Here is a 114,734-nt window from a genome sequence, read left to right on the forward strand (position 1 = left end):
TGACGGATTCGGACGTAAAGAGCATTTTCTTCATGTAGAACCTCCCCTAGTTCATAGGTCCTCCCTCTCCATTTTCCATAAGAAAAGCCTCCCGCTGAGATGTGGGAGGCTGTGATTTCTGCCGCTCTCATCTCATAGGCGCTCCGCCTATAGGAATTGGCACCGTTGGCACACATTGCCATGGTTGCCGCAGCTTCATCGGGCCACTCCCTCCGCTGCTCTGGATGAGGTATATTTACGGAATCTTTGATAACGCCAATCTGGTGGACTTCATTTTATCAGTGATTCCTTATTTCCATGTAATGTATTATAGTGAACGCCGTTCACTTTGTCAAGGGCGAATTTTACCGTGCGCGGGTCAAGGAAATACATTCTCCAGCCGATCGAGAATCACGCCCGCGAGCGCGGACTTTGCCATCATGGGGCACTCCTCCATGCGTCCATCTGCGTAGAAGATCTGGGCATGATTCGTCGGCGTGCCAAAGCCTGCATTCTGCTCCGCGACGTTGTTCGCCACGATGAAGTCAAGGTTCTTCTTCTGGAGTTTGGCACGTGCATACGCCTCGATGTTCTGCGTCTCTGCCGCAAAGCCGACGAGCACCTGATGCGTCTTTTTCTGTCCCAGCTCATAGAGGATATCGGGGTTGCGCGTCAGTGTGAGGGTCAGCGTTCCCTCCGATTTCTTGATCTTCTGCTCCGCCGTCTCTGCAGGACGATAGTCAGCGACCGCCGCCGCCTTGATGACCGCATCCACGCCGTCATAGTCGGCAAGCACTGCCGCATACATCTCGCGTGCCGTACGCACATCCACGCGCCGCACACCTGCGGGCGTTTCGAGGGGCGTGGGGCCGGAGACAAGGATGACCTCTGCGCCGCGCTGTGCTGCCTCTGCCGCAATGGCGTAGCCCATACGTCCCGTCGAGCGGTTGCCGAGGTAGCGCACGGGATCGAGCGGCTCCTCCGTCCCCGCTGCGGTCACGAGGATGCGCCGCCCTGCGAGGCTCTGCCCACGCGCAAAGTACTCCTTGACGACGCGTACGATCTCCTCCGGCTCGGGCAGGCGCCCTGCGCCCGTCGTGCCGCAGGCAAGCATCCCTATGGCGGGAGGGATGATCTGGACACCGCGCGCAGCGAGCCGCCGCACATTCTCCTGCGTCACAGGATTCTCCCACATGACGGTATTCATCGCAGGAGCAAAGAGAAGAGGAGCACGCGTCGCGAGCAGCGTCGTCATCAACATGTCGTCGGCAATGCCCGCCGCCGCCTTCGCGAGAAAATTTGCCGTGGCGGGCGCGACGAGCACCATCTCGGCAAAGGACGCCAGAGAGATATGCGCCACGTGATGCTGCGGCGCCCCCCACATGGTCTCTGCCACGGGTGCATTGGCGACCTCACGGAAGGTGAGCGGCGTGACGAAGGAGGCTGCCGCCCGCGTCATGACGACGCGCAGCTCCGCTCCCTCCTTGCGCAGAAGGCTCGCGACCTCAACCGCCTTAAAGGCGGCGATCCCGCCCGTCACGCCGAGAACGATGCGCCGTCCTGCGAGCGCGCCCATGTCAGACACTCTCCATGCAGAGGTTGTAGCTGATCTTGCCCTCGGCAATCTCCTCAAATGCATTCGTGACATTCTTCGTCGAGCGTGCGCGCTCAGACTTGATGGGATCTCCCTCAAGAATCTGGCGTGCACGCTTTGCTGCGAGCACCACCATGCCGTAGCGGCTGTCCACCTTCGTCATCAGCTCATCCGTCGAAGGGTTGACCATGCCGATTTCTACATTCGTCTTCATTGTGTTTTCTGCCTTTCACATATCAAACTGGGTTGGGTTCATATCTGCACGCAGGCGCTCCGCCGCAAGGATGGTCTGTATCCGTGCCGTCGCATCCTCCACCGTGTCATTGAGCACGGCGTAACGATAGCGTCTGCCAAGCCGAATCTCGTCGCGTGCCGCGGCAAGCCGCCGCGCAAGACTCTCCTCGGACTCTGTGCCGCGCCCCGTAATGCGGCGGCGCAGTTCCTCAAGCGAGGGCGGCAGGAGGAAAATAAACGTGCCGTCGGGACATCGCTCCATCACATTCAGCGCACCCTGCGTGTCGATCTCAAGCAGGATGTCCTCGCCTGCACTGCGGCGTGCCTCAATCGGAGCGAGCGGCGTGCCGTAGTAGTTGCCGTACACATCCGCGTACTCGAGAAACGCCCCCTCCGCAATCATCGCCTCGAACTCCGCACGCGTGCGGAAATAATACTCGCGTCCGTCCTGCTCCCCCTCGCGCGGGGCGCGCGACGTGGCAGAGACCGAAAAGGCGACGCCGCGCGCCCGCGCAAGAAGCTCCTTGCAGACCGTCCCCTTGCCTGTGCCCGATGCCCCCGAGATCACAATCAGCAGCCCTTTTTTCATGTCTCCTCCTCCTTTCGCGTTCCCATGCGTCCTGCAATCGTCTCCGGCAAAAGCGCCGAGAGGACGATGTGCCCGCTGTCCATGACGACGACAGCACGCGTCCGCCGCTTGTATGTCGCATCGATCAGCCGTCCCGCGTCGCGCGCATCCTGCACCATGCGCTTGGCGGACATGGAGGTCGGCGCGACGATGGCGACCATGCGTCCCGTCAGGACGATGTCGCCGAATCCAACATTGACCGTCTCCATCTGTCACTCCAAATTCTGCACCTGCTCGCGCAGCTTCTCCACCTCGTTCTTCATCGCGACGACCACCTGCTGAATGGCTGCGCTGTTCACTTTAGCGCCGATCGTGTTCGTCTCGCGGTTGATCTCCTGCAGCAGGAAATCGAGCCGCCGCCCGACAGGCTCCTCCTCTGCGAGGATCGTGCGGAACTGGGCAAAGTGACTCGCCAGCCGAACGAGCTCCTCCGTCACATTCACGCGGTCGGCATAGAGTGCCGCCTCCTGCATGATGCGCGTCTCATCGGGCGTAACGGTGCGAAACTCCGCCAGCACCTCCGTGAGATGGGCACGGTAGTCCGCCACGATCTGCGGCGCATGCCGCTTCACCTCTTCGCGCTGCTCCTCGAGGCGCGCGAGACGCTTCTCAAAGTCGCGCACGATATGCGCACCCTCAGCGAGGCGCATGACATCGAGCGCGTCGAGGGCGCGTGCGGCAGCATCCAGAAAGGCCGTGCGCGCTCCCGAAAGATCTGCATCCTCGCTGATCGTGATGACGCCCTCGTACGCCGCCGTCATGCGCATGCCGTCCGACAGCGGTGCGTCCACGGCATGCGCCACACGGCCGAGCGCTGCGTAATAGGCGCGGGCAAGACCCTCGTTGACATGAACGGCATAGCGTTTCTCACTGCGATCCTCAAAGCTAACGTAGACATCGAGCTTGCCGCGCGCCACGCGCGTACGGATGAGCTCCCGCAGATCGCCTTCCCATGCGCCAAAGGCACGCGGCATGTGCGGTGCGATCTCAAGAAAACGCTGGTTGACCGCCTTCATCTCGACCACGACGCGGTAGTCCGCCGTCTCCGCCGTTCCCGCGCCGTAGCCCGTCATACTCCTGCGCTGCGTACTCATCGCACCCCCGGCCACTCGCCCGTGAACACCTGCTCGGCAGGCCCCATCATCACAATATGTCCGTCCTCGCGCCATGCCACATGGATCACGCCGCCGTCCACCTCAATCGCCGCCTCACGGTCAAGCACATTGTTCAGCACACCTGCCGTCAGCGTCGCGCACGTCCCTGTCCCGCAGGCGAGCGTAATGCCTGCGCCGCGTTCCCAGACGCGCATGCGTGCATGGCGGCGGTCGCGCACCTCGACAAACTCCGTATTGATCCTATTCGGAAACGCCGCATGATGCTCAAACTGCGCACCGAGCTTTTCCAGAGGAAAGCCGTCTGCATCATCCACAAAGACCACGCAGTGCGGGTTGCCCATCGAGACACAGGTCATCGCGTATTCCTTGCCCGCGACCGTGATGGGCTGCGCCACAACGCGCTCCGTACCGAAGCCCGCCACGGGGATACGCGCCCCCTCAAGCACAGGAATACCCATATCCACAGCGACCGCCGACACGGTGCCGTCCTGCACAATGACGCGCGGCACCATCGTCCCCGCCAACGTCTCGACGGTGAACTCGTCCTTCGTCACGTACCCCTCTTCGTAGAGCCAGCGCGAAAAACAGCGGATGCCGTTTCCGCACATCTCCGGCTCCGTCCCGTCGGGGTTGAACTCGCGCATCCGCACATCCGCCGTCTCCGAGGGGCACGCCGCCATCAGGCCGTCCGCACCGACGCCGAAATGACGGTCGCACATCTCGCGCGCGAGGACAGCGAAGTCCACTGGTTCATGATCAAGAAAATCCACAATCACAAAATCATTGCCGCAGCCCTGCCATTTGCTGAATTTCATAAAGTCCCTTTCCTTATCGTATGATATCCCCCATTATAGTATGAATGACCTCTGTGCGCAAGGCACGCAGCCTGCCCTTTCTGCGATAATTGTGGGGACAGCATGCCACCTAGGAAAGCCCCGATAAAATGAAATTCGCCGACTTGCACATCATTTTTTTGACGTGTATAGGAATCACTGATAAAATGAGGTCTGCCAGATTGGCGTAGATTTTTTCGTCCGAACGAGGTGGAAAACCGGACGCAGAGTGGTGCTCTGTGGAGGATTTTCCGCCGAAGTGCGGGCAAAAAAGATGCGTCAAGATGGTTTACCGAATTTATCAGTGCTTCCTATCATTTTCCTCATCAGACCAAGCGAAAGAAAGGTGATACGATGAGCCTCGACGGCTTCTCCATGTCCGCCCTCGTGCGTGAGCTCGCAGGCGCTCTCACGGGCGGACGCATCGACAAGATCAATCAGCCGAACAAGCAGTCCATCGTCCTCGGCATCCGCCAGCCGGGACAGAACCTGCTGCTCTATATCAATACAAATGCGGGCAACCCCTCGGCGCACCTCATCGATACGGCTCCCGAGAACCCGGCTGAGCCGCCGACCTTCGTCATGCTCCTGCGCAAGCAGCTTGAGACAGGGCGCATCGCCGCCGTGCGGCAGGAGGGGCGTGACCGCATCATCCACCTCGACATCGACGTCATCGCGGGCGGCGGCCGCATCGTCACGCGCACGCTCACACTCGAGCTCATCGGCAAGTACAGCAACATCATCCTCCACGAGGACGGCATCATCACCGAGGCACTGCGGCGCATCGGCGAGAACACGAGCCGCGTGCGCACCGTCTACAAGGGGCTCCCCTATGTTCTCCCGCCCGCACAGGAAAAATGCGACCTCCTCACGGCAGACACAGCGGAGATTCTCGCGCGCGTCCGTGCAGCGGGGGAGGCAAAACTCTTTCAGGCACTCATCGGCGCCGTCCTCGGCTTCGGCCCCGTCTCGGCAAAGGAAGCGGCCTTTCTCGCCGGACTCACGCCGAACATCCCTGTCGCTCAGCTGGACGATGCGGACTTCGCCGCGCTCGCAGATGCACTGGTCGAACTGCGCACATGGATGGAAAAGCCCGCCCCCTCTCTGCGCCTTGACGAAAACGGCAAAGTTGCGGCGATGGCGGCGTTCCCGCTCAGCGCTCTGCCGAAAACGACACTCCTCTCCTATCCCACGGTCAGCGCTCTCATGATCGACGCGGATCGGCGCCTTGGCAGCTACGTCATCCCCGACCGCGAGCGCTTTCGCCGCCTCGTGCGCACGGAGCTCTCCCGTGCGCGAGAGAAATATGAAAAGCTCGGCGCGGAGATCGCCGCCGCCGAAAACGCCGAGGAGCAGAAGATCGCCGCCGACAACCTCATGACCTATCAGTACAACTATGCGGATCATGCCGACGATGCGGTCACGGTCACGAACATCTACAGCGAGACAGGAGAAGCGCTCACCATCCCGCTCGACCGCCGTCTGAACATCATCCAAAACATGCAGGCCTACTATAAGAAGTACGACAAGCTGAAGCGCGCGCAGAAGCTCCTCGCCGTCCAGCAGGATGCGTGCCGTGCGAACATCCGCCATCTCGAAAGCATCGAGGCATCGCTCGACTCCTCCACGCGGCTCGCTGAGATCGCGGAGATTCAGGAAGAGCTGATCGCCTCGGGCTATCTGCACGAGAAGATGCCCAAGAAGAACAAGGATCGCCGCGCGCAGCCCTTCTCCTTCACCGCCCCCGACGGCATGACGATCCTCGTCGGCAAGAACAACATGCAGAACGACGCGCTCACCTTTCGGACGGCCGCACCGACAGATCTCTGGCTGCACGTACGTGATATCCCCGGCTCACACGTCATCCTGCGCACGGGCGGTGCGGCGCCGAGCGAGGAGACGCTCCACCTCGCCGCACAGATTGCGGCGCATTTCAGCAAGGCACGCGGCTCCTCGACCGTCCCCGTCGACTACACCGCCATCCGCTTCGTCAAAAAGCCCTCGGGATCCGTCCCCGGCTTCGTCCGCTTTACCCATGAGAAAACGCTCTTCGTCACCGAGGACGAAGAGGCTCTCGCACCTATCCTCGCACAGAATCCAGCAATATAACAAAAAAGGGGTCTGGTACGAAGTTTCTCGCTTCGCACCAGACCCCTTCTTTTTTCTATGAAATTTTACGCAAACAGCTCAACCTGATTGCTCTCCATCATGCCGTCGAGGCAGCCGTGTGTACGCAGCACCTCGATGGCAGGCGCGGGCACATGGGCGCGCGTCGCGAGATCCTCGACGGAGATGAAGCGTCCATCCCGCCGCGCCTCGACAATCGCCTGCGCCGCCTTCTGTCCCATGCCCGGGATCGCCGTAAAGGGCGGCAAAAGGGAGTTTTCATGCAGGATGAATTTCTCCGCATCGGAGGCGTAGAGATCGACGGGCTCACAGGAGAAGCCGCGCAGGTACATCTCCCATGCGAGCTGCAGGACAATGAGCGTGTCCTGCTTCTTGTTGTCCAGCTTGCCGCGGTGCTCACGCGCCTCAGCGAGGAGCGCGTCGATTGCCGCACGCACGGCATCCTTGCCCTTCGAGATGATGTTTGCATCGAACTCTGCGGCGCGGATGGAGAAGTAGGCGGCGTAGTATGCGAGTGGATAGTGCACCTTGCAGAACGCAATACGGTAGCCCATCATGACATACGCGGTCGCATGGGCGCGCGGAAAGAGGTATTTGATCTTCTGGCAGGACTCGATATACCACTCGGGGATCCCGCCCGCGCGCAGTTTCTCCACGACATCGGGCGCGATACCTCTGCCCTTTCGCACATTCTCCATGGTCTTGAACGAGAGCAGCGGCTCGATGCCGTTCTGCATGAGGTAGTTCATGATGTCGTCACGCGCGGAGATCGCGTCCTTCAGCGTACTCGTGCCCGCCTTGATGAGATCCTGTGCGTTGCCGAGCCAGACGTTCGTCCCGTGGGAAAAGCCCGAGATCCGCACGAGATCGGCAAAACAGTCTGGGTTCGAGTCGTCGATCATCTTCTGCGTAAATGACGTGCGGAACTCCGGGATGCCGTACGTCCCCATATTCGCCCCGAGATCTTCAGGCGTGATGCCGAGCGCGTCGGTCGAGGTGAAGATGGACATGGTCGCGGGATCGTCAAACGGGATGGTCTCGGGGTCGCGGTGCGTCAGCTCCTCCAGCATCTTGATGACCGTCGGATCATCGTGTCCGAGAATATCGAGCTTGACGAGGCGCTCACTGATGGAATGGTAATCGAAATGGGTTGTGAGCGTATCCGACTCCATATTGTTCGCAGGGCGCTGGATAGGCGTGAAGTAGTGCACGTCCATGTCGCGCGGCACGACCATGATGCCGCCCGCGTGCTGTCCCGTCGTCGCTTTGACCCCCATGCAGCCACGCATCATGTGCTCGATGTAGGGGCGGCCCTTCGCCTCGCCCTGATCCTCGTAGTAGTGCATGGCGTAGCCGTAGGCATTCTTGTCCTGCAGGCCTGCGATCGTGCCCGCACGGAACACATTCATCTTGCCGAAGAGGACTTCCGTGTACTTGTGTGCGACGGGCTGATAGTCGCCCGAAAAGTTCAGATCGATATCGGGCACCTTGTCCCCGTCAAAACCGAGGAATACAGCGAACGGGATGTTATGTCCGTCCTTGATGAGCGGCGTGCCGCAGACGGGACAGTCCTCGGACGGCAGATCAAATCCGCTCCCAACCGAGCCATCGTCGATGAACCGATTGTACTGACAGTGCGGGCAGCGATAGTGCGGCGGCAGCGGGTTGACCTCGGTGACGCCGATCATCGTCGCGACAAAGGAGGAGCCGACCGATCCGCGCGAGCCGACGAGATAGCCGTCATCGTTGGATTTTTTCACGAGGCGCTGGGCGATGATGTAGAGCGCGGCAAATCCATGCCGCAGGATCGGCTTCAGCTCGAGCTCGAGACGGTCGGAGACAATCTTCGGCAGATTCTCGCCGTAGAGTTTTCGCGCGCGTGCGTAGGACATCTCCTGAATCTCGCGATCTGCGCCCGGTACCATCGGCGCATAGAGCTCATCGGGGATTGGGAGAAAGCGCTCCGTCTCCTCCGCGATGCGGCGCGGATTCGTTACGACGCACTCGTAGGCGCGCTCCGCACCGAGATAGTCGAACTCCGCGAGCATCTCCTCCGTCGTGCGCAGATAGAGCGGCGGCTGACGCTCGGCGTCACGGTAGCCATTCGCCTTTTGGATCATGGCGCGGTAGACGGCATCCTCGGGATTGAGGAAATGCACATCGCAGGTCGCGATCAGCGGCTTGCCGAGTTTGCGTGCCAGCTCGTCCACCTTGCGGTTGATGTCCCTGAGATCCTCGTCCGTCTGCATGGGAAAGCGGTCGTCAAATTTCAAAAAGTCATTGTTGTGAATGGGCTGGATCTCGAGGAAGTCGTAGAACTTCGCCATCTCCTCCAGCTCCGCATCGGGACGCCCGGCGACGATGCCGCGGATCAGCTCGCCCGCCTCGCAGGCAGAGCCGACGATGATCCCCTCGCGGTACTGCTCTAGGACGGCACGCGGCACACGCGGCCGACCGCGCTTCTTTGTCCCGCGGAAGTAGCGAATATGCGAGAGCGAGACGAGCTTATAGAGGTTATAGAGCCCCGTCTTATTTTTCGCCAAAAAGATGATGTGAAAGGCACGGGCGTCGTCCTCGCCGTCGACGAGATAGCCCTCCATGCCATAGATGATCTTGATGTCGATGCCCTTCTTCGCGAGGGCGCGCGCCGTATTCATCGCCTCGGGGAATGCCTGCACGACGCCGTGGTCGGTGATGGCGACCGCCGGCCAGCCCCAACGCGCCGCCGTCTCGACGAGCACCTTGGGCGGGACGACGGCATCGAGCGCGCTCATCTTCGTATGCGCGTGCAGCTCAACGCGTTTTTCCTCCGCTGTATCCTCGCGCTGCGGGACGCTGCGCCGCTCCATGCTGTCGATGAAGAGCACATAGTCGCTGATGAATTTATCGTATTCGATTTTCCCTTGGATGCGCACCGCACCGCCCTTGCCAATCGCCTTGATGATGCGTTCGACCTCGGCGTCAATCTCCTCCTGCGTCGTCTTGCCGCGCGCGGAGAAAAACTTCTTGCAGCTGATTCCGTTCGTCGCATCGGCAAATTTGATGGTGAGGATATAGGCACCGGACTTCAGCTGGTTCGCCTGCGGGTCAAAGACCTCGCCCTCGAGGACGACGTTCTTGACCTCGTCCTCGATCACGCCCAACGTGCGTGCCTCGCCCGAGACGCCGCGCCCCATAATGACATTGGCGGGGAGCTCCTTCGCCTTGGTGTTCTTCGCCGCGCGCGCCAGTGCGGCGGATGGTGTCGCCTTGGTTGGTGCAGCGGCAGGCACGGCGGGCGGTGTCCAGTCTGCGCTGGGGAGTGCACCACTGAGCGCAGACTCCTCGCAGACGACGCGGCAGGCGCAGCCGACATGCGTGCGCACGGCATGCTCGATACGTCCTGCCGTACTGCTCTGCGCAAAGAGCTCTGCGCCGAATGCACCGGGCGCAGAGATACGGATGACGTTGCCGTCCACAGCGTAGTCCGCCTGCAGCAGCGTATGATAGAGGACGGCATCGCCCGCGGCAGCATCGCGGACGATCTGCTCCCAGAGCGGCGCGACCGCCGGGGCAAGCGCGACGAGATTCTGCTGGATGAGCACCTGCGAGAGCTGATAGTTCGCCGCCACCTGCGCCGCGATGCGCTCGATGAGAGCATCATCCATGACCGTCTGCGTTCCGACGACAATCTCCCACGTATCGCCGCATACCTCGACATGACGGACGACGCAGGCACGCAAAAGAGCCCGCTCCTCCTCGGTGAGGGCGAGCCCATGCAGCAGGCGCAGCAGCAGATCTGCCGCACATGAAAGGATTCGATAGGTCTTCATTCGTCGTACAGCCTCTTGTACTGTTCCCTGTCCTCAAGCACGCGGCGCACGTAGAGCCGCGTCTCGGGGTAGGGAATCGCGTCGATTTCGTCGAACTGATCGGTCCAATGACGGCGCTCCATCCAGTCGCGCACATTGCCGCGCCCCGCATTGTACGCTGCGAGCGCGAGAATGTCGTTGCCGCCGAACTCGCGCTCCAGTTCGGCAAGATACCATACCCCGTAGCGGATGTTAAGGGCGGGATCGTAGAGGTAGTCCTCCGTGAACGGTTCCCCGAGCTGCCCCGCGATCCATGCAGCGGTCTGCGGCATGAGCTGCATCAGCCCAACCGCACCGCCGTCCGAGCGCGCTGTCGTCTGAAACTTGCTCTCGTGCTTGATGACAGCCGCAACGAGGAATGGATCCGTGCGCTGCTGCGCGGCACTCGTCTCGATGTAGCTGCGGTAGTCATAGGGGTAGAGCCACGTCCGTTCGACGATCGTCCAGCCGCCAACGAGGGCAAAGGCGATTAGTGCTGCGACAACAAGACGCAGCAGCAACCACAGCCGAAGCCGCAGATTACGCACGCCCGAGGTACGTCTCCCATAGTTTTTCCACACGCTCTTTCGTCTCTTCCCTTGTCCCACTGTTATCGATTACCACATCCGCCCGCATGCATTTCTCGGCGAGCGGCATCTGCGCAGCGATACGTGCACGCGCCTCTGCCTCGTCCATCGTATGATCGCGCGCAAGGAGACGTGCCAGCTGCTCCTCGGGCGGGAGGGTAACCACCCACGTATCGTTCGTGAGGGCATCCCAGCCCGCCTCAAAGAGGAGCGGCACATCGAGCACCACAACAGCAGTGCCGTCCATGTGGGCGGCATCCAGACGATCCTCTGCAGCCGCGCGGATGATCGGGTGCACGCGGGCGTTCATCTTGTCGCGCAGTACTGTGTCAGAAAAGACACGCCGTGCGATCTCCGCGCGGTCGAGCGTCCCCTCGGGAGTCACAATCTCCGGCCCAAAGAGCTCCACATAGGCGTGAAAGATGGGCTGATTTGGCTGAGAGAGTTCATGGGCTATCGCATCTGCATCCACAATACATGCGCCGCAGTCCTTCAGCATCTTGCTGACCGTAGATTTTCCGCAGGCGATTCCGCCCGTCAGTCCGATGATCCTCACGCGTTACTTTGCCTCCGCCCAGTTCTTCCCACTATGCACATCGACGGCAAGCGGCACAGCCAGCTCTGCCGCCCCGCTCATCGCTGTGCGCAGGAGCTCCGTGACCGTCTCCGTCTCCTCTGTCGTGACCTCTAGGACAAGCTCATCGTGCACCTGCAGCAGGATGCGGCTCTTTACGCCCGCCGCCTGCAGTGCCTCGTAGGCGCGCACCATCGCGATCTTGATGAGGTCGGCCGCTGTCCCTTGGATCGGCGTATTCATCGCCATGCGCTCCGCGAAGGAACGCTGCATATAGTTGCGGCTCGCGAGCGCGGGAAGAGCGCGCCGCCGCCCGTAGAGCGTCGTCACATAGCCGTTTGCATGCGCATCCGCCACAATTTTATCGAGGAAGGTGCGTACGCCGTGATAGCGTTCAAAATAGCGGTCGATGTAGCCGCCGGCCTCCCTGCGTCCGATGCCGAGATCACGCGCCAGCCCAAAGTCGCTGAGCCCGTAGACAATGCCGAAATTGACCGCCTTGGCACGGCGCCGCTGCTCCGGCGTCACCGCGTCCAGCGGCACGCCGAACACCTCCGCTGCCGTGCGCGCATGGATGTCCTGCCCCTGACGGAACGCATCGATCAGCGTCGCATCGCCCGACATGTGCGCGAGGATGCGCAGCTCGATCTGCGAGTAGTCCGCCGAGAGCAGTGCGTCATAGCCTTCCCCCGGGGTAAAGAGAGCACGCACGGCGCGCCCCTCCTCCGTCCGCACGGGGATGTTCTGGAGATTCGGGTCAGAACTCGAGAGCCGCCCCGTCGCCGTCACGGTTTGGTTAAAGCTCGTATGGACGCGCCCCGTGACGGGGCGGATGAGTGCGCCGATGCCGTCGAGATAGGTCGAGCGCAGCTTCGTCCACATACGGTAGGTCAGTACCTTATCAATGATGGGATGCTGATCACGCAGCCCCTCCAAGGTTTCCGCATTGGTCGAGTAGCCCGTCTTGGTCTTTTTGACCTTCCCGTCGCCGAGCCCGAGCTGCTCAAAGAGGATCTCCCCGAGCTGCTTGGGGGAGCTGATGTTGAACTCCGTCCCCGCGAGTGTATGAATCTCACGTGCCAGTGCGTCGATGCGCTCTGTCGCTGCCGCGCGCTCATGCTCCAGTGCCGCACGATTCACGCATACGCCCGTCTGCTCCATCGCCGCGAGTACGGGGACAAGCGGCAGCTCCACCGTACGATAGAGATGCATCAGTCCCTGCGCCGCAAGCTCCGTCTCCATGATGGGCTGCAGGCGCGCAGAAAGAAGCGCCTCGTGCACAGCATACGCCTCAGCTGAGAGTCCCTCTGCCGAGGTCGTATCGCCAAGGAACGCAAACGCCGCGCGTGCCATGTCGCGTCGGCTCTCCTCGGGGTGCAGCAGATAGTCCGCCAGCTCCAGATCAAAGACCTGTGCCGTCCCCCGCAGTCCTGCCTGTACGTAGCGCTTCGCATTCCAGAGTGCGACGGAACGCTCCGCCAAGCATGCCAAAATGGCGGCAAAATGCGGAGACGATGCAGACAGGATGCGCCGCTCCCCATCCATGACGAGGGCGAGTGTCGTGACCTCCACGAAGGGCGGCGTACCCGCAAAGACGCCGCCGACGGCGACCTTTTCCGCCGTGCGCAGCAGCTCCATATCGGCATCACAAAATTCCGCTGCCGTGAGATCGGCGGCAGGTGCAGGCGCGCCAAAGAGCGACTGCTGCGCTGCGGCGGAAGCCGGTGTCTCAGCCGCCCCTATGTACTCCGACAGAGCACGCCAGACCGTGCGCAGCTCATAGGCATGACAGAATGCCTCGAGCGCAGCACGATCCGGCTGCATGCGGAAGGCCTCCGCATCGTAGTGCAGCTCCGGCACATGACATTCGATCGTGGCGAGCTGCTTGGAGAGCAGTGCCTGTTCGCGATACTCCACGAGCGACGTACTGAGCTTTTTCCCGCTGACCTCTGCGGCATGGTCGAGAACGTTCTCGATGCTCTCATAGGCGAGCAGAAGCTTTGTCGCCGTCTTCGGGCCGACACCGGGCACGCCCGGAATGTTGTCCGAGCTATCGCCCATCAGCCCCTTCATATCGATCAGGCGGATCGGCGGGAAGCCGTACTCCTCCTCGAATATTGCCGTATCATACGCCTTCGTCTCGCTGATGCCCTTCTTGGTCAAAAGGACGGTGAGCTGCGGGCGAATGAGCTGCAGGGCATCGCGGTCGCCCGTAATGACGCGCGTCTCCACGCCCTCTGCCGCCGCCTGCACCGCGAGCGTGCCGATGATGTCGTCCGCCTCGTAGTCATCAAGTTCGAGAAACGAAATGCCGAGTGCCTCCGCCAGCTCCTTCAGCAGCGGGATCTGGGCGATCAATTCTTCCGGCGTTTTGTCCCGCGTTCCCTTGTAGTCGGGATAGAGAGCCGTGCGAAATGTCGTACGGCTCTTGTCGAATGCGATGACGATCTGTGTCGGCGACAGCTCCTTCAGGAGCTTTACGAGCATCATGGCAAAGCCATGTACTGCATTCGTATGAATTCCGCGCGCATTCGGCGGGAGCTGCAGCGCATAGAACGCGCGAAAGAAGAGGCTGCTCCCGTCAATGACGGCAAATATTCCGCTGCTCACAGGTTCGGCTTGTCCTGATCCTCAAGGCGCATGAGGATGAAGATATAGTCCGAGAGACGGTTGAGATAACGCAGGTCGATCTCTGCCACAGAGCCGCGCCGCGCCAAGGTCCACGCATGACGCTCCGCCGCCCGTGCCGTCGTGCGCGCGAGATCGAGCATTGCACTCGACTTCTTGTCGCCCGGGATGATGAACTCCTGCAGCTCGGGCAGGCTCTCCTCAATGTCCGCGATCGACTTCTCGATGCCTGTGACCATTTCCTCTGTGATGCGCGGTGCCTTGTTGCGGCTCGCGAAGTCCGCCATCAGCACACCGAGCTGCTTCTGCAGATTGTAGATACGCTCCTTGACCTCGGGGCTCGTCACGAAGGCACGCGCCATTCCGAGGGTCGAGCCGAGGCTGTCCACGGCTCCATAGACCTCCACGCGCATATCATCCTTCGCGATGCGCTCCCCCGTAAAAAGGCTCGTCATCCCCTGATCGCCGGTTTTTGTTGTTACACTCATCGCATGTTCCTCCTCTGCCGATAAATGCACCCGATCATACCGTGTATGATCGGGTACAGCAAACATCATTAATTAATTTCTAGAAGATCTCCGTCTCACTGAAGAAGATATGCACCTCGCGCGCCGCACTCTCGGGACTGTCGGATGCGTGAACGGCGTTCTCACTCCCATTTTTCGCAAAGCGCTTGCGGATCGTTCCCTCAGCCGCGTTCGCAGGATTCGTCGCGCCGTGCAGCTCACGCACGCGCGCAATCGCATTGTCCCCAGCGAGTACCATCGCCACGAGCGGCGCCGAGGTCATGAACGCGGCGAGCTCTCCGTAAAACGGCTTTTCAAGATGCTCTGCATAGTGGATGCGTGCGATGCGGTCCGTCATCTGCATCATCTTCATCGCGCGGATCTCAAGCCCTGCCTCCTCGTACGCCTTCGTAATGTCCCCGATGTGATGGGCACCGACAGCATCCGGCTTAATGAGAACCAATGTCCGTTCCATTACTTCATCTCCTCAATGATACGTTTATACTCTTCTCCAAGGTCGGCGTAGTTGAGTGCCGCCGCCTGAAGTGCCTCGATTTCATCGTCGCGCAGGGCGCGTACGATCTGTGCGGGATTGCCGAACACAAGAGAATTCGATGGAATCTTTTTATGCTGCGAGAGGAATGTCCCCGCGCCGATCACAACGTTTTCGCCGATCTCGGAGTAGCCCATGATGATCGAGCCCATGCCGACCAGCGTATTAGCCCCAATGTGGCGTGCATGCACCACGGCATTGTGTCCGATGATGACACCATCGTCGATCCGTACGGGTGCATCTCCCATAACATGGATCGTCGCGTTCTCTTGAATGTTGGTGTTCTTTCCAATCGTAATCGGCTGAAAATCTCCGCGCACCACAGCACCAAACCAGACACTCGAACCGGCTCCGATGGTCACGTCGCCGATCACGGCCGCCGTGGGCGCGATAAACGCCGTTTCATCGATAACGGGAGTCTTCCCGCGATAGGGCAGAATGATTTTGTCCACCTATACGCGCCTCCTTCGTACAGATCATCCAGCATCATACAAACGTATTATAACACGCTTATTCCTTCTCCAACAAGAGTTTTTTCAGGATGGCGATGTGCGCCGTACGCAGCCATGCACCAATTTCCGCACCGCGCAATGCAGGCGGCGCGTCACGCCCCGTAACCGTGCGCATCGCTGCAAGATATGCCTCTCCGCAGCGGAGATACCGCGGCAGACTGCCGTGATCGGCACGAATCACAACGTTAAAGTCCGTGACAGAGAGCCCTGATGATTCAATTCCAAACAGGAGATCCACGATCTTTCCGGGATGCGTCAGGCGCGGCGCACGCATGTGCTGACGGATCACAAACGCCGCCGCCTTTTTCCAATCATGGGGAAGTGTCATGCGTTGATTCCATGATGCGAGTGCCTCAAGCCCTGTTTCTTCATGCCTGTAGTGATGCGGCAGCATCTCCTGCGGCGTCCTCCCCTTGCCAAGATCATGCGCAAGCGCAGCGAAACGAACGATGATATTGTCTGACCTCTCCGCGACAACATCGAGCATCGCCATCGTATGAGCATAGGCATCGCCCTCGGGATGAAACTCCGTCGGCTGCGTCTGCCCGACAAGTGCCGCGATTTCCGGAAACGTCACCGTGAGGAGATCTGCCGCATGCAGCACGCGGAAGAACACCGAGGGGCGCGGCGTCATCAGTGCGCGCCGCAGCTCCCCCATCAGACGCTCAGACGGTTCATGCTGCAGCTCCTCCGCACAGGCCCGCATCAGAGCCAGCGTCTTCTCCTCCACCGTGTACCCGAACTCCGCCGCCTGCCGTGCCGCACGCAGGGCACGCACGGGATCCTCTAAGAAATGCGGCGATACGGCACGGATGATCCCAGCCGCAAGATCTGCCTGTCCGCCGTAGGGATCGAGCAGTGTGCCCGCCGGCAGCTCCACCGCCATCGCATTCATCGTCGTATCACGGCGATAGAGATCCTCTTCGATGGTCACGGTCGGATCAAACGTCACGTCAAAGCCGCGGTACCCCGCCCCCGTCTTGCGCTCTCTGCGTGCAAAGGCGACCTCGGAACGTACGCCGCCAATGCGCACATGATAGACGGGAAACCCCTTGCCGATCTTCTCCGCCCGCGGGAAAAGCACACAGAACTCCGCTTCCGTCAGCCCCGTGACAACATAGTCCACATCCTTCGGCGGCACACCGCGGACGGCATCACGGACACAGCCGCCAACGCGGAAAACATGCGCTCCTGCACCGCGCAACTCCGCCACGAACGCCCCCTCTGTCATGCGTTCACCTCCTCGCACATAAAGGAAGCACTGATAAATTCGGTACAACCATCTTGACGCATCTTTTTTGTCCGCACTTCGGCGGAAAATCCTCCACAGAGCACCACTCTGCGTCCGGTTTTCCACCTCGTTCAGACGAAAAAATCTACGCCAATCTGGCAGGCCTCATTTTATCAGTGATTCCTAAAATAAAAAGCACCACTTAGAGAAGTACGGATACACGCGAGGCTCCGCCTTGGCACATCTTTTCGCGCGGTCTTTATCGACAAATCCTCCACATAGCTCTTGCTATGCGTCCGATTCGTCTTCTTGACCGAACAAAAATCTGAACCAATCTGACGGACTTCATCGTATCAGCGATTCCCTGTGTGATGCACTCATGTCGATTGGTGGGCCCACTTGGACTTGAACCAAGGACCGACCGGTTATGAGCCGGTTGCTCTAACCAACTGAGCTATAGGCCCCAAACAAAGTGGAGCATACCGTCCGGGAAACACTGCTTCCATCAGCGATCTCCCAAGAGCTTCTGCGCTTCACTTTCAAAAAAACCTGCGCAGAGCGCAGGTATAAAAAACGATGGAGCGGAAAACGAGGCTCGAACTCGCGACCCCCACCTTGGCAAGGTGGTGCTCTACCACTGAGCTACTTCCGCGGAATGGAGCGGAAAACGAGGCTCGAACTCGCGACCCCCACCTTGGCAAGGTGGTGCTCTACCACTGAGCTACTTCCGCATCCTGACAGTGCTGTCAATCAACGGATACTATTCTAACAAGAGACAGGTTTTCTGTCAAGAAATAATTTTAGTTGCCGTCATCGTATGGGCAGCACATCCCTTCGCGCAGTTCTTCCCGCAAAACAATCTCAAAGCTGCGCCCCTCTCCCTCACAGCGAGCCCAGCCATGCCGTATGTGCTGCACAAAGAAAAATCCGCGCTGAAAGTCAGCGCGGATTCCCTTCATCCATTTACACCTTGAACTTGTCCGTCTCCGTCTGCAGATCGTTTGCCATGTTGGCAAGGCTGCGGCTCGAGGAAGCAATCTCCTCCATGCCGGCGGCCTGTTCCTCCGTCGCGGCGGATACGTTCTGCGACTCGCTGCCGATCCCCTTTGCCGAGGCATCCACCTCAGTCATGCCATTGATGATTGTTCCCATATTCTCACGCAGGTGCAGCACGTGATCACTGACGACAAGCGATGCCTTCTTGACATCCTCCACCATCTGCAGGATCTCGGAGAAACTTTCGCCCGTTGCCGTGACGTTCTCCTTGCCCTTTTCGGCCTCACGGCGTCCTTCCTCCATCGAGGCGACTGCCTGGTCCGTCTCATCCTGAATGCTTTGGATGAGCTCAGAGATCTTCTGCGATGCGTTCTGCGACTCCTCGGCGAGCTTGCGCACCTCCTCGGCGACGACTGCGAACCCGCGCCCATGCTCGCCGGCACGTGCCGCTTCAATCGCCGCATTGAGAGCAAGCAAGTTTGTCTGTCCCGAGATATTCGAGATGATTTCGACGATGTTGCCGATCTCCTTTGAACGCTCACCGAGCTTGCTGACGATCTCACTCGTCTGCTGAACCGTCTGTGCAATGGAGTTCATCTGCTCGACGGTCGACTGGACAAAGGCATTTCCCTCTGCCGCCTTCTCTGCCGTCGCCTGTGTCTGCTCACGTGCATGACGCTGATTGGTAATTGCCTCTTCGAGGCCCTTCTGGAACTCTTCAATCGTCTCATTGCTCTTGTGGACAATGTCCACCTGTTTCTCTGCCGCCTCGGCAACCTCCGTGATGGACTGCGCCACGCTCTGCGTCACCTGTGCCGACTGGTTTGCATTCGCCGTCAGTTCCTCGGAGGAGCCTGCCACATCCGTTGCCGTTGTCTTGATCTTGCGGATCATCTTCTGCATGCTCTCGACCATCGTATTAAACTGATGTGCAATATGTGCAAATTCATCATCGCCGTCCAGCTCGATCTTCGAACGAAGATCGCCGCCGGCAATATGACGTGCCCCATCCAGAATCGTATCGACCGACCTCTTGATGCTGCGAAGGAGCAGGACGAGGGTAATAATCGACAGGATAACAACGATCACGAGCGCAATCAGTGTCGTCGTCTTAACCCCTGAGAAAACATCCTCACTGTACGCCATCTCCGCGCGCGCGAGACGTACGCTGTCCGCCTTGTCCTCCTCTAAGAGTTCGGTCATACGTTTATAAACATCAGACTGATCATTGAGAGCCAAAGCGATTGCCGCATCATGATCGCCTGCATCCATAAGATCCGTCGCACGCTGACGCACATCGGCATACGCCTTGCGCTCTTCTTTCAGCTTATTGAGACGTGCCAGCTTCTGTGAACGATCCGACTCGTTAGAGAATGGTGCCTCTTGGATGGCCTGCTCATACTCTTCGTACGCCTTATTCAGCTTCGGTGTGAGTTGGGATATGAGCCCTTCCGCACGGGAACGCTCTGCTTCGTTCGGCGCCATAATGCGCATCAGCTCATACTCACGCCCGTCGGCCGAGAGAGCCTGCACCTGGCTGCCCACATTGATAACATGCGCCCACTTGAATACGCTGACCGTATTTTCATTCAGCGTACTGCTTGAATGATTCGCATAGAATCCGTAGGCAGCAAACATAACCACCAGGAATCCGACGCTCAGCACAATTTTCTTTGCTACTGACATTTCTCAAACCCCTCCACAAAACCCGCACAGGGCTCATCTCCCCGTGTCCAATGATACGGTCTTCCTCAGATGGTTTTCATTATAGCATCATCCCTGCCGAATTACCATATGGCAATAAAGATTTTTCTATGATATACTAACATTATTACAGCAAATAAATAGACAAGAGGACGAATACTTATGGCAAAAATGTTAAAAAAGCTGCAAAGCAAGACAGCGCCGCAACAGGAAGAAAAACAACAGCGTCCGCCGGGCAAGGACTACGTTCTCCTCATTCTGATGGCGATGTCCGTAATCCTCGTCATCGCGGCATGGGACACTCTTGATACGCTGACGATCACCATGTACATCCTGCTGACGCTTTCACTCGGGCTGACATACACGCGCCGCCATGCGGCAGATCGCCTCACTGAGACACAGATGATGCTCGTCACACGCGGCAGCATGGTCACCATCGGCATCGCAGGCGCACTGTTTCTGCTGGATGCCTACTATCGCTACATCGCATAGAACCGATGCGAAAGCCCCGCCCTGCACTGGGTCGGGGCTTTTTCTATTCATCTGCCGCATCCCGTTCGCTCCGCGCACGAAATTGTCCCGGTGTGCAGTTCATGTATTTCTTGAACACGAGCGTAAAGTACTTATAGTCCTGAAACCCGACGCGTGCACCGATCTCATAGATTCGCCCGTCTCCCGCACGAAGATATTCCGCCGCCCGCAGAATGCGGTAGCGGTTGAGGAAATCGTTAAAGGTGTACTTCGTATCCTGTTTGAAACACTTCTGCAGATATGTCTCGGACACCCCGTACTCGGCGGCAATATCCCGCAGCGACAGTCGTTCTGCATAGTCCGCGCGAATGCGGCGCAGGAGTTTTCCCGTATATTTGCCGACCGGTGCCCCCGCCGATGGAAAAATCTCCACTGGTGCAGATGCGGCATGTTCCTGCGCCAGTCGCCGTGTCTCTGCCCTCCTCCGCAGGCGCTCCTTCGCACGTACAAGGCTCTCATGAAGCGCATCGAAGTCCACGGGCTTCAGCAGGTATTCCGCGACATCGAGAGAGATTGCGCGTTTGGCATAGCTGAATTCATCGTACCCCGAAAGAATGATCGCCTCATAGCTGCGATCTCGGCTCTGCTCGAGCATCCCGAGCCCATCGAGGTACGGCATCTTCACATCAGTGATAACAATATCCGGACGGAGTGTATCGATTTTTTTCAGTCCGTCTATGCCGTCCATTGCCTCGCCGACAACCACACAGTCCTCCTTCAGCCAATCCACCGCATAGAGGAGTCCGCGACGAATGATATCTTCATCCTCAACGAGCAAAACTTTATCCATGTTCTTCCCCCTGCTGCAGCGGCATCCGCAGGATGACCTTCAGCCCGTTTCTATACTCCGCAATCGTCACGCCATAGGCACCGCCGTAAAGCAGGCGGAGCACCCGATGCACGTTGTAGAGGCCGATGTGTTCCGGCTCGGCCGACGCCGACGCAAGCATAGCGCAGATCTCTGTATACTTTGCCGAGGTCATGCCTGGACCGTCGTCTATCACGCACAGCAGCAGATCTCCCTGTTCCGCGCGGCACTCGACGCGCAGGCGCAGTTCACGCGTCTGCTCCAGTCCATGGACAATGCTGTTTTCAACGATCGGCTGAAGGAGCAGCTTTGGCACACGGCAGCTGCGCAGCTGCGCAGGGAGCACGATATCGTAGGTCAGCCGATCGCCGTAGCGCATCTTCTGGAGGGTCAGATAATCCTCCACATAGCGGATGTCCACGGCAAGCTCTGCCATGTCCCCGCTCGCACGAATGCCGTAGCGCATCAGGCGGGCAAAGGCAACAACCATCTCTGAGGCGCGCTTTGGATCGATGAGGATCTCATAGCGCAGTGCCTCCATTACGTTAAAGACAAAATGTGGATTGAACTGTCCCTTAAGCTGACGTACCTCCATACGGCGCTTGCGCTCGGCGAGCTCTGCATTGCGTGCGAGCAGACGTCGGATGCGCGCGAGCATCGCATTATAGTCTGCATAGAGGACGTCAAACTCATAGAAGCTCTGCGGCAGATCCTGCGGTCCCATATCGCCGTCCCGACACGCACGTACTGCACGCAGAAGCCCGTCGACAGAGCGCAGGCTGCGCTCCGTCACCCTGCGCGTGAGCACCGGCATGGAGAGAAGGAGCAACACACTGAGCGTGAGCAAAAAGACTGCCCCCGTCGCGGCAAGCTGCTGCTGCCGCAAGAGCGAGGTCATCGTGACAACGCGCACACGCCCCTGCGCACAGGACTGCACAGCGGCATAGGCAGGCTGCCCATCTATTTCCGTTCTGCCGCTCTCCTCCACCGATGCCGTAAACTTTCCAAGCGTCTTTTCTGTCAGGCGATCCGTTGCGAAAATCACATGGTCAAATGGGTCCATCAGTACAACCTGGTCGGCGCCGCCGCGTATGGCGAGTGCATGGAACGCCTCGGTCCGCAGGGCAAAGACGAGATAGCCTGCCGTTCCGCCGTCCTCGCCAGGCACAACAGCAGAAAAGGCATACACTGCCCCCTGATCGTAGGCAAGCGGCAAAAGTACCGTGCTGCTCACTGCTGCATCCGGCGTCCGGTTCAAACGCAACAGTTCCCTGCGGATACCATCATGACGGGCAAAACTGTCACTGTTTACCGCGTAAAGATTCGACGCGCATACTGTCCCGTCCTCCCGCAGCAAGGCAAAATCGGCGCGCAAAGGGCCTGCGAACGAGAATGCATAGAGACGGCGGTATGCCTCCGTAACTGTCTGCCCATCCAATGCACCGCGTACATCCTCCGTGCGGGCAAGGCTTTGTACCCCCGCATCATAACGCTGCCACTCGGCATCCGCCACCGCTGCGATCGCCGCGCATTCCTGCTCCGTCTCACGAACAACGCAGACTTCATAGTATAAAACGACAAACACAGCATAGCTGACGAGCATCAGTGCAATAAAGGCAAGGATGGAACGCATGAAAAGGCGGCGGATATACGCACGAAAGCGAACCGACTGTGCCACAGATCCTCCCACCTTCTCCTCCAATATTATCAGCCTTTCCGAAATATTATAAAACGAGAGCACTGCAAATGCAACGCTCTCGTTTTCAATCGTATCACCGGCGTCTGACCGGCACGATCAGAAAGAGTGGATCAGATGCTGATATCGCGCCGCCCTGTCACTTTGTAAAAGAGCAGCAGGGAGAGGATGGACGTGACCGTGAGGATGGTCGCATAGGCGGAGGCATTCCCATAATTGCCGCGTATGACCTCCGTATAGATCGAGACAGTCAGTGTTTGATTGGCATTAGTATAGAGGATAATCGACGAGCTCAGCTCACTGATGATCGTCACCCAGCTCATGATCGCACCCGCACAGACCCCCGGAAGCATCATCGGAACGGTCACGCGCGCGAACGTCGTCATCTCCGATGCGCCGAGCGACACCGCCGCCTCCTCGATGCTCGGGCTGATCTGTCCGAGGGCAGCAGCACTCGATCGCACCGTATACGGCATCCGTCGTACACTGAACGCGATGATCATGATGAGCATTGTCCCGCTAATGACAATCGGCGGACTGTTGAACGCGAAGAGGAAGGCAATGCCGAGCACCGAGCCCGGGATGATAAAGGGAAACATCGTAATCGTATCGAGCGCATTGTTGACCGCATTTCTCTTACGCATGCTCAGATAGGCGACGAGAACACCGATCACGACAACGACGGCAATGCTGAGTATCCCAAGCAGATAGGTGTTCAGCACCGCATCGTTATCCTTCGCAAAGAGCGTCGCCTCATAGCTCTGCAGCGCATAGCCGCCCGTAAACACCTGCCCGCCGTTGCTGCGGAGGAACGACGTATAGATCACGACGACCTGCGGCAGGATCGCAAGCCCTGTTACAAGATAGGCAAAGCCATGGGCGGCGATATTGCGCAGCCCCGTCGCACACTCTGCACTCATCGGCTTGAGTGCCGTCATGGCATAGGTACTCCGCCGTGCCAGTATCCGCTGAGCGAAGAACATGGCAAGGGTCAATCCGATCATGATGACGCAGATCGCCGCGGCGAATCCATCGTCGCCGCCGACCTCTCCCATGAACTGTGTATAGACGAGGACAGGCATCGTCTTGTAGCCCTCGCCGATCAGCATAGGCGTACCAAAGTCGGCAAAAACACGCATAAAGACGAGCAGTGAGCTTGCGAGAAGTGTCGGCATCACGAGCGGCACGATAATGCGGCGAATCCGCCCGATGCGCCCGCAGCCGAGGCTCTCCGCCGCCTCGTTCAGCGAGTTGTCCATATTCTTCAGCGCGCCCGAGACATAGATATAGACGAGAGGGAAGGACTGCAGCGTAAAGACGAGCAGGATCCCCGCAAAGCCGTACACACCGTCAAAGGAAAGACCGAAGGCACTGTTCACCAGCTGCGTTATGACACCATTACGCCCGAGCAGCTGAATCCATGCGTATGCGCCGATGAACGGCGGCGAAAGATAGGAGATGACGATGAGAATGTTGAGAAAACTGCTCCCACGTATTTTCACACTGCGCATCAAATATGCCATGGGCAGACCGAGTGCTGCCGAGAGCAGCGTCGCACAGACCGTGACGCAGAGGCTGTTCACCATCGTCTCCCAATAGAATCGCTTGGTGAAGAACCGTGCAAAGTAGTCCCATGTCACCCCGCCGGAGAATGGATCGACGAAACTCTTATAGAGGACAAGCACAAGCGGATAGAGGACGAAGATGCCAAATGCTGCGAGGATGAGAATACTGAGGATCGACCATAACGATAGATTTTTTCCCGCGCCGCCCTTCATGACAGATCACCTTCGATCAACGTCGTCTCCGCATCAGCGCGGAAAACATTGATGCGCTCCGCCTTGACGCGCAGGGTAACGCGTGTGCCGTCGGCGAGCAAGGCACCGTCCTCCTGACCGCGGATTGCCTCGACTGCCCGCCCCTGCGCCGTTTCGAGAAAATAGTGCGTCGTCAGGCCAAGGAATACACTGCTCTTTACAACAGCGGGGATGCCATCCCCCTCGCCCTCCGTTATGATAAATTCCTCCGGGCGAACGGAGACGACCACCGCTTGTCCGTCAAACGCCTCAGCGGCAAGATTCTGCATTGGCACACGGTAGTCCGGCAGAAGCTCAACTGACTTGCGGTCGGCCTCTGACCGCACGACCCCGTCAAAGAGATTCGAGAGGCCGATGAAGGTCGAGACAAAGACATCGGCAGGACGGCGGTAGATCTGCTGCGGGCTGCCGATCTGGCGGACAACGCCGCCCTCCATGACCGCGATACGGTCGGAGACGGCAAGCGCTTCCTCCTGATCGTGTGTAACATAAACGGTCGTTATGTCGATCTGCCGCTGGATCTGCTTAATCGCGTTGCGCATCTCCACACGCAGCTTCGCATCGAGATTGGAGAGCGGCTCATCCATGAGCAGAACCTCTGGTGCGATGACAATGGCACGTGCGAGCGCGACACGCTGCTGCTGCCCCCCTGAGAGCGCCGTCGGCATACGATCGCGGAGCGCATCGATCTTCACCACACGAAGGATCTCGTCGACGCGGCGGTCGATCTCCTCTGCGCTGACACCGCGCATCTTCAGACCAAATGCGACATTATCGCGCACTGACATGTGCGGGAAGATGGCGTAGTTCTGAAACACCATTCCCATGTTGCGCTGATTCGGCGGGACATCGTTGATGCGACGGTCGCCGATCCGTATTTCACCGCCCTCAATCGAATTGAAGCCAATAATCATGCGGAGCAGCGTCGTCTTTCCGCAGCCTGATGGTCCGAGCAGTGTAAAGAATTCACCCGGCCGAACATCGAGAGACAGCCCGTCGATGACGGTGTGATCACTATATTTTTTTACGACATTGTCAATATGAATGGATACACTCACCGTGTTTCCCCCCCCTTTCCCGAAAAAAGCGAATTGCACACGCCTTGCGGCGGCAGCAATTCGCTCCTGTCAGGCTGTCTGCTACTGTTTGAAATTCTCGAGATGCTTATTCCACATTGCAACGATCTCATTCTTATGCTGTGCTACCCATCCCTCGTCATAGTTCGGGAAGAGTGCAATGTCCTTCATCGGCGTCATATAAGATGCGAGCGGCACATCCTTGCGCAGGGGGCGCACCGTCAGCTCCTTGCCGGCTGCTTCCTGAATTTTCTGCGAGAGCATATAGTCAACGAACTTCTTTGCATTTTCCGGATGCTTGCAGTCCTTGATGATCTGTACTGACTCACCGGGGAAGATCGCACCTTCCTTGGGGAAGACCACACGCACAGGAGCACCATTTTTCACATAGGTTGCCGCAGGATCCTCCCACGTGAGACCAACCGTATACTCACCGTCCGCCACACCCTTGTGGACGCCGCCCGAGCTGTTCAGTATCTTACCGTCGAGATTTGCGATGAACTGATCGACGTATGCCCATGCTGTATCCGACATAGGGTCACCGTTCGTCCCCTTGGCATAGAGCATGGCGATCAGTGACTGCAATGCCGAATTCGATGCTGCTGGATCACCGAAGGCGATCTTCCCCTTCAAGGCAGGATTGAGAAGATCCTCAAAGCTGTCGATCTTCATATCCCCCGCCAGATTCTTATTGACGATCATGACGGTCGGATCAGCAAAGGCAGGAGAGAAGTATCCCGTCTTATTGCGAAACGCCTCCATCATATTCGCATCCTCAGGGGAGACATACTCCATAAAGAGATCCTTCTGCGACTCGAGCGTCATCTGATCCGATGCCCAGAGAATATCCCCCTGTGGGTTCCCCTTCTCCGAAGCCACGCGCTTGAGGAGCGGTCCCGTCCCTGCAACAATGACATTGACCTTGATGCCCGTGTCCTTTTCAAAATTTGGGATGACGAGATTGTTTAGGCTCTCACTGCGTGCTGTATAGACCGTGAGCACCTTCTCCTCCTCGCCGCCTGCCGCCTTCTTGTCCGTGCCGCCACCACAGCCTGCAAGCATCGTTCCCGCGACTGCAGCCACCGCCAAGACGGACAGCCACTTCTTCATCCGTTTCATTCTTCTTCCTCCTTACAGCAGTAAAATTCTGTTAATTATGATTTTATCATATTCTACGAATTTGTATATCCACAAAACAAAAACACTATCCAAAATACGAAACAAAAAAACCAACCTGCATGCACAGATTGGTTATTTTTTACAGGCTGAAATTCTCGCCGAGATAGAATTTACGTGCAATAGGGCTCTCGGCGATGGTCTTGCTGTCGCCTTCGAGGAGGAGCTTGCCCTCGCTGAGGAGGTAGACACGGTCGACGATGTGGAGCGTCTCACGGACGTTGTGGTCGGTGATGAGGATCCCCATGCCGCGCTGGCGCAGATACTCAATAATCTCCTGAATGTCGGCGACGGCAAGCGGATCGACGCCCGCAAACGGCTCATCGAGCAGGATGAACTGCGGCTCGAGCGCAAGACAGCGCGCGATCTCGACGCGCCGCCGCTCGCCGCCCGAGAGCTCCGTTCCGCGGCGGTCGCGGACGTGTCCAATGTGGAACTCTTCGAGGAGGGCATCCAGCTTGTGCCTCTGCTCTGCCGCCGAGAGCTTTGTCGTCTCCAAGATCGCGGCGATGTTCTCCGTGACGGTGAGCTTACGAAAGATGGACGGCTCCTGCGTGAGGTAGCTGATGCCGAGCTCGGCACGGCGATACATGGGATAGTCCGTGATGCAGATATCGGAGAGATAGACATCTCCGTGCGTTGGCTTCTCCAGACCGACGATCATGTAGAACGTCGTTGTCTTGCCGGCGCCGTTCGGTCCAAGGAGTCCGACGATCTCGCCCTTGTCGATGCGCACAGAGATGCGGTCGACCACGGTACGGCTTCCGAACTTCTTGATGAGACTGCGGGATTCAAGATGCATTGCACTCGCTCCTCACTGGGTCACAGCGGTGCCGTCATCGGCGAGGTAGACGGTCATGTGATTGCTGCGCGCTGTATTGTTGCCCTGATATACCCACGCATTCCCATCCAGCTCGACGTAGGGTCTTGGGTCATTGCCATAGTAGTCCATGCGGTCGCCGCCGCCCTCAAGATCACGCGCGGGATTCGTGACATGCGCGTTTCCGATCCCCGTAAAGCGGCTCTGCTTCAGCCATCCCTCAAGATGATCCGCTGAGAGTGTACCGTCGGGGCTCGTGATCGTCCCGCCCGAGGAGGCGACAATGTGGTCATCCTGCGCGGGATAATAGTCCACCAGAGGACCCGTAAAGGTGCGGCCTGCCTTTGCCATGTGGACGCTGCCGCTCGCCTGCCAATGCTCCTGCCCTGCGGCAAGGAGGCGATCGCAGGAGAGGTTCATGTCCTCACGCTGTACGCGAACATTTCCCTCAATGGTGCCCTCCTGCGTCTTTGTGTTGTAGGTAGCACGTGCACCCTCGATGTTCCCCGTGCCCTGATCCACGTGTACGCCGCCTTCGGCGGTGACCACGCCCGTTCGCGTATCGTAAGTCAGACGATCCGCCGTGAGATTCGTCGGATCTGCGTTCTGCGGTGCCGCCAGTCCTGCCGTGCAGACCGCGCCTGCCGCAAGCAGGAGCAGTCCCCCGCGGCAAATAGTCCTCTTCGTCATTTTACGTCCCTCCCCTTAATAATGTGCGCATTCCCCTCGATGGCAAATTTCTCAAATTCATCCGCGCTCGTAATACGATCCCCGCTCGCGCACAGATCATCACGTGTGAGGACGGCGCTCCCCTCCGCTGCCAGCTCTTTTTTCGCGGCGGTCCAGTGCAGGGCGTTCGCGCGCAGGGTGATTCCGTTGCTGGTCTCGGCATATATGCCGCCTGTGAGGACAACGTCACGCGTCGTGCTGTCCATGTGCCCCGTATCGGCTTTCAGCGAGAGTGTATTCCCGTCCTCGCTGTAGAAGGTTCCCTCGATCCCCTTCATTGTCGTGTCCTGCGTATCGATATCCACACTCATATTCTGTGCGGTAAGCGTCCAGACCGTGCGCCCATCCTGCTCCTCATGGAGCGTGTTGTCCTCATAGGACATGATGCGCGGTCCCTGCTGTTCATCCGTCTGTTCGGGCGGCTTCGGCACGGAAAGCACAGCCCAGAGGACAAGCCCGAGGAAGGCAGCCGCCAGAACGCCGCCGATGATTTTATTCCGTGTCATCCGACCCTCTCCTCCTGCCCTGCCGACACATGATGCTTTCCTGTCTTCTGCTCCTCTGGAGACGTATTCCATCGCTTTTGAAACCAGATCCACTGCGTCGGATTCTCGCGGATGATCCGCTCGACGATGGCGGTCATCTGCACGGTAAACTCATGGAGATCGCGGTCACTATCCCCCGTATTCGGGCAGCGCATGATCTCCCCGACAATGACTTTATGCTTTCCATTCGGCTGCCGCAGAATGAATGCGGGCACGACGGGGGATCGGAACTTGCGGGAAAAGACCGCCGGTCCGAGCGGGGTCGATGCCGTACGTCCGAGAAACTCGATGAACGCGCCGCCGGGGCCACCATCCTGATCGGCAAGAAAGCCGAGCAGTTTGCCGCGCTTCAGCGCACGCGCCGCCGCGATCAGCTCGCTCGTTCCGCGCGAGAAGATCTCGACGTGAATCGTTGCACGCAGATCGTCGAGCACACGCGTATACTGGATGTTCGGCTGTGGCTTGGCAATCGCACTGACGGGCATCCCATTCAGCGTGAACGCCGCCGAGAGCCACTCCCAGCAGCCGATGTGTCCTGTGAGGACAACGACCCCATGCCCCTCGGCAAGAGCCTCCTGCATCCGCTCAAGATGGTCGATCTCGATGTAGTCTCTGAAATTGCGCTCGTTCAGCATGGGCATCGCAAGAATATCGAGAAAGTTTCGCGCCATATTGATAAAGGAGGCTCGCACGAGCTTCTTCGCTGCTTCCTCATCAATGCCGAGTGCGGGCATCATGTGCGCAACAGCACGCCGCCGCATCTTTGCGATGATGAGGTAGTAGAGATTCCCGAGCAGCCAGCCAAGGGCAAGCAGGATGGGACGCGGCGTGCGGCAGGCAATACGGCTCAGAAGCATCAGCGAACGATAGAGCATGTCCGCACCTCCTTTTCCTATTGTACAGCGTCGCCGGCATCATTCTGAAATGCCGTAAGGACACGATCCCACAGTCCCTGTGTCTTTAAAATGATCTCGTATATCTCACGCACCGCACCGCGCCCGCCGGGCTGCGCGGCGATGATCTGCGCGATCTCCTTGACCTCGGGAACGGCATCCCCGACCGCGCACGGCAGACCGACCTGCCGCAGGATCGGCAGATCGACGAGATCATCTCCGACATAGGCAAACGCCTCATCGGAGAGCCCTGTCTGAGCCTTGATGTCCGCATACGCCTCGCGCTTATCGAGGCGTCCCTGATAGACGAGGTCAATATGCAGTTCTTTCGCACGATTCGCGACGATGGGCGAGGCGCGCCCCGTAATGATCGCCGTTGTCAGGCCAACCTTGCGGGCAAGGGAAACGGCAAGCCCGTCACGGGCAAAGAACGGCTTAAAGAGCTCGCTGCCGTCAGGCGCAGCGTAGATGCCCCCGTCCGTCAGCACGCCGTCCACATCAAGAATCACACATTTTATCTTTTTCGCACGTACAACTGCGCCCTCGCGTATCGGCATCAGACCACCCCCTGCCGCAAGAGATCCGTCAGATGAACAATTCCCACGGGAACACCCGCATCATCAATGACAGGCAGTACTGTGACAGGGCGCGGCTGATGCTTCTCCATAACGGAGAGTGCCGCCGCCGCCATCTTATCCGGCGCAATCGTGAGCGGCGCGGCGAACATGATACTCTCCACGTCCTTGTCGAGGAACGTGTAGTCCTTCGCGAGCGCACGGCGGATGATGCCGTCCGTCACGAGCCCAATGAACTTTCCGTCCGCATCCACGACGGAAACAGCGCCAAGGCCCTTATCCGTCATGACAAAGAGAGCGTCCTTTGCCGTCGTATGATATGGCACGACGGGGTTCTCATCGCCCGTGTGCATGACGTTCGCTACAGTGAGCAGGAGCTTGCGTCCGAGTGCCCCGCCCGGATGAAAGAGCGCATAGTCCTCCTTCTTGAAGTCGCGCACCGCCATGAGTGCCATTGCCAGAGCATCGCCCATCGCGAGCGTTGCCGTTGTCGATGCGGTCGGTGCAAGCCCCAAAGGACACGCCTCGCGTTCGACGCCGATGTCGATGTAGAAGTCCGCACTGCGCCCAAGCTGGGACTTCCTCCGTCCGCTCATCGCAATGATGCGGGCACCTATGCGGTGGATGATCGACAGGATATTGACGACTTCGTTCGACTCACCGCTGTTTGAGATGGCGATCACGATGTCATCTGCCGTCACCATGCCGAGATCTCCGTGGAACGCCTCCGCTGGATGCATGAAGAAGGCGGGCGTTCCCGTACTCGCAAGTGTCGCCGCGATCTTTCGTCCGACGTGACCAGATTTTCCCATGCCTGTCACGACGACGCGCCCCTTGCATGCAAGGATCGCCTCTGCTGCTGCCTCAAAGTCATCATCAACGCGATCCGTGAGACGCGCGACGGCGTCTGCCTCCAGTTTCAGCGTCTCAACTGCCTTCTGTCGGATGGTACTCTCTTGCATAGCGTTCTCCTAGTTCAGCTTTTTACGCACGACCTCATAGATGGCGAGGGCATCCTTCAGCAGCTCTTCGAGTTTGTCCAGATAGACCATGTTCGCCCCATCCGAAAGTGCCTCGGCGGGATTGTCATGTACCTCGAGAAAGAGTCCATCGACCCCCGCGCCAACAGCAGCGCGCACGAGATACTCCACGAACTCGCGCTGCCCCGAGGAGCTCGTCCCCGCGCCGCCCGGCAGCTGTACGCTGTGCGTTCCGTCAAAGATCACGGGGTAGCCAAAGCTGCGCATGATGGGCAGCGCACGCATATCGACGACGAGATTGTTGTAGCCGAAGCTCGCCCCGCGCTCTGTCAGCAGGATGCGCTCGCTGCCGCTCTCGTGGATCTTGTCCACGACGTTGCGCATATCGTTCGGCGCGAGGAACTGCCCCTTCTTCACATTGACGACCGCACCCGTCTGTGCTGCCGCGTGCAGCAGATCGGTCTGGCGCGAGAGAAATGCAGGGATCTGCAGGATGTCCACGACCTTCGCCGCCGGTTCCGCCTGACAGGTCTCATGGATGTCAGTCACAACGGGAACGCCAAGTTCCTTCTTGATCTGCCCCAGCATCTTCAATCCATCCGTGAGCCCCGGCCCGCGAAAACTATGGTACGCAGAGCGGTTTGCCTTGTCAAAAGATGCCTTGAAGACATAAGGAATACCAAGCCGCTCGGTGATCTCTTTGATGCCGCGGCCGATCATGAGTGAGCGTTCCAGCCCTTCCAAGACGCATGGTCCTGCAAGAAGGACGAGCGGCTCACCGCCGCCGATCTCAAAATTCGCCAGCTTCACTTTGTTCATCTTCAGGGCTCCTTTCGGCTGCTTCGTATTGCACTATAGTTCCTATTATAAATACTTCATATCCCGAGGTCAATCAATCCCCTGTCGCCGATACTCCGCATTGACCGCCGCCAGATCCTCCTCGGTATCGACGCCGATAAACACGGCGTCCGTCTCCACGACGCGGATGCGGTACCCGTTCTCGATCGCACGCAGCTGCTCCAGAGACTCCGAGCACTCCAGCTCCGTCTGCGCCATCTTCGCATAGGCGAGCAGAAAATCCCTGCGGTAGGCATAGATGCCGATGTGCTTATAGACCTTTGCGCCCATATTGCGTGCATAGGGGATGCGCGCACGGGAGAAGTAGAGGGCATTCCCCGTACGGTCGGTAACGACCTTGACATTGTTCGGATTCTCCATCTCCGCCGCATCCGTGATCTCCGTCTTTGCCGTCGCCATCATGAGCGCATCGTCATGCTCAAACGGAGCGACAAGGGCATCGATCACGGCGGGATCGATCAGCGGCTCATCGCCCTGTACGTTGATGATGAGATCGCAGTCCGGCCGCTGTGCGGCAACCTCGGCGAGACGATCTGTCCCCGTTGCATGATCGGCGCGCGTCATGACGGCGTGACCGCCATGCTCCTCGACCGCCGCACGGATGCGTTCATCATCTGTCGCCACGACAACCTCATGGACACGCTGTGCCCGCACCGCCCGCTCATAGACACGGACAATCATCGGCTTCCCCGCGATATCGCGCAGGGGTTTCCCGGGCAGACGCGTCGATGCATACCGCGCAGGGATAATGCAGAGAACCTTCATGCGATCACCTCTATATGATGGATAACTGAATTTTCGCAGTGACACACCGCGCGAATCCCTCGCTGCGCAGGCAGCCGAGCACTGATCCTGCCCACTAGGATCCGCTGTGGAAAACGCAGCTTCATCCTATCGTGCACTGCTTCCCAAGCTTTGCTGCAAGCTGCTCCTTAAGGGTCTCGAAGAAGACCTCCTGCCCCTTCTGCAGGGTGACCTCGACAGAGAGCACATACATCGGGATACGCCATTTCGCGCGTACGACATCGCCCGGCACCTTCACTGCATCCTTTTCTGTAATGACAATTGCCTCAACGCCGAGCGTCTCCGCACGGTAGAGTACCTCTGCCATATCGCGTTCGCCGTAGTCGTGATGATCGGGGTAGCGCATGCTCTCCACCATCTCAACACCGAGATCGGCAAGCGTCTGCTCGAAGGAGGCGGGGTTCCCGATGGCCGAGACAGCGAGCACCTTTCTGCCCTCCATCTCTGTCACGGGCACACCGCCCGCCGCAATGTCCTCAAACCAATCCGAAAGGCGGACAAACTGACGGGGCTGATGGATGCTCTCCATGATGAGCCCGTCCTGATTGTAGCTGCGGAACGTCTCCCAGATGTACTCAATCGCCCCCGGTGCCGCCTGATCGACTTTCGTCATAAGGCATACATCTGCGCGGTTGATATGCGAGAGCGGTTCGCGCAGAGTTCCGCGCGGCAGAAGGTAGCCGTTGCCAAATACATTGACCGCATCAACCAGCAGGATATCCATATCGCGCTCAAGCTGCCAGTGCTGATAGCCGTCATCGAGAATCGCCACCTGTGCGCCGAAATGCTCAATGGCATAGCGTCCCGTCACGGCGCGGTGTGGCCCGATGAGAACGGGCACATCCGGCAAATGCTTGGCGAGCATAAACGCCTCGTCCCCCGCCGTCTCCGCATCCATCTTCAGTGCACGCCCGTCCGAGACGATGCCGACTGCTCCGCGCCACTTGGCTCGATAGCCGCGGTTGAGAATCGCAGCGCGATACCCCATCGCATGAATGGCACGCGCGAGATGCTGCGCTGTTGGCGTCTTTCCCGTTCCGCCGACCGTCACATTGCCGAGGCTGATAACGAAGCAGGGCAGCTGTTCTTTCTTAAACCAGCCCCAACGATACATGGCAAGCTTCAGATTGACCAGCTGTTCATAGATGAGGGAGAACACGTAGAACACGCCCATGATGAGGCGACGCGTGACGCCGTGTACCTCTTTGTCGTGAACGAGGTCGATGAAATAGGTCTGGAAGTTTGCGACCTTCTGTGTCGCGCGCACGCGGTGGGCACTGATGCGCTCCTGCGCGCGCTGAGCACGGCGCGTCTCATAGGCAGCAAGCATATCCACGAGGATCTTGGCCGACTTTTTCGATGCGCCCTTGTTCTCGTTGATGATCGCGAGCGTCTCGCGCTCAAGGCGTGCGCGCTCCGCGTCATCAGCGAAGAGGCGCAGCGTCTCCGCGGTCAGCTCCGCGCCGCTCGTAACCGTCACGACGGCGCTGCGATTGCGGAAAAGCGCGTGGATGTCCTTGAAATTGAACATCTGATTTCCGACGATGATTGCCTTGCCATGCGCCGCCGGCTCAAGGATATTATGTCCGCCGTGCGGGACAAGGCTGCCGCCGATGTAGATCACGTCGCCGAGCCCATAGACGCGGCCGAGCTCACCGACCGTATCGAGGATCACAATGTCCTCGCCGCCCTCTGCTCCTTTCTGGAGGTTCTTGCGCGTGTTGACCGTAAACCCGGCTTTGCGGCAGAGATGCTCCACCTCCATCGTGCGCAGCACCTCGCGCGGCGCGATGATGAGGCGTACGTTCGGATCTTTTGCACGCACGGCGGCAAAGGCGTTGAGCACCAGCTCTTCCTCCCCGCGGTGGGTCGAGCCCGCGATCATGATGCGGCTCGCCCCCGAGAGGCCGAGCTCCGCGATCAATGCTGCGCGCTCTTCGGGGCTGACACTCGTATACGCCTGATCGAACTTCGTATTGCCCGTCACGGTGACGAGCTCGCGGGGCGCACCAAGGCGCATGATGTAGTCCGCATCGATGCCCGACTGCATCGCAAAGCATTTCACCGTCCCGATCATCTCGCGCAGCATCCCGAACAAGTACTTGTACTGCTTCACGCTGCGGTCGCTGATGCGGCCGTTGACCATCATGACGGGCACATCGAGCTGCTTCGCCTTCTTGAGGAAGTTCGGCCACAGCTCCGTCTCTACGGGCAGAAAGACACGCGGGCGGATCCGTTCCACGACGCGCGAGGCGAGGAACGGCAAATCCAGCGGGAAATAGATGATCGCGTCCGCATCCTTGATGATGCGGTGCGCCATCTCATAGCCACCCGTTGTCACGACCGAGACGAGGATAGGCGTGTCAGGAAACGCCTTGCGGAACTCACGCACGAGCGGACTCGTCGCCACGATCTCCCCAACGGATGCCGCGTGCACCCAGATGGCATTCTTTCCCGCCACCTTGTCTATCGTGTCCTGCGGGTAGAAGCCAAAGCTCTGCTTGATGCGCTCGACAAAGCCGCGCTCCCGTGTGGCGCGCAGCATGAAGATAGGTATGATGATGGTGACGATGAGGATTGCCGCTAAATTGTAGAGAAATCGCATGCGTCACTCTCCCCGAAACTGAATGTCATAGAGATGCTGATAGAGCCCGCCCTTTGCCAAGAGCTCCTCATGGGTTCCCTGCTCCACGATGCGGCCGGCATCAATCACATAGATGCGGTCGGCATGGAACACCGTGGAAAGACGATGGGCGATGACGAAGCTCGTGCGCCCGACCATCAGATTGTCGAGCGCCGCCTGCACGATCTTTTCGCTCTCCGTATCAAGTGCGGAGGTCGCCTCGTCGAGGATGAGGATGCGCGGATCCTTCAGGATGGCGCGTGCGATGGCAATGCGCTGGCGCTGACCGCCCGAGATACTGACGCCGCGCTCCCCGATCTGCGTATCGTAGCCATGCTCCAGCTGCGCGATGAAATCGTGTGCGTTTGCCGCACGCGCTGCCTCCTCGATCTCCGCATCCGACGCATCGAGGCGTCCATAGCGAATGTTCTCGCGAATCGTCGTGGAGAACAGCATCGTCTCCTGCGGTACCAGCCCGATCTGCCCGCGCAGCGAGGCGAGCGTAACACTGCGGATGTCGTGTCCGTCCACCGTGATTGCCCCGCTGTCCGGCTCGTAGAAGCGCGGGATAAGATTCGCAATCGTCGATTTGCCTGCGCCCGAGGGACCGACAAAGGCGATCATCTCGCCGGGCGCGGCCTCAAGCGTCACACCGTCGAGCGCCTTGCGTCCTTCCTTGTAGGAGAACGTGACATCCTCGAAGCGCACGTGCCCTGTCACGGGGGGAAGCGGCTTGGCGTCGGGACGATCTGTAATGCTCTCCGTGAGATCGACAACGGAGAACACGCGGTCCACGGCTGCCATTGCCTTCTGCAGGTTGCCGTAGATGCGCGAGAGGCGCTTGACGGGATTTGCAAGGTTCACGGCATAGGTGAGGAACGCGACGAACGCGCCCGCCGTGATGTCACCGTTGACGACCTCGTAGCCGCCGAACCAGACGATGAACGTGACGGCAAGAGCAGCGAGGAACTCCACCGTCGGCGTGAGCATGCTCGTCTGCTGGACATTTTTCATCACTGCTTCGAAGTTGCGCTGGTTGCTCACGACAAAGCGGTCGATCTCATAGTCCTCACGGACGAAGGACTTCACGACGCGCGTCGCAGAAAAGCTCTCCTGCAGGAGTGCCGTGATCTCTGCGAGCCGCTCCTGAATCACGGTGCTCGACTTCTTGATCTTGCGTCCAAAGATCTTCATCGCCTGCCCGACCATAGGAATGACGATAAGCGTCAGCAGGGAGAGCTTCCAATCCAGATAGAACATGAGGGCAAGCGATCCGATGAGGATACAGCCCTCCGTCACGAGATCGATGAGGTTGTCGACGAGTGCCGACTGGATTGCCGCAACATCGTTCGTGACGAAGCTCATGATCTCGCCCGTCTGGTGGCGGTCATAGTACGCGAGCGGCATCCGCTGGAACTTGCGGAACATCACCTCACGCACATCGATGATCACCTTCTGTCCGATGTAGGAGACGAGGTAGGACTGCCCGAAGTAAAAAATTCCGCGCAGGAAAAAGATGACGACAATGCCGATGCAGATGGCGTTCAGCAGAGCCATGTTCTTATCGGCGAGAACGTCGTCGATCATGTCCTTGATGATCCACGGAACGTAGAGATTCGCCGCCGAGGCAAGGATGATACACACGACTGCCAGCACGAATTTCTTTACGTACGGCCGCATGTAGGTCAGCAGTCTCTTATAATTCTTCATAGGTCTCCTACGGGGTACAATATCTCTTGCGTCCAAGAGCGAGAATCTTCTCCGCCACACGGCGCGCCGCATGGGGTTCACCAAGACGTGCTGCCGCGCGCGACAGGCGTTCCGTCACGTAGCGGCGATCCGCGCCGTCCGCGATGATCTTCTCCATCTCCGCCGCGATGCGGTCGGGCTGCACGGCCCCTTGCAGCAGCTCTGTCTCAAACGTCTCGCCGAGCAGGATGTTCGGCAGGGAAAAGCGCGGCACATCGACGAGCAGACGCCCGATGAGATAGGAGAGTGCCGACATCCGATAGAGGACGACGGCGGGCAGCCCCATGAGCGCCGCCTCCATCACCACTGTGCCCGAGGTTGCCATCGCAGCGCGTGCGAGCCCCATGAGGGCATAGCGCGCGTCGTGGGTCAGCGTCACCTCCGCCGTGGATGCAGCGAGATGCCTTCTGATGCGCTCCTCATCCACGCCGCCCGCGACGGGCAGAAAGAACCGTCGCGTGGGGTCTGCCGCTCCGAGCCGCTCCGCCGCCCCCAGCATGGGAGGAAGGAGACGCTCGATCTCCTCACGGCGGCTGCCCGGGAGGAGCAGGATCGGCACATCATCTGCACCAATGCCGAAGTGACGCCGTGCCTCTGTGGGCGGCATCTCGGCACGCACCGTATCGACAAGCGGATTGCCGACGAACGAGATGTTCGCACCCGCCGCCTCATAGGGCGGCAGCTCATGCGGGAAAATCGCGACGATCTCGTCGGCGAGAGCCGCGCAGGACTTCGCGCGCCCCTTACGCCATGCCCACGCAGACGGAGGAATATAAGAAAAGACGGGAATCCCCCGCTCCTTTGCCCGCGCCGCCAGCCGCCAGTTAAAATCCGGATAGTCGATGATGACCAGCACATCGGGACGCTCCTCATCCATCAAGTGCGTCAAATCATCAAGCAACGCGAAAATTCGGCGGAGATTCAAAATCACCGCCGAAATACCCATCACATTGTAGTCCGCATAATTTTGACGGAGTGCCACTCCCGCCGCCGCCATCTCCGCACCGCCGAAGCCGATCAGCTTCACCGCCGGGTCAAGTGTGCGCAGTTCACGCGCTAACGCCGCCCCGTGGAGGTCGCCGGAGGTCTCTCCCGCCGAAAGCATGATCTTCAAATGGGCAAGGCCTCCTCGGTAGAATCAACAGCAAACACCGTCCGTATTTGCAAGGGATGCCTCACTACATCGCCGCTATCGTAATGCCGTTCGCCTCGGCAAGGGCAATCGCACGCTCCTTGTCCACAAAGAGTGTCTTTCCCGCCTCAATGGCGAGCGCAGACGCCTTCACCGCCACCAGCGACTCGATCGTATCGAGCCCGACGGCAGGTACATCAAAACGACTGTCCTGCTGTGGCTTTGCCGCCTTTGCGACGACCGCACCGCCGCCGGCAAGCTGCCCGCCGCGGCGGATGCAGGCATCCGTCCCCTCGATCGCCTCAAGCGCCATGACCGCACGGTCTTTCACCACCGCCGTCTGTCCCACATCGAGACGTCCGATCTCGCGCGCCATCTGAAGCCCATACTCCATATCAGCGCGCTCTGCCGCCGAAGGCTGACGGCTCGTCAGAACTCCCGCGGGCGGCATCAGGGGACGGATGAGTGCCGTCTGGTCAAGCGGCGTCACACCGATCTTCATCAATGCCCCGATGAACATCATCATAATTGTATCGTCATTCTGGTTCGGCAGCTGCATCAGCATCCCGCGCAGCATCTCATCCGGCTGAACCGCGCCCGTAAAGAGCAGCTCCTTGGTCACCTTGCCGATCATCGTGACCTTTTGGATCTTCTCCTGCTGCAGATACGCCAAAATCGATGCAATTGAGCCGATGCTGATCTCACGATAGGCATTCGCCGCATCCTTCAGCTCAGGGTCGCAGTCCGGCAAGAGTGCAATCGCATGCACCTCAAAGCCCTGCGCACGTGCCGCGCGTGCACACGCGGCGGGCAGGTGTCCGACACCTGCGAGCAGCCCCAGTTTTTCCATGGCAGTCTCCCTCACTCGTCCTCGTGGCGTTCTCGGCAGATCCCGCGCTCCGCATTGCGGAGGAAGCGCAGCATGTGATCGATCTCCTCGCAGGAGTCCACCTCCTGCTCAATCACGGCAATCGCCTGTGTGAGGTTCAGCCCCGAGCGATAGAGGATCTTATAGGCCTGCTTGATGCGGCGGCGCACATCGAGCGGGATGCCGGCACGCGAGATGCCGACGCTGTTTAGGCCCACGGCGCGCGCGGGATGCCCGTCCACCATGGTGAACGGCACAACATCCTGCACGAGTTTTGACGTGCCGCCGATCATCGCGTTGCGACCGATCTTGACAAACTGATGCACGCCCGCCATGCCGCCGATCACAACGCCATCCTCGACGATTGCATGACCCGCCAGCATGGCGGCGTTGCTCATGATAATATGGTTGCCGAGCACACAGTTATGCGCCACATGGGTATACGCCATCAGCAGGCAATCGTCGCCAATGCGCGTCTCCTCGCCCTCGCCCGTCGCGCGGTGCACGGTCGCACACTCGCGGATCGTCGTGCGGTCGCCGATGAACGTATAGCTCTTTTCCCCTTTGAACTTCAGATCCTGCGGCACCTCGCCGATGGATGCGCCTTGAAAAATCTGGCAGTCGCGCCCGATCTGCGTCCATTCCCTAATGACGACGTGCGGGGCGATCTTCGTCCCCTCGCCGATCTGGACATGATCCGAGATGACCGCATAAGGGCCGATCTCCACGTCGCGGGCGATGCGCGCCGTCGGTGCGACCACCGCCGCCTCGTGGATATAGGCAAGAACCTTGCTCGTGCCTGTCATCTGTTTCAACTCCTTCAGCCCCGCAGGAATCGGGGCAGACATATTCCACTATCCATTACAATCCGACAAAAGGGCAAGACTTTCACATGGCAAAATCAGCCATTATCGCCGGATTTCGCGTTTTATCGTGAATTATGTCCGTTTATCCTGTCATTATGACGCACAGTCAAATGTCTTCGCCGTTTTTCAGAGCAAACTTGAAGTCTGCCGATGCGACAAGATCCTCTCCGACGTACGCATCTGCATGAAGCACGCCAAACACGCCGCGCACACGCACCAGCTCCGCCTTTGTCACGACCACATCACCGGGAACGACGGGACGCTTGAACTTTACATTCTCCATCCCGCCGAAGAGTGCAATCTTGCCGCGATGTTCCTCAGGATAAAGCATTGTCACCCCGCCGACCTGCGCCATTCCTTCGAGCAGGAGTACCCCCGGCATAATTGGATGCCCCGGGAAATGTCCGAGGAAAAACGGCTCGTTCATCGTCACACACTTGATGCCCGTTGCCGACTTGAACGGCTCCAGCTCGATGATCCGATCCACAAGGAGCATCGGCGGACGATGCGGCAAAATCTTTTGAATCTCATTGATATCCAACGTCATGCTTGATCCCTCTCCCCTGCAATCTCTTTTGCCAGCGCGGTATTGAGTGCGTGTCCCGAGGCAACGGCGATGATATGCCCGCGAACCATACCTGCCAGACGAATATCCCCGATTACATCGAGAATCTTATGGCGCACCAGCTCGTTGGGAAAGTTCAGCGGGTTCATCCATCCCTCGTCGTTGTAGACGATCACCGTCTCCAGCGAGCCGCCCAGCCCCAGACCATGCGCACGCAGTGCCGCAATCTCCTTTTCATAGGCAATCGTCCGCGCCGGCGCAATCTCGCGCTCGTACGCGGAGGGCGAAACCTTGATGTCGTAGTACTGTACCCCGATGAGCGGATGCTCATTCAGCGAGGTAAACGAAACGCGCAGCCCATCGTACGGCAGTGCCATGATGAAGTGTCCGCCATTGTCTACACGATAGATGCGGTCAATCACCGTCTCCTGCCGCACGGCATCCTGTTCGATGCTCCCGGCGCGTGCAATCAGTTCAAAGAACGCCCGTGCACTGCCGTCAGCGACGGGCGGCTCCTCTGCATCGAGCATCACGCGGCAGTTGTCAATCCCGTGCACATGCAGTGCACTCATCAGATGCTCAATCGTAAAGAACTTCAGTGCCCCTGCACCAATTGTCGTTGCGCGCACCGTCGCCGTCACATGTGCTGCCGTCGCCGCCACAGGCGGCACATCCGGCAAATCGGCGCGCGCAAACAGGATTCCCGACCCCGGCGGTGCCGGTGCGAGTTCCATATGTACCGGCCGTCCCGAATGCAGTCCAATCCCATCGTAGACCACCCGTGACGCCAGTGTTTTCTGTTTTTGCAAGCGTAAACCTCCATGAACGGACGAACAAAACAGCGTACCGTCCAACAATTCCGATTGCTTCTTCCCGTACATGATACTAAAAATTTTGCGAACATGCAAGAAAAAACAGGATTTGACAACATATCCGCCTTTTGTTATAGTATGGATAAGCGCACAGCTTCCATTATCGGGGATGTAATGGTCTCGACGGGGATGGATGGCATGTGGACAGCGAGCCGGGGGGTCATCATCCCGTCAGTAAGGTGAAACTTTTATTTAAACATAAAAGCAAACGAAGACTACGCTCTGGCGGCTTAAGCCAGCCCCTTTCCGTCTGCCTCCCGCACGGATGGAGACAGGGGTCAAACGCGGGATACCTGAGAGCCACCGCACGATAACTCTCACGGGAACTTCATCGTGATCGGAACGGCGCACCCTGTCTGCGGGGGCCGCCGAACCTAAAGCAAAGCACAGACTGCGCTCGGAGAAATCCATGTGACGTTATCTTCGGACAGGAGTTCGATTCTCCTCATCTCCACCAAACGACACGACAAAAGCCGCCCAATCGGGCGGCTTTTTTTGTATAAAAAGACCGCCGCACGGCCCTCCGTGCAGCGGTTCAATACATCCATCATAGATTTCGTTTCAATTTTTCCAGATCGGGGAACAGCTCGCCGATCGAGTTTGAAAGGCCGTCGCTCGGCTCTAGGATCTCGAGGACGGGGCGCATGGTCTCACGAAACTTTGCGTCATCCTGCATGAGTGCGAGAACCGCACTCGTATTGACGGCATCGGCAAGTGCCGAGTGCTGACTTCCCTCGAACTGGCGCCCCATCGCGCCGAGTGCATGCTTCAGTGCAAGACTGTTGTGGAGCCCGAGGCGGTCGTCAAACTCCTGCTGGAGGTCAACCCAGCGTGTATCGAGCCACGTGATGTCAAAGTCCGGCAGCTTCAGACGGCACTCCTTGCGCAGCTGTTTAATATCGGACATGCTCCACGAGTAGATCTTCGTCTCTGCCTCGCCGATCCACGCAACGAATGCGTGAAAGCTGTCGGCAAACGCGGGATGCCCTGCGACCTTCTCCTGTGTGATGCCCGTCAGCTCGGTGATGTGCTTCTTTACCATCCCATACTCAGGACAGACATAGCACTGAAATTCGTCCTCCTGCACAAAATCCTCATTCAGGCGCACCGCGCCGATCTCGATGATTTCTCCGTTCAATTTCCTGCGGACATCCCGGTATTCCTTCCCCACGGGATTCATTTCCAAATCTACGACGATGTGTTTCATGACAGCCCTTACTTTCGAAAATTATCTGCCGTAAGTGACGCGCGGCAGATGGTGTTGCAGTAGTTTAGATTTTTTGATATCGTCACGTCGTTTTTCAATCATAGCACAATGGCGCGTGGAAATCAATGTTTAAGGGTATTTAGTCCTATATTCATCGCTTACTTTTTCAATGAAACGTGGTAGAATGATAAGAGAAACACGATAAAGAGAAAGGGTCTGTCATGAACTGGAAAGTGGTACTCGCGCTGCTCACATGCAACGTGCTCTTCATGTCCGCAAGCTATACGATGATCATTCCGTTCCTGCCGATGTATCTGACGAACGAACTTGGTGTGGACGATGCCTCCGTGAATCTCTGGTCAGGACTTGCGTTCTCGGTGACTTTTTTCGTCTCCGCGGTCATGGCTCCAATCTGGGGTCGTATCGCCGACCGCAAGGGAAAGCGTCTCATGGCCATGCGCGCGAGCCTTCTCATCGCGATCAGCTATCTGCTCGGCGGACTCGTCACGTCCCCCGAGCAGCTCATCATCGTGCGCCTTTTTCAGGGCTTTGCCGCAGGACTCTGGCCGATGGATCTTGCGATCATGACGCTCTACGCGCCGCAGGAGCGGCTCGGTTTCTCCCTCGGCATCATGCAGGGCACGCTCACGGCGGGCGGTGTCGTCGGGCCTCTGCTCGGCGGTGTCCTCGCGGAGCTGTTCGGGATGCGCACGAGCTTCTATATCGGCGGTCTGGCACTCTTCATCAACTTTCTTGCCTTTACGTTTATCATCAAAGAACCGCCGATGCCGAAAGAGACCGCACCGCTTACAGCAGAGGAAAAGAATCCGATGCACCTCTGGCACATCCCCATCCTGCGTACGATGATGATCGTGAGTACGCTCGCGCAGGTGGTGCTCTACATCCTCATGCCCGTCCTGACAACCTACATCAAGGTGCTCGCGGGCGCGATGGACAACATCGTCTTTGTCGCGGGCGCAGTATTCTCTCTCGGCGGCATTGCAGGAGCGATCTCCGCGCCGCTCTGGGGGATCTACGGCACACGGCGCGGCTATTTCAGCGCGATGTTCCTCGCCATGCTGTGCGCGGGAGGCATGTTCATCCTGCAGGGCATCCCCGACACCCTCGTTCCCTTTGCCGTCATGCAGTTCGGCGTGGGGCTCTTCCTCGCCGGGATTCAGCCCTCGCTGAACGCCGTCATCGCTCAGCATACGCCCGCGCAGCTCAAGGGAAGCGTCTTCGGGCTGCTCTTCTCCGCCCAGCAGATTGGCTCTGCCGCTGGGCCGCTGCTCGGCGGCGCCGTCGCGACTTACCTTGGAATGCACTACCTCTTCCCGACCTCGGGCACGATTCTCCTCATCCTCGCCGTCTTCGTGCGGTGGCGGTATGTGAGGAAGGGGCATCCCGCGGTGGAATAATATAAAAAATGCTGTACGAAATCAAAACACTTCGTACAGCATTTTTGTTGGCATTGACAAAGCCCCCGCGGCAGGGGAACCATTTACAGCATATCAGAGAAGCAGCACACCGTGCCGATAGGGCAGCTCCTTACAGGTGTCTGAGCACCGCATCCGTCATTTCCTGCGTACCGACCTTCGTGCAGCCCGTATCCGCAAGGTAGATATCCGCTGTCCGCATCCCATCGGCGAGTGCCGCATCCACCGCCGCCTCGATGGCGGCGGCCGCTTCCTCCTCATGGAGCGCATAGCGCAGCAGCATCGCCGCCGAGAGGATCGTCCCGAGCGGGTTTGCGATTCCCTTCCCTGCGATGTCGGGCGCACTGCCGTGAATCGGCTCAAAGAGACTCGTGCCCGTCCCGATCGACGCCGACGGCATAAGACCGATCGAGCCGCCGACCACCGCCGCCTCATCGGAGAGAATATCACCGAAGAGATTGCCCGTCACGACGACATCGAACTGTGTCGGGCGCACGGCAAGCTGCATGGCGCAGTTATCGACGTAGAGATGATCGAGCTCCACATCTGCGTACTCCTTTGCCAGTGCCGCCACCGTACGCCGCCAGAGCCGCGACGTTGCCAGCACGTTCGCCTTGTCCACGGACGTGACCTTGGAGCGTCTGAGACGCGCCGTCTCGAACGCAAGGCGTGCGATGCGCTCCACCTCGGGCACGGAGTAGTTCTCCATATCCCACGCACGCTCCACGCCGTCCACCTGCTCCGACTCACATTTCTCGCCGAAATAAATGCCGCCGATCAGCTCGCGCACAATGACGAGATCGACACCGCGCACGAGATCGGGCTTCAGCGGCGAGTGCTCGATGAGCGCATCCGCCACCTTGACCGGACGCAGATTCGCATAGAGTCCGAGGCCCTTGCGCAGACCGAGGATGGCGCGTTCAGGACGCAGTGCAGGCTCCACCGCATCCCACTTCGTCCCGCCGACCGCGCCGAAGAGCACGCCGTCCGATGCCTTGCAGACGGCGAGCGTATCCTCGGGCAGCGGCGTACCGTATGCATCGTACGCCGTGCCGCCCGCATCGCGCGTTTCATAGGAAAGTCCGAGTGAGAACTTCGCATCGACAGCCTTCAGGACGCGTACGGCTTCACTCGTGATCTCCTGCCCGATGCCGTCGCCCGGGACGACCGCAATCTTATACCCCATGACGAAATCCCCCGTTCTCCTTGATATAGTTCAGAAGACCGCCCGCACGCGCAATATCCTGCACAAAGCCCGGCAGAGGATGCGCATGGAACGTATCACCCGTCGTCAGATTTTCAATTGTTCCCGTCTCCGTATCGACACGCAGACGGTCGCCCGCGCGGATCTTCTCCACATCATCGCCGATCTCCAGGAGCGGCAGACCTATATTGATGCCGTTGCGGTAGAAGATGCGCGCAAAGCTTGCCGCAATCACGACGGGAATGCCCGATGCCGCAATGGCAATCGGGGCATGCTCACGCGAGGAGCCGCAGCCAAAATTCTTTCCGCCGACCATGATGTCGCCCTGCTGCACACTGCCCGCGAACGTCGTGTCGATGTCCTCCATGCAGTGCGCCGCGAGTGCCTTCGGCTCGAACGTATTGAGATAGCGTGCAGGGATGATGACATCCGTGTCAATGTTATCGCCGTAGCGCCAAACCTTTCCCTCGAACATCACGCCACCTCCTCAGGGGCCGCAATCCGCCCCAGTATTGCACTCGCCGCCGCGACATGCGGCCCCGCGAGATAGACTTCGCTGTCCACATGACCCATGCGCCCGCGAAAATTGCGGTTCGTCGTCGAGACGCACCGCTCGCCCGCCGCGAGGATGCCCATATAGCCGCCGAGGCACGGACCGCAGGTCGGCGTCGAAATCGCCGCCCCCGCCTCCATGAAGATCGCCAGATAGCCGCGCTTCATCGACTCCTCATAGACGTACGGCGAGCCCGGGATCACGATGCAGCGCACGCGCTCATGCACCTTGTGGCCCTTCAGAATCGACGCCGCAATCTCCATATCCTCAAGACGTCCGTTCGTGCACGACCCAATCACGACCTGATCGATGGCGATGGGCGCCCCGATGTCCATGACACGCTTCGTATTCTCGGGCAGATGCGGGAACGAGACGACGGGACGCAGTGCGCTGAGGTCGATCTCCACCGTCTGCGCATAGCACGCATCAGCGTCGGCAGCCACAGGCGCGAACGGCTTCGTCATGCGTCCCTCGACGTACGCCCTGCATACATCATCATACGGGAAAATGCCGTTCTTCGCCCCCGCCTCAATCGCCATATTGGCAATCGTCAGACGGTCGGTCATGGAGAGCGACGCAGCACCCTCGCCCGTAAACTCAAGGCTCTTGTAGAGCGCACCGTCCACGCCGATCATGCCGATGAGCGTAAGGATGACATCCTTGCCGCTGATGTCCTGCGGCTTCTTCCCCGTCAGGTGCACATTGATTGCCTCGGGTACCTTGAACCATGCCTCGCCCGTTGCGATGCCGACCGCGAGATCCGTCGTGCCGACGCCCGTCGAGAACCCGTTCACCGCACCGTAGGTACAGGTGTGCGAGTCCGCGCCGATCGTGAGCATGCCCGGCCCAACGATGCCGCGCTCGGGCAGGATAACGTGCTCGATGCCCACGCGTCCCTGCTCGTAGTAGTGCAGGATGTTATGTTTGTGCGCAAAGTCGCGCATGATCTTCGCCAGCTCTGCGGACTTGATGTCCTTCGCTGGCTGAAAATGGTCGGGAATCAGCGCGATCTTCGTCCGATCAAAGACAGGGCGTCCCGTCTTTTCAAACTCCTTGATGGACGGGGGACCCGTCACATCGTTTGCGAGCACCATGTCGAGCTGGCAGACAACCAGCTGCCCCGGCTCCACATGGTCAAGCCCCGCATGGCGTGCGAGAATTTTCTCGCTCATGTTCATGCCCATACAGCCCTCCTGAAATTACGATATGGCAATCATTCCCTGCCGTGCTCCTATGTGAATTCTATTAAAACAAGTGGGTTGGTATTTAGACTTGCATCACGAGGCATTCGCGCGGAGCAGACAGGAAAAAGCTCTCCTTTGAAAAAAGAAGTCTCTCCGTGCGGAAAGACTTCTTTTTCATAAAGGAAGCACTGATAAATTCAGCCCTGTCATCTTGGCGCATCTTTTTCGCCCTGCCATCGTCGACAAATCCTCCACATAGCTTTGGCTATGCGTCCGGTTTGTCTCCTTGACAGGACAAAAAATCTACACCAATCTGACAGACTTCATTTTATCAGCGATTCCTAAAATACATGTATCGTTTAGAAATTGAGCTCTTTCTTGTCACGCAGCCACGGCATCATATTGCGCAGCTGTGCACCGACCTGCTCGATCTGATGCTCCTTGTGGAGACGACGCTGTGCGAGGAAGTTCGCACGTCCGGCAGCGCGGTTCTCGAGAAGCCAGTTGCGCGCGAACGTGCCGTCCTGGATCTCCTTCAGAACCTTCTTCATCTCCTTCTTCGTCTCCTCGGTGATGATGCGCGGTCCGACCATGTAGTCGCCATACTCCGCCGTATCGGAGCAGGACTGACGCATCTTCGTCATGCCGCCCTCATAGCAGAGATCGACGATAAGCTTCATCTCATGGAAGCACTCGAAGTATGCCATCTCGGGCGGATAGCCCGCCTCGACGAGCACCTCAAAGCCCGTCTGCATCAGCTGGCAGACACCGCCCATGAGGACGCACTGCTCACCGAACAGATCCTCCTCCGTCTCATCGCGGAACGTCGTCTGGAGCACACCGGAACGCGTCGCACCAAGGCCGCGTGCATAGGCGAGCGCGAGATCGAAGCACTTGCCCGTCTCGTCCTTCTCGACAGCGAATACAGCCGGAACGCCCGAGCCCTCCTCGAACGTGCGGCGGACGAGGTGACCGGGTCCCTTCGGCGCAACCATGAACACATCGACGCCCTCGGGCGGAACGATCTGCTTGAAATGGATGTTGAAGCCGTGAGCAAAAGCGAGCGCACTGCCCTTCTTGAGGTTCGGGCCGATCTCTTCCTTGTAGACATCCGCCTGCTTCTCATCAGGGATGAGGACCATCGTGACATCCGCCTGCTTCACCGCATCGGCAACCGACGTGACCCTCAGACCATGTGCCTCAGCCTTCGCCTTGGACTTTGAGCCCGCGTAGAGACCAACAACGACGTCGAGGCCGCTCTCCTTGAGGTTCAGTGCATGCGCATGACCCTGACTGCCATAGCCGATGATCGCAATCGTCTTGCCCTCGATTGCACTCCAGTTGACGTCCTGGTCATAGTAAGTTTTTGCCATAGTACTCCCTCTCCTCACAGTGTTCATATATGGTGCGTTCTCCGCGTTCGAGCGCGATGAGCCCCGTGCGGATGACCTCGACAATACCGTAGGGCTTCAGCACCTTTAGGAATGCGGTCACCTTGTCATCTCCGCCCGTGATCTCAAAGATGATCGAGGAGGACTCCACATCGACGACATGTGCGCGGAACAGCTCGCCCATTTTCAGTACATCGAGGCGATTCTCATCGCCCGCACGCACCTTGATGAGCGTCATGCCGCGGCATGCCGCGCTCTTTTCGTCCAGACGCCGGACAGCCCGCACGACGGGCATCTTCTCCAGCTGCTTGATCATCTGCTCGACGATATTCCCATCCCCGTGCATCACCACCGTGATGCGTGAGAAATCCGGCGACTCCGTCACACCGACAGCCAGACTGTCGATGTTGAACTCGCGCCGCGAGAACATGCTGACAACACGCACCAGAACCCCCGTCTGGTTCGCGACAAAGACGGACAGCACATGTTTCATGGTCATCCGCCTCCTTCCTCAGCATGTTCTTCTCGGGAAAACTTCTTTATTATCGCCTCCGCGCCTCTATTTGTCAATAGATTTTTCCATGCAGACCCCATTGCGCACATGAATACACGTGCACGCAGATCGTCCTTTCATACCCGCACCTCAAAATGCGGCTGATTCCCCTCCGGCGGCGCATCGTCCTTCTGTGCCGCTGTTGGAGCAGGTGTGAGAGGCGGCGGCATGCGCACCTCCTTTGGCGGGACGGCAGGTACGTTGGGCTTTGCCGCCGCAGGACGTGCGGCCGGTGCACGGCGCGGCGGCCTCGGCGCATGTACAGGCGGCGAGGAGGGCGCAGGTACGGTGTGATCCTCTCCTGCCAAGCGCTCCAGTACCTCCCCCGCCGTCAGCCCTGTGTACTCGGGAAGAAGTTCGCCCTGCGGCGTGCGTCTCTGCCGTACCTGTTCTGCCGCCGTGAGGAGATCCTCATGAGCGCGCGGCGGCGGTGCTTCCTGCGGCTCGCTCTCATGAGCGAGAATACGCTCGCCGAGCGACGGCTCTGCCGCCTGTGCATTCTCCTTTTTCCGAAAGAAGCGGAAAAAGAGAAACGCCCCGACTGCCGCCGCAAGGACGATCATCCCCGCCCAGTAGACACCGCTGGCCGCCGTATAGGACTTTGGCGGCGGCTCAGCCCCCGTCTGGCTGAGCTGCTGCTTGAGTGCCGCATTCTCCTGTGCCATATCCAGCCCGTTCGCGACATCTGCGCCCGTCTGTCCATCCGCCTTCGTGCCGTGGTCAACACGCGACGCAGACGTACTGACGTGATCGCCCTTCGCCGCATCGGAACGCGTGCCCGCATTGCCCGTCTTTCCTGTCTGTGCTTTACCATCCTGCGGTGCGCCCGTCGTCGTCTTGGAGAGCGCACCGTTCCCCTGCGCGACCGAGTCACGCGCCTGCTGCTCCGCCTGCGCATCACCCGTTGTATGCGTCTGATTTGCCTGTGCGTCGCGCGCCGCATCCCCGAGTGTGATCTTCGGCGGTGTCGGGGGCGTCGGCGGTGTCGGCGGTGTAATCGCCATAGCAGGGCTCCTTTCTCATCAAATTGCTCTCTCTACTATAGCAGAAAAATCTCTTCGGCGAAACAGAAAAAGCGTCCCGCCGATCACAGGACGCTTTTATGATGTCAAAACGATTATTACGCCTTATACGCCCGAACGTTCAGACGGTCATGCGCCAAATCCTCGTCGATCTCCACGCGCGCAAATCCCGCGCCCCTGAGCAGGCTTTCGAGTTTCTCGCCGGTATAGACGGACATGCCGTCGACAATCTTCAGCCACTTCTCATGACTCTTCGTCTTGCCGCTCGTCTCATTTGTAATCATAAACATACCGCCGGACTTCAGTACGCGGTGCACCTGTGCAAAGCAGCGTGCAATCTCCGGCCAGAAATATACCGTCTCGAACGCCGTCACAACATCGAACTGACTGTCATCAAACGGCAGTTCCTGCACATTACCCTGCACGATTTCACAGCGTCCCGCCGCAATCGCCGCATGGTTGACCTCACGCGCCTTCTCCACAGAGACGGACGAATAGTCCAGCCCCGTCACATGCCCCTCGTCCACCATCCGCAGGAATACGGCGATGTTTGCACCGCCGCCGCAGCCGCAGTCAAGCACCTGCTCGCTCCCTTGCAGATCAAGATGCGAAAATCCCCACGCTGCAATCCCCGCATGTCCACGATTCATCATAGCGACGACGATTTTTCCCATCGTCCCCTGAGGTTTTCCCGTATTGCTGAAAAATTTACGGAGCAGTCCCATGACTGCACCTCCTTTCTGCGAACACCGCAGTACCGATGCAAAAGTGCCCCGTACAAAGCTGCACGAGACACCGAAACAAACCAATTGAATTTTACAGCAGCGCCTTGCGCAGCTCCGCATCCGTCTGCGCCGTGAGATAGCACGGCGCGATATCGAGCACGGTCCTGCACCCCTTTGCGCCCTCAGCGGCGAGTCGGTATGCCGCACGCGCGTATGCAGCAAGGACACATGCCGTGAACTCGGGGTTCGAATCGAGCTTCAGGCTGAACTCGATCACATGCTTATGCGCATTGTTCTCCCCCGTCGCGCCCGAGCGGATGACGAAACCGCCGTGCGCAAGCCCTGCATGGTCGCGCTGCAGCTCCTCCTCACTGATGAAGTGCACCGTCGTATCATAGTCGGAGAAGTAGTTCGGCATCGTCACGATCGCCTTCTCGACCGCCGCCGCATCCGCGCCCTCCTCGAGCACGACATAGCACTCACGCGTATGCTTCTCGCGCGTCGTGAGCGTCGGATTCGAGCCGCTGCGGACAGCCTCGAGTGCCGCCGGGACAGGCACGGTGTACTGCTTGGCATCCCTCACCCCCGGGATGCGGCGGATCGCATCCGAGTGCCCCTGGCTGACACCGCGCCCCCAGAACGTGTAGTCCGCTCCGTTCGTGAGCACCGCATTCGCATAGACACGTGCGAGGGAGAACATGCCGGGATCCCAGCCGACCGAGATCACACCGACGTGCCCTGCCGCCTTTGCCGCCGCATCCACCGCCGCATAGTGCGTCGGGATATTGGCGTGCGTATCAAAGCTGTCCACCACGTTGAAAAGCTTCGCGAACTCCGGGGTCTGCTTCGGCAGATCGGTCGCCGAGCCACCGCAGAGAATGAGCACATCCACCTTGTCCTTCCACTCTGCCGCCTGCGATGCCGCCACCACCGGCACCTGCGTGCGCGGCTTCACCGACGCGGGATCGCGGCGCGTAAATACAGCGGCCAGCTCCATGTCAGGATTGGCCTCGACGGCGTACTCCACGCCGCGTCCGAGATTGCCATAGCCAAGAATACCAATGCGAATCATATTTCCTCCCTTGCCGTCCCCTGACGGCATAGAATCTGCACTAGCTTTTAGTAATGCGGATGTTCCTTCACGTAGTCCACCGGCCGCGACCAGTCCACCTGCACGCCCGTATCATTCCACAGGCGCGTCAGCGCGAGCGTCAGACTCTCTTTGTCCGCGAGCGGCGTGATCGTTTCCTTCGTAAAGTCCATCAGCGTCTTGTGCGGTACCTCGACCTCATGGTCTTTGGCGAGGAACTCCTCCACCGCCGTACGCCCCTTCTCATCAGCAAGATGAACCTCTGCACATCGTGCACTGCCGTCATAGTCAATCCAACCGAGAACATCGCCATAGCTGATGGCGACACTGTATGTATCACTCACGCATATCACCTCGTATTCAAATTTTTTGTCCCAGTGAAGGACGCATCTTATTATAGAACGATTCTCTCATACGCGCAACAGAGGGGCAGAAATTTATTCCGGGCAGAAATGCACGATACCGAATCATCCATGCGACCCCGCCCCCGCGATGGGTGAGGATGACTGAACACCTTCGCCGCGCAGAAAAAACGCAGCGTCGCCAAGGTGCTGCAGGATGCGCTCACCGCACTCTACCAAAAGGAAACGGCGGCACAGTAAAGAAGGAACGGTCAAATAACAACGAGGACCGTGATACGGAATCGTATCACGGCCCTCGTTTATTGTGTCGATATTGTTTAACGTATTAGAACGCCCAGTGCATCTGGACGCCGCCAGAGATGCCCCGACGCTGGCCCGTCATACCCATCAGCTGGATGCCGTACGTTGCACGGCCGTTCTGCGGGGCAAAGCGATAGCCCAGCTCAAGGATGCCCGTGCCGCCCGTAAGGCTCGGGCTTGGCGTATTGTAGCCCTGATAGGATGCCGCAAAATCATCGCCGAACTCGTACTCATAGGCAAGCCCTGTGTAGAACGATGCGTCGCCCTTCTTCGAGGTGTAGCGCGTACCGAAGCGGATGCGATGCGAATTCGCCGCATCGAAGTCGTAGACAGCACCGTTGCTGAGACGCACCGTATCCCCACCCTGATGAGCAAAGAAATACTTCGCGTATGTATCAATCGTATTGCCGTTCTTCAGCTGCTTCTCCTGCCCGACACCAAGATGTCCGGCGTAGTAGGTGCTGCTGCTGTCGTACGTCCGATGCGTATCTGCAATTGTCCCTGCATAGTCGCTCTTTACGCGGCCGACGCGAACACTGCCCTCAACGTATGCACCGTTTTGGCTCTGCGACTTCGCCATAACGCCCACGCCGAGATAGTCCATGTCGCCGCTGCCGTGCAGACCGTCGTCCAGATAGGAGTCGTACGAGCCCTTTCCGTACTCGACGAACGGGCCATACGTAAGCGTATTGCGTCCCGACACGCGCTGCTTTGCAAAGCCGAGATTGAGACCCCAGCCCTTTGCATCGACATGCGAGCCGGAATTGAGGCGCATGGACGAGACGTTCTGCACCGCCCACATACCGTACTCCTTCGGTGTTCCGTCGACACGGGCGCGTCCTGCCTGCGACTCAGAGGCAGGCGTTGCCGCAGCCTCCATCGCCGCTGTCATCGCAGCGTCCGTCAGGAGATCGGATCCACTGTTGATGAACGCCATTGATGCCGCACGCGTCTCGACGAGAGACTTAGTCTGCGGGTCAAGTGCAGCCTCGGTGACCTTTGCAATCAGCTTGTTGTTCACCGCAGCAGTTCCGCCTGTCGTTGTCGGAACTGCCACAGCATCTGCCGCCGGCACAGTAACGAGCTCGAATTTATACCTCAGAGCATCCTGATGCCCCTCTGCCGGTGCTTTGATCAGATGATCCGGCGTAAGCTCCACCGGTGTATTCGCATTGTATGCTGTCATCAGGCTGATATTATCACCGCTGTGCAGTACTGCGCGACGTGCATCAAGCTCCACACCGACCTTGATATTGCTGAGATCCTTCTTGCCATTTGCATCGACATTCGTCACGTTGGTAAGTTTCAGCATGGTCGGTGCATTGACATCATTCAGCGGATCATTCTTAACATCCTCCGGCAGGTAGAAGTTGAGGTTCTGTACCCCTGCAAAATCGCCAGCCTTGGAGTCGTATCCATGGACTGCGAGCGTATTATTCTTGCCGCTGACAACATCATGTCCTGCTGCATCCTGTGCCATGCCGCCGTAGATCGTACCGCAGATGACTGCCTTATAGAGGTTAATGGTATTGCTGTCCGTCGCAGCCGTCATGTTCGACGCATCCGCTGCAGCATAGGCACCGTAGACATCGCCTTTGATTTCTGCCTTATCTCCAATTGTAACAGTGTTGTTGCGCACTGCGGAAATTTCAGGAACCGCAGAGATCCCGACACCTGCTGGTACTTCCGGCGTTCCCGCCGTCGTTGCATAACCACCGTAGACAGTGCCCTTGACCGTGCCCGAAAGAATAGTGACATCGTTGTCTGTCGCCGTGGCACCATAGCCGCCAACCATTTTGTCAACGATAATTGTCGCATCCCGCTCTGTAGGCGTCGCTGCATTCATCACGACAGGCGAGTTGACATAGACTGTATTCTCATGGGCATCGCCCGTACCGTCCGTGCGCCCGCCATAGACACTTCCAAGATAGTTGACCGCTGCGCCGCTGGTACCATGAGGATACGATCCGCCGACCGTGCCGCCTGTGATAATCACATGGTTATCGACGACATCCGATGTCGGAGGGGTTGTCCCGGTAGGCAGATTTGTCGAATCAATGTAGCCGCCCATGAGGTCTTTGAGGGTTGCGCCCTGCGAGAAACGTACTGTATTGCCAGATACAATGCCGGCATTTGCGCCTTTTGCATAGCCGCCATAAACAGAGTACAGCTCGCCTGACGCCACATGATTGGGCAGTTCATCCACATCGACATTAACAATATTGTTCACTGAACCGCCATGAGCACCCGCCGTATAGCCGCCGAATCCTTTGAGATCATGCGTACCATGGGCAACGCCTGTGATGTTCAGTATATTGCTCTCGGTTATCGTGCCGACAGTGATGTCATGCCCGTCCTTGTCCTTCTCCGTATGATCGTAGCCGGAGTAGCCGCCGTATACCTCAGCAGGCGCTGGTGCTGCTGTACCGTCATGGGTCACCTCATCGTCGCGGAAACGGTTCAGTTCAAGCAGCACCTTATTTACCGACCGATCCGTCGAGCCTGCAGCAACGGGTGCGCCATCTGCCGTCATCTTTTTCTCGTAGACGCGGTCGATCTCCGCGAGCCCCGCCGTATCTGCATAGTTTGCGAAGGCGAGATCGTTGGGATAGGAGATCGTTGTTCCTGTGCCCGGCACGGCTTCCTGCATCAGTGTGAAGGTATTTCTGCCGTGGATGCCCCCTCCACGCCGATCGGTCAGCTTGGAGGTATTTGCCTTGACTTTCGTCCAGTCAACCTTCACAGGAGGATTCGATGCTACCGAGACTGTACCAAATCCGCCCGCCTCGGTGAGCGTGAGCATCGTATCTTTGTTCTCGAAATTGTCGCCGAGGATAAAGGTATACGAATCGAAATTGCGAACCTTCTTCGCGGATACACCTGTCGTCGTGACGGTCAACTCGTTGCCTTTGATCTGGTCGCTGGCGCTGTCAAAGGTCAGCTCCGGTGTTCCTGTAACTCCCGACGTCACGTCACGGTAGTCCGTCCCGTAGATGGACGCGCCTGCAACGTTCATGTCCAACGCGCTGGTCGGCTCCTCCGCGCCAAGCATTACATTATTTCCGTTCGAGAGCGTATGCGTCGCCGTGGGCGTCGTATCGTACACGGCACGTGCGCCTGCAATCTCGCCCGTCACCTTACCGCCGCGCACCTGAACTTTGTTCTTCGTCGCCGCAGCATCCACCTTGTCCACAGCACCGCCGTAGACATTCGTCACCGTACCACCTGCAACATATACCGCATTTCCCTGCACGTTGCCCGCACCCACCGTGTAGCCGCCGTAGACATTCGTCACCTGCCCACCGCTGACGGCTACGCGATTTCCTCGATGTTCCTCAGAGCTGCCAACCGCACCCGCATTATTGGCATTCGTGATCGCGCCGCCATAGGCATTCGTCAGTGTCCGTGTTACAGGTGTGGGTGATGTATGATCATCCGTCCCCGTAATGTCAAGCATATTGCCGAACAAAGAACCTGCAAGACCCGCGACCTCGCCGCCATAGGCAGCCCCCAGTCCCGCCGACGGGAGATGAGTGACCTCCAGTATGTTCTTCGTCACATCATGACCGTATTCGGAGTAGCCGCCGCGCACGGCATTGTCTGCATCCGGCGCAGACCCCGCATAGACCGCATCTGCATTCTGGATGCGGTTCAGCGTCGCCTCGACACGAGCAACCGAAACAGACCCGCCTGCCGTCGCCACAGCAGTAGCATTATCTGTCGCGAGTTTGTACTCAAAGTCGCCGCTCTGACCCGTGCGGGTCAGCGCCTCAGCCTTGCTATTATGAATAGAAAGATGACGATTGTTGCCCGAGGTCTTGATGAGCGTTACCGTGCCGCTTTTTCCATAGTGCGTACTGCTGTCATCTGTATTCTTTACGTCATTCCACTTCGCTGCATCGAGCTGAATGTCACTCCACTGCACATTCGCCCCATTGCCGAACCCGTTCGCATCTGCAACCGTCAGCATGGTGGCGTTTTCGCCCACGCCCTTATTCAGGTTGAACTTATACTTCTCGAAGTTGCGTACCTTATCGACGGCGACATTCTGTGCGTTGACGGTGAGCGTATTTTCCTTGATGCGCTCGTCAACCTCACTTCCTGCAATCACACCAGCCGTATCGTAACGAGAGCCCCAGATTTCAGTGTGATCCAGCTGTGCCGTATACGCACCCTCCGCCGAGCCGAGGATGATCTTATTCGCATTCGATTTTGTAGAGGTCGTTCCCGTTTCGCCGCCGACAATCCTGCTGCCCGCTCCAAAGGTACCGCCCGTGACGGTGACGGTATTATCGTTGACCGTCGAGCCATTCTTGCCGATACCACCGTTGACGGTCGTCAGATTGCCACCCGAAATGGTAACTTCGTTGCCGGTGACAGTGGCATTATCGCCGCCCGCACCACCATTGACCTGACCCTCAATCTCGCCGTTTGAGATCGATACGATGTTATGATTGACACTGGAATACGTACCGCCGATACCGCCGGTCACATTACCTTGAACCTTACCACCCGTGACAGTAACAATATTGCGCTGTGCACCATGTGTGCCCGCAGTACCGGTTGAGGTGCTCTCTGCGCCGATCAGCTCATTGACCACGCCGCCATGAAACTTGATGCTGTTACCTTCGACTGTCCCTGCCGCATGTGCGCCGTAGACACGACCATAGTCCGCATCGACGGCCTTGATGCTTTCGATGATAATATCGTTCCCGCGTGCGTCATTCGCGATACCACCGACGACGTCCTTGCCAATGACAGGATGCTCCATCGGTGCGGTATGATTTGCCGGATCACCGCCTACCGCACCGATAGTGAGTTTATTGCCGTTGGTTGCCCCCATAGAGACGCCGTCCGCATACGGCGTTGTCGTATCCGCCGGAATGGTACTCGCATACGCCGTCGATGCGTCGAGCGTGAGCCCGCTTCCTGCGGAGAGACCGAGCGCTACATAGAGCGCCAGTCTCTGCCGATCCTTCAATCCTGTCATCACAGTTCCTCCTCATAAAGCACTTCGACCGACATAGTAAACACACGTTCTGTTACTTTCGTCTAGGTCGGACTAAGTCCACTCCCTTAACATTGAATTATACACCGAATATTTTTATGTAGCAAGGCTTTTCCTAACGCTCATCTCGTTGTTGTGTATCTATTCTTAATCTTCGTCACTATGTTCGCAATAGTATTCTTTAGGAATCGCTGATAAAATGAAGTCCGTCAGATTGGCGTAGATTTTTCGTCCGATTGAGGAGGCAAGCCGGACGCATAGCCAAAGCTATGTGGAGGATTTGCCGACAAAAAGCGGGCAAAAAAGATGCGCTAAGATGGCGGTGCTGAATTTATCAGTGCTTCCTTTACCTATCGACAACGACAGCGTAGGTGATTATAATGAAAAAGAATCATGGGCTCAGAAAGAGAGGTTCGCTATGGAGTTCAACGAAAAAATACACGTCGGTGCAACGCATGAGGTACACGGTGCGGTCACAGAGGAGAATACAGCGGCGACGGTCGGGAGCGGCTCGCTCGCGGTCTATGCAACGCCCGCAATGGCGGCGCTGATGGAGCGTGCGGCGGCGGAGCTGTGTGCGGCGGGATGCCCCGAGGGGTGGACGACGGTCGGCACCGAGATCGCGATCCAGCACAAGGCAGCGACCCCCGTGGGGCTTGACGTGCGCGCTGTCGCCGAGGTGACGGCAGTGGACGGACGCGCCGTCACGCTGAAGGTCACGGCGTACGACACACGCGAGGAGATCGGCGCAGGAACGCACACGCGCTTTGCCGTTGCCGTCCAGAAGTTTATGGCAAAGGCAGAGGGGAAGAAATAACAGAAAAATCTCCGCTTTGACCGTTGGCCAAAGCGGAGATTTTTCTGCCGTTGTTGTAATACTGTTTACCCAATACCGTAGCGACGCAAGAGTCGATGCGCCTCCTCCTCTGTGATCTGTCGATCTGCATAGCACTGATGTACCCCCGCCTCAAACGCATCAAGATAGGGATAAAAGTAGGCATCATTTCCACTGTCATAGTATTCCTGCAAGACTTCTACGTCACGAAGCAGATAGCGGGGCAGATGTTCCGGCAAAGAAATCGTGTTGTCAATGTACATGCCCACCTTCCCCCTTCGTGATCTGTTCATATACAGGAACGAGTGATTCATGCAGGCGCAGCGAGAGAATACGATGCAGGAAATTTCTCTGCACAGACGTAAGTACCGGCACCTCGTCGATCAATGCATGGATCGCTGCATCGTGCATCTGCATCTTCGGCACGAGCAGAGCAACAGCACGCGCACAGTCCTCGTTGCGCATCTCGGCAATATATTGGAATGGATTGATTCTCTTCCCATTCTGTTCAAAGATATTGACGACACCACGATATGCCTGCGCACGCATTTTTGACGCATCGTCCAAAATCGACTGAATCCGTGCTTCATCCCATTTGTTGTTCAGACAGGCACCATTATCGTAGACAGGCGCTAATTCGATCCGTCCATCATATCGGGAGATCACGCCCCAGTTTCCATTGTTGCGATCCATGTTCCCGATGTAAGCATCGACAACAAACATCTGCCAGAAGCGCTCTTTGACGCCCGATATCCTGCGAAGCAGAGGATGCTCATCAATGACCCGCAGGATGTCACACAGCTCGACACCGCTCCCACTCGTCTCACTGCCGCTGATTTCCCCTCCCGGCGATTCAAATGTTGTTTTTATTTCGCGAAATTCAAAGAGACGATCCCCCTGACCAAGAAAATCCCGACACGCAACGACAGGTTTTCCTCGACGCATTCCGAGCAAAGTTTCATGTACAGGGAGATCAAAAAGCTCGTAGATGTGCGACCCCAAATACTCAGAAATCGGCGATGTCGAATAGCTCATCGCAACGTTGTTAAAGTGACGTTCTTTGAGGTTCTGCGGATATTTCAGGATATAGTTTGCACCATGATAGCAAATTCCAATTTTTGCTCCGGAAAGCCCGCCGTACATGCGATCATTCTGTTCATAACCATCAAAGTTTATGCACTCCATTCGTGACACCCCCCATTCTTTTTCACATCTCCTGCCCGTAGATGGCGCGAATCTCGTCCGTGTAGCGCCCCTCTGCGTCGCGGACGATGAGTGCCGGCTCGTGGCGCAGTCCTGCGGGCGATGCACCGCGCACTGCCTCCATGAGGAGGAGGTTCGGCGGGCGGTCGGCGCGCGGCTGTACCATGCGCAGACGCTTCATGGCAAGCCCTGCCGCATGAAGCGCGGGGATGATCTCGCCGAGCCGCTCGGGGAGGTGTACCATCGCCAGTCTGCCGCCATGGCGCAGGGCAAACGCCGCCGCACGGATGACGTCGGCGAGCGTCGCCGTGAGCTCATGCCGTGCCGCCGCACGCGCGCCCATGCTGAGTGCGCCGCGCCCAACGGGGCGGTAGGGAGGATTCGCAAAGACGATATCGTATACCGCACACGAAAAAAGTGCGGCAGGGTCGCGATAGTCGCCCTCCCGCACGGTGATTTTCTCCGTGAGTCCGTTTAGTTCCGCATTGCGTGCGGCGAGCTCCGCCTGTACGGGGTCGATCTCGACCGCCGTCACTGCCGCTGCATGGTCGGCGATGAGGAGTGGGATGATGCCCGTTCCCGTGCCGAGGTCGAGTACGCGCTCGCGCCCCGTGAGTGTCGGAAAGTGTGCGAGAAGGACAGCGTCCATGGAGAAGCAGAACAGATCCGTGCGCTGGATGATGCGCCGTCCGCCTGTACAGAGATCGTCCAGCCGTTCCTGCGGATGGCGCAGATCACTCATCCGAGACACTATTCGGACGGGGTGGACGCTGCTGTGGGCGGGAACGACGTCCGCTCTGCGTCCGCCGCTTTCCGCCCTCGCCCTTCGCCGATGGACGCGGCGGGCGGTCACTGCGCTCTCCGCGTTCGCCGCGCTCACGGCGGCGATTTGCCGGACGCTGCCTGCGCTCTCCGCGCTCACGCGGCGGGCGCTCTGCGCGCGCGGCGGGCATGGGACGCATCGAGCCCTCGTCATCCTCCTCCACGCGGACGATGTCCTCCCATGCGGAGACGAGTGTCTTGCCGTCGTCGAGGAGGATGGTCGCCGTCCGTCGCTGCTCATGCACCGAGACGACACGTCCCTCACCATCGTCGGCGACGACGCGGTCGTTCTGCGCGGGGACATACTCTTCTTTCTTTTTCATGCACATACAGCCGCCGCAGCCGTAGCCCTCGCTCTCGTATTTCAGGCAGCACATGAGCCGTCCGCAGATCCCCGAGATCTTCGTCGGGTTGAGGGAGAGGTTCTGTTCCTTCGCCATGCGGATGGAGACGGGCACGAAGTCGTCGAGGAATGTGGCACAGCAGAGCGGTCGCCCGCAGCAGCCCATGCCGCCCATCATCTTCGCCTCGTCGCGCACGCCGATCTGGCGCAGCTCGATGCGCGTGCGGAAGACGCTCGCCAGTTCGCGCACGAGCTGACGGAAGTCCACACGTCCGTCCGCCGTGAAGTAAAAGAGCATCTTCGAGAGGTCAAAGGTCAGCTCGACGCTCACGAGTTTCATCTTGAGCCCGAGCTGCCGAATCTTCTCCTCACAGACCGTGCGCGCCTCGATCTCGCGAGCGCGGTTCTCCTCGACGCGGGCGCGATCGGAGGCATCGGCAAGGCGATGTACGACGCGCAGATGCGGCGGGACTGCCTCATCGGGGACATCGTGGGGCGCGACGACGACTTTGCCGCACTCCATGCCGCGCGTGGTCTCCACGATGACGTAGTCGCCCTCGGCGAGCGAGAGCCGTCCCTGTCCAAATGTATAGATTTTGCCCGCCGACTTGAAGCGGACACCAACAACCGTTTGCAAGTGTTCCTCCTAGGTATAAGGAGTGCCCCCACCACCGCTCCGCGGTCCCCCTCCCCCGCTCTGCATGGGAGGCTAAGGGCACACTATTTCAGACTGATGCGAAAACTTCCCTTCACTTTACCATCTCCCACACTGCGGGAGACCAGAGTGGCAGTATTCTCCACCCATGAAGTGCATCTCTTCATCTCAATCCTGCGCCGCCTGCCGTGCACGCAGAAAGAACGCCTCCGCCTGCAAGGCAGGGTTCACATTCGCACCGAGGCGGCGCAGGAGCGTTCCCGCCTCCTCCATGAGCGCGAGGACACGCGACCGCGGCATCGCAGAGAGGAGTGACGTCAGGTCGGCGCGGCGGTCTCCGTGGTACAGCTCCGCGCCCGCGTCCTCACGCAGGACGAGCAGGTCGCGCAGCGCCATCTGCAGATAGCCGAGCCATGCACTGCGCTCCTCATAGGGACGCGCACCGAGCTCCTCCGCGCGCGTCCACAGCTCCTCGACGCGCAGTGCGCTGAGCGAGGTGAGAAAGGCGAGCGCATCGTCGCGCAGGGAAAGCCCCTCCGCCGCGAGCCGCTCGGCACGCCCGATGCTGCCGTCCGCGAGGGCGGCGATGGTCTCTGCATCCTCTATGCCGCGCCCCTGCAGCTCCGCTGCGATCTCCGCACGCGGCACGGTGCCGAAGGCAATACGCACCGCACGGGAGCGAATGGTCGGCAGGACGGCATCCCACGCGCTCGTCACGAGCAGAAAGAGCACCGTCGCGGGCGGCTCCTCAAGGGTCTTGAGCAGGCGGTTCGCCGCGACCTCATTCATGCAGTGCACATCGTCGATGAGGATGATGCGGCGATCCGCACTCCGCGGCGACTCACTCGCCGCGATGAGGATGTCGCGCACCGCGTCGGCACGGATCATGGCCGCACTCTTGCCGCGCGACTCAGGGCTCACCTCGAAGTAGTCGGGATGCACGCCCGCCGCCATCGTACGGCAGGAATCACAGTGCCCGCAGGGCGCATCTCCCCCTGCCGTGCAGAGCAGTGTCCGCGCAAGCACATGTGCCGTCCGGCGCTTGCCGACACCCTCCGTCCCCGTAAGCATCAGGGCGTGCGGCAGGCGTCCGTTCACCGCGAGATGACGCAGGCGGGCGATGACCGCCGCATGACCGCGGATGTCCGACCAATCGCGGGGGAACGGCTCACGCTCCTCAGCGGCGGCGGGGATTTCCTTTGCCTTTGCCATCACATATAGAGATCGACGAGCAGCCCGCGTATGGCATCGTGGCTCGCGATGATGCTCAGCTGATCCGCCTGACCAAGGCGTATCTTCTCCGCCATCTCCTCGAGCTTCTTGTCGATTTTGCGCACGGAGGTATAGACCTTCTGCCGACCGAGGCGATCCCAGCCCGCCTGCGTATGCAGCTCGTACATCCCATCGACGGCCTCGCCGATAAAGCTCTGTATGAGCGCACGATAGGAGCGCAGCTCCTCATAGGTCGGCGACTTCGAGAGCCGTGCTCCCTGCTCGTCGATCTTTTCGAGCAGCCGATCCATCGCCTCGCGTGACATGGAGGACTTTTGATCCGCCAGCTCCGTACCGAAATCCGCCGCTGCGCCGCGCACGCCCACATCACTTGCCGCACGCGGCATCGTCATGGACGTACTCTGCGAAATCGTGCTGTCTATCTTCATTGCCATGGCACTCACCCATTCCCTTTGTCATGGTGCGCGCGTCCCCCATCCACGGAGTTACGACCGCATTCCCATTCCCCTACCAAATGGGGACAAACTTCCATAGTTATTATAGCTTGAACCCGCATCAAAGTCAAAGCATGAAAAGCACCTTAAGGAATCGCTGATAAAATGAAGTCTGCCAGATTGGCGTAGATTTTTTGTCCGATTGAGGCAGCAAACCGGACGCATAGCGGGGGCTATGTGGAGGATTTGCTAACGAAAAACGGGCGAAAAAGATACGTCAAGATGGTTGTGCCGAATTTATCAGCGCTTCCTTAAGGAAGTGCAATCCGCTGTCGATATGATAATGGAATGAACGACAGAAAGGACAGACACCATGACACTCGAAGGAGAAAAGCTCACGGCACTGTTAAAGCATGACGCTTCCATCCATATCATTGACCCCGAAACTGACATCGACTACTACGGATCACTCGAACTCAACGAGGAGGAGCAGGCAGCCGGCGCACCTGAGGGGGCGCTCAGCGTACGTCTCAACATCCCCGTCGGAAAGTTCGTCAACACACCTGAGGCGGGGTATCTCTTCCCATGCCACCTCACGGGTCCGGGCTGCGTCTATCACTTCACCGTTGCCTATCGTTCGGCATCGCAGCTGCCTGACACCATCTGGTACCTCGATCTCCCCGAGAGTGCCGAGCGCATCCAGCTGCGCGACTTCGTCCGCGTCCCCATCCCGATGAGTATCGAGGTAAAGCTGGCAGGCGACCACGGCAGTCTCAAGAACTTCCGTGAGATGCACCTCATCGATATCAGCGGGGGCGGGCTCTGCTTCGTCCACGAGGAGGAACTGCTCGAAAACGCGCCCGTCGTCGTGCGCGTGCCCGACCTGCCACATATCGGCACACTCGAGACGGAGGGCGCTATCCGCCGCTCCACGCCCATCGAGACGAACCTCGGCATAACGTACCACATCGGCGTCGAGTTCACCACACTGACGCCGCGCGAGCGCGAGCATCTTGTCCAGAGCATCTACCAGCTGCAGCAGAGCTACCTGCGCAAAGGGCTAAAAGTACCGCAGATCGATCATACCAAACGGGGCTGAGCAGCATAAGAAAAGAGCTGTAACAAGAAGGAAATCCTTCGCGTTACAGCTCTTTTTCATTGTCCTCGGATGCGGCGATGCGCGCCGCATCTGCCGCGCTCACGACCACCGCAGCTTCATGAGTTCCGGGTAGACCTCCTCGATCACTTGGAGTCCGACGCCGACCATCGACATGAAGCTCTCCACCTGGAAAGCGCCGACGTGCAGATCGAGAGGCAGATCGATGTCCACCACGACATCCTGATCGTCGTCCACCACGAACTTCACATAGCGGTACTCGCTGTTCCACTCGTTGAGTTTTTCGTGAAAGACCGTCGGCTCCGCCTTCTCGCCGAGCCGCACTAGGTCAAAATACTTGATCTTGATGAAGTCGTTCGTATCGCCGTTTTCCGTTACCACGATGGCAATGCTCACGACGCTGCCATTATCCAGTTTTTGCCGCATGCGCAGGATATGATCCTCACCATCTTCGGAGGTATCCTCGCCGTAGCTCAGCTCCTGCTTGTCAAATTCTGTCTTAATCGCCTCGTATGCACTATTTCTGAGCCCTTCTTCGCTTCCGCTGAAGCCGTCAAAAAGTCCCATACAGATAATCCTCCGTTCAATGTGCGTATCATTCCGACGCCTGTGCGTGCGGGCGGTGCCCCCGTTCGCACAGTCCCATCAGACTTTCATGAACCTGCTCCACGACGCGCATCCCGATCGCCATCATTGCAATGACGGCATCCGGTTTGAACTCACCGTTGTGGAGATCGAGCGGCAGGTCGATATCGACGACCACATCCCGATCGCCGTCGAGGCAGAACTTCACAAAGCGGTACTCGGCGTTCCATTCATTGAGCTTCGCGAGCAGCTCCGCGCGGTTCCCGTTTTCCTCGAGATAGGCGATGTCATAAATCTTGATCTTGATGAATCCGTCCGCGTGATTGTACTCGCGCACGGCAATGACGACGGTGACGGGCTCGTCATTCTCGAGCTCATTGCGCATATAGAAGTAGGCTTCCTTGCGCGTCTCGTCACTCTCCTCATTCTCCTCATAACTCCATTCACGGCGATCGAGCTCGGCCTTGATGGCACTGCGAATGCCCATGTCGACCGGCTCACCGCCTTTAAATCCATCAAAGAGTCCCATTGTCCCCTCCATATTCACCCTCTGCTGAGGGCATCGTCCCCATATACGTAGAAATCGCGGTAAGATGTGCAGCAAACGATGCTGAGATCACCCGTAATTCCCAATGATGCCGGAGCAATAAAGCCAATATGCATTCGCATATCGATCGCCGCGGTACCGCGTACATCGAAGTGACACGGCTGTGCGTCCATGTCCCCCAAACACTCCAGATCTGCGATGAGAACTTGACGTTTTTGCGTGATTTCCTCCCCTTTTGCCACTACTGCATCGGCACGGCGGAACGATGCCCCCCGCATCTGTTCCGCGTCGTGCGTCTCCAAAATAAATCGCTATGCCGGCACTGCAGCAGTCCGGGGACGAGATGTGCACACCCCCATGTGCACTGCTCATCCCTGCACTGCCGCAGTGCGCTCCGCCGCGAGAAACAGAGCTCCGGCCGACACGTGTTCTGTGCTATGCCCCCTCTGCCACGCCCGCGCGCAGCTCGCTCAGCCCCCAGGCGAAGAATGCGTCCATCCCGACAAAGGCAAAGGCATTGTCCGTCACCGCCTCGCCGAACTCCTCCATCGTACCGATGGCGAAGGAGCCGGCATAGCGTCCCGGCGCACGCTTCGGCAGATCGCCGCGCACGCCGCGCTCGAAGAATTCCTCCGTATCGAGGTTAACGGCGGCGAGCTCCTTCAGGAAGTTGCGCGCCATCTTCATCTTGCCGAGGCGATAGAAGAGCATCGCGAGCGGCAGGTACATCATCGCCACGCCCTCCTCGTAGCGCTGATACAGTTCAATCGCTGCATCGCCCTCCTCCATTGCGGCGTAGATGAACATGAGCTGGTAGCGGCGCCCAAGGCCATCGTGTTCAGAAAGCCGCAGCATCTCTTTGCACTCCTTCGCTGCAAGACGAAGTTTACGTGCGGCGAGCAGAGCCTCCAAATAGGAAAGTCGGAGGAACATATAGGGCTTTGTTTGCGGCATTGACCAGAACTTGCCGATGTTCTCCTCAGCGAAGAGCCCCTCCTCCGTAAGACGCGCCGTTGCCTTGCGTGCCAGGTCTTCGTAGTGGTGAACGCGGTCATCGGCATTGCGGGCCAGATATTCCACGCGCATGCACGCCGCTGTGATGTTTTCCGGCTCGATGCGCAGAACACGCTTGATGATGCGGTAGCGCTCCTCGCCTGACGCCTTGCGTGCGCGTGCAATCAACTCATCCGCCGTAAGCGTGTTCATCTCACGCGGCAGGTTCGGATTTTCGCGCAGCCGCCGGCTGAGTTCCGAGACAATCTCGGTCATACGCTCGACGCTGATCTTACCGCCCTCCGCCTTCACCATGCGGTTCAGCTCATGCTGCATCCATTCCTTGTCTGTCATGCGCGTCACATCCTCCTCCTAGTAGGCTCATCCCTATTATACTTTGTTTTCAAAAAAAAAGCTAGAGACTCCCAAATAAAAAGAAGCGTCCCTCCTTGATATCAGTGGGACGCTCCATATTTTATCGTTTTATCTTGCTTTATGGATGCTTGGCGGTTTTTTTCTGTTCTTTCGCCGCCTTTGCCTGTTGTTCCGCCAGTATTTTGCGGTCAGCATCGCTCAGTATCCCCTTCGAGCGGTGGATGAGCTCCTCCTGATGGGCCGCAGCGTAGGAAATAATTGCATTAAAAAATTTTTTCTCCACGTCCTTGTCCGAGAGGGAGGCGAGGGTAAACTCCTTCGCGTTCTCCTCGCGCGAGATCGTCCCCCACGCGCTGTCCAGATCCTCATGCGCCGTCACGCGCACCGTGCCCGCGCGCAGGTCGATCAAAAGATACTCCGCCGCGCCCGAGAGGTCACCGTACCCCTCGAGCGGGAGCATCCGCCAGCGGCGCTTCGAGACAACATCTTGGATCTGGATATTATCGTAGACGCGCAGCGTCGGCACGAGGATCTTCGTGAGGTCGATGTAGCCGTGCGCATCGGCGGCGTACTGGATGTACTCCTTGTTGAAGTAGTAGCCCTGCCGCGCTGTGGACTGCACCCATTCGTAGATGTTTTTGGGAATCGCCTCTGCCGCATCGGCGGAGCGGACGCCCATGAACAGGACGGCACAGGCGGCCAGCACTGCGCCCCATCGTTTCTGCAAATCGATCGCTCCCATCGTATTGTTCTATCAACGAATACTATGGTAGTACCAAAAGCTGAATTTTCGCTGAACATTCCGGATGCTGCAATATTTCGCCGCTTCTCAGTCCTCCGCGTTGTCAAGGCTGTCCAGCTCGTATGGTGTACCCTGATAGACGTAGTAGTTCAGCCAGTTCGCAAAGAGCAGATGTGCGACGCTGCGCCAGCGCACGACGGGCGGACGGCTCGGGTCGTCGTCGGGGTAGTAGTTCAGCGGGATATCAGGGTTCATCCCCGCCGCGCGGTCGCGGTCATACTCCGCCTTCAGCGTCAGTGGATCGTACTCGGCGTGCCCCGTGATAAAGAACTGCCGCCGCCGCAGATTCGCGATGATGTAGACGCCTGCATCGCCCTCGGCGAGAACGGTCAGCTCGGGCACGGCATCGACGTCGGCACGGCGCGTCTCCGTATGGCGCGAGTGCGGCACATAGAAAATATCGTCAAAGCCGCGCAGGAGGCTCTCATGCTGCACACAGCGATGGTGCTCATAGACGCCGAAGATCTTCTTCTCCGTCCAGTGCTTCGGGATGCCGTAGTGATAGTAGAGCCCCGCCTGCGCGCCCCAGCAGATGTGGAACGTCGAGAAGGCGTGCTTCTTGCTCCACTGCATGATCTCTGCGACCTCGTCCCAGTAGGCGACCTCCTCGAAGGCATACTGCTCGACCGGCGCCCCCGTGATGATAAAGCCATCGTATTTTTTATGGCGCACCTCGGCAAACGTTCCATAAAATTCTGAGAGATAGGCGCGTGACGTATGTGTCGGGACGTAGGACTCCGTATAGATGAAGTCAGCCTCCACCTGCAGCGGCGTATTGCCGAGGAGGCGCAGAAGCTGTGTCTCCGTCACCTCCTTGATCGGCATGAGATTCAGAATGAGCAGCCGCAGCGGACGGATATCCTGACTGTAGGCGCGCGCTGCGTTCATGACGAAGATGTTCTCCCCCTCGAGAACATTCGTGGCGGGCAAATTGTTGGGTATCTTAATCGGCATATTTTTCCCTTCCCATGGATATTATCGAACCTGATAGCGCGTCACCCACGTGCTGTAGCCGTCAGCAAAGGCACGCAGACGGACAAGCCCGCGCTCCTCGGGTGCGTCACGGTTAATCATGCGGTACGCTCCCTCATAGCCGTCGTCGAGTGCCTGCCAGCCCGCCTGCGGCGACCAATAGCGCCCCGTGACAATGCGCTCCGTGCCCTGTGGGAGGTTCACTGCACGTTTGTCGAACTTGATCTCAAGAGCCTTTCCGTCGGCACCCCGCACCTCCGTCCATGCCCAGAAGACAAGATTGTCCCCCATGCGGCGCATGGTCGAGGTGTCTGCCGTCACCTGCGTTTTGACCCCGGACGTTTCATCCGACCAAAGCAGGATCCAGCGGTCTTCCGCACGCAGGCGCTGCATCTCCCCCTGATGGAACACCATGTCGATGATGGCTGCATAGAACTCCTCATCGAACTGCTGGGAGTTCATCTCCTTTTCCTTGCCCTCACCCTTCGACCAGAGCACCTTGCCGGCGCTGTCGTAGAACGTCTCACCGAGGTACTGCAGCGTACGGCTCTGCGGTACAACGCGCACCTGCGCAACGGAGTACGAGAGCTGCGCGGGATTTGGGATAACGTGGTCGATCTTGTAGTTGCGGATGGTCTCCTCCGCGCCCTCATAACTGAACGAGGTCTTGATCTCTGCCTCGATCTCCGTCGCCACCGCTCTGCCGTCACTCGTCGCCACACTCTGGGCGATGTGGACAGAGGCGGGTGCGTAGTATTTCGAGTACCTGTCGTTCGAGCTCAGCCAGACCCACGTCTGCCCCTCGTCGGCAAGCACCGCAGGGCAGAACATGAGCAGGGAAAGGAGGAGCGTCGCCGCCCCCATCCAAAACGATCTCACTGCACTCATCCGTTGCTCTCCTCTCTTGTGGAAGCACTGATAAATTTAGCCGTGCCATCTTGACGCATCTTTTTTGCCCGCACTTCGGCGGAAAATCCTCCACAGAGCACCACTCTGCGTCCGGTTTTCCACCTCGTTCGGACGAAAAATCTACGCCAATCTGACGGACTTCATTTTATCAGCGATTCCTTGTCACTGTGCATCAGATCAGCGGGACGCTCTCACGCGTGCGCCCGCCCGTAAAGTGAATCTGCTCTGTATAGCCAAAGGAGCGGGCATACTGCACTGCCTCCTCATTATAACGCGCACAGTCCTCGGGCTTATGCGCATCCGATGTCGTGATGAGCGGCAGGCCGTGCGCATATGCCACGCGCATAAAGTCCGGATACGGCGAAAACTCGTGCACCGGATAGCGATAGTACGTCCCCGTGTTGAGATCGACGATCATATCTGCCGCTGCCATCGCCGCCGCCACGCGCTCGAGATACGGCGTCACATCGAACGTTGGAAAGTGACGATACAGGCGGATGTTGAACGGATGCCCGAGCACGTCGTAGAGATGTGCCGCCGCGAGGTGCTCTGCCTCCTCCGTATACCACTCGTAGATCTCCGTCAGCGGGTGGTTGTCCCACTCCGCCACGATGGCCTCTGTGTCGTACGCCCAGCCGTGCAGGAAGTGCACCGAGCCGATCACATAGTCGAACGGATAGGCGGCGAGGATCTTTGCGGCCGCCGCCTGATCGCGGAAATTGCAGACCTCGATGCCCGCGCGCACCTTGTGCTTTTTCCGCAGCTTTTCAATAAAGGAAAAATACTCGTCAAGCGTGTACTTGAACTTGTTCTTTTTCAGCCATTTCCGCTGAAACTGTCCCACAGTACTGTCGTCCAAGATAAGATCGTCATAGTAGAACTGCTCGAACTCAGGAAAGGTATGGGAGTGCTCCGAAAAACCGATCTCATAGACGCCGCGCTGCTCTGCCGCACGGAAGAATCCCTCCGCGTAGTCCTCATCGTACGAGCCGTACTCAAGATGCATGTGATAGTCAAAGCGCATATGACACCTCAGTCAAACTCCCCCGCGAGAATGCGCTCGCAGACCTCTATCACGCCGTGCTCGCGATTGCTCGGCGCACGGTAGCGCGCACGCTCCTTGACGGCGGGCAGGGCGTTCTCCATCGCAAAGCTGTAGTGCACGGCATCCATCAGCTCAAGGTCATTGTCGTAGTCGCCAAACGCCGCACACTCCTCGGGCGCAATACCGAGCTGCCGCTGAATCTGCGCGACGGCTGCCCCCTTGCTGACACCGAGGTTAAAGAGATCGATCCACTTCGTACTCGAGAGCGTAACCTGCAGGCGGTCTCTATACTGCTGCATCGTCGGCAGTATAGAGGTCTCGGCGTGTCCTGTAAGATCACAGAGCGAGATTTTTATCAGGACATCGTCCACGCCGGCGAAGTCCTCTACGACCGACGACACTGTAACGTACTGATCCAGCTCATGGCGAAATGCCGGTACATTGTCGCGTGACAATATGTAGCCGCTCTTTTTCCCGCACATGACCATTTGCACGCCGGGGATCTCCATGCCCGTCCGCAGGCCATCGAGCACAAGCGTCCGCTCAATCCCGCTCGAAAAGATCTCCCTGCTGCCCTCCATCACCATTGTCCCGTTCTCCGCGACGAAGATCAGCTCGTCCTTCCACGGAGCGAACGTCCGTCGGAGCGATGCGTACTGCCGTCCCGAGGCGGGGGCAAAGCGGATGCCGCGCTCCTTCAGCCGCGCATAGAGATCGCCGAACTCCTCCGGCAGCCGCCCGTTCTCATCCAAGAGCGTCCCATCCATATCTGAAAAAATCAGCCGTATCACATCATCGCCCCTCTCCCGTTCGATACAATGTTCTCATTATAACAAAGAACAATTTTTCGCGCAATAAAAAAGGGGGCGTCTGTATGTGCTGATACAGCCTCATACCCCCCAGAGAACAGCTCCGCCATCTCAGTGCATCAGAGATCGTCATCCTCATCATCGCCCATCGTTGAGGCATGGAAGAGCTGCGTTCCGTTCTTTCCCGCCTCTGCCGCCTGTTCCATGAGAGCGAGGATATTGTACGCTCCGCCGACAAGCTGCGCGCTGACCATCTCGATCAGCATGGGGAGATTGACTCCGGTGACAATGCCATACGCTTCATTGTTTGCCGCGAGACGGCAGGCTGCGTTGTAGGGACTCCCGCCAAAGAGATCGTTGAGAAAAACGACTCCGTCCGCACAGTCAAGCTCCTCGATTGCCGCCTCGTATTTCTCCACGACATCGTCGGGTCCCTCGCCCGGCACGAGCGTCACCGCACGCACATTCGGCTGCGGTCCACAGATCATCTCGCAGGACGTAACGATTTCCTCGGAAAACGTCCCATGTGTTCCAACAATGATTCCAAACATCTTGCATACCCCTCTCAATCCACCATATCAATTTTCTTCAGGAAGTGATAGATGCCGTCGGCATCATTCGCCTCCGTAACGCTTGCGGCAATCCCCTTGACTTCCTTGGGGGCATTGCCCATCGCGACGCCGTGTCCGACATAGCGCAGCATCGAAACGTCGTTGTAATTGTCGCCGAAGGCAAGTGCCTCCGTGCGGTCAATCCCATAGTGCTCGAGCAGCACCTCGATCCCCGCCGCCTTCGATACGCTGCGTTCGATGATCTCCAAGAGATGCGGCAGGGAGCGCATGACAGATAGTTCCGGAAAGACCTCCGAAAGCTCCCGCTCCATGCGTTCGATCAGCGCGGGTGCCCCCATGGCAAAGAGTTTGTTCGGCAGAACGCCGGCCGCCGTCAATGCCGCAAAATCCGCAGTGACGGACGTAACCGTTGTGATTCCCTCCTCTCTGCACACCTCGGGGTCATCGCGATGACGCACGTACCATGTATGTCCCGCATAGTAACTCATGGACGCTGCAGGATACTGCGCAGCAACACGGTGCAGTACCGCCTCCGTATGCGCGCGCGTCATGCGCTCATCGTGAATCTCCGTCCCGTCCGGTGTGATGACGAGAGCCCCGTTGTAACTGATAACGGCAGTGCGCCCCCCGATCTCCTCCACAATCGGAGCGATGGCCTCGGGCATCCGTGCTGAGACCAGTGCGAACGGAACTCCCTTTGCGACAATCTGCCGTATCGCTGCCGCCGTGCGCGGAAGAACGTGGTGATCGGAGGTGAGCACCGTGCCGTCAATGTCCGAGAAAACGATTTTGTAGTCCATATCTTCTTCCCTATTCACTCCTCCATGTCTCACTGCTGCAAAATTGCATTGATCTCCTTTTGCAGCCGATTGAGTGCGTTGTGAAACGGCGGCGGCTTCTCGATCATCGCCGTGATTTCGCGGTCGGCATAGAGCATTGCCTCCGCACGCCGCTCGAAGCGGTACGGGGTGACAGCAGCACTCATAGCATCGCTCACATCTGCCGCTGTCATCGCATTCTCCCCTGCATCCCAGAGAAAAATTTCCTCTGCCGCGCGCGACCGAATGACATCACGCCGCGCCGGCAGGGCGTGCGACTTCTCGAGCACCATCGCCTGTATCTCCGGATCGGAGGTCAGGATCTTCATCAACGACCATGCGAGCTCCTTCCGCTGCGTGCGTGCGCTCATCCCCACGAGCAGGCTGTCCATCGTCGTGATATTGCCGCCCGATGGTCCCGCAGGAAGCGGGATGCAGTCCCACTCGAACGAGCTGTACTTCTTCACGCGCCATGGATAGGGCTTGTACGTACGATACTCGGCAAAGGTAAACGGACGAAACGCGACACGTCCCATGTCAAAGTCATGTGCCGTGACCTTGTACCCCGCGTGGGTTCCCTCAAGCTCCTTGATGAAGCGCACCGTCTCCTCCATACGCGGGTCGGCGAAATACGAAGCCGTTCCATCCTCCCGAAAGAGACGAACGCCGTTCGCAGCGGCCGCCTGCTCCCATGTGTAGTCGTAATAGCCAAACTGATCGGGCACACCGTCGCCGTCCGTATCCTTCGTAAGTTGACGTGAGAGCGCGCAGAAATCCTCCCACGTCCAGTCCAGCGGCGGCATGGCAAGCCCCTCATGCGCGAGCAGTGTCTTGTTGACAAACATGAGGGTAATCATGTTCTCGCAGGGCAGCGCATAGGAGCGTCCATCCTTCTGTCCGTTCTGAAATGCCGCACGATCATAGAGCTCTGGGGAAAACTCCGCATCCCTCTCCACAAAGGGGCTGATCTCCATGAGCGCACCACGCGCCGCGTAGAGTTCGAAGTCCTCGGTCGGCAGGAGGAAGACATCGGGTTCCTCTCCTTTCAAAAACTGTGCGGCGAGCCACTCCGGATAGTCCTCGCGGCGTATGCCGCTCACGTAAACAACACGAACGCCTGGATGCCTCTCCTCGAACTTTTCAATCGCCCGATCAATGACGGCATACGGTTCGCCCTGCGGCACCCCCCAGTTGCTGCCCGCAAAGATGCCAACGGTCAGAACGGGGCTGCTGCGCTGTACCAGCCATGCGACAAGGAGCGCAGCAATGAGGAGCACGAGAAGGGCGAACGCATAGTTTCGCTGCACGTGCATCTCACCCATCCCCTTCCCCCTTCATCTGTGAGAGTCCGATCTGCACGGCCCAGAGTGCAAGCTGTGTCCGGTCGCGCAGATTCAGCTTTGAGAGTGCCGTGCTGAGGCTGTTGCGGACGGTACCTTCCGAAAGGGAAAGAGCAGCAGAGATCTCCTTGTTCGAGAGGCCGCGCCCGACGAGCTGGGCAATGCTGCGCTCCGTATGACTGAGGTCGTGCAGACCCTGCAGATCCGTCTCCGCGACATAGGAGCCATGTGCCATCTGGCTAAAGAGTTTCACCACTTTGTTCGTAACGTCGGGATTGAGGATATTCCCACCGGAGACAACGATGCGGATCGCATCCGCCAGCTCCTGCACGCTCCCGCCCTTGAGCAGATATCCGCTCGCCCCGTATTTCAGTGCAGAGTAAACGTAATCATCATCATCAAACGTCGTGAGGATAATGATGCGCACATCGGGATATCGCTCCTTGACCGCTTTCGTGCAGAGCACACCGTCAAGCTCCGGCATGCGTATATCCATGAGGATAATATCGACGGGCGTCTTCGCGAGAGCGGCAAGTGCCTCGCGCCCATTCGACGCCATCGCCGAAACCTCCATATCCTCATTCATCTCAAGTACGATCTTCAGGCTCTCCCGTATCAGCTCCTGATCGTCAGCTATCATGACGCGAATCATACAGCCTCTCCTCCCCCGCTGAGCGGTATCGTGACATCCACCGTAAATCCCGCCCCGCTCCGATACGCCGCCGTACCATGCAGGAGGCAGAGGCGCTCCTGCATGTGGCGCAGGCCGAAGCCCGGTATCACCTTTGGACAGCCCACACCGTCGTCGACAATGCGGATGCATAGCATTCCGGCCTTTTCCCCAATGGTGATGTGCACGTGCTTCGCCTGTCCATGCCGGTGGGCATTCGTCAAGCTCTCCTGTAAGACGCGGTAGATGACATCCTCCTGATCCTCACGCAGATTCGCCGGCCACTTCTTTACATCGAGCGAAACCTCCATGCCCGACGTCTGTGCATAATCTTGCGTCATGGCAGTGATCGCCTCCTGAAAGGGCAGCTTCTCCATCGCATCGGGGCGCAGCTTCTTCATCGAGCGACGCACGTCCGTGATGCCATGCTGTGCCGCATCACGGATGCGCGCAAGCTGTGCACGCGTGAATGCGGGAGACGAGTCCAGCGTCACCATGCAGGCGTCCAGTCCTGCGGTGATCCCCGTCAAGGCGTGGCCAAGCGTATCGTGGATTTCGCGTGCGAGACGGTTGCGCTCACGCGTCTCCGCCATGTGTGCTGCATGAATGGCATAGACGCGGAGACGTTGGTTTGCCTCTTCGAGCTTCTCATTGAGCAGACGAATGCGTGCACGCTCCTCATTCTTGTGTCGGATGAGCAGAACGAGATAGGAGATGAAGAGAATCGTGTTCAGCGAGGAACAGGCACTCCGAAGGGCGCGCAGAATGCTCTGTGTTTCGCTGTTATAATAGGCGACGTAGGACTCAAAAGGGATGACTTTCGTCTGGTAGAGTGCGAGATTGACATTCGCTATGAGGTAGAGAACAACAAGCGCGCCAATCAGGAAATAGGCACGATGATGTCCCTCATAACGCTGCATCAGATCTGCGACGACAAGCAGGACGACACCGTCATAGGCAAAGTTTACACTGTGCATCAGTGCCATGCACGCGGCAATCTCAAGCATGAGCAGGAGATAGAGATGCGGCCGCCGATCCGAACGATCCATGCGGTAGAGCCCGCCGAACAGGACGAGCAGGAGAAAGGACAGCGCCGTCAGCAGGCAGCTCTCCACGAGCGGGAGAGGAAGCGCCTCCACCTGTTTCAAGAACGCGTATGCGTTCATGGACGTGTAGATCTTGTACTGCGTCAGACAAAGAAAGGCGCTCAGCAGAGTGATAACGAGGGCATTGTATGCGTAGAGCAGCCCGTACATCTCGCCAAACACGCGCCCATATACGGTGCGCAGAACCGCCTCTGCCGCCATTCAGTCCCACCCCCCGTCGTCATTTTCATTCATATTTTCGCGTGTCAGGAGACGTGTCGGCAGCTCGACATCAGCTGCCGACGCCCCCGAAAGAATGCGATATGCCTCTTCTGCTGCCATACGACCGATCCCGCGCGGCGACTGCACAGCAGTCGCCGTCATCCAGCCCGTGCGGATGAGCTCCCGACTCTCCGGTACGCCGTCCACACCGTACACCATCGTATCCCCCGGCATACGCCCTGCACTCTGCAGTGCTGCAATCGCGCCAAGCGCGGCAGGATCGTTCAGCGCCATGACTGTGTCGATGTCGGGGTGCTCCATGAGCATTTTCTCCATGGCGGGCATGGCGCGCTCGAGTTGTCCACTGCACTCTGCCTCGGCGACAATCTGAAAGGACGGATGCTGTGCTATCTCCGCACGAAAGCCTTCGATGCGCTGCTCCGCCGAGCGCGCTTCGGCGTGTTTAAGCAGAGCGATGCGTGCGCCGTCCGCATGTGCAAGCAAATGTGCGGCACATTGCCGCCCCGCATTGTAATTGTCCGATACAACAGTCGCGGCAACATCGCTCCCCGCTGCGATATTCGTATCAATAGCAATGACAATGACGCCGGCGGCACGTGCTTCACGCAGCACATCGTTCATTCGCGTACCGTCAACGGGATTGATGAAGAGCACCCGCACCCCTTCCGCAATGAGCGCACGGATCTCCTCAATCTGTCGATCGGCATTGAGGGCAGGATCGCGCGAGATGAGGACATCGCCGTTGTTCTCGACCACGGTGCGGATTTCCTCATCAATGATCTCATAGAAGGGATTGTTCGTCGTCATGTAGACGGCGCCAAACTTCGTGCGCATCTCGTTCCCGCGCGCGGAGTGATCCGTTCGGGCAAACTGCGCACAGGCGAGTCCCGTGAGAAGAACGACGAGAAGCAGTCCCCATCGCCATGACAATCCTTTCTGCATGATGCGGCTCCTCTAATCAAAACATGATGCTGCCATGCCGTTATCCATACGTCCTCCATTATATATCAAAAGGGGCTGCCGCACGAATTTTTCTTCGCAGAGCAACCCCCAAACTGTTTAGGCAAGCAGGCCGATGGCATAACCGACAATGCCGATGGCAAAGAGTCCAAGAATGATGATGAGCGGATTGACACCCTTCCGCAGGAGATACATGCAGGCGAACGTCATGAGAAGCGGAACAATCCCGGGCATGAGGCTGTCGAGAATCGACTGCACCGTCGTCACAACGACCTCGCCCTTTGCATTCACATATTCCGAAAGCACGAGCGGCATATTGACCGTCGTCCACTTCGCAACGAGTGCGCCCATGACGAGAAGTCCAAGCACGGATGAACCCTCTGTGAGGTAGCGCATCTTGTTGCCGCCGATGCCCTCGACGAGCTCCGTGCCCTTGGAATAGCCATACATAACACCGTACCAATGGGTCAGAAGACGCAGGGCATTGAACGCGACAAAGAAGATGATCGGGCCAAGGATGCTGCCCGTGAGTGCAATGCCCGCGCCGAGTGCAGCAAGAACAGGCCGCAGCGTCCCCCAGAAGATCGGATCGCCAACGCCGGCGAGCGGTCCGATGAGACCGACCTTGACACCGGAGAGGGTCTGCTGACTGATGTCTGCACCGTTCGCACGTTTCTCCTCCATCGCGGCGATGATGCCCATGATGGCAGCACCAAGGAACGGCTGCGTGTTGAAAAATTCGAGGTGGCGCTTGAGGGCCGCCTTGAGCTCATCGCCCTGATAGAGCTTCTTGAGCGCAGGAATCAGCGAAACGCAGAACCCCATCGCCTGCATACGCTCGAAGTTGAAGGAGCCGAGCAGGAAGTTGGAACGGACAAAGATCCAGAAAAGATCTTTCTTGTTTAATGTCTTAGTCATTGCCCTGTCTCCTCACATCAGATCTGAATCATCAACATCATCGACGGGGTTTCCCGTACCGCCGCCGGCACACGCAGCAGCCGCCTGTGCCTCACGCTCCAGTCCCTTGATGTGGAAGAAGGCACAGAGAAGGCCGACCGCGCCAAAGCCGATGAGGTTAAAGTTCGTGAAAACGGCGAGCAGAAAACCGAGGAAGAAGTACGGCATCAGCGACTTTGCATTCATCATGTTGATGACCATCGCGTAGCCGACGACAACGATGAATCCGCCGGCAACCTGCAGACCGCGCGTTACGACCTCGGGAATCGAATTGAGCATGGCACTGACCGTATCCGTGCCCGCAATGAGTGCAACGAGTGCAGCGGGAACAGCAACGCGGATGGCCTGCAGAAGAAGACCTGCAACGTGGCACATCTCAATACCGAAGGTATTGCCCGTATCGGCAAATTTATCCGCAAGATGCTGGAAGAAGACGGTGATCGTACGAACGAAGATCGTGAGCACCTGACCTGCCGCCGCAAGCGGAACCGCAAGGGCAATGCCCGCGGCAATATCCTGATGTCCGACGATGACGAGGATGGTCGCAACCACGGACGCAAGAGCCGCATCCGGAGCCATTGCTGCACCGACGTTCATCCATCCGAGTGCCATGAGTTCGAGCGTTCCACCGAGAATGACGCCGGTGGTGACATCGCCGAGCACAAGTCCGACGAGCGTGCAGGCAATCAGCGGACGGTGAAACTGCGCCTCATCGAGCACACTTGCCATGCCTGTGAGCGCCGCAACGGCGATGAGCAGGACAAACTGTACTGTATCCATATACGTTACCTCCTATGTCCAATCTTGGCTAAACAAGCCCCTTTGCCTTGAGTGCCTCCATGACGTCGCCCTTCGGCTCATTCCACAGCTTACGAATCTCTACCTCAATCCCCATATCGAGGAGCTCCCGGATGGCCTTGACATCCTCAGCATTGACGGCAACCGCCTGTGAGATGAGTGTGTCGCCATCCTTGAAGCACTTGCCGCCGAGGTTGACGGACTTGAACGGAATGCCGCCCTTCACCGCACGCACAACGTCCGCAGGATTCGTGAAGAGAAAGAGCGTCTTGAAGGAATCGTACTTCGGATCCTTGTACGCAGCAACAGCCTTGTCCACAGGAACGACATACGCCTTGATGCCCGGAGGGGCAACCTGAATGAGCAGCTTCTTGCGCATCTCGTCCTGCGCCACATCGTCGTTGACGCACATGATGCGGTTGCAGCCCGTCATCTTTGTCCAGACCGTTGCGACCTGTCCGTGGATCAGACGGTCGTCGATGCGGCAGAATGCGATCTCCATGATGAAATCCCCCTTGATCTTAGAAAGCAGATGATTACTTTTTTTCATATTATAATTACTGCGATAAATAATGTCATCTGAGATATGTCACCTCTTTTCAGGTTTTTTTCATGACAAATGTCATGAAGTCATTCTTTTCTGTCACCATGCCTGTGAACGCAATCTGTGGTATAATGAAAGAAATGTATGAGATGAAAGGGGATGCGCCATGCTCACAGAGCGAATCAATGTGCACCTGCGTGAACTGAGTGAGGCGGATCGCTGCATCTGGCGTTACATCGACGCCAACCGCGCGGCGGCGAGCCGCTCCTCCATCCACGAGCTGGCACGGGCGTGCGCCGTCTCGAGTGCCTCGGTCGTACGCTTTGCACAGAAGCTCGGCTTTGACGGGTTCGGCGAGATGAAGGCGATCATGCGCATGGAGGCTGCCCCTGCCGCAGTACCGCCGCAGGATGTCCGCACGGCGCTCAGCGGTTTCTACGATCAAACGTGGCGTGCGCTGATGCAGCGCGACTACACGCGGGCGAGCCGCCTGATGAACGGGGCGCACCGCGTCTTTGGCTACGCCTCTGGCTACGTGCAGACGAACGTGATGCAGGAGCTGAAACGGCTCTTTTTCTATGACAATATCTTTATCTATGAGATCGCGGGGCGCGAGGAGTTCTACTCCGTCTATCAGGAGGCGGGGCCGGACGATCTCTTTATCTTCATCTCGCTCTCGGGCGAGTCGGCGCGCACGGTGGAGTTCGCGGAGCAGCTGAACCTGAAGGGCATCCCCGTCCTCTCCATCACGGAGATGCGTCACAACACGCTCGCGAGCCGCTCCACAGAGAACCTCTACGTCATGCCCGCAGAGTTCAATCTGCCCGAGAACGAGGCGCGTCTCCAGTTCAAGTCCATGCTCGCCTATTTCCTCCTGCTCGAGATCTGGTACGTCCACTATCGGCTCTATGCGGAGGAATGTGCCGGGATGTAACAAATTTCATATGATGTACTTCGGTACGACCTCTGTATATCGCTCCCGAATGCCGCGAAGCTATTGCTTTCGCGGCGTTTTTGCATTATCGTAGACATAACGGATTATGGCTGATCCAATATCGTTGCGGAATGGGTTAAGGAGGAGAAGGCACATGGCACTCAGCAAGGATGTCATCATGCAGAACATGCAGCGGTTCGGCGGCGCGATGTATACGCCCGTCATTCTGTTCGCGTTCTTCGGTCTCACGGTGGCGGTGTCCATCGTATGTAAAAACACGGGGCTGCTCGGCAGTATCGCCGCGCAGGGTACGGTATGGTACGATTTCTGGTACGTGGTCGAGCAGGGTGCGTGGACGGTCTTCGCACAGATGCCGATCCTCTTCGCCATTGCCGTGCCGATCGGCTTTGCGAAGAAGGAGCCCGCACGCTGTGCGATGGAGTCGTTCGTTATCTATATGCTGTTCAACTACTTCATTGCAGGTTTCCTGACGCTCCATGCGGATGTCTTCGGCGTGGACTACAGTCAGGCAGCAGGCCCCGGCACGGGACTCGCGATGATCGCCAACATCAAGACGCTCGACATGGGCATGCTCGGTGCGATCTTTATCGCCTGCTGCACGGCGTTCCTGCACAATCACTTCTATGACACGGACATCCCGGACTGGCTCGGCATCTTCAAGGGACCTGCCTTCGTCGTCGCCATCGGCTTCGTCGTGATGATCCCGATGGCACTCATTTTCTGCTTTGTCTGACCTGCCGTTCAGCACGCCATTGAGCACTTTCAGTTTTTCCTCAAGACCAGCGGCATCGTCGGTGTCTGGGCATATACGTTCTCGGAGAAAATCCTCCTGCCCGCCGGTCTGCATCACTTCATCTATCTGCCGTTCATCTATGGCCCCGCGATTGTGGACGGCGGCATTCAGGCCTACTGGCTCGGGCATATCAATGACTTTATGACGAGCGCGCAGAGTCTGCGCGAGCTCTTCCCCGAGGGCGGCTTTGCTCTCCACGGCAGCGGCAAGGTGTTCGGTCTGCCGGGTGCGGCACTCGCGATCTATGTCTGCGCCAAGCCCGAGAAGAAGAAAAAGACGGCGGCGCTCCTCATCCCCGCGACGATCACGGCGATGCTTTGCGGCATCACGGAGCCGCTGGAGTTCACTTTCCTCTTTGTCGCACCTCTGCTCTATCTGATTCACGCGCTGCTCTCGGCAACGCTGTCGGCGACCCTCTACTCCTTCGGACTCTCGGGGAACTTCGGCGGCGGTCTGATTGACTGCTTCGTGCAGAACTGGATCCCGCTCTTCCCGTATCACTATACGGAGTACATCACGCAGATCGTCATCGGACTGTGCTTCACTGCCATCTACTTCTTTGTCTTCCGCTGGGTTATTCTGCTGAAGGACTACAAGACGCCGGGACGCACGGATGATGCGGTGGAGGACAAGCTCTTTACGAAGGCGGACTACAAGGCAAAACAGGCGGGTGCCGCTGCGGACGGTGCCGCTGCGCCGAGCATGAAGCTCGATGAGCGCGATGTAAAGGCAAAGGCATTCCTCGAAGGACTCGGCGGCCCGTCGAACATCGTCGATGTGACGAACTGTGCAACGCGTCTGCGCGTCACGGTCAGCGACCCCGAGCGCGTTGCCCCGGCGGTTGCCTTTACGGATGCAGGCGCACATGGTCTGGTGCGCAACGGTCACGCATTCCAAGTCATTGTCGGACTCTCGGTGCCGCAGATCCGCGAGCGTTTTGAGGCACTGCTCACCGCCCCCGCATCGGATGCGGCAGAGACGGCGGTCGGCACGGAGAAATCCGTCGCGATCAACGCGGTCACGACGGGACATGTCATCGACATGACCGAGGTCAAGGATGAGATGTTCTCACAGAAGATGATGGGCGACGGCGTTGCCGTCGAGCCGACGGAAGGTGTCGTCGTTGCACCGGCGGATGCCGAGGTGACGATGGTCATGGAGGACAGCCGTCATGCGGTAGGTCTGCGCATGGACAACGGTGCAGAGATGCTCATCCACATCGGCGTGGATACGGTGAAGCTCGAGGGCAAGGGATTTGAGATGCACGTCGCGATGGGCGACCGCGTGAAGGCAGGAACGCCGCTCGTGACGTTCGACCGCACGGTGATCCACGAGGCTGGCTATCAGGATACGGTCATCATGGCGGTGACGAACTCCGGCGAGTATCCGCTGATGAAGAAGACGACAGGCATGGATGCAAAGGCAGGAGAGACGCCCGTGCTGACGTTCTGAGAAACACTATGCTGTTGTGCAACAACAACAAGGCGTCTCGATAATAGGAAAAATAGGGAAAGGAAAGGGTCTGCGATGAACGAGTACAAATGGTGGCAGAACACCGCCGTCTATCAAATCTACCCGAAGAGTTTCAACGACACGACGGGCAGCGGGACGGGCGACCTGCGCGGCATCACGGAAAAGCTCGACTATCTGAAGGAGCTCGGTGTCGGCGCGGTCTGGCTCACCCCCGTTTACCCGTCCCCCATGATCGACAACGGCTACGACATCAGTGACTACACGGGCATCAATCACGACTTCGGCTCGATGCACCAGATGGAGGAGCTGATCGCAGGCGCAAAGGAGCGCGGCATCCGCATCATCATGGATCTCGTCTACAACCACAGCTCCGACCAACATCCATGGTTCCTGAAGTCGCGCTCCAGCCGCACCAACGAAAAGAGTGACTGGTACATCTGGCGCGACCCGAAGGAGGACGGCAGTGCGCCGACGAACTGGCGCGGCATCTTCGGCGGCTCTGCGTGGACATACTGCCCCGAGCGCGGGCAGTACTACCTGCACACATTTGCCGAGGCGCAGCCCGATCTCAACTGGGAGAACCCGGAGGTACGCGCCGCCCTCTACCGCGCTGCGAACTTCTGGCTCGACAAGGGCGTCGGCGGATTCCGCATCGACGCGATCACCTACATCAAGAAACCAGCCGTCTTCACCGACGGCACACCCGATGCGGCAGACGGCATGGTGAGCGTCCACACGATGACGGTCAATACGCCCGGCATTCTGGACTTCCTCCATGAGTTCCGCCGCGAGGTATTTGACGGACACGACATCTTCACCGTCGGTGAGGCGAACGGCGTCAGCCCCGCAGAACTCCCCGACTGGGTCGGCGAAAACGGCGTATTCTCGATGCTCTTTGAGTTTGCCCACGTCCTCGTCCCCTACGAAAGCGGCGAGGCATGGTGCAAGATGCAGCCGTGGAAGCTGACGAAGCTCAAGGCGGCGCTCTCCGCAAGTCAGGCGGGGGTCGCCCGCGAGGGCTGGTGCCCGATCTACTTTGAGAACCACGACCGCGCGCGCTCGGTGAACTACTTCCTCCCCGAGGACGCCGACCCCGTCCTCGGAGCAAAGGCACTCGCCACGGTGCTGCTCACCCTGCGCGGCACGCCCTTCATCTACGAGGGCGAGGAGCTCGGCATGACGAACGTCGCATGGGACAGCATCTCCGACTATGACGACATCTCCTCGCACGGACAGTACGAACTGGCGCGCGCGGAGGGATACCCCCCCACTGAGGCACTGTCCTTCGTTCATTTCAACAGCCGCGACAATGCACGCACGCCGATGCAGTGGAATGGCTCCGCACATGCGGGCTTTACGACGGGCACGCCATGGCTGCCTGTCAACGAGAACTATCCTGTTGTCAACGCGGCGGCAGAGGAAAAGGATGCGGACTCCGTTCTCGCCTACTACAAGAAACTCATCCGCCTGCGGACGGAACATCCGCTTCTGCTGCGCGGCAAGTATGAGGAACTGCTGAAGGACAGCGAACAGATCTATGCGTTTGCGCGGACGGAGGGGAACCGCCGCACGGTCACAGCGGTCAACTTTACGACAGAGCAGGCAGCGCTCCCCGCAGAGCTGCAGCGCGGAACGCGCCTCATCGGAAACTATGCGGATGCGCCGCTGTACGCGCTGCGCCCGCTCGAAGCCATCGTCTATGAGGAGGAAATCGGATGAAAGTAGCGGCAAGCGACTATGATGGGACACTCCTGCGCGGCGGCAAAATCGACGCCGAGACGAAGGAGGGCATCGCCCGCTGGCGCGCGGCGGGGCATAAATTCGGCGTCGTCTCAGGGCGTGACTACGGGATGCTCGTCCCGCAACTGCGCGCCTACGGCGTTGAATTCGACTACACGGTCTGCAACAATGGCGGCATCATCCGCGGCACGGACGACAGTGTACGGTTTCAGGCGGAGATCGCACCGCGTGCGCTGACGGCAATCGCCGCCGAGCCGACGGCGCAGAAATCGTTCCACTTCGCCTTCTCGGCGGCAGAGACGACCTACCTCTGCCACCATTCCGAGGGCTCGTGGATCGAGCGCGAGGCAAAGGAGTGGGACTTCCCCATCACCTACATTGAGGAATCCGACATCGCGGGGCTGACGAAGATCCATCAGTTCTCGCTTGGCTTTCCGGAGCCGGAGCAGTCCAATGCGTGCGCAGAGGTACTGAATGCGAAGCTCGGCGACCTCATCCATGCCTTTCCGAACGCGTGCAGCCTCGACATCACGCCCGCCGGCATCGGCAAGGACGAGGGCATCCGTACCCTCCTCCGCGTCATGGGCTGGGATGATGCGGAGATCTACGCCATCGGTGATGAGACGAATGACCTGCCCATGCTGAAGGCATTTGACGGGTTTTCACTGACTACAGCGCGCCCCGCGATTCAGGAACAGGCGCGCGCGGTATTCCCGAGCGTCGGTGCGATGCTCGATCATTTTTGTTGAAAAGGAGGAAAATCATGGGTCTGGATCATAAGAAATTTAAGGAAATCAAGGCAGCCTTTACCTTGGACGACGATACGCTGCACCACATTGCCGATGATTTTCGCACTGAGATGCACGCAGGGCTTGCGCACGAAAAGGGTGCGAGCCTGCGGATGCTCCGCACGTTCGCGAGTCTGCCGACGGGTAAGGAGACCGGCACATTCCTCGCGCTTGACTTCGGCGGGACGAACGTCCGCGCCGTCCGCCTCCGCCTCGACGGCAGCGGCAAGTACAAGGTCGAAAGCAAGGTCGCCAAGCCGCTCACGCTTCCCGGCGTCTACGACTACATCTGCGCGGATGCAACGGCGGATGAGATGTTCGACTTCCTCGCCGAAATCATCGACGAGGCAATCGAGGGCGACCACGAGACCAAGTATCTGCTCGGCCACACCTTCTCCTTCCCCTCGGAGCAGACGAACCTCTGCAACGCGCGGCTCATCACTTGGACGAAGGAGTTCGCCACGAAGGGCGTCGAGGGCAAGGTCGTAAACGATCTCCTCGAGGATGCACTCATGCGGCGCGGCATGAAGAACGTCGTGCCCGTCGCCGTCATCAACGACACGGTTGCCGTGCTCCTTGCGGCGGCGTACAAGCGCGAGCACACCTACATCGGCTCGATCTACGCCACGGGGCAGAACACCTGCTACTTCGAGAACTTCGCGGACGGCAGCGAGAAGCCAATGGTCATCAACATGGAGTCGGGCGGATTCAACCGCCTCCCCTTCTCGAAATACGATGATGCCATCGACGCCTGTTCCGAGCAGCCCGGTGCACAGCGGCTCGAAAAGATGGTATCGGGACGCTACCTCGGGATGCTCTACGGCTCGGCACTCGCCGATCTCCTCGGGGAGGAGGGAGCCTCGTATCCCTTCACGAGCATCGAGCTCTCTGCCATCGTGGCAGATGCCTTCCTCGACCGCCACGCCGCGGGCGCGATCATCGAGGCCAAGACGGGCATGACCTTTTCCGCCGCCGACCGTGCCCTCATGCAGGATCTCGCGGGGACGGTGATCCAGCGCTCCGCGCACATCGTCGCCGCGACCTATGCGGGCATCATCCGTCACCGCGCGGGTGAGACAAAGGCAGAGAACCAGTTCATCGCCGTGGACGGCTCGGTCTATGAAAAGGTGCCTCTCGTCGCGCATCATCTGCGCGGCGCACTCGATAAGCTCCTCCTCGATGAGGCGGTCAACATCCAGATCATCCTCGAAAACGCCGGCTCCGCTCTCGGCGCAGCACTCGCCGCCGCCATGACGGAACAGAGCTGAGCGAACAACCAAGATACAGCCGAATATACAGCAACGCCCCGCAGGACTGATCTGCGGGACGTTTTCATCGTTTTTTTAGCAATTCCTTAATGTATCTCAAGCACCAAACAGATCGCTATGGGTACCCGTTCGTGCAAGCGTCAACATCAGCATAGTATCTTCAACACGATAGATGAGCAGCCAATCGGGCTGAATGTGGCATTCACGATAACCACGCCATCGACCGAGCAGAGCATGATCTCTATTCCTATCTGGAAGAAGCTCTCCGCGAGCCAAGCTGCGAATCACATCATCAAGAAGCTCTATGGGTAGACGGCGTTTCATCGCCGCCTTATAGTCTTTCTTAAACTGACTTGTCCATACGACATCGAGGTTCTTCATGCTTTGAGTACCCTCAACGCTTCCTCAACATCGGAGTATCGCTTGACTGATGGATCGTGCAAAAGATGTTCTGCTTCCATCAGTGCTGCGGAAGTTTCATTGTTCGGAACATCCATACGTACCTCGAACGGAAATCCTCCGACACGAAGTGACTGACGAAGAAATACATTGATTGCTGTCGTCAGATCCACGCCAAGTTCACCATACAGCGCCTCGCTCCGTTCTTTCACATCACGATCTAGAGAAACATTGACATCCATAACAACAGCCATTGTCCACACTCCTTTACAGATAGATCGTCTTGAGCAGATGCGTGCCCGTCGCCGTCTTGAATACGTGGTCGCGGAAGTTGCGTATCGCCGCAGCCCCCATGTGGCTCTCGTCGGCGTTGACGAGAAAGTCCGCCTCAAGGAGGATCTGATAGTCGCGCCCGTCCACATCGTTATACGTATGGTGGTGGCTGACGAGGTAGACGAGGCGCTCCGCCATCCCCGCAGGGAGTTCGATGTCCTTGAGGAACTCCTCCGTCAGAGGGCCGCCCTCCTCCTCCTGATGATTGCCGTTCGTGTTGCCGTATTTCTCGCGGCAGAGCGGACAGGCGATGTCGTGCAGGATCGCGGCGATCTCCACGGTCTCCTGCTCCGTCGGCGTAAGATTCTCCGCGACGCCGATCGTGCGGGCAAAGGCATAGACCTTCATAAAGTGTGCTATATCGTGCAGATTGCCCTCCGAGTAAGCAATCATTTTCTGCATGACATCGTTTACTGTCTTGTTCCCCATGTCTCATATATCTCCCATAAATTCTGAACGCCGTGCGTCCCATACGCACGGCGTTACACCAGCTTGAAATACTTCAGCTGCCGATAGAGTGAGTAGATCGCGGCTGGAAAGCCGAGGAGGATGCCCGTGATGGTGCAGACGCGCCCCGTCCCGAGAAAATCATCGGCGCATTGGCCGAGAAAGAGGAAGATGCCGAGAAAGACGACAAAGTAGATGCCGACCCCCGAGAGCAGTCCAAAGGCGCGCATGGCCTCTGCCATCCCCGACGGCATTGGCTTCTTTTCCTGCATCGGTGTCCCCTCCTCTCCCACACCGAGCCGTCACGCGCCGCGAAAGGGCTCCGGCGGCGTGTGGATGTGTCCCGCGTGGTAGAGAACTGCCTCGATGATGCGGCGTGCCGCCTCCCCATCGCCGTAGGGATTGACTGCCTCCGCCATTGCCGCGTATGCCGCTTGATCGGTGAGGAGACTCTTGGTCTCGGCGTAGACGCGCTCCTGCGCCGTGCCGATGAGATGCACCGTGCCCGCCGTCACCGCCTCGGGGCGTTCCGTCGTGTCGCGCAGGACGAGGACAGGCTTGCCGAGCGCAGGTGCCTCCTCCTGAATCCCGCCCGAGTCCGTAAGCACGATGTCCACACGTGCCATGAGATTGGCGAACGGTTCGTACTCCAGTGGGTCGATGAGGTGAACGTGCGCCAGCCCGCCCAGCTCCTCACGTACGATCTCGCGTACCTTCGGATTGCGGTGTACGGGGAAGATGACCTCCACGTCCCCCATCTCGTCCACGATATCGTGAATGGCACGGTAGACGTGGCGCATCGGCTCGCCGAGGTTCTCGCGGCGATGCGTCGTCACGAGGAGGACGCGGTGGTGCTCAAAGTCCACCTGCGAAAGCTCCGGCGGGAGGACGTAGTTGGGGCGTACGGTATGATGCAGCGCGTCGATGACGGTATTGCCCGTGACGAAGATGCGCCGCTCGGGCACGCCCTCTGCCGCTAGATTATCGTGTGCCGTCGGCGTCGGGGCAAAGTGCAGGGTCGCGATGCCGCCCGTCAGGCGACGGTTCATCTCCTCGGGGAATGGGGAGTAGATGTCGTGCGTCCGCAGTCCCGCCTCAACGTGTCCGACGGGGATCTGATGATAGAACGCGGCGAGTGCCCCCGCAAAGGTCGTCGTCGTATCGCCGTGGACGAGGACGAGGTCGGGGCGATCCTTCTGGAACACCTCGTTGATGCCCTGCATTGCACGCGTGGTGATGTCAAAGAGTGTCTGTCCCGCCGCCATGATGTTGAGATCGTAGTCGGGGACGATGTGAAAGAGATGGAGCACCTGATCGAGCATCTCCCGATGCTGTGCCGTCACGAGCGTCTGTGTCTCAATCTCCTCTGGATGGCGCGCCAGCTCCATGACGACAGGCGCCATCTTGATCGCCTCCGGGCGCGTCCCAAAGATCGACATGACTTTGATTTTGCCGGTCATTCTCCTCTGCTCCTCTCTGCGAATAGCAGCATGTATATAAAACTGTCGTATGTGCCCCCGTGAACGCCTCGTTCCGCATGTGATCGTGCGCTTGTACGCTGAAATACCGACGAACTTCTTAAACGCGCTTCGCTTGAACGAAAGAAGTCCGTCGGAGCGTACCGCGCACTTTACTCACATGCTTCACTAAGGTTCACTGGGGGACACATAGCTCTCTTTTCTCTTACACGCTATTTCTGCGGCGCATCCATGCCGAGGATGCCCAGCTTGCGCGCGCCGACGAATACCGCCGCTGCGACGAGCAGTATGATGAGTGCCGCCGCTTGGATGCTGACCGCCGTCAGAGCGAGTGCACACAGGCCGAACAGCGCGCTGACGACATACATGAGCAGCACCGCCTGTTTCTGACTGAACCCGTGTGCGAGAAGGCGGTGGTGCAGATGTCCCTTGTCGGGCTTGAAGATCGGGCGGTGGTTGCGCGCGCGCCGGACGATGGCAAACGTCGTGTCGAGGATCGGCAGGCCGAGCGCGAGAATCGGCACGATGAGGGCGATGGTCGCCGCGCTCTTGACCGCACCGACGACGGAGATGCCCGCGAGCATGAAGCCGAGGAACATACTCCCCGTGTCGCCCATAAAGATGCGCGCAGGGTTGAAGTTGTAGTAGAGGAAGCCTATCGCAGCCCCCGCGAGCGCAATGGTGACCATGGCGACGGGCGGTATGCCCTCCTCCATGGCAACGAGGAAGATCGTCAGCGCGGCGATGGAGGAGACCCCCGCCGCCAACCCGTCCAGCCCGTCGATGAGATTGACCGTATTCGTCAGCCCGACGATCCAGAAAATCGTTGCCGGGATCGCAAGGAACTCAAGGTAGATATAGTCGCCGAGCGGGTCGGTGATGACGTCGATGCGCACATCGAATCCGATAACGACCACGGCCGCCGCAATGATCTGCCCGAGCAGCTTCACCTTTGCCGGCAGGTCGCAGTAGTCGTCGATGATGCCGATGGCGACGATGATCGTGCCGCCGACCATGAGTCCGATGAGACTCGTCATGTACTCGGGCGCGAGGTCAACGAAGGTGAGCTGGACAAGAATCGACACCATGAACGCCGCATAGATGCCGATGCCGCCGATGCGCGGGATGGGGCGCACGTGCACCTTGCGCGCGTCGGGCTTGTCGAGTGCCCCCGTGCGGCGCGCAAAGGCGATCACAGCGGGGGTCAACAGGAGTGCCACGCCGAGCGCGACCAGAAAGGCTAAGACATTATCGGGCATGAATGATTGCTCTCCTTAAAGATGTATATAGTTTCATCTTACTTTATTGCGACACTTCTGTCAAATATTGCTGTGCAAGTATCACGGCGACGAAATCGTCCACCGGCACGGGCGGCACAAGCATCCCGCGCGGCATGAGCCGACGCCAGCCGCGCGGCGGGTGCGCCGTCCAGTAGGCCGCCTTTGCCGCGTCCGTCGTACGATACTCATCGACGAGAGTGACCTCCGTGCCGAGTTCCTCAATGCGAGCCCTTGCCGCTGCACTCGTCGTCCCGTTGCCCATGATCACCGTCGGTGCGTACGTATGGATGAGACGCACCGCCGTCGCTGTGAGCTGCGTCGTCGGCACAACCTCCTGCAGGAGCACTGTGCCGTCTGCCGCGAGGACAGCGACGCCACATTTCTCTCGCCCGGGATCAACGGCGAGAACTGCGCCGCTCAACTGCCGCTCTCACTTTCGACCTTGAAGCGCAGGCGCAGGGGCCCCATCGCATCCGTATCAGCCGCCGCGTAGGCGGAGAGAACGACGTTCCCCGTATGCGCCATCAGCTCCTGCACGAGGCCATAGAACTCCGCCCCCTCGATCACGCCGACCGTCCCGCGGATCGGATCGGGGAGAATCCCCTTTGCCGACGCCGCCTCGTTCACATCGCGCAGGAAGGAGACGACCGCCTGCTCCGCGGCTGGTCCCTGTCCCTCCGGTGCGTAGACACGCGCGGCGATCAGCTCACCGCCGCGATAGATGATGCGGTTCGGGTACAGCTGGATGGTCGCGCGGATCTCGTCGCCGCGCACGAGATTGCCCGCCGCGACGATGCGCACGACCATGTCCACGGGGCTGTGCATGATGGTCTGAACCGCCGACTCATACTCCGGCCCGTAGATCCATATATCCTGATCCGTGTGGTTCTCGCCGAGGCGGGTCGAGGCGTTGCGCGTGCCGAGCTGCGCGATGCCCTCCAGCCCGCGCTCCACCTCGTCACGCGTCAGCCCCGCGGGAATCGTTCCGCTCGCGATAATCTCCCCCGCCTGATAGACGATGTTGCCCTCGCGCAGGTTCACGATGTTCTCGCGCAGGACATTGGCACGCACGCCGAGCTCGTCGATGTCCGTCAGGAGCTTGGCGTTCTCGCCCGAGAGCCGCCCGTTGAGCGAGATCAGCCCTTCCTTTTCCATCATGAGCGCACGGTTGCCCGCCGAGAGGCGATCCGACTCTGCGCGCAGATCGTCCTGTTCACTGCGCAATCCGGCGATCTCCTCCTCGGACTTCACGAGTTCCGCATCCGCCTGCTGCTTTGCATCCTCCGCCGAGGTGAGTGCCGATGCCGTCGCATCGAGTGCCGCACGCGTGTCCGCGATCATGGCGTTCAGCCGATCCATGCCAAAGAGCGCTGTCCGCACATTCTCCGATGCCGCCGCGAGGATGCCGAAGGTCACCATCGTGATGCAGACGCCCGTAAAGATCGTGACGACCACCGCCGTATGGCGCGGGCGCAGCCCAAAGAGCGTAAGTTTTTTCTTTCCGATGCGCGTGCCGAGCCGGTCGCCGATGACAGCGATGACGCCGCCGACGACAGCGAGCACGAGAATCAGCGTAACACCGTACATGACGTCACCTCCTTCATGCGTCAGGCAAGAGCAGCAGCAAACCTCAGCGCGATGCGCGCCGCAGGAGGATGATGCCCGCGATGATGCCGACGATGTTTGGAATCCATACGGCAAGCATCGGCGGAAGCACCTCGCCGCGTGCAAAGGCATTTCCCATGGTCATCAGCGCGTAGTAGATAAAGATGATGATGACGCTCATCGCAAATCCTGCCGAGGACGAGTTGCGCGTCGGCTGGAGCCCGAGCGGCACGCCGATCAGCGTAAAGATCAGGCTCGCCATGGGGACGGAGACGCGCTGATAGAGCTCCGCCTCGAGCTTGCTCGTGTTGACATACTGCGTCTGCATGAGCGCGATCTGATGGCGCAGCTCGCGCATCGTCATTTCCTCGGGGGATTTCTGCTCACGGATGATCTGGCGTGGATCCTTCTCCACGGGGAGCACCTGTGTCTCAAAACGCATCCGCCGCTCGAGATGTTCATCTGCGATGTCGTAGACATCCCCCTTGTGCATGATCCACTCGCTGCCCGTCCACTCAGCGTACTCGGCATTCTCGACGTGCGAGACCTTGCCGTCCGCGCCGAAGATCTGCAGGCTGACCCCCGTCAGCTGCTGCTGTTCGGCATTGTAGGAGCGCGCGTAGACGAGACGCTTGATCTGCCCGCCCTCGATCTCCTTGATGATGACGTGCTCCTGCGACTTCATGCCCGAGTTGCCCTCGATCTCGTAGTAGATCACGTTGCGGTACGCCGTATTCGCGCGTGGAACGACGTGCTCGTTGAAGAGGATCGCGCCGACGCTCACGAGAAAGCCAAGCAAAATCGCGGGCGCAGCAATACGGCCGAAGCCGATGCCGCAGGACTTCATTGCCGTGAGCTCGCTCGACGAGGAGAGCCGGCCAAACGTCAGAAGACTTGCGAGGAGCATCGACATTGGGAACGTCCACATGACGACCCCGGGCAGACTAAACACGAATATCTTTATGACGGACGGCAGGGATGCCCCATAGTCCGTGATGTACTGTGCAATGCGAAAAAGCGTGCCCGAGCCGATGAAAACTGCCGAGAACGCACAGATGGCAAAGAGAAAGGACAGAAAGACCTCACGAAATATATACTTGTCAAGAATGCGGATTTTCAGATGCATACGCTCCCCTTTGTTGATGCAGAATTGCATTCTATTTATTCTATCATTTTCGAGCGTTCTTGACAAGGAGACAAAAGAGGGACTGCCGCACGTGGCAAATTGCAAGTTTAATTGTCGCAAGGTCTCGTTAAACTTTTAGCGGTTCATTGTAAAATGAAATCGGACACATAAAAAAGTAGAACATACAGAATCAATCTGGTAAAATATCTTTGCACAAACACTACCAGGAGGTTCTGTATGTCCCACACTCATTCTACCACAAAACGCCGCACATTCAAGCACTTAAACGCCTATCAGCGCGGGCAGATCGAAGCGATGCTGCGTCTCGGTGTCCCCAAGGTGAAAATCGCCAAAGACCTTGGCATCGCCCGCTCCACCTTATACGAGGAAATAAAGCGCGGCACGGCAGCGCAGAAGCGTTCCGATTGGACGTACTATGAGCAGTATTTTGCACAGTCCGGTCAAATGCGCTATGAGCGCAATCGTGAGAACTCCGGAAAACCGTCCAAATTTAATGCTGCACAGGACTTCATCCGGTATGTAGAAAACGCCATTCTCAAAGACAAACACTCTCCTGATGCAATCTGCGGGCGTGCCAAGCGTATGAATCTGTTCGAGGTGTCTGTCTGCACAAAGACCATCTACAACTACATTGCGATGGGGCTGCTCAAGGTCAAAAACATCGACCTGCGACAGAAGGTACGCCGTCGTAAGCGCAAAGAGAAAAAGAACCATGACGACGGCAGGACGCTCGGTGAGAGTATTGACTGCCGTGACCCTCTTGTTGACGAACGCTCCACCTTTGGGAATTGGGAACTTGACACCATCGTCGGGAAAAAGGGAACGGATCCTGTTCTGCTTGCCGCAGATGAACGTAAGAAGCGAAAGAGACACCTTATAAAGATTCGTGCAAAGACCGCAGAGGCAGTTGCCGAGGGGATTGCCAAACTAAGAGAGCTCTATGGGGCACAATTTTCACAGGTATTTCGTACGATCACCTGCGACAATGGGAGCGAGTTCGCTCGTCTGCAAGAAGCTGTTCCAGAGGCGAAGGTGTACTATGCTCATCCTTACGCACCTTGGGAACGTGGAACGAACGAGAAGCAGAATGCCCTCGTTCGGTATTTCATTCCGAAGGGCATGGATATGACGAACTTGAGCGAGGAAGAAGTGCAGCGCGTAGAGGATTGGATCAATTCACTGCCACGTAAAATTCTAGGTTATGAGACGCCACAAGAGCGCTTCGATGCCGCGCTAAAAAATCTTCACCCATAATTTTTGATTCTGTTATGCTCTACTGTCCGATTTGATATTGCAATTTAGGAAAAGAAAAGAACCCATAAAAAGGCGTAACAATCTGTTTATTTTCGATAAAAAAACGCTCTACAGCAGTCTCCCTTTCTGCTATAGAGCATTTGTTTTATTTTATAAAGTCAACAGGCGCCGACCATGCGCCGTACCATCAGACAAATACAGATCGATCATTTCCCCATCCTCCGTGCATGCGAAGTCTAGTCGTGTGATTATAATTACATTATATACATGTTTTATCACACGTCAATCTGTACGTTCAAAATTCCTGTCGGATGCCCGTATAGAAGGCGCGGCGTTGGTGGTCGTTCACCGCATTCCACTCGCCGAAGAGGTAGGTGCCGCCGCTGAGCTGATACTGACTGCGCAGGCGGACGGTGAGGTCGTTCGGGTTATAGGCATCGGCGGAGAATTTGAATTTATCCCCCGCGTAGGCGTCGACACCGACACCTGCGGCGCCGCCGATCACGCCCGCACGCGCACCGAACGCGCTGCCGCGCTTTCCGATCTGGGCGCTCACCTTATCCCCGCCGCCGATGTCGTCCACACCGAAGGAGGCGTACATGCCCTGCTGCTCACCGACATCGAGGTTGAAATTCGTCCGCCAGTCGTCAGCCTTGCCGCTATACATAATGTCCACCTTCGGTGTGACCTTGATGCTGCTAAGCCGTCCCATCAGCCCACCCGCCTTGTCCGTCATCGTGCGTGCGTTGTGAATGAGGGTTCGTGCATCCTCCTGCGTCTGCGGGTCGCCTGCCACCGCCTCGATGCCCGCGGCGATGCGTGCGATGCGCCCCGAGGCATCGGTAATGTTCGCGAGCGTCTGGCGCAGGTTCTCCGCCGTCGCGGGGTCTGCTCCGACGCTCTCAAGGTTCGCCATGATGCGCTCGACGCTCGCCGTGCTCTGCGCAAGGTTCGCTGTCATGGTGTTCATGTTCACGAGGATGCCGCGCAGGTCGCCGCGATTCTCCGCCGCCATCTGCTCCAGCGTCGCCGTGAGCCCGTCGAGGTTCGCCGTGATGTGCTCCATGTTGACGGCGAGCTGCACGACGGAGGTTTGGAAGCCCGGCGCGCCCACGATGGCGTTGACGGAGGTGAGCATCTCCTGCACAAGGACGATCATCTTGTTCAGCTCAACGAACATCGTGTCCATCCCCATCTCATCCGTGCCGTAGAGATAGTCGCCGTTTGCGTATGTGTCGCTGTTTCCGTTCGGCGTGATGATAATGAATTTATCCCCCATGATGCCGGGCTGCCCGATGGTGACGGCAGAGCCGCGCGGGATCTTCACCCCACGCTCTATGATCATGGAGACGGTGACGCCCGTCCCGTCGCTCACAACGTCCTGCACGTGCCCGACGGGCACGCCCGAGAGGAGCACCTGCGCCTCCGGATTCAGCCCGACGGCGCGGTGAAATCCTGCGTACAGCGTGTAGTCGCGGCTGCTGCCGAGGCGCAGTCCGCCGAAGAATACGACGACAGCAATCAGGAGGATCACGCCTCCGAGGGTAAACGCCCCCACCTTTGCCTCTGCACTCATGCTCCTGCCTCCTTGCGGTGATGCATCGTACGGAAAAATGCCTGTACGCGCTCGTCTTTGATGTCCTGAAAACGCTCCGTCGTGTCCACGGCAATGAGTGCCCCGTCGTAGATCATGGCAATGCGGTCGGCGATACGGCACGCACTTGCCATGTCGTGCGTGACGACGACGGAGGTCACGCCGAGTTTTTTCTGCATACTGATGATGAGTTCGTCGATCTTCGCCGTCATGATGGGGTCGAGCCCCGAACTCGGCTCGTCATAGAAGATGATGGAGGGGTCGGTCGCAATCGCACGCGCGAGTCCGACGCGTTTTTTCATGCCGCCCGAAAGTTCCTGCGGCATCATCTCTGCCGCATCGGGCAGTCCGACGAGGGCGAGTTTCTCCGCGACGATGCTGCGGATCTCGGCGTCGCTCTTATCCGTGTGCTCACGCAGCCCGAAGGCGACGTTCTCACCGACGCTCATCGAGTCAAAGAGGGCGGAGTACTGGAACACCATGCCCATGCGCAGGCGCACGCGGTCGAGCGCCGCCTCATCCATCGCGGCGATATCGTCCGCGCCGATATAGATCGCCCCACTCGTCGGGCGGTCAAGGCCGATCATCAGCCGCAGGAGGGTCGATTTGCCCGAGCCCGAGCCGCCGATGATGGCGAGCGTCTCCCCCTCGTTGATCGTGAGCGTGATGTCCTTCAGGGCTTCCTTTGTCCCAAAGCGCTTGGTGACGTGTTCAAGTCGTATCATTGCGCCACCGCCTTGTCAAAAGAGGAAGAACGTCAGCACGGCGTTCAGGATAAAGATCACGATGATGGAGGTAACGACGGTCTGCATCGTCGCCGTACCGACGCCCTCCGCCCCGCTCGGCGCGTGGAGGCCATAGTAACAGCCGAGGACGGCGATAACATTGCCGAAGAAAATCGCCTTGATGAGTCCGCCGGTCATGTCGTAGAGGAGCGCGTACTGCGTGATGGAGTGCAGGAAGGTGTAGCCCGAGATGCCCGAGTAGTACACCGCCGTGAAGTAGCCGCCGAGAACGCCGATCACGTCGCCAAAGACGGTGAGGATCGGCACGACGACCATGCACGCGAGCATGCGCGGGACGATGAGGTAGTTCACAGGGCTGACCGCCATGACGCGCAGGGCATCGATCTGCTCCGTGACCTTCATCGTCGAGACCTCCGCCGTAATCGCTGCGCCCACGCGCCCCGCGCAGACGACACCGACGAGGACGGGGCCCAGCTCGCGCCCGATGCCGATCGCAATGACCGCGCCAATCGTGCTCTGCGCACCGTAGCGGATGAACTCATGGGCGATCTGCAGGGTAAGCACGATACCCGTAAAGAGGAGTGTCAGTCCGACGATGAGGAGGGAGTCCGCGCCGAGATGCGCCATCTGGTAGACGATGCTCCGCACGCGCAGACGGCGTGTCACCTGCCGCATCGTCTCCCCGTACAGGAGCGCGATGCGTCCGATATTCGCGAGATGCGTGAGGACGAACGCCCCGACGGATTCCAATACGTGCTGCACAGCGTTCCTCCTCTCATGTCAATGTTGCTATTCTCCGCCACAAAGGACGGTGGTGCAATGTTCCTAAGCGACCCCTAGTGGCGCAAGTGGAGGAAGTGCGTGTTCTGCCCCCTGCGGATTGCGTCGTTCAAGCGAAGCGCGTTTCGCAATGCGCAGGTATTTAGGGAAGCACTGATAAATTCGGTACGATCATCTTGACGCATCTTTTTCGCCCGCTTTTCGTTAGCAAATCCTCCACATAGCTCTTGCTATGCGTCCGGTTTGCTGCCTCAATCGGACAAAAAATCTACGCCAATCTGGCATACCTCATTTTATCAGCGATTCCCTAGGCAGATAAGCGCACGACCACTTGCAAACGAGGCGTTCGCGCGGAACATTGCACCGTGTCACAAGACGATACGCGCCACCGCCCTTAAAACCTCTCCGCTTCCGCGCGCGCAAGCGCATCGCACCGCTCGTTGCGCGGATTGCCCGCATGCCCCTTGACCCAGTGGAACTGCACCTGCCGCGCGGCAAACGCCGCATCGAGCTGCACCCAGAGATCCTGATTCAGCACGGGCTCACCGTCCGCCTTCTTCCACCCGCGCTTCTTCCACGCGGGCAGCCAAAACTTTGTAAAGGCGTTCTTAAGATACTGACTGTCCGTGTAGAGCGCAACGCGCGCCCCCTCCGGCACGGCGCTGAGTGCCATCAGTGCCGCCGTCAGCTCCATGCGGTTGTTCGTCGTCTCGGGGTCGCCGCCGCTCTTCTCCTCGACCGCACCCGTCGCCGCCGTCTCGATCACGGCAGCCCAGCCGCCCGCACCGCCCGGATTGCGAAGGCATGAGCCGTCCGTGTGGATGATGTAGTCCGCATCAGGGGCAGAAGGCTCTATCGTCGTCGCAGCGGAACGGGGCTGCTCCGTCCGTGCGTCCGCACCGCCAAGCCATGCCCGCGCCTCATCCTCCGTCATAAAACCCTTGTAGACGGCTCCCTGAAAGCCCTTTACCTGTGCCGCGCACTCCGCCCAGACGGTGAAGAGCCCCGTTTTGTGCCCGCGCTTCACCGCATAAAATTTCTTTGCCATCAGTAGGTGTACCGATAGCCGATCGAGATGCCGACCCCGTTATAGCCGGGGTTTTTTGTACGCTGCCCGTTGGACACGTGATGTCCGAGATAGGCGATGCTGAGCGCATTCCGATCGTTGAAATTATACGTGAGGCGTGGGCCGATGCGCCACATGAAGTCATAGTTCCGCGTGTGTGCGGGATGCACCTTGTTGTAGACCATGAGTCCGCCCGTAAGGTCGAGAGAGACCTCCCATTTTTTCCCGAGAGGCTTCGTCCAGCGCACCATATAGGATGGGCCGACGCCGACCGCCCCCGAGTCAAGGCGCACATCCGGCGCATCCTTCTCCGCCCACGAGCCGACGGGGCGCGTGACGGTCAGTCCCCAGTGGAGCGACATCCCGTGCATCTCCTTGTACTGGCGGAATACATGCAGATTATAGAGATTGATATAGCGGCGCTCGCCGCGATGCTGGAAATAGTCCGCCTGAATCTCCGCCCGGCGGTTCTTCTCCTCGCTTGTCCCCATGTGCATCTGCTGCAGCGGGGTCTTTACCGTCTCCTGCGCGGCCGTCTGCGACGGTGCGGCACTGGCGGCACTCATCAGGCAAAGTACCCCTGCCGTCAGGAGTGCGGCTGCATACATCTTTTTCACGATACTACCTCCAACGCGTATATAGCTCCGCCTCGATGCCGAGGCGGTCGAGGATCTTCCCCACCATCATGTCAACAAGGTCGTCGAGTGTCTCCGGACGATGATAAAACCCCGGCGCGGCGGGCATGATGATCGCCCCTGCCCGCGCCAGACGCAGCAGGTTCTCCAGATGAATCTCGTGCATCGGCGTCTCACGCGGCACGAGAAGGAGCCGCCGCCCCTCCTTCAGCGTCACGTCCGCTGCGCGCGAGAGGAGATCGTCCGTTATGCCGTGCGCGATGGCCCCTGCCGTCTTCATCGAGCAGGGTACGACGATCATTGCATCCATGTGGAACGAACCGCTCGCAATCGCTGCCCCGACATCCGCATTTGGATAGAGCACGGTCACGCGCCGCGCCAGTTCCTCCGCCGATACGCCGCACTCATAGTCCAGCACGCGCATACCGCTCTCTGTGACGACAGCGTGCACCTCGATGCCGCGTTCCGCGAGCACCTCGATGAGGCGGAGGGCATAACAGCTGCCGCTCGCCCCCGTGATGCCGACGATGACTTTTTTCATCGGATGACCGTGACCCCGTGCATGTACGGAACCAGCGCCTTCGGCACGATGACCGAGCCGTCCTCCTGCTGATTGTTCTCGAGGATCGCCGCCACCGTGCGTCCGACGGCGAGTCCCGAGCCGTTCAGTGTATGGAGGAACGTCGGCTTCGCCCCGCGTGCGGGACGGTATTTGATGTTCGCGCGGCGCGCCTGATAGTCCGTACAGTTCGAGCAGGACGAGATCTCGCGGTACTTGTCCTGTGCGGGCATCCAGACCTCGATGTCGTAGGTCTTTGCCGAGGTGAAGCTCATGTCGCCCGTGCAGAGCTGGATGACGCGGTACGGCAGCTCGAGGATCTTCAACACGTCCTCTGCCGCCGTCACCATGCTCTCGAGCTCGTCCCAGCTCGTCTCCGGCGTGACGAATTTGATCAGCTCCACCTTGTTGAACTGATGCTGACGGATGAGCCCGCGCGTATCGCGCCCCGCGCTGCCCGCCTCCGCGCGGAAGCATGCCGTATAGGACGTGTAGTACTCCGGCAGCTGCTCTGCATCGAGGATCTCATCACGATGGTAGTTTGTCGTCGGCACCTCCGCCGTCGGTACGAGGTAGTAGTCGAGCCCCTCCAGCTTGAACATATCCTCGGCAAATTTCGGCAGCTGTCCCGTCCCGATCATGCTCGCCTCGTTCACAATATAGGGCGCGAGCATCTCCGTGTAGCCGTGCTTCTCCGCATGGAGATCCATCATGAAGTTGATGCAGGCACGTTCAAGCCGTGCGCCGAGCCCCTTGTAGAACGTAAAGCGTGCCCCCGTGACCTTGGCTGCGCGCTCTGCATCGAGGATGCCGAGTGCATCGCCGATGTCCCAGTGTGCCTTCGGCGTAAAATCAAACGTACGCGGCGTGCCGCAGCGGCGCACCTCGGGGTTCTCCGTCTCATCCCTGCCGATCGGCACATCCGCCCTTGGCATATTTGGGATCTGGAGCAGGAGGCCGCGCAGGCGCAGCTCCACGTCGCGCAGGTCCTCATCGAGGGCCGCGATCTCGTCGCCGACCGTGCGCATCTCCGCGACGATCTCATCCGTGTTCTCGCCCGCCTTCCTGCGCGCACCGACCTCCTTCGAGACGGCGTTGCGGCGCGCCTTCTTCTCCTCTACATTCTGCAGGATCCTGCGGCGGCGCTCCTCGAGCTCTGTGAACGGCGAGAGGTCGAGCGTATTGCAGCGATGCTTCAGCATCTCCTGCACGGCGGGCAGGTTCTCACGCACAAACTTCATATCCAACATTGACAATCACTCCATCATATTGTAGATATCATTTATTTGTTGCTATTTTAGCATACACAGGACGCAAAAGCAAAAGCCGCCCTTACGGACGGCTTTCCATCATAGTAATTTGGCTGGCGCCCAATTCTCCTGCATCTACTCGGTTTTCCCCTGTCACACCATCGGCGCGTAGGCTGGGCGAAATTTCCCACCTCAAATTACTATTTTCTATGTTTATTTTATATGCTTTCTCCTCTTTTGTAAAGCAGTTCCCTTTCACCCCCGTTTCACATAGCGATAGTAATATGGAAAAAAAGGAGAACCATCTATGAATATACAGCCTTGGGCGGGCGCAGACGTCTTTCCCGCCCTCTGCCGCGCCCTGCTCACATGGCGCAAGTCGGCCCCCGACACGCGCGACCTGCCGTGGCGCGACGAACCGACACCGTACCACGTCTGGATCTCGGAGATCATGCTCCAACAGACGCGCGCCGCCGTCGTACGCGCCTACTACCTGCGTTTTCTCACGGCACTGCCGAGCGTCCATGACCTCGCCGCCGTGAACGACGACGCACTCATGAAGCTGTGGCAGGGTCTCGGCTACTACAGCCGCGCGCGCAACCTCAAGCGCGCGGCACAGGTGATCGTCAAAGAGCACGGCGGAGACCTCCCGAACGACTTCGATGCGCTCCTCAAGCTCCCCGGCATCGGACGCTACACGGCGAGTGCCATCGCGTCGTTTGCCTACGGACAGCCGCGCCCTGCCGTTGACGGCAACTTTCTCCGCGTCGCGGCACGTATCACGGCGAACCCCATCGACATTGGAAAGGACAGCACAAAGCGTTCTCTTGAAGCCGCGCTCTCCGTCTCCTACCCGACGGGGCGTGATGCAGGTCTCTTGAACGAGGCATTCATGGATCTCGGCGCGACGATTTGTCTGCCGCACGGCGCGCCGCTCTGTCACAGCTGCCCCGCCGCGCAGCTCTGCCTCACCCATGATCGCGGCACAGAACAGGACTATCCCGTAAAGTCCGCCGCCAAAGCACGGCGCAAGGAAAAACACACCGTCCTCGTCCTATCCTGCGGTGACCGCATCGCCATACGAAAAAGGCCCACGAAGGGACTCCTCGCAGGTCTCTGGGAATATCCACATCTCGACGGAAAGCAGTCAAAGCGTGCCGTGCGTACACATCTCGAGGACGAGGGTTTTCGCATCCTCTCCATCGACCCACTCCCGCCCGCACGTCACATCTTCAGCCATATCGAATGGGAGCTCACGGGCTGGGCGGTCACGGTCGCGGAAAAGAACGAGCCGCCGCTCATGGCCGCCGAGACCGCATCGGACGCGCCGTCCAGCCTCCTCTGGGTGCGCCGCGCGGAACTCGCCGAGACGTACAGCATCCCTGCGGCGTTTGGATATTTTACGCCGTATATGTAAATGAAAATACCTAGCATAAAGCCCCGCCAGTCGACGGGGCTTTGCTTTCGTTATACCGCTTTGCCAAGGTCGCGTGACTGGGTGCGCATGACCGTATTGAGGTCATGATCTGCCCCCGCGGCGCGTTCCTTTTCACGCTCTTTGCGAATGAGCTCCTTCAGCATCTGCATGTGCGGATGGTTCTCCATCTCCGGTGACGGTTTTCCTGCGAGTGCTGCCGCCATCTGTGCGGGCATCCCATCGGGGAACATCGCCTCCAGCATGGAGCGCACGGATTTCGGTATCATGTCCTGCACAGCGACGTTTTCCTTGCGGAGCTTCACCGTATCCTCCTGTGTGAGGGCATACGCCTCGAGGAAGCCCTGAATGAGGTTGTCATGCCAGAACTCGCCCGCACGCGTCAGGCGGAATCCCGTCTCCGTGCGCGTGACCAGCCCGTTCTCCGCCCATGCGGCGAGAAGCGGCTCCATCTCGGTGAGGAGATCGACACCGTATTTTTTCGTGAAAAACGGCGCATAGAGATAGCCGTGCTCGATCTGGTCGCCGATCTCGCTCTGCATGCGGTGTGCATCTGCCTGTTCGCCCATGAACTGGAAGGGCTTCGCCCCCTCCTCGACCATCTTCTCATACGGCGCGAGTGCACCGTGATTGCGCCACATCATCTGACCGATGAAGCCGCCCGCGCCCGAGCCGAAAGCGAGGACGTCACAGCCGCGCTTGGCGAGCGTATTATAGATGCTGCGCTCACGGTGATCCGTCGCCCAGTGGGTTGTGTCGATGCGGCGCACCATCGGGTACTCCATGACGATGTCAATGCCGCGCCGGAAATACTCTGCCTGCTCCTCCGTCGTCGGCAGCATCGGCAGATCGCCCGATGCGACGCGGCGTGCCAGTTCGCTCGACGGGAACACATTGAGCTGATAGAGGTCGCCGCCCGCGATGCCGATCTCGAACTGCGTGCGCACATCGTTTTCCCAGACCTCCATCGACTGGTAGGGCAGCCCGTAGATGAGGTCGGCGATGACGACAGCGCCCTGCTGCTCCACCATGCGGCGCAGTGTCGCGATGACCGTTTCGCCGTCGTCAATGCGCCCTATCGCCTGGCGGACGCGTGTGTCAAAGGACTGCACGCCGAGGGAGAACCGATTGATGCCCGCGTTCATTGCCGCCTCAACCTTGCTCTCCGTGAGATCGTGGATACGCCCCTCAAGTGTGATCTCGCAGTCACTCGTGAGCGGCAGACGTGCACGCACCGCCTGTACGAGGCGCGCGATATCCGCATCGCTCAGCGCCGTCGGCGTACCGCCGCCGAAGAACACCGCCTGAAAGGGTGCGCCCTGCACGTAGGGCGTATCCGCCGCCGCATCCAGCTCATCGAGGAGTACATCGACGTAGTGATGTGCCGCTTCTTCCCGCGTGAAGTTCTGAAAAAAACCGCAGTAGCTGCATTTTTTGTCACAGAACGGAATATGGATGTAAACCGCTCGCTCGTCGGCAGGATTCGGCGTCTGTGCCATCAGATCCGCCCAGATCTGCACCTGCTCCGCCTTGTCCGCCACCATGCGCTTGCCGCCCGCACCGGGATGCACGACGCGCTTTTTGGCGAAGGCACAGCCGAGTGGGTTCTTCGACTTCGTTCCAAGCAGCCACGCACGTTCCTCGATGGGAAGCGCGTTGATTTTCGCCTGCAGTGTACTCATGCCAATACCTCCCTTGCCGCCGCAATCACGCGGGCAAAATCCGCCGCATCGGGGTGACGCGCCGCCGCTGCATAGCGCACCGCACTCTCCTCCGTATAGGCGTGCACATTATCCTTCGGCATACTCTTGAACATCTCGATCAGCATTGGGTCGACTGCCCCCTGCACGAGAATCGCACCGAGGATCTCATTCGACGCGTCACAGAGTGCGCGGATGTTCGCGATGCACTTCGCTGCGTGTTCCGAGTCCGGCTCCGCGCCGAGCGTGCCAAAGAGAAAGATGCGGCGTCCGCGCAGACGCTCGATGTACTTTCGTGCCGCTGCGTCTGCTGTCCCGCGGTCAATCCACGTACCGATGCAGAGCGTTGCCTGCTCCGACACGGCAGAGGCATCCGCGACGCTGTAGCAGGGCGCGCCAAGAGCCTCCGCCAGATGCTCCGCCACCCGCTTCGTATTCCCCGTGCGCGAGGAATATATCACTGCTGTTTCATTCTTCATACTGTATTCCTTTATGTGAATATGTTTTTTCTCAATTCATTTATATCATAACGCAACGCCGTCCAAAAATCAATAGATATTTTACATAATCATAAATTTTAATTATGAATTTTGTTCATATTTCTCGCCAAATATCTGTTTTATAATTTATATGTATATTCTTTCTCAATTAAAATACGCGTTCTCATTGAATAAATCCATGATAATCCATTGCTCCTTTGAACGTAAAATAAATGAGTATAAATCATCTCAATTCCATATATCATCAAATCCATATCTACAAGTTATCGTAAAATATTTACTCCTTGACATTTGTGCTATAATATATGTAAACAGAGAGGGGGAACATCAATGAAAAAGGTACTGATGGGACTGGTCGCCGGCATGATCCTAGCCACGGGCGCACAGGCTCTTGCTTACGTCTGCGACGGCGATACGTGCACCCTCCCGGAGCGCGAGAACCAGTCGTACTGCTACGGCGGGAACAACAGCAGCGCATACTGCGGTGACCGTGCCAACTGCTATGACGGCGGCGCGTACTGCAACAACAGCCGTGCGTCACGTGCACGCGGCTGCGGCTGTTACTGATCAGAGAAGCTGCACATCAAAAAACGGTTCTGTTCGGAGAGATTATCTTTCCAAACAGAACCGTTTTTATATTTCAATGACGAAATCAGCGTTTGATCAGAATCACACTGCCTTTTGTGATGGAAACAAGTTCCGTCTCCATGCCGATCCGATTGACATGATCCGCATAGATGCTGTCATCATCCGGCACTTTACGTGCCGCAATATGTGCGATCCGTTCGCACACCGCATAGGCATCCATAGAGCAGTCACGATATGCCTCATCAAACAGCTCCGGATTCAGCGAGGTTTCCAAATCCTCCAGTATGTAGACACCGCCGCGCGGCAATACATCAAATAGGGTAAAGAGCGCCAACAGCTGGTGGCTCACGATATGGGACGCATCATCGACGATGATCCGGGGGTGAATCTCTCTCAGCATTGATACCTGAGCGGCATCCGAAAGATCTGCCTGGATAATGTGGATGCGTTCATCCTCATACTGTCTGCACGATGCCTCAATATCTACCCCAAAGATCTCTGCACGCGGGAAATACTCCTGCCACATCCGTACACTGGAGCCGTTGAACACCCCGAGTTCAAGAAGGCGAATCGGTTGGGTACGGAATTTCTCCAGAAAAAATGCGTACTTATCCAGATAGTTATGCATCATACTGCATTTATCCGTACGATATTTGATCCCGATGGCATCCAAAACCGAGGATGCGTTGAAATACCCCTGCGGCACATTGTCTCCGACTTCGATGCGCTTGCCTTCCCTCGTATGAAATAAGAAGCTCTTCGACCCTGCTGCCCGCTCCACGCGCGTCAAAAGTGCACAGACGATGCCATATGCCTCATCGACAGCGCTCATTTCAACAGCACAGCGGTCAAACAGCCCCGCCAGTGAATCTGCTTCATAACGCCATATATCCTCATACGCATTCAAGCTCACCCGAGAGGAGACATCATGTGGGGTTCGTGCCGTCACGAGTATTTTCCCGCCCACATGACAGATCTCCTGCAGCTGTCGAACGCCCTCACGAATATCCCGTGTCGTTTCCATCCCGCTGAGGACAATAATTAGGTCGTAGGTCAATGAACCAACGGCTTCTTTCACATCCGTGAGATCACAGTACGAATCTGAGATGCCGGGGTTAAACAAAACAACATGATCGCATTGTTCCGCCCCCGCGTGCATGAGCCGATCCTTGAGTTTCATGGCGTAAGCAGCTCCGTCGGAGTAAATCTCTCCGATAGTGAGGCAGTTTTTACCCACGATATCCTGTTCTTGAAATACCCCTTGCCCCCATAAGTATTCCACAAATATTTCTTCACGTGACGGCATAACCAATCGCTCCCTTATATAGAGAAATCTCTGACCAATTGATTGTACCGTAGAAAATAGATCCTGACAAGTGTCTTCCAAAACTGAGAGCTCCCCAGATGGCATCATCTATGTTATAATACTCTCAAACGATTACAGCAACTCACACAGCAACAGGAGCTTGCCCATGGCACATAGACTCTCCCGCATGCTCGCCGCTTTGCTGACGGCGTGCACATCCCTCCTCTCAGGCTGTTCGTTCCTCGTAACGACGGAGCACGGCGCGCCCTATACGCCGGATGATGTCATCGCGATGCTGGAAGAGGAGTTCGCCGACTACGGACCGCACATCGTTCTGCAGTCGGCGGAGACAGAGAAGCCCGCCCCCATGCAGCGGAACACATACGTGCTGTATGACGAGGCGAATGACTTCACCTTTTCCTGCACGGCCTATGTCCGCCACTGTACGCTCCCTGTTCCGCAGCCGTTTGCACAGCGCGCCGCAGATGCCGACCACGCCTATGCCGCAGCGTACGCCGTTCATCTGAATCCACGCATCGGAGAAGTCGCTGCGCAGCACAGACTGTATGCAGCAACAACGGAGGAGGCCGCGGCGCTGAGGGACAGCAAGGTGAAACGCCCAGCAGGAACGAATGACGAAGTGTCTCTCTTCAGGGGCGGAAATTTTATCTTTGCCGACGAGGATACGAGACCGGAGGAGATGGTCTATGCGCTCCGCGAGATTCACCATCTCTACGCCCCGAAGGGACACGGCGCCGTGCCGTCCGCACTCCACGGCCGGGATATTACATTCTACTACCTGCCGAAGGCGGAGACGGATCGGACGAAGGCGATTGAGCTGACCTTCTTCACGTTGTGGAGCGACGACTGGAAGGGTACGCTGGCCAACAAGCTCCATCATCAGGGTGACAAGTACGACACGGCCGCCATGGAGAAAGAGCTCGCGGATAATTTCGCCTCCATGCTCCATTCTGCACGCGCGAACGCGCAATGGAAGAAGGTGAAGAAAAATGCCTGACGCACCGAAAAACGCCGTACCGCGTCAATCGCAAAAAACGCTGTCATGGTGGCAGAAAATCCTGCTTGCCGTCTTTGGCGCATATCTCGCCGAAAAACTCTTCGGCATCCTCACCCCATCTCTGCCCCATGTCAGTATCCCATCCACGCCGCGCGAGACGGCATCGACGGACAATGCCTATGACAACGAACTGCCGTACCGCCGCGAATACGAAGAGGACGACGAGGATATTTCCTCAGAGGATCCGCAGGGCACACCGGATGACGATGCGTATGCCGATACCTACGGCGGCAGTACCCCGTACGGCGGGCAATACGGCGAGGACGAGGACATCCTCCACAATGACTGGCACGACTACGGCGAGGGGTATGACGACGATTATTTCGACGACTGAGACGCTCAGCCGCGTCAGATGTGTAGCTGCCAGTGCGTATGCGAAAGGAGTATTTTTATGCCCACAGAGGTAACAAATGATTTTGAGACGCGCCTCTATCGTCTCTCCGACATCATGACATCGGGTGATACAGCGACGCGCACACCGATCTACGGGACAGCATCGACAAGCGGCGTCGTCTGGGTGCTGAAGCCGGGGCAGGAGATCAAGCCGCACGGGCACGCGAAGGCGGACGATATATGGATCTGCATCCAAGGAGAAGGTGTCTTTTATCCTGCGCCCGGAGAGGAACGCCCCATCGCAGCGGGCGATGTCATTGTCTCGGCGAAGGGGATGTGTCACGGCATGAGGAATACGGGTACGGAGGACTTCATCTTTGTCGGCATCCTCGCCCCCGTACCCGCGGACTTCTTCGCGATTGAGTCATAAACAATCCACTGCTGCGCAAAAATCACATAAGGAAGCACTGATAAAATTAGGTCTGCCAGATTGGCGTAGATTTTTTGTCCGATTGAGGCAGCAAACCGGACGCATAGCGAGGGCTATGTGGAGGATTTGCTAACGAAAAGCGGGCGAAAAAGATGCGTCAAGATGGTTGTGCCGAATTTATCAGTGCTTCCATAAAAAAGCAGTCAACAAGACATCCATCTTGCTGACTGCTTTTTTCCTATATCAGTGCTGCCGGCTCATACTCCTCGGGCAGGATACGGCGGAGGAAGCGGCGCGTGCGCTCCTCGCGCGGCGCGGTAAAGATCGACTTTGCACTCCCCTCCTCGACGATCACGCCGTCCGACATAAAGACGACGTGGGTCGCAACATCCTGTGCAAACTTCATCTCATGCGTCACGACGATCATCGTCGTGCCCTCCTCGGCGAGCTGCTTCATCACGGAGAGTACCTCGCCGACGAGCTCGGGATCAAGCGCAGAGGTTGGTTCGTCAAAGAGGATCACATCGGGCTTTGCGGCAACGGCGCGGGCGATGCCGACGCGCTGCTGCTGTCCGCCCGAGAGCTGTGCAGGATAGTAGTCGGCGCGCTCCGCCATCCCCACGCGCCGCAGAGCATCCATGCCGATCTCCTTTGCCTCTGCCTCCGCCATGCCGCGCCCGACGGTGAGTCCGAGGGTCACGTTCTCGAGGGCGGTCTTATTCGCGAAGAGGTTGTAGTTCTGAAAGACGAAGCCTGTCTTTTTCCGCACAGCGGCAATCTCGCTCTTGGAAGCATCCACGAGGGAGAGCTGCGTCCCGTGAAAGTCCATCGTCCCGCCGTCGGCACGCTCAAGGAAGTTGAGACAGCGCAGGAACGTCGTCTTGCCCGAACCGCTCGGCCCGAGGATGACGACCACATCTCCCTTTTCCACGCTGAGGCTCACATCCTTCAGCACCTCTGTCTGCGCGAAGCTCTTGCGCACATTCTGTACTCCGAATAACATGCTGCACCTCCTAGCGGAACGCTCCGACACGCCGCTCCGCCGCCGCAAAGAGCAGCTGGACGATCGTGCAGAGGATGAGATAGACGATGAATACGTCGAGATACGCCTCAATGTAGTTGTACCCATAGGAGGCGGCGACCTTGCCGACCGCCATGATGTCCTTGACCGTCATGAGGAAGGCGAGTGACGTCCCCTTGATGAGATTGACCGTGATGTTCGCGATGCTCGGCAGTGCCACAACAAGTGCCTGCGGGAGAATCACATGCAGGTAGGTCTGCACCTCGCTCAGTCCGCACACCGCCCCCGCTTCGAGCTGCCCCTTGGGGATGGCGAGCAGTGCCGATCGGAATGCCTCCGTGAGGAGAGCAATGGTATTGAGTGTAAAGATAAAGACGGCATACCAGAACGGATCGACCGCCTCGAATACGTTGAATCTGCTCCCCGCTGCCTTGACGAGCAGATTCAGCAGGCTCGGCAGAAGACTGTAGAGGAGAAGAATCTGGAGGACGAGCGGCGTGCCGCGCACAAAGGAGACATAAAGGCGCGCAATCGTCCCGCCCACACGATGCCCGCGCACGCGCAGGACGGCAAAGCAGAATGCAGGGGGCGCCGCGAGAACGAGCGAGAGCGCTGTGAGTGAGAGGGTCACGCCCGCGCCCTGCCAGATGAGCAGGAAGGTTTCCTGCATAAAGTCAAGATCCAGTTCCAACGGCGTTCCCTCCCTTCAGTCCATTCCGCAGTGTCTTAGGCGCAGTGCGCAGCCCCGTGCCTCGGTCGAGACGATGCTCTGCCCACGCGAAGCCCTGCTCGATGAGCAGGACGAGCACCCAGTAGATCAGCATGGCGCTGAGATAGACCTCAACGCCATACGCGCCGTAGTTCTGCGCGATGATGAGATTGCCGCGTCCGATGAGGTCAATCAGCCCGATGGTATAGGCGAGCGACGCCTCCTTGAGGAGATTGATGGTCGAGTTGCCGAAATTCGGCAGAGCGATGAGAGCCGCCTGTCCGAGCATGACATGGCAGAATGCCTGCCACGGCGAGAGCCCCGCACTCACCGCCGCCTCATACTGCCCGCGCGGAACCGCCGTATAGGCAGCGCGGAACACCTCCGAAATGTATGCGCCGAACAGCAGCGTAAAGGTGACGACGGCAAAAACGGCGCGGTGCATCGCATTCATATCATAGTCAAAAAGCGCAAAGACGAGCTTCGGCGCACCGTAGAAGACGATGAACAGCAGAACGATGGGCGGCGTACAGCGCATCACATACACGTAGGCGAGAGAACATGCGCGCAGCACGCGGCTGCCGCCGAGATTCGCCCATGCCAGCAGTCCGCCGAGCAGGGATCCGATGATGATGCTGAGGCCGGCAACGAGCAGTGTGACGTCAAGATAGGAGAGGAGATCGGGCAGAAACTGAACGATCTGCCCGAAGTCAAAGACACGTGTTTCCATCGAATGCCGACCTCCTCTCGTTTACTTCAGGTAATCGGAAAGGCTCTCACCGAAGTACTTCTGCTCGAGCTCCGCGATTTTACCCTCGGCGCGCAGCTCCTCAATCGCCTTGTCGTAGTCGTCCGCAAACGCCTGCTCCTTCTTGTTGAAGATCGGATAGGTCGGGATGCCCTTGTAGCGGACGTATGCCATCTTATCATCGAACTGATGATACGGCGCGTCTTCCTTCGCGATGTTGTTCTTGTAGCTCAGCTCAACATCGAGGTAGCCGTCATAGCGCCCCTCGAGCACCCAGCTGTACGCATCCGCCACCTGGAATGCCTCCGAGGACGTCAGCTTGATCTGGTTATCGGGGTTCTCCTTGTTGTACTCGTCGATGACCATATAGCGCGCATCCTGCGGAGCGATCGGGACGAGCTTGCCGCTGAACTGGGCAAAGGTCTTTAGATCCTTGATCTTGTCTGCCGTATCCTTGCGGATCGCAAGGCCGATCACGCTCGCGCCGATGTTGTTCTTCGGGAACACATACTTCTTCTTGCGCGCATCCGTGATCCAGATGCCCTTGGTGCCGACGGTGTACTTCCCGGACTCAACGCCGATTAGAAGATCGTCGTCCGAGGTCGGGACGAATTTGAACTCATATTGCGGCAGCTTCTTCGCCACTTCCTTCATGACGGCAACTTCGAATCCGTCGGATTCCCCCTGCTCGTTTACATAGTCGTAGGGGACGTAATAATTCGTATGGGCGACGGTGACGATCTTCTTCCCGTCCGCCGACTTCGCGCTGTCCGCTCCGCTCTTGCCGCAGCCTGCCAGCCCTGCCGCAAGTGCTGCGGCGAGAAGCCCCGCGAGCGCCGTCTTCGTGATTTTCTTCAAATTCATGTCATGCTCTCCTTTTATTGCGGCCCTGCCGCATCGCGTACCCAGTCAAAATGCTTCCAGTCAATGTCGCGCGGCACGGTGCAGTCCGCCCCGAGCAGGATTCCTGTGCGCCCTGCCGCATCGAGAATGCGCTGCGTCTCCGACGTAATCTCCTCCTGCGTGCCGCGATAGAGCACATCCGATGCGAGATTACCGAATCCACCGAGCAGAGCGTGCTGCGGGAAAATCTTTCGGCCCTCCTCAAGGGGTACTCCCTCGACGACCGCCGCCCAGTTGATCGTCTTGACATCGTAGTCACGATACCAGTCCAGCGCGTTGCGGTGTCCCGCATAGCCGCAGATATGGAGGATATTGTAGCTGCTCACGACGTTTGCTGCGCGCAGAATCTCCTTTTCTCCGGGGGCGAATACCTCCTCGTAGACCGCGCGGTTCGCGCCCTCGCCGATGAGGTTCTGCAGGCTGAAGTAGATGCCCGTCACACCCGCCTCGGCGATGATGCGGCGCGCCAGCTTCGCGAGATCGCCGGAGATGACATCGAACGCCGCGCGCACCGCTGCGGCGTCCTCGCGGACGAGCTGCGCGAGGAATGCCTCATCCTCAGCAAGTGTCCCGGGCTGCATGAATTTCACCGTTGTGCCCGCACAGAAGAGATTGTAGAATGTGGCGACCTCGTTCCCGTACCGCTTCGTGATCTCCTTCGCATAGGCGATCTGCCGCGTAAAGAAGGGGTGGTCGTCGGGCAGCGGCTGCACCTTTGCCAGTTCCTTTGCCGTACGTGCGGTCTGCACGACGGGATTCGGATAGGAGAAGAACCCATCCGTCATGATCTTTACGAAGTCCGGCTGAAAGCCGTCAATGTAACGCAGTTCCCCATCCAAAAGCGTCTGCTCGAGACGCGGGTCGGCATAGGCATCGGCATGAATCTCATCTGCGAGAAAGTGGAACCAGAACCCTGACGGGACGCGATCCACTTCCCTGCGGTCCATTGCGCTGAGGACGAGTTCCTTTTTTGACTGTGCCATTGTATTTCCTCCATAACTATGTTTGCATATATGTTTCCCTGTTCGATGTTGCTATCTTACACGCAAGTATCATAGTTGTCAAGTATGTTTTATATATTTTTTGATTGACAAAGTATCCTGGCGATGTTTATAATGAAACGACCAAAACGGTTCTGCGATGCGCGGGCTGGGCGTGACTGTCCATGCCCCGTCTGCGCAGGACATAAACGATACAGGGAACTATGGGAGGAAATACAATGAAAGATTACACTGCAGAGGTACATGGCTGTCACGAGTTCGACGCGACGGGCGCACTCACCACGCCCGTCTATCTCTCGGCGACGTTTCGCCATCCCGCATTCCGTCAGAGCACGGGCTACGACTACAGCCGCGTTGCGAATCCGACGCGCAGCGATTTTGAAAAGGCGATTGCCCTCCTCGAGGGCGGCGAACGCGCATGGGCACTCTCCTCGGGCATGGCGGCGATCAATCTCGTCTTTGCCCTCTGCGCCCCTGGGGACCACGTACTCCTGCCTGAGGATCTCTACGGCGGAACGGTGCGTCTCGCGAACGACATCTACAGCCGTTACGGCATCGACTTCGAGTACATCGATATGCGCGATACGTCGCTGGTCGAGGCCAAGATGCGTGCTACGACGAAGATGATCTTCATTGAGACGCCCTCCAACCCGATGATGTTCATCACGGACATCCGCGCACTCGCCGCTGTCGCTCATGAGCACGGCGCACTCCTCGTCGCGGACAATACATTCCTCTCACCGCACGCACAGAAGCCGCTTGCGCTTGGTGCAGACATCGTCGTCGAGAGCGCAACCAAGTATCTCTGCGGGCACAACGACGTGATCTGCGGCACACTCGCAGTAAGGGACGCGGACTCCGATCTTGCAAAGCGGATTGAACTGCTCGTAAAGTCCGAGGGGCCGAATCTCTCTCCCATGGATTCATGGCTCATGCTGCGCAGTCTCAAGACGCTCGGTGTGCGCGTCGAACGCCATGCGGAAAATGCACGCGCTATCGCAGCGTGGCTACTCACCCGCCCCGAGGTCACGGAGGTCTACTACCCGGGGCTCGCAGACCATCCCGGACGCGCCCTGCATGAGAGTCAGAGCACGGGCTATGGCGGCATGATTTCGTTTAAGGTCAAGACCTCCGCCATCGCGCAGAACGTCCTCGCGCATCTGCGCCTGATCGCGTTTGCCGAGAGTCTCGGCAGCGTCGAGAGTCTCCTGACCTATCCGCTCGTGCAGACGCACGCAGAGATGCCCCGCGAACTCATCGAACGCACAGGGCTCGATGACCGCCTCCTGCGCCTCTCCGTCGGCCTGGAGGACGTGGAGGATCTGAAGGAAGATCTGGCGCAGGCACTGGAGAAGGCAGCACGGGCGTAGCAGCAGGGTTTGGTCTTGGAGGGAACGGTCCTCCCCGCACCGTTCCCCTGTCTGCCCCAAAGAGGAAGGAAAAAACATTATGTCCATCAATTTTGACGAAATCATCGACCGCCGCGGCACGTCCTGTCTGAAATACGACTTTGCTGCTGAGCGCGGCTACCCCAAGGATGTCCTCCCGTTCTGGGTCGCGGATATGGACTTTCGCGCGCCCGTACCCGTCATTGACGCCCTGGCAGCACGCACGGCGCACGGCATCTTTGGCTATACGCAGATCAAGGACGACTACTTCAACGTCCTGCGCGACTGGTTCCGTACGCATCACGCGTGGACGGTGCAGCGCGGCGAGCTCGTCATCACGCCTGGCGTCGTCTTTGCCGTCGCCACCGCCATCCGCGCCTATACCGCACCAGGTGAGGCCGTCATCATCCAGCAGCCCGTCTACTATCCCTTTGCGAGCATGATCCGCCAGAACGGGCGCACGCTCATCGACAGCCCCCTGCAGTTTGCTGACGGACGCTACAGCATCGACTTCGCGGATTTCGAGCAGAAGATCATCGACCACAAGGTAAAGCTGTTCATCCTCTGCAGCCCGCACAACCCCGTCGGGCGTGTATGGACGCGCGCAGAGCTCGAACAGCTCGCCGCCATCTGCCTGCGCCGTCACGTCATTGTCGTCGCGGACGAAATTCACGAAGAGTTCGTGCGCC

General features: G+C 58.5%; 115 protein-coding genes, 3 tRNA genes, 1 other RNA gene, 2 pseudogenes and 1 riboswitch (2 of these 122 cut by a window edge). Of the genes and pseudogenes, 20 read left to right on the forward strand and 101 right to left on the reverse strand.

Translation table 11 applies throughout. The features are described 5' to 3' along the window. The 7 genes from metK to dapF all read right to left on the reverse strand — a co-directional run. Positions 1–34 carry the 5' end (the start) of a methionine adenosyltransferase gene (gene metK / locus AXE86_RS03140; RefSeq protein WP_061944593.1) on the reverse strand. The gene continues 1,151 nt to the left of window position 1, outside the view, so 34 of the gene's 1,185 nt are visible here — the first part of the coding sequence; it begins with the start codon at positions 32–34; the stop codon falls past the left edge of the window. Positions 35–124: 90 nt separating this feature from the next. Further along, positions 125–231, reverse strand: a riboswitch (SAM riboswitch). Positions 232–358: 127 nt separating this feature from the next. Further along, positions 359–1,555, reverse strand: coding sequence for a bifunctional phosphopantothenoylcysteine decarboxylase/phosphopantothenate--cysteine ligase CoaBC (gene coaBC / locus AXE86_RS03145; RefSeq protein ID WP_061944596.1), 1,197 nt, complete (start codon positions 1,553–1,555; stop codon positions 359–361). Position 1,556: 1 nt separating this feature from the next. Continuing rightward, positions 1,557–1,787, reverse strand: coding sequence for a DNA-directed RNA polymerase subunit omega (gene rpoZ / locus AXE86_RS03150; RefSeq protein WP_006690137.1), 231 nt, complete (start codon positions 1,785–1,787; stop codon positions 1,557–1,559). 15 nt (positions 1,788–1,802) lie between these two features. Further along, a complete protein-coding gene (gene gmk / locus AXE86_RS03155) occupies positions 1,803–2,396 on the reverse strand; it encodes a guanylate kinase (protein ID WP_061944599.1) in 594 nt (197 codons plus the stop codon). Beyond that, positions 2,393–2,644: a DUF370 domain-containing protein gene (locus tag AXE86_RS03160; RefSeq protein ID WP_009752995.1), complete on the reverse strand. Its 252-nt coding sequence runs from the start codon at positions 2,642–2,644 to the stop codon at positions 2,393–2,395. The genes gmk and AXE86_RS03160 overlap by 4 nt, the downstream gene beginning before the upstream one ends. A 3-nt stretch (positions 2,645–2,647) precedes the next feature. Beyond that, positions 2,648–3,529, reverse strand: coding sequence for a YicC/YloC family endoribonuclease (locus AXE86_RS03165; RefSeq protein WP_061944602.1), 882 nt, complete (start codon positions 3,527–3,529; stop codon positions 2,648–2,650). Next, positions 3,526–4,365 (reverse strand): diaminopimelate epimerase, encoded by an 840-nt coding sequence (gene dapF / locus AXE86_RS03170; RefSeq protein WP_061944605.1) that lies wholly within the window; start codon positions 4,363–4,365, stop codon positions 3,526–3,528. The genes AXE86_RS03165 and dapF overlap by 4 nt, the downstream gene beginning before the upstream one ends. A gap of 372 nt (positions 4,366–4,737) precedes the next feature. Between dapF and AXE86_RS03175 the strand changes: the two genes are divergently transcribed. Next, positions 4,738–6,492: an Rqc2 family fibronectin-binding protein gene (locus AXE86_RS03175; protein ID WP_061944608.1), complete on the forward strand. Its 1,755-nt coding sequence runs from the start codon at positions 4,738–4,740 to the stop codon at positions 6,490–6,492. Between the two features lie 65 nt (positions 6,493–6,557). On the opposite strand, the gene AXE86_RS03180 is transcribed toward AXE86_RS03175, so the two are convergent. From AXE86_RS03180 to AXE86_RS03235, 13 genes are all read right to left on the reverse strand, one after another. After that, a complete protein-coding gene (locus AXE86_RS03180; RefSeq protein ID WP_061944611.1) occupies positions 6,558–10,322 on the reverse strand; it encodes a PolC-type DNA polymerase III in 3,765 nt (1,254 codons plus the stop codon). After that, positions 10,319–10,921: a lytic transglycosylase domain-containing protein gene (locus AXE86_RS03185; RefSeq protein ID WP_442983642.1), complete on the reverse strand. Its 603-nt coding sequence runs from the start codon at positions 10,919–10,921 to the stop codon at positions 10,319–10,321. Before AXE86_RS03185 ends, AXE86_RS03180 begins: the two co-directional genes overlap by 4 nt. Beyond that, entirely contained in the window at positions 10,881–11,483 is a 603-nt protein-coding gene (gene coaE / locus AXE86_RS03190; RefSeq protein ID WP_009753002.1) for a dephospho-CoA kinase, read from the reverse strand. The genes AXE86_RS03185 and coaE overlap by 41 nt, the downstream gene beginning before the upstream one ends. Before the next feature lie 3 nt (positions 11,484–11,486). Beyond that, positions 11,487–14,111, reverse strand: a complete 2,625-nt coding sequence (gene polA / locus AXE86_RS03195; protein ID WP_061944617.1) for a DNA polymerase I — start codon at positions 14,109–14,111, stop codon at positions 11,487–11,489. After that, the gene (locus AXE86_RS03200; protein ID WP_061944620.1) at positions 14,108–14,617 is read right to left on the reverse strand and encodes a cob(I)yrinic acid a,c-diamide adenosyltransferase; all 510 of its coding nucleotides are present in this window, start codon (positions 14,615–14,617) and stop codon (positions 14,108–14,110) included. Before AXE86_RS03200 ends, polA begins: the two co-directional genes overlap by 4 nt. Positions 14,618–14,696: 79 nt before the next feature. Next, a complete protein-coding gene (gene ndk, locus AXE86_RS03205; protein WP_009753005.1) occupies positions 14,697–15,110 on the reverse strand; it encodes a nucleoside-diphosphate kinase in 414 nt (137 codons plus the stop codon). Further along, on the reverse strand, positions 15,110–15,640 hold the full coding sequence (locus AXE86_RS03210; RefSeq protein ID WP_009753006.1) for a gamma carbonic anhydrase family protein: 531 nt from the start codon (positions 15,638–15,640) through the stop codon (positions 15,110–15,112). Before AXE86_RS03210 ends, ndk begins: the two co-directional genes overlap by 1 nt. A 58-nt stretch (positions 15,641–15,698) precedes the next feature. Beyond that, positions 15,699–16,931, reverse strand: coding sequence for an HD domain-containing protein (locus AXE86_RS03215; protein ID WP_061944623.1), 1,233 nt, complete (start codon positions 16,929–16,931; stop codon positions 15,699–15,701). 387 nt (positions 16,932–17,318) lie between these two features. After that, positions 17,319–17,395, reverse strand: a tRNA-Ile gene (locus tag AXE86_RS03220). Positions 17,396–17,508: 113 nt separating this feature from the next. After that, positions 17,509–17,583, reverse strand: a tRNA-Gly gene (locus AXE86_RS03225). A gap of 4 nt (positions 17,584–17,587) precedes the next feature. After that, a tRNA-Gly gene (locus tag AXE86_RS03230) sits at positions 17,588–17,662 on the reverse strand. Between the two features lie 69 nt (positions 17,663–17,731). Then, the gene (locus AXE86_RS12565) at positions 17,732–17,890 is read right to left on the reverse strand and encodes a hypothetical protein (RefSeq protein WP_157064397.1); all 159 of its coding nucleotides are present in this window, start codon (positions 17,888–17,890) and stop codon (positions 17,732–17,734) included. Between the two features lie 4 nt (positions 17,891–17,894). Then, positions 17,895–19,613, reverse strand: a complete 1,719-nt coding sequence (locus AXE86_RS03235) for a methyl-accepting chemotaxis protein (protein ID WP_061944626.1) — start codon at positions 19,611–19,613, stop codon at positions 17,895–17,897. A 180-nt stretch (positions 19,614–19,793) separates the two neighbouring features. Here AXE86_RS03235 and AXE86_RS03240 point away from each other — a divergent pair, with 180 nt between their 5' ends. Further along, complete coding sequence (locus AXE86_RS03240) at positions 19,794–20,123, forward strand: hypothetical protein (RefSeq protein ID WP_006690154.1); 330 nt, start codon at positions 19,794–19,796, stop codon at positions 20,121–20,123. A 43-nt stretch (positions 20,124–20,166) separates the two neighbouring features. On the opposite strand, the gene AXE86_RS03245 is transcribed toward AXE86_RS03240, so the two are convergent. From AXE86_RS03245 to lpxC, 20 genes are all read right to left on the reverse strand, one after another. Beyond that, positions 20,167–20,952, reverse strand: coding sequence for a response regulator transcription factor (locus AXE86_RS03245; RefSeq protein ID WP_061944629.1), 786 nt, complete (start codon positions 20,950–20,952; stop codon positions 20,167–20,169). Continuing rightward, complete coding sequence (locus tag AXE86_RS03250) at positions 20,945–22,648, reverse strand: sensor histidine kinase (RefSeq protein ID WP_232294914.1); 1,704 nt, start codon at positions 22,646–22,648, stop codon at positions 20,945–20,947. The genes AXE86_RS03245 and AXE86_RS03250 overlap by 8 nt, the downstream gene beginning before the upstream one ends. Before the next feature lie 131 nt (positions 22,649–22,779). After that, positions 22,780–24,444 carry an ABC transporter permease gene (locus AXE86_RS03255; protein ID WP_061944634.1) on the reverse strand — a complete coding sequence of 555 codons (1,665 nt, stop codon included), beginning with the start codon at positions 24,442–24,444 and terminating at the stop codon, positions 22,780–22,782. Further along, complete coding sequence (locus tag AXE86_RS03260; RefSeq protein WP_006690158.1) at positions 24,441–25,541, reverse strand: ABC transporter ATP-binding protein; 1,101 nt, start codon at positions 25,539–25,541, stop codon at positions 24,441–24,443. The genes AXE86_RS03255 and AXE86_RS03260 overlap by 4 nt, the downstream gene beginning before the upstream one ends. 81 nt (positions 25,542–25,622) lie before the next feature. Beyond that, the gene (locus AXE86_RS03265; protein ID WP_009753014.1) at positions 25,623–26,678 is read right to left on the reverse strand and encodes an extracellular solute-binding protein; all 1,056 of its coding nucleotides are present in this window, start codon (positions 26,676–26,678) and stop codon (positions 25,623–25,625) included. Between the two features lie 139 nt (positions 26,679–26,817). Further along, positions 26,818–27,537, reverse strand: a complete 720-nt coding sequence (gene lptB / locus AXE86_RS03270) for an LPS export ABC transporter ATP-binding protein (protein WP_061944637.1) — start codon at positions 27,535–27,537, stop codon at positions 26,818–26,820. Positions 27,538–27,549: 12 nt separating this feature from the next. After that, entirely contained in the window at positions 27,550–28,245 is a 696-nt protein-coding gene (locus AXE86_RS03275) for an LptA/OstA family protein (protein WP_061944640.1), read from the reverse strand. After that, positions 28,242–28,790: an LPS export ABC transporter periplasmic protein LptC gene (lptC, locus tag AXE86_RS03280; protein WP_009753017.1), complete on the reverse strand. Its 549-nt coding sequence runs from the start codon at positions 28,788–28,790 to the stop codon at positions 28,242–28,244. The genes AXE86_RS03275 and lptC overlap by 4 nt, the downstream gene beginning before the upstream one ends. Next, on the reverse strand, positions 28,787–29,704 hold the full coding sequence (locus AXE86_RS03285; protein ID WP_061944643.1) for a lysophospholipid acyltransferase family protein: 918 nt from the start codon (positions 29,702–29,704) through the stop codon (positions 28,787–28,789). Before AXE86_RS03285 ends, lptC begins: the two co-directional genes overlap by 4 nt. 17 nt (positions 29,705–29,721) lie before the next feature. Further along, positions 29,722–30,279, reverse strand: a complete 558-nt coding sequence (locus tag AXE86_RS03290; protein WP_061944646.1) for a KdsC family phosphatase — start codon at positions 30,277–30,279, stop codon at positions 29,722–29,724. Beyond that, positions 30,279–31,259, reverse strand: a complete 981-nt coding sequence (locus tag AXE86_RS03295; protein ID WP_061944648.1) for a KpsF/GutQ family sugar-phosphate isomerase — start codon at positions 31,257–31,259, stop codon at positions 30,279–30,281. Before AXE86_RS03295 ends, AXE86_RS03290 begins: the two co-directional genes overlap by 1 nt. A gap of 9 nt (positions 31,260–31,268) precedes the next feature. Next, the gene (kdsA, locus tag AXE86_RS03300) at positions 31,269–32,096 is read right to left on the reverse strand and encodes a 3-deoxy-8-phosphooctulonate synthase (RefSeq protein WP_061944651.1); all 828 of its coding nucleotides are present in this window, start codon (positions 32,094–32,096) and stop codon (positions 31,269–31,271) included. 69 nt (positions 32,097–32,165) lie between these two features. Beyond that, positions 32,166–32,900: a 3-deoxy-manno-octulosonate cytidylyltransferase gene (gene kdsB / locus AXE86_RS03305; RefSeq protein WP_061944654.1), complete on the reverse strand. Its 735-nt coding sequence runs from the start codon at positions 32,898–32,900 to the stop codon at positions 32,166–32,168. 121 nt (positions 32,901–33,021) lie between these two features. Continuing rightward, positions 33,022–35,544 (reverse strand): tetraacyldisaccharide 4'-kinase, encoded by a 2,523-nt coding sequence (lpxK, locus tag AXE86_RS03310; RefSeq protein WP_061944657.1) that lies wholly within the window; start codon positions 35,542–35,544, stop codon positions 33,022–33,024. Positions 35,545–35,547: 3 nt separating this feature from the next. Then, positions 35,548–37,272 carry a lipid A export permease/ATP-binding protein MsbA gene (msbA, locus tag AXE86_RS03315; RefSeq protein ID WP_061944660.1) on the reverse strand — a complete coding sequence of 575 codons (1,725 nt, stop codon included), beginning with the start codon at positions 37,270–37,272 and terminating at the stop codon, positions 35,548–35,550. Between the two features lie 7 nt (positions 37,273–37,279). Next, the gene (lpxB, locus tag AXE86_RS03320) at positions 37,280–38,425 is read right to left on the reverse strand and encodes a lipid-A-disaccharide synthase (protein WP_061944662.1); all 1,146 of its coding nucleotides are present in this window, start codon (positions 38,423–38,425) and stop codon (positions 37,280–37,282) included. Positions 38,426–38,489: 64 nt separating this feature from the next. Further along, a complete protein-coding gene (locus AXE86_RS03325) occupies positions 38,490–39,293 on the reverse strand; it encodes an LpxI family protein (protein ID WP_039981091.1) in 804 nt (267 codons plus the stop codon). Positions 39,294–39,304: 11 nt separating this feature from the next. Next, positions 39,305–40,117 carry an acyl-ACP--UDP-N-acetylglucosamine O-acyltransferase gene (gene lpxA, locus AXE86_RS03330; protein ID WP_039981638.1) on the reverse strand — a complete coding sequence of 271 codons (813 nt, stop codon included), beginning with the start codon at positions 40,115–40,117 and terminating at the stop codon, positions 39,305–39,307. A 166-nt stretch (positions 40,118–40,283) separates the two neighbouring features. Beyond that, entirely contained in the window at positions 40,284–40,724 is a 441-nt protein-coding gene (fabZ, locus tag AXE86_RS03335; RefSeq protein WP_006690175.1) for a 3-hydroxyacyl-ACP dehydratase FabZ, read from the reverse strand. Beyond that, positions 40,721–41,551, reverse strand: coding sequence for a UDP-3-O-acyl-N-acetylglucosamine deacetylase (gene lpxC, locus AXE86_RS03340; protein ID WP_198145283.1), 831 nt, complete (start codon positions 41,549–41,551; stop codon positions 40,721–40,723). Before lpxC ends, fabZ begins: the two co-directional genes overlap by 4 nt. 168 nt (positions 41,552–41,719) lie before the next feature. Between lpxC and ssrA the strand changes: the two genes are divergently transcribed. Further along, positions 41,720–42,071: a transfer-messenger RNA gene (gene ssrA / locus AXE86_RS03345) on the forward strand. 90 nt (positions 42,072–42,161) lie between these two features. Here ssrA and AXE86_RS03350 read toward each other — a convergent pair. Next, complete coding sequence (locus AXE86_RS03350; RefSeq protein ID WP_061944665.1) at positions 42,162–42,821, reverse strand: 3'-5' exonuclease; 660 nt, start codon at positions 42,819–42,821, stop codon at positions 42,162–42,164. A gap of 221 nt (positions 42,822–43,042) precedes the next feature. On the opposite strand from AXE86_RS03350, the gene AXE86_RS03355 reads away from it, so the two are divergent. After that, positions 43,043–44,239 (forward strand): MFS transporter, encoded by a 1,197-nt coding sequence (locus AXE86_RS03355; RefSeq protein ID WP_061944668.1) that lies wholly within the window; start codon positions 43,043–43,045, stop codon positions 44,237–44,239. A 130-nt stretch (positions 44,240–44,369) separates the two neighbouring features. Here the strand turns inward: AXE86_RS03355 and leuB are convergent, their stop codons facing one another. From leuB to AXE86_RS03405, 11 genes are all read right to left on the reverse strand, one after another. Then, positions 44,370–45,443 carry a 3-isopropylmalate dehydrogenase gene (gene leuB, locus AXE86_RS03360; RefSeq protein ID WP_061944671.1) on the reverse strand — a complete coding sequence of 358 codons (1,074 nt, stop codon included), beginning with the start codon at positions 45,441–45,443 and terminating at the stop codon, positions 44,370–44,372. Beyond that, entirely contained in the window at positions 45,433–45,936 is a 504-nt protein-coding gene (locus AXE86_RS03365; RefSeq protein ID WP_061944674.1) for a 3-isopropylmalate dehydratase small subunit, read from the reverse strand. The genes leuB and AXE86_RS03365 overlap by 11 nt, the downstream gene beginning before the upstream one ends. Beyond that, complete coding sequence (gene leuC / locus AXE86_RS03370; RefSeq protein ID WP_061944677.1) at positions 45,936–47,198, reverse strand: 3-isopropylmalate dehydratase large subunit; 1,263 nt, start codon at positions 47,196–47,198, stop codon at positions 45,936–45,938. The genes AXE86_RS03365 and leuC overlap by 1 nt, the downstream gene beginning before the upstream one ends. 174 nt (positions 47,199–47,372) lie before the next feature. Continuing rightward, the gene (locus AXE86_RS13070) at positions 47,373–47,501 is read right to left on the reverse strand and encodes a secretion protein HlyD (protein WP_232294941.1); all 129 of its coding nucleotides are present in this window, start codon (positions 47,499–47,501) and stop codon (positions 47,373–47,375) included. A 56-nt stretch (positions 47,502–47,557) separates the two neighbouring features. Next, a complete protein-coding gene (gene ilvC / locus AXE86_RS03375) occupies positions 47,558–48,571 on the reverse strand; it encodes a ketol-acid reductoisomerase (protein WP_061944680.1) in 1,014 nt (337 codons plus the stop codon). Continuing rightward, a complete protein-coding gene (gene ilvN, locus AXE86_RS03380) occupies positions 48,552–49,082 on the reverse strand; it encodes an acetolactate synthase small subunit (RefSeq protein ID WP_061944683.1) in 531 nt (176 codons plus the stop codon). Before ilvN ends, ilvC begins: the two co-directional genes overlap by 20 nt. 137 nt (positions 49,083–49,219) lie before the next feature. Beyond that, a complete protein-coding gene (locus tag AXE86_RS03385; RefSeq protein WP_061944686.1) occupies positions 49,220–50,146 on the reverse strand; it encodes a hypothetical protein in 927 nt (308 codons plus the stop codon). A 116-nt stretch (positions 50,147–50,262) separates the two neighbouring features. Continuing rightward, positions 50,263–50,889 (reverse strand): class I SAM-dependent methyltransferase, encoded by a 627-nt coding sequence (locus AXE86_RS03390; RefSeq protein ID WP_061944689.1) that lies wholly within the window; start codon positions 50,887–50,889, stop codon positions 50,263–50,265. A 91-nt stretch (positions 50,890–50,980) separates the two neighbouring features. Next, entirely contained in the window at positions 50,981–51,961 is a 981-nt protein-coding gene (locus AXE86_RS03395) for a diaminopimelate dehydrogenase (RefSeq protein WP_061944692.1), read from the reverse strand. A 47-nt stretch (positions 51,962–52,008) separates the two neighbouring features. Then, a complete protein-coding gene (locus tag AXE86_RS03400; protein ID WP_006690187.1) occupies positions 52,009–52,323 on the reverse strand; it encodes a hypothetical protein in 315 nt (104 codons plus the stop codon). Positions 52,324–52,666: 343 nt separating this feature from the next. Beyond that, entirely contained in the window at positions 52,667–57,631 is a 4,965-nt protein-coding gene (locus AXE86_RS03405) for an autotransporter outer membrane beta-barrel domain-containing protein (protein WP_061944695.1), read from the reverse strand. A gap of 241 nt (positions 57,632–57,872) precedes the next feature. Here AXE86_RS03405 and AXE86_RS13075 point away from each other — a divergent pair. Then, positions 57,873–57,995 (forward strand): annotated as a pseudogene (locus AXE86_RS13075) (secretion protein HlyD); the annotation flags it as partial. Positions 57,996–58,067: 72 nt separating this feature from the next. Further along, on the forward strand, positions 58,068–58,466 hold the full coding sequence (locus tag AXE86_RS03410; protein ID WP_061944698.1) for a thioesterase family protein: 399 nt from the start codon (positions 58,068–58,070) through the stop codon (positions 58,464–58,466). Between the two features lie 65 nt (positions 58,467–58,531). Here the strand turns inward: AXE86_RS03410 and AXE86_RS03415 are convergent, their stop codons facing one another. The 6 genes from AXE86_RS03415 to AXE86_RS03440 all read right to left on the reverse strand — a co-directional run bounded on the left by AXE86_RS03415 (position 58,532) and on the right by AXE86_RS03440 (position 63,174). Further along, the gene (locus AXE86_RS03415) at positions 58,532–58,747 is read right to left on the reverse strand and encodes a hypothetical protein (RefSeq protein ID WP_061944701.1); all 216 of its coding nucleotides are present in this window, start codon (positions 58,745–58,747) and stop codon (positions 58,532–58,534) included. Continuing rightward, on the reverse strand, positions 58,737–59,669 hold the full coding sequence (locus AXE86_RS03420; RefSeq protein ID WP_061944704.1) for a CtkA family protein: 933 nt from the start codon (positions 59,667–59,669) through the stop codon (positions 58,737–58,739). Before AXE86_RS03420 ends, AXE86_RS03415 begins: the two co-directional genes overlap by 11 nt. A 22-nt stretch (positions 59,670–59,691) precedes the next feature. After that, the gene (locus tag AXE86_RS03425; protein ID WP_061944707.1) at positions 59,692–60,429 is read right to left on the reverse strand and encodes a tRNA1(Val) (adenine(37)-N6)-methyltransferase; all 738 of its coding nucleotides are present in this window, start codon (positions 60,427–60,429) and stop codon (positions 59,692–59,694) included. Further along, entirely contained in the window at positions 60,422–61,489 is a 1,068-nt protein-coding gene (locus AXE86_RS03430; protein ID WP_061944710.1) for a PSP1 domain-containing protein, read from the reverse strand. The genes AXE86_RS03425 and AXE86_RS03430 overlap by 8 nt, the downstream gene beginning before the upstream one ends. Positions 61,490–61,675: 186 nt before the next feature. Then, complete coding sequence (gene holB, locus AXE86_RS03435) at positions 61,676–62,719, reverse strand: DNA polymerase III subunit delta' (protein WP_061944713.1); 1,044 nt, start codon at positions 62,717–62,719, stop codon at positions 61,676–61,678. Continuing rightward, entirely contained in the window at positions 62,719–63,174 is a 456-nt protein-coding gene (locus tag AXE86_RS03440; RefSeq protein ID WP_009753047.1) for a YaaR family protein, read from the reverse strand. Before AXE86_RS03440 ends, holB begins: the two co-directional genes overlap by 1 nt. A gap of 373 nt (positions 63,175–63,547) precedes the next feature. Here AXE86_RS03440 and AXE86_RS03445 point away from each other — a divergent pair, with 373 nt between their 5' ends. After that, on the forward strand, positions 63,548–64,273 hold the full coding sequence (locus AXE86_RS03445) for a flagellar brake protein (protein WP_061944716.1): 726 nt from the start codon (positions 63,548–63,550) through the stop codon (positions 64,271–64,273). 99 nt (positions 64,274–64,372) lie between these two features. On the opposite strand, the gene AXE86_RS03450 is transcribed toward AXE86_RS03445, so the two are convergent. The 18 genes from AXE86_RS03450 to AXE86_RS03535 all read right to left on the reverse strand — a co-directional run bounded on the left by AXE86_RS03450 (position 64,373) and on the right by AXE86_RS03535 (position 79,273). Then, positions 64,373–64,858, reverse strand: coding sequence for a YbjN domain-containing protein (locus AXE86_RS03450; RefSeq protein WP_009753049.1), 486 nt, complete (start codon positions 64,856–64,858; stop codon positions 64,373–64,375). A gap of 28 nt (positions 64,859–64,886) precedes the next feature. Continuing rightward, positions 64,887–65,405, reverse strand: coding sequence for a YbjN domain-containing protein (locus AXE86_RS03455; protein ID WP_039981101.1), 519 nt, complete (start codon positions 65,403–65,405; stop codon positions 64,887–64,889). A gap of 14 nt (positions 65,406–65,419) precedes the next feature. Beyond that, entirely contained in the window at positions 65,420–65,725 is a 306-nt protein-coding gene (locus tag AXE86_RS12855) for a hypothetical protein (RefSeq protein WP_198145284.1), read from the reverse strand. A gap of 133 nt (positions 65,726–65,858) precedes the next feature. Next, positions 65,859–66,770 (reverse strand): hypothetical protein, encoded by a 912-nt coding sequence (locus AXE86_RS03465; protein ID WP_061946925.1) that lies wholly within the window; start codon positions 66,768–66,770, stop codon positions 65,859–65,861. Between the two features lie 139 nt (positions 66,771–66,909). After that, positions 66,910–67,518 (reverse strand): hypothetical protein, encoded by a 609-nt coding sequence (locus AXE86_RS03470; RefSeq protein WP_061944722.1) that lies wholly within the window; start codon positions 67,516–67,518, stop codon positions 66,910–66,912. Between the two features lie 102 nt (positions 67,519–67,620). Beyond that, on the reverse strand, positions 67,621–68,547 hold the full coding sequence (metA, locus tag AXE86_RS03475; RefSeq protein ID WP_061944724.1) for a homoserine O-acetyltransferase MetA: 927 nt from the start codon (positions 68,545–68,547) through the stop codon (positions 67,621–67,623). Between the two features lie 21 nt (positions 68,548–68,568). Further along, complete coding sequence (locus AXE86_RS03480; protein WP_061944726.1) at positions 68,569–69,453, reverse strand: hypothetical protein; 885 nt, start codon at positions 69,451–69,453, stop codon at positions 68,569–68,571. 193 nt (positions 69,454–69,646) lie between these two features. Further along, complete coding sequence (locus tag AXE86_RS03485; RefSeq protein WP_061944730.1) at positions 69,647–70,498, reverse strand: histidinol-phosphatase; 852 nt, start codon at positions 70,496–70,498, stop codon at positions 69,647–69,649. Between the two features lie 8 nt (positions 70,499–70,506). Then, positions 70,507–71,310 carry a Cof-type HAD-IIB family hydrolase gene (locus AXE86_RS03490; protein WP_061944733.1) on the reverse strand — a complete coding sequence of 268 codons (804 nt, stop codon included), beginning with the start codon at positions 71,308–71,310 and terminating at the stop codon, positions 70,507–70,509. Positions 71,311–71,447: 137 nt separating this feature from the next. Further along, positions 71,448–71,879: a PTS sugar transporter subunit IIA gene (locus tag AXE86_RS03495; RefSeq protein ID WP_061944734.1), complete on the reverse strand. Its 432-nt coding sequence runs from the start codon at positions 71,877–71,879 to the stop codon at positions 71,448–71,450. Positions 71,880–71,893: 14 nt separating this feature from the next. Further along, entirely contained in the window at positions 71,894–72,700 is an 807-nt protein-coding gene (locus AXE86_RS03500; RefSeq protein ID WP_061944737.1) for a Cof-type HAD-IIB family hydrolase, read from the reverse strand. 29 nt (positions 72,701–72,729) lie between these two features. Then, positions 72,730–74,040 (reverse strand): ABC transporter substrate-binding protein, encoded by a 1,311-nt coding sequence (locus AXE86_RS03505; protein WP_232294915.1) that lies wholly within the window; start codon positions 74,038–74,040, stop codon positions 72,730–72,732. Then, positions 74,033–74,710, reverse strand: a complete 678-nt coding sequence (locus AXE86_RS03510) for a response regulator transcription factor (RefSeq protein WP_061944739.1) — start codon at positions 74,708–74,710, stop codon at positions 74,033–74,035. The genes AXE86_RS03505 and AXE86_RS03510 overlap by 8 nt, the downstream gene beginning before the upstream one ends. After that, positions 74,707–76,035, reverse strand: a complete 1,329-nt coding sequence (locus AXE86_RS03515) for a sensor histidine kinase (protein WP_232294916.1) — start codon at positions 76,033–76,035, stop codon at positions 74,707–74,709. The genes AXE86_RS03510 and AXE86_RS03515 overlap by 4 nt, the downstream gene beginning before the upstream one ends. Next, positions 76,036–76,998, reverse strand: a complete 963-nt coding sequence (locus tag AXE86_RS03520; protein WP_061944742.1) for a sugar ABC transporter substrate-binding protein — start codon at positions 76,996–76,998, stop codon at positions 76,036–76,038. A gap of 117 nt (positions 76,999–77,115) precedes the next feature. After that, positions 77,116–77,934 carry a PTS system mannose/fructose/sorbose family transporter subunit IID gene (locus AXE86_RS03525; protein ID WP_061944744.1) on the reverse strand — a complete coding sequence of 273 codons (819 nt, stop codon included), beginning with the start codon at positions 77,932–77,934 and terminating at the stop codon, positions 77,116–77,118. A gap of 12 nt (positions 77,935–77,946) precedes the next feature. Further along, complete coding sequence (locus AXE86_RS03530; protein ID WP_061944747.1) at positions 77,947–78,753, reverse strand: PTS mannose/fructose/sorbose transporter subunit IIC; 807 nt, start codon at positions 78,751–78,753, stop codon at positions 77,947–77,949. A 28-nt stretch (positions 78,754–78,781) separates the two neighbouring features. Beyond that, on the reverse strand, positions 78,782–79,273 hold the full coding sequence (locus AXE86_RS03535; protein WP_061944748.1) for a PTS system mannose/fructose/N-acetylgalactosamine-transporter subunit IIB: 492 nt from the start codon (positions 79,271–79,273) through the stop codon (positions 78,782–78,784). Between the two features lie 208 nt (positions 79,274–79,481). Here AXE86_RS03535 and AXE86_RS03540 point away from each other — a divergent pair, with 208 nt between their 5' ends. From AXE86_RS03540 to AXE86_RS03560, 5 genes and pseudogenes are all read left to right on the forward strand, one after another. Beyond that, positions 79,482–80,249: a MurR/RpiR family transcriptional regulator gene (locus AXE86_RS03540; RefSeq protein WP_061944751.1), complete on the forward strand. Its 768-nt coding sequence runs from the start codon at positions 79,482–79,484 to the stop codon at positions 80,247–80,249. A gap of 154 nt (positions 80,250–80,403) precedes the next feature. Further along, positions 80,404–82,515 (forward strand): annotated as a pseudogene (locus tag AXE86_RS03545) (alpha-glucoside-specific PTS transporter subunit IIBC). A 75-nt stretch (positions 82,516–82,590) separates the two neighbouring features. Then, on the forward strand, positions 82,591–84,255 hold the full coding sequence (locus tag AXE86_RS03550; RefSeq protein ID WP_061944753.1) for an alpha-glucosidase: 1,665 nt from the start codon (positions 82,591–82,593) through the stop codon (positions 84,253–84,255). Continuing rightward, positions 84,252–85,025, forward strand: a complete 774-nt coding sequence (locus tag AXE86_RS03555) for an HAD-IIB family hydrolase (RefSeq protein WP_009753062.1) — start codon at positions 84,252–84,254, stop codon at positions 85,023–85,025. The genes AXE86_RS03550 and AXE86_RS03555 overlap by 4 nt, the downstream gene beginning before the upstream one ends. Before the next feature lie 14 nt (positions 85,026–85,039). Next, a complete protein-coding gene (locus tag AXE86_RS03560) occupies positions 85,040–86,332 on the forward strand; it encodes a hexokinase (RefSeq protein WP_061944756.1) in 1,293 nt (430 codons plus the stop codon). 96 nt (positions 86,333–86,428) lie between these two features. Here AXE86_RS03560 and AXE86_RS03565 read toward each other — a convergent pair whose 3' ends face one another. The 9 genes from AXE86_RS03565 to AXE86_RS03605 form a co-directional block, all read right to left on the reverse strand. Next, positions 86,429–86,713 (reverse strand): type II toxin-antitoxin system YafQ family toxin, encoded by a 285-nt coding sequence (locus AXE86_RS03565; protein WP_061944757.1) that lies wholly within the window; start codon positions 86,711–86,713, stop codon positions 86,429–86,431. Next, positions 86,710–86,985, reverse strand: coding sequence for a type II toxin-antitoxin system RelB/DinJ family antitoxin (locus AXE86_RS03570; protein ID WP_009753065.1), 276 nt, complete (start codon positions 86,983–86,985; stop codon positions 86,710–86,712). The genes AXE86_RS03565 and AXE86_RS03570 overlap by 4 nt, the downstream gene beginning before the upstream one ends. A 13-nt stretch (positions 86,986–86,998) precedes the next feature. Then, entirely contained in the window at positions 86,999–87,493 is a 495-nt protein-coding gene (locus AXE86_RS03575) for an HD domain-containing protein (RefSeq protein WP_061944760.1), read from the reverse strand. A gap of 53 nt (positions 87,494–87,546) precedes the next feature. Further along, positions 87,547–87,783 carry an AtpZ/AtpI family protein gene (locus tag AXE86_RS03580; RefSeq protein WP_009753067.1) on the reverse strand — a complete coding sequence of 79 codons (237 nt, stop codon included), beginning with the start codon at positions 87,781–87,783 and terminating at the stop codon, positions 87,547–87,549. A 30-nt stretch (positions 87,784–87,813) separates the two neighbouring features. After that, the gene (wecB, locus tag AXE86_RS03585) at positions 87,814–88,971 is read right to left on the reverse strand and encodes a non-hydrolyzing UDP-N-acetylglucosamine 2-epimerase (protein WP_061944762.1); all 1,158 of its coding nucleotides are present in this window, start codon (positions 88,969–88,971) and stop codon (positions 87,814–87,816) included. Between the two features lie 230 nt (positions 88,972–89,201). Further along, positions 89,202–90,248 (reverse strand): MraY family glycosyltransferase, encoded by a 1,047-nt coding sequence (locus AXE86_RS03590; protein ID WP_009753069.1) that lies wholly within the window; start codon positions 90,246–90,248, stop codon positions 89,202–89,204. 43 nt (positions 90,249–90,291) lie between these two features. Beyond that, the gene (locus tag AXE86_RS03595) at positions 90,292–90,690 is read right to left on the reverse strand and encodes a hypothetical protein (RefSeq protein WP_061944765.1); all 399 of its coding nucleotides are present in this window, start codon (positions 90,688–90,690) and stop codon (positions 90,292–90,294) included. After that, positions 90,687–91,856, reverse strand: coding sequence for a DUF3084 domain-containing protein (locus tag AXE86_RS03600; protein WP_061944768.1), 1,170 nt, complete (start codon positions 91,854–91,856; stop codon positions 90,687–90,689). The genes AXE86_RS03595 and AXE86_RS03600 overlap by 4 nt, the downstream gene beginning before the upstream one ends. 43 nt (positions 91,857–91,899) lie before the next feature. Then, complete coding sequence (locus AXE86_RS03605) at positions 91,900–93,000, reverse strand: LptF/LptG family permease (RefSeq protein ID WP_061946928.1); 1,101 nt, start codon at positions 92,998–93,000, stop codon at positions 91,900–91,902. A gap of 237 nt (positions 93,001–93,237) precedes the next feature. On the opposite strand from AXE86_RS03605, the gene AXE86_RS03610 reads away from it, so the two are divergent. Next, positions 93,238–94,275, forward strand: coding sequence for an IS30 family transposase (locus AXE86_RS03610; protein ID WP_061944771.1), 1,038 nt, complete (start codon positions 93,238–93,240; stop codon positions 94,273–94,275). A gap of 295 nt (positions 94,276–94,570) precedes the next feature. Here the strand turns inward: AXE86_RS03610 and AXE86_RS03615 are convergent, their stop codons facing one another. The 8 genes from AXE86_RS03615 to serS all read right to left on the reverse strand — a co-directional run bounded on the left by AXE86_RS03615 (position 94,571) and on the right by serS (position 100,905). Beyond that, positions 94,571–95,851: an MlaD family protein gene (locus tag AXE86_RS03615; RefSeq protein WP_061944774.1), complete on the reverse strand. Its 1,281-nt coding sequence runs from the start codon at positions 95,849–95,851 to the stop codon at positions 94,571–94,573. Beyond that, positions 95,848–96,594: an ABC transporter ATP-binding protein gene (locus AXE86_RS03620; protein ID WP_009753076.1), complete on the reverse strand. Its 747-nt coding sequence runs from the start codon at positions 96,592–96,594 to the stop codon at positions 95,848–95,850. The genes AXE86_RS03615 and AXE86_RS03620 overlap by 4 nt, the downstream gene beginning before the upstream one ends. A 15-nt stretch (positions 96,595–96,609) precedes the next feature. After that, positions 96,610–97,377 (reverse strand): MlaE family ABC transporter permease, encoded by a 768-nt coding sequence (locus AXE86_RS03625; RefSeq protein WP_061944777.1) that lies wholly within the window; start codon positions 97,375–97,377, stop codon positions 96,610–96,612. A gap of 160 nt (positions 97,378–97,537) precedes the next feature. Further along, positions 97,538–97,663, reverse strand: a complete 126-nt coding sequence (locus tag AXE86_RS13085) for a secretion protein HlyD (RefSeq protein WP_071884740.1) — start codon at positions 97,661–97,663, stop codon at positions 97,538–97,540. Between the two features lie 126 nt (positions 97,664–97,789). Beyond that, the gene (gene rnhA, locus AXE86_RS03630) at positions 97,790–98,443 is read right to left on the reverse strand and encodes a ribonuclease HI (RefSeq protein ID WP_061944780.1); all 654 of its coding nucleotides are present in this window, start codon (positions 98,441–98,443) and stop codon (positions 97,790–97,792) included. Further along, a complete protein-coding gene (locus AXE86_RS03635; protein ID WP_009753079.1) occupies positions 98,443–99,069 on the reverse strand; it encodes an acyloxyacyl hydrolase in 627 nt (208 codons plus the stop codon). The genes rnhA and AXE86_RS03635 overlap by 1 nt, the downstream gene beginning before the upstream one ends. Before the next feature lie 13 nt (positions 99,070–99,082). After that, positions 99,083–99,637 (reverse strand): UbiX family flavin prenyltransferase, encoded by a 555-nt coding sequence (locus AXE86_RS03640; RefSeq protein ID WP_061944783.1) that lies wholly within the window; start codon positions 99,635–99,637, stop codon positions 99,083–99,085. Beyond that, positions 99,634–100,905 carry a serine--tRNA ligase gene (serS, locus tag AXE86_RS03645; RefSeq protein WP_061944785.1) on the reverse strand — a complete coding sequence of 424 codons (1,272 nt, stop codon included), beginning with the start codon at positions 100,903–100,905 and terminating at the stop codon, positions 99,634–99,636. Before serS ends, AXE86_RS03640 begins: the two co-directional genes overlap by 4 nt. 307 nt (positions 100,906–101,212) lie before the next feature. Between serS and mutY the strand changes: the two genes are divergently transcribed. Next, on the forward strand, positions 101,213–102,322 hold the full coding sequence (gene mutY / locus AXE86_RS03650) for an A/G-specific adenine glycosylase (protein WP_061944788.1): 1,110 nt from the start codon (positions 101,213–101,215) through the stop codon (positions 102,320–102,322). Between the two features lie 50 nt (positions 102,323–102,372). On the opposite strand, the gene hutW is transcribed toward mutY, so the two are convergent. Further along, complete coding sequence (hutW, locus tag AXE86_RS03655; protein ID WP_061944791.1) at positions 102,373–104,022, reverse strand: heme anaerobic degradation radical SAM methyltransferase ChuW/HutW; 1,650 nt, start codon at positions 104,020–104,022, stop codon at positions 102,373–102,375. Further along, positions 104,019–104,519: a flavodoxin family protein gene (locus AXE86_RS03660; RefSeq protein WP_061944794.1), complete on the reverse strand. Its 501-nt coding sequence runs from the start codon at positions 104,517–104,519 to the stop codon at positions 104,019–104,021. Before AXE86_RS03660 ends, hutW begins: the two co-directional genes overlap by 4 nt. A gap of 351 nt (positions 104,520–104,870) precedes the next feature. On the opposite strand from AXE86_RS03660, the gene AXE86_RS03665 reads away from it, so the two are divergent. Continuing rightward, positions 104,871–105,107, forward strand: coding sequence for a hypothetical protein (locus AXE86_RS03665; RefSeq protein ID WP_009753085.1), 237 nt, complete (start codon positions 104,871–104,873; stop codon positions 105,105–105,107). An 85-nt stretch (positions 105,108–105,192) separates the two neighbouring features. On the opposite strand, the gene AXE86_RS03670 is transcribed toward AXE86_RS03665, so the two are convergent. Continuing rightward, positions 105,193–106,434, reverse strand: a complete 1,242-nt coding sequence (locus AXE86_RS03670) for a methyltransferase (RefSeq protein ID WP_061944797.1) — start codon at positions 106,432–106,434, stop codon at positions 105,193–105,195. Between the two features lie 166 nt (positions 106,435–106,600). Between AXE86_RS03670 and AXE86_RS03675 the strand changes: the two genes are divergently transcribed. From AXE86_RS03675 to AXE86_RS03685, 3 genes are read left to right on the forward strand one after another with little or no spacing between them, the layout of a single operon-like run. Beyond that, entirely contained in the window at positions 106,601–107,452 is an 852-nt protein-coding gene (locus AXE86_RS03675) for a hypothetical protein (protein ID WP_232294918.1), read from the forward strand. Next, positions 107,445–107,846 (forward strand): hypothetical protein, encoded by a 402-nt coding sequence (locus AXE86_RS03680; RefSeq protein WP_061944800.1) that lies wholly within the window; start codon positions 107,445–107,447, stop codon positions 107,844–107,846. The genes AXE86_RS03675 and AXE86_RS03680 overlap by 8 nt, the downstream gene beginning before the upstream one ends. Before the next feature lie 57 nt (positions 107,847–107,903). Continuing rightward, entirely contained in the window at positions 107,904–108,275 is a 372-nt protein-coding gene (locus AXE86_RS03685; RefSeq protein ID WP_061944803.1) for a cupin domain-containing protein, read from the forward strand. 238 nt (positions 108,276–108,513) lie between these two features. Here AXE86_RS03685 and AXE86_RS03690 read toward each other — a convergent pair whose 3' ends face one another. From AXE86_RS03690 to AXE86_RS03710, 5 genes are read right to left on the reverse strand one after another with little or no spacing between them, the layout of a single operon-like run. After that, positions 108,514–109,278 (reverse strand): amino acid ABC transporter ATP-binding protein, encoded by a 765-nt coding sequence (locus tag AXE86_RS03690; RefSeq protein WP_061944806.1) that lies wholly within the window; start codon positions 109,276–109,278, stop codon positions 108,514–108,516. A 10-nt stretch (positions 109,279–109,288) separates the two neighbouring features. Then, on the reverse strand, positions 109,289–109,987 hold the full coding sequence (locus tag AXE86_RS03695; RefSeq protein ID WP_061944809.1) for an amino acid ABC transporter permease: 699 nt from the start codon (positions 109,985–109,987) through the stop codon (positions 109,289–109,291). After that, positions 109,971–110,735, reverse strand: coding sequence for an amino acid ABC transporter permease (locus AXE86_RS03700; protein ID WP_061944812.1), 765 nt, complete (start codon positions 110,733–110,735; stop codon positions 109,971–109,973). Before AXE86_RS03700 ends, AXE86_RS03695 begins: the two co-directional genes overlap by 17 nt. A gap of 21 nt (positions 110,736–110,756) precedes the next feature. Then, entirely contained in the window at positions 110,757–111,617 is an 861-nt protein-coding gene (locus AXE86_RS03705; protein WP_061944814.1) for a transporter substrate-binding domain-containing protein, read from the reverse strand. Positions 111,618–111,631: 14 nt separating this feature from the next. Then, a complete protein-coding gene (locus tag AXE86_RS03710) occupies positions 111,632–112,639 on the reverse strand; it encodes a uroporphyrinogen decarboxylase family protein (RefSeq protein WP_061944817.1) in 1,008 nt (335 codons plus the stop codon). 236 nt (positions 112,640–112,875) lie between these two features. Here AXE86_RS03710 and AXE86_RS03715 point away from each other — a divergent pair, with 236 nt between their 5' ends. Together AXE86_RS03715 and AXE86_RS03720 are read left to right on the forward strand one after the other, a co-directional pair. Next, a complete protein-coding gene (locus AXE86_RS03715; RefSeq protein WP_061944820.1) occupies positions 112,876–114,027 on the forward strand; it encodes a trans-sulfuration enzyme family protein in 1,152 nt (383 codons plus the stop codon). 79 nt (positions 114,028–114,106) lie between these two features. Continuing rightward, positions 114,107–114,734, forward strand: partial view of a MalY/PatB family protein gene (locus AXE86_RS03720; protein ID WP_061944823.1) — the 5' portion only. The gene runs 542 nt beyond the window's last position; 628 of the gene's 1,170 nt are visible here — the first part of the coding sequence; the start codon lies at positions 114,107–114,109; its stop codon lies beyond the right edge, outside the window.

Source organism: Selenomonas sp. oral taxon 136 (genome assembly GCF_001554015.1).
GTDB lineage: Bacteria > Bacillota > Negativicutes > Selenomonadales > Selenomonadaceae > Centipeda > Centipeda felix.

Bases quoted from the DNA above. Each gene is read 5' to 3' on its own strand.
- kdsA (WP_061944651.1), bottom strand. From the start codon at position 32,096: ATGAACAAAGTGAAGCTGGCGAATTTTGAGATCGGCGGCGGTGAGCCG.
- AXE86_RS03295 (WP_061944648.1), bottom strand. From the start codon at position 31,259: ATGCAAGAGAGTACCATCCGACAGAAGGCAGTTGAGACGCTGAAACTG.
- AXE86_RS03670 (WP_061944797.1), bottom strand. From the start codon at position 106,434: ATGCCGTCACGTGAAGAAATATTTGTGGAATACTTATGGGGGCAAGGG.
- ilvN (WP_061944683.1), bottom strand. From the start codon at position 49,082: ATGAAACATGTGCTGTCCGTCTTTGTCGCGAACCAGACGGGGGTTCTG.
- AXE86_RS03255 (WP_061944634.1), bottom strand. From the start codon at position 24,444: ATGAAGGGCGGCGCGGGAAAAAATCTATCGTTATGGTCGATCCTCAGT.
- AXE86_RS03700 (WP_061944812.1), bottom strand. From the start codon at position 110,735: ATGGAAACACGTGTCTTTGACTTCGGGCAGATCGTTCAGTTTCTGCCC.
- lpxA (WP_039981638.1), bottom strand. From the start codon at position 40,117: ATGACAGGCACGAGCAAGGTTCTTGCCTATATCCACGAGGCGGCGGTG.
- AXE86_RS03425 (WP_061944707.1), bottom strand. From the start codon at position 60,429: ATGAGTGATCTGCGCCATCCGCAGGAACGGCTGGACGATCTCTGTACA.
- AXE86_RS03325 (WP_039981091.1), bottom strand. From the start codon at position 39,293: ATGGAAAAACTGGGGCTGCTCGCAGGTGTCGGACACCTGCCCGCCGCG.
- AXE86_RS03355 (WP_061944668.1), top strand. From the start codon at position 43,043: ATGAACTGGAAAGTGGTACTCGCGCTGCTCACATGCAACGTGCTCTTC.
- AXE86_RS03510 (WP_061944739.1), bottom strand. From the start codon at position 74,710: ATGATTCGCGTCATGATAGCTGACGATCAGGAGCTGATACGGGAGAGC.
- AXE86_RS03600 (WP_061944768.1), bottom strand. From the start codon at position 91,856: ATGTACGGTGTTACGCTGATTCTCGTGCTCGCTGTCGTCGGCGGCGTC.
- AXE86_RS03565 (WP_061944757.1), bottom strand. From the start codon at position 86,713: ATGAAGAACCTCGATGTCGTATGGACAAGTCAGTTTAAGAAAGACTAT.
- AXE86_RS03570 (WP_009753065.1), bottom strand. From the start codon at position 86,985: ATGGCTGTTGTTATGGATGTCAATGTTTCTCTAGATCGTGATGTGAAA.
- AXE86_RS03710 (WP_061944817.1), bottom strand. From the start codon at position 112,639: ATGGCACAGTCAAAAAAGGAACTCGTCCTCAGCGCAATGGACCGCAGG.
- AXE86_RS03505 (WP_232294915.1), bottom strand. From the start codon at position 74,040: ATGGGTGAGATGCACGTGCAGCGAAACTATGCGTTCGCCCTTCTCGTG.
- AXE86_RS03560 (WP_061944756.1), top strand. From the start codon at position 85,040: ATGGGTCTGGATCATAAGAAATTTAAGGAAATCAAGGCAGCCTTTACC.
- AXE86_RS12565 (WP_157064397.1), bottom strand. From the start codon at position 17,890: ATGAAGGGAATCCGCGCTGACTTTCAGCGCGGATTTTTCTTTGTGCAG.
- AXE86_RS03605 (WP_061946928.1), bottom strand. From the start codon at position 93,000: ATGCATCTGAAAATCCGCATTCTTGACAAGTATATATTTCGTGAGGTC.
- AXE86_RS03540 (WP_061944751.1), top strand. From the start codon at position 79,482: ATGCTCACAGAGCGAATCAATGTGCACCTGCGTGAACTGAGTGAGGCG.
- AXE86_RS03665 (WP_009753085.1), top strand. From the start codon at position 104,871: ATGAAAAAGGTACTGATGGGACTGGTCGCCGGCATGATCCTAGCCACG.
- coaBC (WP_061944596.1), bottom strand. From the start codon at position 1,555: ATGGGCGCGCTCGCAGGACGGCGCATCGTTCTCGGCGTGACGGGCGGG.
- AXE86_RS03530 (WP_061944747.1), bottom strand. From the start codon at position 78,753: ATGGATACAGTACAGTTTGTCCTGCTCATCGCCGTTGCGGCGCTCACA.
- holB (WP_061944713.1), bottom strand. From the start codon at position 62,719: ATGGCAAAGGCAAAGGAAATCCCCGCCGCCGCTGAGGAGCGTGAGCCG.
- AXE86_RS03580 (WP_009753067.1), bottom strand. From the start codon at position 87,783: ATGCAGGAAAAGAAGCCAATGCCGTCGGGGATGGCAGAGGCCATGCGC.
- AXE86_RS03615 (WP_061944774.1), bottom strand. From the start codon at position 95,851: ATGAGTGCAGAGGCAAAGGTGGGGGCGTTTACCCTCGGAGGCGTGATC.
- AXE86_RS03480 (WP_061944726.1), bottom strand. From the start codon at position 69,453: ATGAGTGCAGTGAGATCGTTTTGGATGGGGGCGGCGACGCTCCTCCTT.
- AXE86_RS03200 (WP_061944620.1), bottom strand. From the start codon at position 14,617: ATGAGTGTAACAACAAAAACCGGCGATCAGGGGATGACGAGCCTTTTT.
- AXE86_RS03555 (WP_009753062.1), top strand. From the start codon at position 84,252: ATGAAAGTAGCGGCAAGCGACTATGATGGGACACTCCTGCGCGGCGGC.
- AXE86_RS03635 (WP_009753079.1), bottom strand. From the start codon at position 99,069: ATGTATGCAGCCGCACTCCTGACGGCAGGGGTACTTTGCCTGATGAGT.
- AXE86_RS03660 (WP_061944794.1), bottom strand. From the start codon at position 104,519: ATGAAGAATGAAACAGCAGTGATATATTCCTCGCGCACGGGGAATACG.
- AXE86_RS03455 (WP_039981101.1), bottom strand. From the start codon at position 65,405: ATGGGACTCTTTGATGGATTTAAAGGCGGTGAGCCGGTCGACATGGGC.
- AXE86_RS03275 (WP_061944640.1), bottom strand. From the start codon at position 28,245: ATGACGAAGAGGACTATTTGCCGCGGGGGACTGCTCCTGCTTGCGGCA.
- AXE86_RS03445 (WP_061944716.1), top strand. From the start codon at position 63,548: ATGACACTCGAAGGAGAAAAGCTCACGGCACTGTTAAAGCATGACGCT.
- AXE86_RS03350 (WP_061944665.1), bottom strand. From the start codon at position 42,821: ATGAAACACATCGTCGTAGATTTGGAAATGAATCCCGTGGGGAAGGAA.
- lpxK (WP_061944657.1), bottom strand. From the start codon at position 35,544: ATGCGATTTCTCTACAATTTAGCGGCAATCCTCATCGTCACCATCATC.
- AXE86_RS03160 (WP_009752995.1), bottom strand. From the start codon at position 2,644: ATGGAGACGGTCAATGTTGGATTCGGCGACATCGTCCTGACGGGACGC.
- AXE86_RS03390 (WP_061944689.1), bottom strand. From the start codon at position 50,889: ATGGGACTGCTCCGTAAATTTTTCAGCAATACGGGAAAACCTCAGGGG.
- AXE86_RS03175 (WP_061944608.1), top strand. From the start codon at position 4,738: ATGAGCCTCGACGGCTTCTCCATGTCCGCCCTCGTGCGTGAGCTCGCA.
- AXE86_RS03395 (WP_061944692.1), bottom strand. From the start codon at position 51,961: ATGATTCGCATTGGTATTCTTGGCTATGGCAATCTCGGACGCGGCGTG.
- AXE86_RS03245 (WP_061944629.1), bottom strand. From the start codon at position 20,952: ATGGATAAAGTTTTGCTCGTTGAGGATGAAGATATCATTCGTCGCGGA.
- AXE86_RS03685 (WP_061944803.1), top strand. From the start codon at position 107,904: ATGCCCACAGAGGTAACAAATGATTTTGAGACGCGCCTCTATCGTCTC.
- AXE86_RS03515 (WP_232294916.1), bottom strand. From the start codon at position 76,035: ATGGCGGCAGAGGCGGTTCTGCGCACCGTATATGGGCGCGTGTTTGGC.
- AXE86_RS03410 (WP_061944698.1), top strand. From the start codon at position 58,068: ATGGAGTTCAACGAAAAAATACACGTCGGTGCAACGCATGAGGTACAC.
- rnhA (WP_061944780.1), bottom strand. From the start codon at position 98,443: ATGGCAAAGAAATTTTATGCGGTGAAGCGCGGGCACAAAACGGGGCTC.
- AXE86_RS03675 (WP_232294918.1), top strand. From the start codon at position 106,601: ATGGCACATAGACTCTCCCGCATGCTCGCCGCTTTGCTGACGGCGTGC.
- hutW (WP_061944791.1), bottom strand. From the start codon at position 104,022: ATGAGTACACTGCAGGCGAAAATCAACGCGCTTCCCATCGAGGAACGT.
- AXE86_RS03705 (WP_061944814.1), bottom strand. From the start codon at position 111,617: ATGAATTTGAAGAAAATCACGAAGACGGCGCTCGCGGGGCTTCTCGCC.
- fabZ (WP_006690175.1), bottom strand. From the start codon at position 40,724: ATGACGTTGGATATCAATGAGATTCAAAAGATTTTGCCGCATCGTCCG.
- AXE86_RS03285 (WP_061944643.1), bottom strand. From the start codon at position 29,704: ATGCTCTATCGTTCGCTGATGCTTCTGAGCCGTATTGCCTGCCGCACG.
- AXE86_RS03620 (WP_009753076.1), bottom strand. From the start codon at position 96,594: ATGATACGACTTGAACACGTCACCAAGCGCTTTGGGACAAAGGAAGCC.
- kdsB (WP_061944654.1), bottom strand. From the start codon at position 32,900: ATGAAGGTTCTCTGCATTATCCCTGCGCGGTATGCATCGACGCGTCTG.
- rpoZ (WP_006690137.1), bottom strand. From the start codon at position 1,787: ATGAAGACGAATGTAGAAATCGGCATGGTCAACCCTTCGACGGATGAG.
- AXE86_RS03520 (WP_061944742.1), bottom strand. From the start codon at position 76,998: ATGCAGAAAGGATTGTCATGGCGATGGGGACTGCTTCTCGTCGTTCTT.
- AXE86_RS03495 (WP_061944734.1), bottom strand. From the start codon at position 71,879: ATGTTTGGAATCATTGTTGGAACACATGGGACGTTTTCCGAGGAAATC.
- serS (WP_061944785.1), bottom strand. From the start codon at position 100,905: ATGTTGGATATGAAGTTTGTGCGTGAGAACCTGCCCGCCGTGCAGGAG.
- AXE86_RS03485 (WP_061944730.1), bottom strand. From the start codon at position 70,498: ATGCGCTTTGACTATCACATGCATCTTGAGTACGGCTCGTACGATGAG.
- lptB (WP_061944637.1), bottom strand. From the start codon at position 27,537: ATGCATCTTGAATCCCGCAGTCTCATCAAGAAGTTCGGAAGCCGTACC.
- wecB (WP_061944762.1), bottom strand. From the start codon at position 88,971: ATGACCGGCAAAATCAAAGTCATGTCGATCTTTGGGACGCGCCCGGAG.
- AXE86_RS03450 (WP_009753049.1), bottom strand. From the start codon at position 64,858: ATGGGACTTTTTGACGGCTTCAGCGGAAGCGAAGAAGGGCTCAGAAAT.
- AXE86_RS03180 (WP_061944611.1), bottom strand. From the start codon at position 10,322: ATGAAGACCTATCGAATCCTTTCATGTGCGGCAGATCTGCTGCTGCGC.
- AXE86_RS03365 (WP_061944674.1), bottom strand. From the start codon at position 45,936: ATGTTCGAGGGAAAGGTTTGGCGCTACGGCGATAACATTGACACGGAT.
- AXE86_RS03500 (WP_061944737.1), bottom strand. From the start codon at position 72,700: ATGGACTACAAAATCGTTTTCTCGGACATTGACGGCACGGTGCTCACC.
- AXE86_RS03690 (WP_061944806.1), bottom strand. From the start codon at position 109,278: ATGTTATTCGGAGTACAGAATGTGCGCAAGAGCTTCGCGCAGACAGAG.
- AXE86_RS03240 (WP_006690154.1), top strand. From the start codon at position 19,794: ATGGCAAAAATGTTAAAAAAGCTGCAAAGCAAGACAGCGCCGCAACAG.
- lptC (WP_009753017.1), bottom strand. From the start codon at position 28,790: ATGACACGGAATAAAATCATCGGCGGCGTTCTGGCGGCTGCCTTCCTC.
- AXE86_RS03420 (WP_061944704.1), bottom strand. From the start codon at position 59,669: ATGGAGTGCATAAACTTTGATGGTTATGAACAGAATGATCGCATGTAC.
- AXE86_RS03415 (WP_061944701.1), bottom strand. From the start codon at position 58,747: ATGTACATTGACAACACGATTTCTTTGCCGGAACATCTGCCCCGCTAT.
- AXE86_RS03385 (WP_061944686.1), bottom strand. From the start codon at position 50,146: ATGGCGATTACACCGCCGACACCGCCGACGCCCCCGACACCGCCGAAG.
- AXE86_RS03265 (WP_009753014.1), bottom strand. From the start codon at position 26,678: ATGAAACGGATGAAGAAGTGGCTGTCCGTCTTGGCGGTGGCTGCAGTC.
- AXE86_RS03715 (WP_061944820.1), top strand. From the start codon at position 112,876: ATGAAAGATTACACTGCAGAGGTACATGGCTGTCACGAGTTCGACGCG.
- gmk (WP_061944599.1), bottom strand. From the start codon at position 2,396: ATGAAAAAAGGGCTGCTGATTGTGATCTCGGGGGCATCGGGCACAGGC.
- leuB (WP_061944671.1), bottom strand. From the start codon at position 45,443: ATGGGGTATAAGATTGCGGTCGTCCCGGGCGACGGCATCGGGCAGGAG.
- mutY (WP_061944788.1), top strand. From the start codon at position 101,213: ATGAATATACAGCCTTGGGCGGGCGCAGACGTCTTTCCCGCCCTCTGC.
- AXE86_RS03680 (WP_061944800.1), top strand. From the start codon at position 107,445: ATGCCTGACGCACCGAAAAACGCCGTACCGCGTCAATCGCAAAAAACG.
- msbA (WP_061944660.1), bottom strand. From the start codon at position 37,272: ATGAAGAATTATAAGAGACTGCTGACCTACATGCGGCCGTACGTAAAG.
- AXE86_RS03535 (WP_061944748.1), bottom strand. From the start codon at position 79,273: ATGGAGATCGCATTCTGCCGCATCGACGACCGTCTGATCCACGGACAG.
- leuC (WP_061944677.1), bottom strand. From the start codon at position 47,198: ATGGGCATGAACATGAGCGAGAAAATTCTCGCACGCCATGCGGGGCTT.
- AXE86_RS03525 (WP_061944744.1), bottom strand. From the start codon at position 77,934: ATGACTAAGACATTAAACAAGAAAGATCTTTTCTGGATCTTTGTCCGT.
- AXE86_RS03165 (WP_061944602.1), bottom strand. From the start codon at position 3,529: ATGAGTACGCAGCGCAGGAGTATGACGGGCTACGGCGCGGGAACGGCG.
- AXE86_RS03610 (WP_061944771.1), top strand. From the start codon at position 93,238: ATGTCCCACACTCATTCTACCACAAAACGCCGCACATTCAAGCACTTA.
- AXE86_RS03405 (WP_061944695.1), bottom strand. From the start codon at position 57,631: ATGACAGGATTGAAGGATCGGCAGAGACTGGCGCTCTATGTAGCGCTC.
- AXE86_RS03575 (WP_061944760.1), bottom strand. From the start codon at position 87,493: ATGGGGAACAAGACAGTAAACGATGTCATGCAGAAAATGATTGCTTAC.
- AXE86_RS03235 (WP_061944626.1), bottom strand. From the start codon at position 19,613: ATGTCAGTAGCAAAGAAAATTGTGCTGAGCGTCGGATTCCTGGTGGTT.
- AXE86_RS03440 (WP_009753047.1), bottom strand. From the start codon at position 63,174: ATGGCAATGAAGATAGACAGCACGATTTCGCAGAGTACGTCCATGACG.
- metA (WP_061944724.1), bottom strand. From the start codon at position 68,547: ATGCCGATTAAGATACCCAACAATTTGCCCGCCACGAATGTTCTCGAG.
- AXE86_RS03550 (WP_061944753.1), top strand. From the start codon at position 82,591: ATGAACGAGTACAAATGGTGGCAGAACACCGCCGTCTATCAAATCTAC.
- dapF (WP_061944605.1), bottom strand. From the start codon at position 4,365: ATGAAATTCAGCAAATGGCAGGGCTGCGGCAATGATTTTGTGATTGTG.
- AXE86_RS03465 (WP_061946925.1), bottom strand. From the start codon at position 66,770: ATGACAGACAAGGAATGGATGCAGCATGAGCTGAACCGCATGGTGAAG.
- AXE86_RS03590 (WP_009753069.1), bottom strand. From the start codon at position 90,248: ATGCCCGATAATGTCTTAGCCTTTCTGGTCGCGCTCGGCGTGGCACTC.
- ndk (WP_009753005.1), bottom strand. From the start codon at position 15,110: ATGGAACGGACATTGGTTCTCATTAAGCCGGATGCTGTCGGTGCCCAT.
- AXE86_RS03640 (WP_061944783.1), bottom strand. From the start codon at position 99,637: ATGAAAAAAGTCATCGTCGGCATCACGGGGGCGAGCGGCAGCTGTTAT.
- AXE86_RS03290 (WP_061944646.1), bottom strand. From the start codon at position 30,279: ATGCCGATACGCGAGGGCGCAGTTGTACGTGCGAAAAAGATAAAATGT.
- AXE86_RS03215 (WP_061944623.1), bottom strand. From the start codon at position 16,931: ATGACAGAGGGGGCGTTCGTGGCGGAGTTGCGCGGTGCAGGAGCGCAT.
- ilvC (WP_061944680.1), bottom strand. From the start codon at position 48,571: ATGGCAAAAACTTACTATGACCAGGACGTCAACTGGAGTGCAATCGAG.